This is a genomic window from Thermaerobacillus caldiproteolyticus (assembly GCF_013761245.1).
Taxonomy (GTDB): domain Bacteria; phylum Bacillota; class Bacilli; order Bacillales; family Anoxybacillaceae; genus Thermaerobacillus; species Thermaerobacillus caldiproteolyticus.
The window spans coordinates 1-115,343 of the sequence record NZ_JACDUT010000004.1 but is presented as its reverse complement, the minus strand read 5'-3'; the positions used below and the strand labels follow the sequence as shown (position 1 = coordinate 115,343).

Below are 115,343 nucleotides of genomic sequence, written 5' to 3'. Positions count from 1 at the left end.
AAACGCATTCGTTCGAATAACGAATAATCACATCACTTTCCCCAATATGGATATACAAATGACCCTAGCTTTTGAAAGCTGGGGTTATTCTTTTATAAATCGAACTTCTTCGTGGTGGCAATGCGGACAATAAAAAAGGTGTACACATTCGTGATATCCAAACGTTGTCGGATATCCGTCTGCTCGTTTCATCATATCAATATCCATATATGGACTATAATCATCAAAATAATCTGTTACCTTCCCTTGGTCCTGTAGTTTTCCTTGGCATTGAGAACAATACATAGATAGCTCCCTCAACCCATTACAAAGCGGGCAAACATTCATAAGCGCTGCCTCCTATTTCAAACATACCTTATTTTACTATTCCCTCACGATCCCAATCGTAAAACGTAAAAAATTACCATAATGTAAGAACGAATAATAATAAAAAAACGTTTCAAACTACTAGTACCATCCCCGATAAACACGTTGGGTTCAGCCAAGTTTGGCAGCGTGCTTTATTGCGCGCAGTGCTGGTGCAACTCCAGCCAACCCAGCCATAAAAATTTCAATAAGGAGATGATCAAATATGGCTCAAAATAACAGATCTAACCAATTATTAGTTTCTGGTGCACAACAAGCAATCGATCAAATGAAGTATGAAATCGCTCAAGAATTTGGTGTAAACCTTGGTGCTGACACTACTTCTCGCGCTAACGGTTCTGTTGGTGGCGAAATTACAAAACGTTTAGTTGCAATTGCTCAACAACAACTTGGTGGCCAATTCAGCAACGTTCAATAATCAGTGAAAACTGCATATATATGGCTAAAGCCCCAAGCATTTTGCTTGGGGCTTATGTTATTTACTGAATCAATTGTAAAAATTTCTTTGTTCGTTCATGTTGAGGATTCGTAAATAGTTGTTGTGGTGTGCCGCGTTCAACAATAAATCCGCCATCCATAAAGATTACTTCATCGGCTACTTCTTTGGCAAATCGCATTTCATGTGTGACAATCACCATCGTCATTCCTTCATTTGCCAAGTCTTTCATCACCTTCAATACTTCACCGACAAGTTCTGGATCTAACGCTGACGTCGGTTCATCAAATAACATAACTTCTGGTTCCATCGCCAGCGCCCTGGCAATCCCAACACGCTGCTGTTGTCCTCCTGATAGCTGAAACGGATAATGATGAGCTTTGTCCGCCAGTCCTACCTTCGTTAAAAGTGCCATTGCCTTTTGGCGCGCCTGCTCTTTTGCTTCCCGTTTCACCGTCACCGGACCTTCCATGACGTTTTCTAAGGCGGTCATATGCGGAAATAAGTTGTAATTTTGAAATACCATTCCTGTTAAGCGACGGAATTCATGAATATCTCGTTTCGTCATGTTTTGAGAAAAATCCAGCTGTCTGTCACCGATCGAGATTTTCCCTTTTGTCGGTATTTCTAGTACATTTAAGCATCGCAAAAACGTCGTTTTTCCTGATCCCGAAGGTCCAATAATGACTATGACTTTTCCTTTATCTACCGTTAAATCGATCCCTTTTAATACCTCTACATCACCAAACTGCTTATATAATCCTTGAACAGAAATCATCGTTCCTATCTCCTTGTCGTTACCGCGCAATATAGCGGTTCAAACGTTCTTCAATTCGGCCTTGAACAATCGATAATAAAAAGCAAATTACCCAATAAATCAGTCCAGCTTCTGTATACAATAACAAAAATTCATAGTTCGTTGAAGCAATCTCTTGTGCTTTTCGAAACATTTCCGCGACAAGAATCAACGAAGCAAGCGACGTATCTTTCACCAAGCTAATAAACGTATTGGATAAAGGAGGAACAGAGACGCGCGCTGCTTGCGGGAACACGACACGCCGTAACGTTTGTCCATAAGTCATGCCAAGTGAATAAGCCGCCTCCCATTGACCTTTTGGAATAGATAAAATGGCAGCGCGGATAATTTCTGACGCATACGCACCAACATTTAATGAAAAACCGATAACAGCCGCCGGAAACGGGTCAATGGTAATCCCAAGATTCGGCAAGCCATAAAAGATAATAAACAACTGTACAAGTAATGGCGTTCCACGAATCGCAGACACATATACTCTTGCGATAATCTCTAACACTTTCACGCCGGAAAGGCGGGCAAGCGCCGTCAGAATTGCTAAAATCAAACCAAGTAAAAACGTGATGATCGTGAGCGGAATCGTATAATACAAAGCTCCCTTCACTAAAGGGAGAAGGGAACTTTGAGCAATGGCGGTTAACCGTTCAGGATCGAGCATAACATTACTTAGATACATCTTGACCAAACCATTTCTCTGAAATTTTTGCGTATGTTCCGTCTTGCATCATATCGTGTAGCGCCTTGTTTACTGCAGCAACGAGCGTGTCGCTGCCTTTCCGGAACATGAATCCGCTTTGGGAAGCATCGCTATGAGTCGCAACAATTTTAATTGGCGCATTCGGTTTTTGCTTTAAGAAATCAAGAACCGACAACTTATCGTTAATCGTCGCATCTACTCGTTTAGAACCTAATAATTCAATCGCCTGATTAAAGCCTTCCACACCGACAATTTGCGCTCCATAGGATCGCGCTAAATCGGCATAATTACTTGTCATTGATTGCGCTGCTTTTAAACCTTTAATATCTTCAAATTTCGAAATTTTATTATTGTCTTTATGAACGACAAGCACAGCCGCGGATGTAATATACGGATCGGAGAAATCATACTTCTTTTGACGGTCAGGACGAATTCCTACTTCATTGGCAATCATATCAAAGCGTTTCGCATCTAGCCCTGCAAACATCGCATCCCATTGCGTTTCCATAAATACAGGCTTGACACCAAGACGCTTTGCTACTTCTGTCGCAATTTCAACATCAAACCCTGTTAACTTTCCGCTTTTATCATGGAAAGTAAACGGAGGATATGTACCCTCTGTACCAATGCGTAACTCCCCTGCTTTTTTCACTTGTGCCAATAAATCATTTTTTGGTTTATCGGCCCCTTCTTGCCCTTGCTCGTTACCGCAAGCAGCCAGCAACAAGAAAGAAACGGCTAACAAAAAGAACAAACTTAGCGAGAAACGTTTTTTCATTTATTCAAACCTCCATTATTCCGATTGGTGTTCATAACATATGTCATAATAAAAAAGTTTTACACAGATGTCAAATAGAATTCACGTAGCCAATTCATACGGCCGTTTGATGGTGGCAAATTTGTGTACAAAAATAAGGAGCTTTCTCGCTCCTTATATATTTTCTGCAATTGGCTCGCTTAAAGATACAAGCACTTTGCGAATTCTTCGATTTTCCACTTGCCGCACCGTCAAGGTAAGAGGGCCATAATGAAGCGTTTCACCTACATTTGGAATGCGTTCAAACATCTCGAATACCCATCCTCCCAGCGTATGGGAAGAGCTTTCCGGTTCGTCAATTTTCATGAGTTCACAAAACTCATCAAGCGGCAATTCCGCATTCAATTCATAACTATAATCATCGATTTGATGAATATTTTTTACCGCTTCATCATGTTCATCCCATATTTCCCCGACGATTTGTTCAATAATATCTTCCAATGTAATGAGCCCTGCTGTCCCGCCAAATTCGTCGACAACAATAGCCATATGCACTTTGCTTTTTTGCAATTCCGGCAACAAATCGGAAATTTTCATTGATTCGACAACAAACAGCGGTTTCCGTAATAACTCGCGAACGTTCACTTCTTTTTGTTGAATGAGTTGACTAAAAAAATCACTCTCTGATAAAATTCCGATGACGTGGTCTATATCCTCTTCATACACCGGGATACGCGAATATTTTTCCTCAAGGAAAATGTCGCGAATTTGTTCAATCGGCTGATTAACCTCAACTGCAATCATATCAGCACGCGGTGTAAAAATTTCACCAACTAAAATTTCATCAAAATCGAGTGAACGATGCACGAGCTCTTTCTCTTTATTATCAATAATCCCTTCTTCTTCACTTAAATCGATCATCACTTTGATTTCTTCTTCCGTAACTGCCGGGACAACAATCCCGTGAGTCAACCATTTTGTCCACTTTTCCTTGATCATCGCAAATAACGAGGTTATCGGAGAAAGCACCTTCACTAACGCATAAATAATTCCTGAATAGCGAAGTGAAAGCGATTCTGCACGCTCTTTCGCCATTGATTTTGGCAAAATTTCACCAAAAATAAGAAGTAACACCGTCATTACAATGGTACTAATGAACAAACCAACATTTTCGCCAAACGCATCAATTGCTACTTTCGCAGAAAGCGAGATCGCTGCAATATTTACGAGATAGTTCGCAACAAGAACCGTTAGCAAAACACGATCCAGATTTTCCGTGATATAGAGCGCCCGCTTACTGCCGCGCCGATTTTCTTCTGCATAATGTTTCAATCGTATTTTATTGACGTAAGAAAATGCACTTTCCGCCGAAGAAAAGAAAGCGGATAAAACAATAAAGAGAAGAAACAATCCAAACAGGCTCAGAGGCAATTCTCCCAAAGAATCTTCACACTCCTAAACCGTTACTTTGTTATTATTATCCATTTTTATTTATATGTATTATCATATCAAATTTTTCACCAAATGCATACTACCTAAACATGAACACAAAAAACCGCAGCTGTATAGCTGCAGTTTTTACGAGTCAATAATAGCGGCACCAATGATAAAGGCCAACGTCAGCAAAGAAGCAATATTCAATGTGATGGATAGCTCCTCCATTTTGTCCCCTCCCTTTATGATTATCCCCTATTATGATCGTAACAAGAAACAATTGTGCGTACGCATAATAATTCGTACAATTTTTTGACATGACAAACAAAAGAGCCCTTATAAAAGAGCTCTTCATCCTAAATAACGATAATATAGCGTTTTTGCTTCCTGAATATCTTTTGTTCCGTGAACGAGAGCACGCCCGTCTTGAAACACAACAAGCCGATGTTCGCCAAGCGAAACGGATACAAGGTAAGGATTCGTTTCGACTTGTAACCCTTGCTTGGAAAACAATTGAGCAAGCTCGCGCAAATCGTATTCCCGCTTTGCCGCAGGACGAATTTGTACAGAATTTCGTCCGCATAAGACCGCCGTTTTCGTTTGCATGTCATACGAAAGGTATGGATACGTCGGATGGGTTCCACAAGATGGACAATCGTCTTTTTTCACTTGATCCACTCGAATCGCCACATGCTGGTTTTTCCATAAATCAAACGAAACGAGCTTATTTCGAAGTGATTGCCAATCTTCCACAAGAATTTTTAATGCTTCCGCCACTTGATAAGCGACAACCATTTGTACAGCAGGGCTAATGATTCCAGCTGTATCACACGTTAAGCCACCAACAGGCACTGTCTCAAGCAAACAATGAAGACATGGTGTTTTCCCGGGGACAAAAGCATAACTAATGCCATAGCTGCCGACACAAGCACCATAAATCCACGGAATGCGATATTTATTCGACACATCGTTAATAATCATACGCGTTTCAAAGTTATCAGTCGCATCGATAAGAAGATTGGGATGCTGCTCTTTGACGATCGTTTCCAATTCTTGTGCCGTCGCATCACCGACAATCGCTGCAACCGTTACATCCGAATTGATTTGCTCAAGTCGCTGTTTGGCAGCGATCGCCTTTGGAAGGCGTTCTTTCGCATCTTCTTCACTATACAATTGTTGCCGTTGCAAATTGCTCCATTCGACATAATCGCGATCGATGATTGTGAGCTTGCCAATTCCTGCGCGCACGAGCGCTTCGGCGTTTCCAGTCCCTAACGCCCCTGCTCCAATTAGCAACACATGCTTTTTGGAAATCTTCTCTTGTCCGTCTTTTCCAATTGGTGCAAACAATTGTTGCCGCGAATACCGTTCATTCAAACAATGCTCATTCCTTCCATCGGACTGCTTGCCGTTGCGTACCGTTTTTTCGGAATTCTCCCCGCCTCATAACCGAGGCGTCCCGCTTCAATGGCAAGCTTCATCGCTTTTGCCATTTTCACCGGATCGGCCGCACCGGCTACAGCTGTATTTAATAGCACTCCATCTGCCCCTAATTCCATGGCGAGTGCCGCATCGGCCGGACTTCCGATTCCCGCATCGACAATGACAGGAACCGTTGCTTGCTCAATGATGAGACTTAAGTTTAACGGATTGATAATTCCTTGCCCGGAACCAATCGGTGAGGCTCCTGGCATAATTGCGTGGCAGCCTAGTTGCTGCAAACGTTTTGCAAGCACGACATCATCCGACGTATACGGAAGCACAATGAATCCTTCTTCTAACAACATCTCCGTTGCTTTCAATGTCTCTACAGGATCAGGAAGCAGTGTTTTGTCGCAGCCGATGACCTCCACTTTAATCATATCACATAATCCTGACGCTTTGGCGAGCCGAGCAATTCGCACCGCTTCTTCGGCTGTCTTTGCACCTGCCGTATTTGGAAGAAGTTTGTATTTCGTAATCTCCAATTTTTCAAGAAAATTCGGCTGATTCGGCTCAAAAATGTTCATACGACGAACCGCAAATGTTAAAATTTCTGCACCTGATACTTCGACTGCCTCTTTTTGAACGTCAAAGCTCGGGTATTTACCTGTCCCCAGTAAAAGCCTTGATTGAAATTGATATGGTCCAATTTGTAACATCATCAACCGCCTCCTACAAAATGAACGATTTCGACTTTATCGCCGTTACATAATGTTGTCGTTTCATACTCTTGTTTTTGAATAATATTCAAGTTCACTTCCACAATGGCAATTTTGTGGTTTAATCGAAAATGAGACAGCAAATCAGAAACCGTTTTCACACTGTCTGGAAGTTGAATTGATTCGCCATTAATAATGAGTTCCATTCCTCTCCCCCTTTATGTCATAAATGTGTTACGTGACTGTTTCTTGTGACAGAAAAAGGAGCAAGGTCGATCTCCCCACTGCCTTTTCCTTCAATCAGATCAGCTACCAAAACTCCTGTAATCGGACTTAATAAAATCCCATTTCGATAATGCCCGGTCGCGATCCAAACTCTTTCATATTCAGGGTGTACGCCTATATATGGCAAACCGTCCCCCGTCTGCGGACGAATTCCTGTCCATGCTTTTTCCCATTCGGCATGGCGAATGCTTGGAATTAGCTGCTGCGCTTGTTCAAGCAACCTTTTGATTCCTTGTACCGATACTTTTTTGTCAAAGGTGTTTGGCGTAGAAGTTGCCCCGATGAGCAGCTTATTTTCTTTTTTCGGCACGATATAGCAACCGTTTTTCGCAAAAACCGTCGCTTGAACAAGCGGCCTCTCCGTTTTGACAAAGAGGCACTCGCCTTTCACTGGGTACATCGGTATTGAGATTCCTGTTCTCTCCAGAATTTGAGCGGACCATGCTCCTGCCGCAATGACAATGGCGTCTGCCGCCATCGTTCCATGGTTGGTGTACAGGAGATATGTCTTACCTTCTTTTAGAAAGTTAACGACCTCTGTATATTCACGCCATTCGGCTCCATAGACAATCGATGCTTTTGCAAAAGCGACCGATAAATCAGAGGCGCTCACTTGCCCATCATTTGGAAGATACATCACACCTTTTAAATCACAGCTTACATTCGGTTCCATTTCCGTCGCTTCATGAATCGTTAGCCAACGGGCACTGCCATCGAATTTCTTCCAAAATTCATAATGACGCTGCAATGCTTCACGTTCTTCGTCCGTTACTGCTACTTTCAACATCCCTTTTTGCACAAGTCCGATATCAATGCCGGTCATCTCTTTTAATTCTTCGGCAATGCTCGGAAACATGGCGCGGCTTTTTAAAGCAAGCGGAAGGAGCGGGCTTTCGTTTGAAAATTCTGACTGTGCTCCGAGCATGCCTCCCGCCGCGCTCGAGGCTTGACCAGCCACGCGCTCTTTTTCCAATACAATAACGCGAAATTGGCGTTTTGCTAACTGAAACGCGATCGAAGCACCAACAACCCCACCGCCAATAATAGCGACATCATAATGGTTACCATTCATTGAAATCCTCTCCCCACTTTTTCACCATACGCGCATATTCCTTCACCCGAGCAAGTGGATCTTTGGCTAAAAATACCCCCGACATCACCGCGATGCCACTTGCTCCCGATTGTAATACTTGTTTGACATTGTCCGGCTGAATACCACCAATAGCAATAACCGGAATGTATATACTCGACGCAATCGTTTTTAATGTTTCTAATCCTCTCGGAGGAACTCCCCGTTTGCACTCGGTCGGAAAAACATGACCATACAGACAATAATCCGCCCCGCTTTTCTCTGCCTCCATCGCTTCTTCTAATGAATGAACCGAACAGCCGACAACAAGCGACGGAAAATGGGCTTTAACCGTTTTTGCAGACAAGCTGTGGTAAGCAAGTTGGACACCCTTCACTCCAAAAACAGCTGCCACATCGACGCGATCATTGACAATGATCTTTCTTGCCGGCACTCCGCGAGCAACAAGGGCAGAAATGAAATCAGCAAGTTCTCTTGCTGTTTTTGTTTTTTCCCGCACATGAATCGCATCGACATACGGATGAATGTGTGCCGCAATCGTCACGAATTGTTCAAGCGGCTGCATCCCCGTTGAAATGACATGAAATTGTGTGTTCATTTCAATCCCTAACCTTCTAACGTACATCTTCGACTGGAATATACGGAAAACTGATTCCAACGTAGTACGCTACTGCTGCCATAACGCTGATCAAAAGAAGGAACACAAAATCGTATTTACTAAACCCGATTTCGTAGTAAAAAGTTCGGGCCGCTCCGCTGGAAAATCGTTTTGCTTCCATCGCTACCGCAATGCGTTGAGCGCGGCGGATGCTTTGCGAAAGAAGCGGAATTGCATACCGCTTTATTTTTTCAAATATTCCGCTGTTGGCAGTGACTCCCCGCACTTTTAACGCGTTTTGTACCGTTTGAAACTCCTCAAGCATGATCGGAATGAGACGGACTCCTGCTAAAAAGCTATACGCGTATTTCGGCTTCAACTTCAGTTGCTGCATGAGCGAATAAAATAAATAAACCGGCCTTGTCGTTAACGAAAAAAGTAAACCAAGTAGCGCAAACGTTAATGCGCGAAACCCAAGATGCATGCCGCGTAAAAAACTTTCTTTTGTAATATGAACAAGGCCCCACTGAAACCATGTTGTTTTTCCTTGACCAAACAGCATCATCGAAGAGGCGGTTGAAATGAAAATAAGCAAAAACGGCAAAAAGAGCAACAACAAATACTTCATAGGGTATCCGGTATAGATAATGAACAAAAGGATAAGCGCAATAGAAAAATTCATTAAGATGTTCGGGTTATGCACGAACAATACACCGATAAATAAAACAAGCATCACAAGCAGCTTCAAGCTTGGATTCGTTCGATGAAGCCATGTCTCACGATAGCAAATGTCCCATCTCACCGTTCTTCCTCCTTACACGGACAATAAAGCGCCTTTTGTATGATCTGTCACAAGCTGTTCATCGGAAACAAGTTGTCCGTCTTCAATCACCCATCTTCGCGTCGCAAAATGCGTTACGATATTCTCATCGTGGGTGATCATCAGAATCGTCGCACCTTGCTCGCGATACGACTCTAACAGCTCTAGCAGCGCAAACGTATTTTTCGCATCTTGACCGAATGTCGGCTCATCTAACAAAAAGATTTGTTGCCCGCTTACAATCGAAGCAGCCACGCTAAGCCGGCGCTTTTGCCCCATCGATAGTTGGTACGGATGTTGGTCTTGCTGCTCTTTCAAATGAAACATTTGTAACAAGCTCTCGACGGTCTCAGCAATTTCTGTTTTAGAGCGCTTCTCAAGCCGGAGCGAATACGCCATCTCTTCCCACACTGAATTGGTGACAAATTGAAACTCCGGATTTTGGAATACAAATGCAATAAGGCGAGCGAGCGTTTTGAATTGTTCGCTTTGCTTTCCAAACAGCTCATACACCCCGTCGGTTGGAATAAGCTTCATGAGCGCATGCAATAGCGTGCTTTTTCCTGCTCCGTTTTTTCCAGTAATAGCAATCCATTCACCCGACTGAACAATCGCTTGATCAACACGAATTTTTACTTCTCGATTTCGATATCCTTGAAAACGTTCGAGACGAATCACTTCATCCTCTCGAACAGCAGGTTGACGACGTTTTCGTTGTTTGACATACTCGTCCCATATACCGGGATACCAAATTCCTTGATCAGCAATCACGTCTTTATAATCATGAAACACGGTTGCCGCTTCACCATCTGCAATGATTTCACCATGATCATTAAACAAAATGATACGGTCAACAAAATCCAGCACCTGTTCAATTTTGTGTTCAACAATAATGACTGTTTTATTATGGGCGATTTGCTTAACCGTCTTCCAAATTGATTCTGTTCCTTCGTCATCAATCATCGCTGTTGGTTCATCAAGAAACAACACGTCGGGCTGCAAGGCAAGAACAGAGGCAAGTGCGAGTCTCTGCTTCATCCCCCCGGATAATGTTTGAATATCCGTATGCGGCGTCAAGTGCAGCCCAACCTCTTTCAGCAATTCTTCAATCCGGCCTTTCATTTGTTCGCGCGGCACGCCAATATTTTCAAGTGCAAAAGCAATTTCCTCATCGACAAACGGCATGCAAAATTGGGAATCAGGGTCTTGAAATACGTATCCCCAGTTATCCGGAACTTGAACGTGTTTGGCTTTCATTGGGATATCCACCGAATGCGGAATCAATCCGGAAAGCACTTGCAACAGTGTTGATTTTCCGCATCCCGATGGACCAAGCAACAACACTTTTTCCCCTTTGTAAAACGACACTGATAAATCTTTAAACAATAACGTGTCTTTTCCGGGAAATTTCAAACGTAACTGTTCAACCGATGCAATCCGTTCCATCTGTTTGTTTCACCCTTTAACGATCTAACGCGTCGTAATCTTCCTTGGAAGCCGGGCGAACCATTTGTGTGACTCCTGTCACTTCTAATGCTTTTACTAATGAAGAAGCAAAGACACCGGAAATAACGATGGCGCCGACAAAGCGAGCAATGAGAAATAATGCGAGATTCCAAGGAGCCAACGCTTCAATATACCCTTTGTAAAAATCCATAATCAATGAACCGATGGTAGAACTAATCGCTGCTAATGAAACAACGAAGAGATCAAAACGCTTATAGCGAAACGTCGCAAATACTGCTTCCGCACACAATCCTTGCACAACGCCGTAAAGCAATACTTCAAGTCCCCACTCGGATCCCATAATAAACTCACCGGAAGATGCAGCAATTTCCGCAAGAAGAGCTACCCCTGGCTTACGAATAATGAGAAAAGCTACGGACGCTGCGATAAACCACATTCCATAGATGAGTTGGTCCAGATGAAAGCCAAACGGTTTGACAAAATAGTAAAACGGTCCCCATAATTTATAAACAATTCCAAATACAATTGAAATCACAATCGTTGTTAAAATATCCGCTAATTTCAATCCTTTAGTTGCTGACATGCTCTGCTGTCTCCTTTCTTGTTACTGGCCATGTTTCTAGGTGATATGCCATTTCCCAAAAAGCATATTCGTACTGGCTGCTAATGATAAAATGCTGTTCCATCCGCTTTCGATCAGCTTCCGTTACAGTTTCTGCAATCTCATCCAATCGAGCAATTTGTTCTTCCACTAAACTTCGAAACCACTCGGACCCATAAGCGGCAATCCATTGTTGATAAATCGTCTCTTCCGGCTTGCAATCTTTCAAGCGCTCGCCAATCTCATAATAAAGCCAATAACACGGCAAAATCGCCGCAATCACATCTCCTAAATGCCCTTCGTAGGCAGCGCGATACAAATGTGATGTATACGCATATGCCGTCGGCGCCGGAATAAACGAAGCTTTTTCTTCTTCCGTAATTCCAAGCTGCTTCGAAAACTTTTCATGTAACGATAATTCGGCTTGATACGTATTTTGTGCATGATGTGCCATGCGAGCGGTCGTTGATAACTCATTTGCTCTTGCCGCCCCAAGCGCCTGCACTCTTGCAAAATGACTTAAATAATATGAATCTTGTAAAACATAATAACGAAAACAAGCAATATCGAGCGTCCCTTCACCGAGTTCCTTGACAAACGGGTGCTGAAAGCTCGCTTCCCAAATTGGGTTGGCAGCCTTACGCAACAGTGTTGAAAATGCCATCAAAATCCCCTCCAAAACATAAATGTATGAAACATGTAGAGCGGGCCCATATTCTGCATGTTTCATTAAATAAAAACCCACTTTCTTTACAAGCGTAAAGAAAGTGGGTTAGAAACCGTAAACAAGCAAAAGATTCCTGCCACTTCCACTTCCCTACGCTGGTATAACCCAGATCAGGTTCTAAGGGTCTCAAAGGCACACTTTGATCTCAGCCTATCTAAAGGCCCCCCTAGTGGATCGTGCTGCTTATTTAATTTTACTGTTTGAGTTTATCATATCACGGCTAGAACGGTTGTCAAGTCATTTTACTCTTCCTCAACGACTACTGCCGTTCCGTCGTACGACAAAATTTCTGACGTGTTCGCCATAATGGCGGCTGTCGTTAGCCTCACCCCAATGATCGCATTCGCCCCTTGCTGTTTCGCCTCTTCGATCATGCGGTTAATCGCAATCTGTTTCGCTTCCTCCATCATCTCGGTATACGCTTTAATCTCTCCGCCGACAATCGTTTTAAAACTCGCCATAATATCTTTTCCGATATGTTTCGATTGAACGGTATTTCCTTGAACAAACCCTTTATACTCTTTAATTTGTTTTCCCGGTATGTAATCGGTCGTCGCAATAATCACCGTATCCCTCTTTTCTTCCATCTATGTTTATCATTATTCTACGTTTATGAAAAAAGTCCTTCCAAATTACGACAAAAGCTGACAGAATTGCTTCTTTCCCAGCAATTCTGTATCATAGAAAAAGCAAATCATTACAGGTAATGGAGTGGAGAATGTGGCAAAAGTATTTCTGAAACGAAAGCGAAAAAAACGTCTCGAACAAGGCCATCCTTGGATATTCCAAAGTGAAGTTGACTATATTGAAGGAGATTTTAAACCGGGCGACTTTGTCGAGGTTTATAACCATCAAAATTACTTCTTAGCTAAAGGCTATATTAATCCAAAATCGCAAATGATTGTGCGCGTCCTTACGCAAAATCCAGAAGACGAGTTAAACGAGCAGTTTTTTCTGAACCGCATTCGCAAGGCGTGGGCGTATCGTGAGCGAATGATTCCCGGCGTTCGTTCTTGCCGTGCTATTTACGGAGAAGCTGACTTTTTGCCTGGCTTGATCGTCGATAAATACGAAGATGTGCTTGTCGTACAAATTTTGTCGCTTGGTATGGAAAAACGGAAAGATTGGATTTTAAACGGGTTGCTGGAAGTATTTAATCCAAAAGCGATTTATTTGCGCAATGATGTGTACGTCCGCGAGCTGGAAGGGCTCCAACAAGAAAAGGGATTTTGGTACGGGCAATGTGAGACGGAAGTAATGATTGAAGAAAACGGCGTTAAATATATTGTTGATATTGAAAACGGACAAAAGACCGGATTTTTCTTTGACCAGCGTCAAAACCGCGCGGCAATTAAACCGCTCATCGACAGTAACTCCACCGTATTAGACTGCTTTACCCATACAGGATCATTTATGCTCAATGCGTGCTTGTATGGAGCAAAACATGTGACCGCTGTCGATATTTCTGAACATGCCATCGAAACAGCGAAACGCAATGCTGCATTAAACGGATTTACAAACGTTGATTTCGTCGTCGCCAATGCCTTCGATTACTTGCGAGAAGCGGTTCATGAAGGAAAAAAATGGGATGTAGTCATCATTGATCCGCCAGCATTCGCCAAATCCGCTCACGCTGTCCCAAAAGCACTAGGTGGATATAAAGACATCAATCTCAACGGCTTAAAGCTTGTGAGAGACGGCGGCTTTTTCGTGACGGCAAGCTGCTCGTATCACGTCCATGCCGATATGTTCCAAGCGATGATTGAGGAAGCGGCGTTTGATGCGAAAAAGATTTTGCGGCAAATTCATTGGAGCGGCGCCGGCTACGATCATCCGAAACTGCTTGCCGCCGATGAAGGCGACTACCTAAAATTTGCGATTTACGAAGTGCATTCACGCAGATAACGGACATCAAGACTGATGTCCGTTTTTGCTTACCATCCTTTCTGCGTTCGCAAATTTCTAATGTGTGCGACATGATGCTTGCCGTGCCAAGCAAACATCGCAACACATGTATACAATTCTAACTCTGTCTTCATCGCAGGATGATAAAGCTTGCGTTTAAAATCTTCCAGTGGTAAAGATTCAAGCAAAGCTGTCCATCTTTCATGAAGCCCTTCTAGCAATTTAAGCGAAGATTCAATTGGGAAAGCACGCGCCTCCGCTGTCTCGGCCCAATCGTTCTCTTCAAAAGGTTTTACAGTAGGAAGCTCCTCCGTTACGATAAGTTTTGTACGAATAAACGCATTCATATTCGCATCAGCAAGATGATGCACAACTTGAGCAACCGTCCATCCTCCTTCACGATATGGCGTGTTTAGCTGTTCATCATTCAATCCGCTCACCGCCTCACGCAACTGCTTTGGCAGCATTCGAATATCAGAAATCCACTGCTTTACATCTTCTTCACGGAAAGACGTTGGCTTTTCAAATTTGCCGATCGGGTAGCGAATATGTTCCATTTCTCATTCCTAGTTACTAAAATCTATAAAAAAGATCTACTAGCCGCGATGGAACCAAGAAGCACCGCATAATGCTCGGATCCTCACCCAAGCTGCCATCAAAAAGAGAATCCCTTTGCCATTCCCTCGCTGTGAAAGGCACTCCGTGGTTCATTTCAACAGTAGCTTTCGTCATGTCTCCTTCAGTTCATGGCAGGATTTTAGTAACTAGGCTACACCTCCTCTTATTCTTTTTACAACTTGCTCTTTTACGAGTTCAACGGACATATACATATTTCCTTCCTTGAATTCCTTGAAGAAAAAAGGCAAGCATCATTGCTTGCCCTTTCTATCACTATTTACTTTAACAAATACACCCGCGCCTCATATGGCTTCAACTTAAAGCGTGTTGTGTTTTTATGAGGTTTTACTTCGTAGTTTTGCAACACTAAATCATCCGAAGACAATTTGATCGCATCATAACGATAAAGAGCAGGCTTGTCGCTCAAGTTGACAATAATGACGGCTTTTTCGTTCCCGAGTGTTCGTGTGTAAGCGTAAATCGCTTTATCTTTTTCTAAAATTACATCGTACGTTCCATAAATAAGAACATCATTTTCTTTGCGAAGGCGAATCATTTTTTTATAAAAGTGAAGAACGGAATTAGGATCTTTTAACTGTGTTTCTACATTAATCTCTTTGTAATTTTCATTTACACCTATCCATGGTGTTCCGGTTGTAAAACCAGCATTTGTTTCATTCGACCATTGCATCGGTGTCCGTGAATTATCTCGTCCTTTTTTCCAAATGACTTCCATGATTTCTTCATGTGAACGCCCTTTTTCCCGTTCCAGTCGATAAAAGTTTTTCATTGCGACATCATCGTATTCATCAATAGTTTCAAAGCGGACATTCGTCATGCCAATCTCTTGCCCTTGATAAATAAACGGCGTTCCTTGCATCAAAAAATACATCGCGCCAAGCGCCTTCGCACTTTCGGTAAGGTATTCCTTATCGTTTCCCCACGTCGAAACGGAACGAGGCTGATCATGGTTCTCTAAAAATAATGCGTTCCAGCCTCGGTTTTCAAGACCTTTTTGCCATTTCGTCAGCGTGCGTTTCAACTGACGAATATCAACTCCACCGTCCGTTCCTTTTTCCCATAACCCTAAATGCTCAAACTGAAAAATCATATTAAAAATTCCGTTCTTTTCGCCGGCCCATTCTTCCGCCTGCTCGACTTTGACGCCATTTGCTTCCCCGACGGTCATAATATCGTATTGCGCAAACGTTTGCATTTTCAGCTCTTTTAAATACTCCATAATCCCTTCTTGGTTCATATGACCAGCGAAGGATGGAACATAATCAAGCCCTTTGGGATTCGGTAAATCCGGCAATCCGGGCTTTTTCTTAATATGAGAAATCGCATCGACGCGGAATCCATCAATACCTTTATCGAGCCACCAATTAATCATCTCATATAGTGCGCGTCGCACTTCTTCGTTTTCCCAGTTTAAATCCGGCTGCTTTGCATCAAATACATGTAAGTAATATTGATCGGTTTTCCGATCATATTCCCAAGCCGATCCGCCAAAAATACTTTCCCAGTTGTTCGGCTCTTTGCCATTTTTTCCATCGCGCCAGATGTACCAGTCACGTTTTGGATTATCCCTTGATGAACGCGATTCAATAAACCAAGGATGTTCATCACTTGTATGGTTAATGACAAGATCCAAAATAACTTTCATACCGCGTTGATGAATTTCCTCGAGCAACAAATCAAAATCTTCCATTGTTCCAAACTCTTCCATAATCGCATGATAATCGCTAATATCATAACCATTATCGGCGTTCGGTGATTGGTAAATCGGACAAATCCATATGATATCGATTCCAAGGTCTTTTAAATAATCAAGCTTTTGTATAATTCCACGAAGATCCCCGATTCCATCACCATTAGAATCCATAAAACTTCTTGGATAAATTTGATACGCTACTCCTTCTTTCCACCATACCTTGTTCAAGGCTGTATCCTCCTCTTTTATCTGTATGCGCTTTCAACATTACTCTACACTACATCACCACAATATACAATGCATTTTATGAAAAAAGGAATTTTTTATACCAAAAATGGTACTACTTACCGATTTAATGTTTAAAAGCGAATTGACCAATACGTAACAACATTTATCTAAGAGCACCATGGAACTAATAACCGCATAGCCATTTAAGAATATGATTTTGCAAGAATGGTAACGACAGCAGAAAAGGCTTCAAACGAATTGAAAAACAAGATAATTGTTTAGTGATATAGTTGATAATCAGCACTTTAAATGGAGCTGTCATTTTTTGCGATGGATCTTTCTTGAGCACAAGATTATCCAGACACGGCCAATGGCCCCCTTTAAAGTAAAGTGGAGAGACGTTAGCTTTTTTAGCTGATTATACGATGACAGCCCTGCTTATATCACAATCCACATCAATCCTATATTCGCTTTTATCTTTCATTCTTATGCTGAGTGTCTCAAAAAGAAAAGGGCTCTCCTTTTCAGTCGCATATAAACGCGAATGAAAAGATTGAGCCTACTTCGAATGCTGTTGGAGTGTGATTTCTATCTTATTCAAAAACGCTTGAGTATATATCTACCTCCAATAGAAAATGCGAAAATCAGTGGCACATGACTGGATATGTCACAGTTCTTGCTTTTTCACGATTTTGATAAGTTTTTCGTTCGTCATCATGGAAGCTTTTGAAATCGACCGATCACCAGTGCCTTGACTTAAAAAATTCTGGCTAGTGTGAAAGCAATTATAAATCTCGATCAAATATTTGTGGATTGACTAGATTATCATCTTCTATAAAAACAATTGCGTTTTTTAAGGACGTCATAAAACCTGCAGCAAGTTCCAAAAATTACAGCCGATTATGATCCCTTCCGCAACTCCTTCACTGATGATCTGGTCCTCTAACGCACGATTCTCTTGATCGATATCCCATTGATCATCACTCCACGTTTCCGCCAGTTCGATCGCAAAAGCCCCCTCCTCCACGGCACATCTTGAAAATAGTGAAGGGGTATCGTCAAATCCCTTTTTCATAGCAAACGCAGAAAAAGGTAAACCGCTGTAAGAACGCGTTGATTAACGCTGTTAATCTCAGAATATCTGCCTAATATTTTAGGATTTTTCTTGATTAAATCGTAATCAAATATATTTCAACAACTGATTGCAGTTAAACCAGCCGAGCGTTGTTAAAATGGCTTTCACATAGTGCCAGCAAACGCTTCATACAGGATTCACCCGGAGACGAGAAAAATTCATCAATCTCATACATATGTCTTCCAAAAGAAACCATAACCCCTAACGATTCTAATCGCTGTTTGGCAGCTGCTCCGTCAAGGCAATGCTCATGCTGCTTGATGGAGCAATAATTCTTATTTTAACTTATTCGGAATCATCGATGTGTTTCCTTTTTATGCTCGGTTCTGGTCATAAATTTTCAGATTATGGTAAACCGCTTTTAATAGTGGTGTCGGAATCTTATACTCTTTTGCTAGCTTCAATAAATACCCTTGCAAATGATCCGCTTCTACCATTTGTCCTTTTTCCATGTCGCGCTGCATGGAAGACTTCATCTCTGAAGACATTTCGTTCATTTGTTCCAATTGCTTCTCCTCAATTCCATCCGCAATTGGAGCACCGTGCGCTCTCATAACAGCGCCGATTTCTTTCGCCAACGCTAATATGATGTCCTGTCCATACTCCCCGGCACGAATCGGACCGATCGGAGCACGAAATAATGTTGTAACCCCTGACATCGTCGCAATGAATAAATATTTATGCCACATATCGGTAACAATTTGCTCGCTTAAGCGAAAGCGGGCATTGCAGTTTGAAAACAACTCTTCGAGTTCATTCACTCGCTCTGTCCGTTCCCCTGACCATTCGCCAAATCTTACATCATGAGATGGACTCGTTTGAATAATTGATCCTTTCTCATCTAGTGTCGTTTCGATAAAACAGAGACCGCCTAGTACGTTCTCTTTTCCAAACTCACTCCAAAGTATATCCATATGCGCCATTCCATTGAGTAATGGCAAAATAAGTGTATTCTTGCCGACATATGGTTTCACATCCCGGATCGCTTCACGCAAATGGTAGGCCTTATTAGAAAATATGACCACATCAAATGGCTCTATCTTCTCTCCTGTTACGAGCGTTGTCGGCTTCAGCACAGCAGTCCCATGAACGCTTTGAATGACTAACCCCCGTTCTTGTAGTTGTTTCTTTCTTCTCTCACGTACAAGAAATGTGACATCAACCCCTTTTTCTAACAATCGACCACCGAAATATCCACCAACTGCCCCGGCACCAACGACTAGTATTCGCATCACTAATTCCCCCTTATGCAATGACATAAGCTACACATACCAACAGTAATACAAATGGATGAATGCAAACTAATGACAAAGCAAAACAAAATCTCGGTTTCGCCGAAAAACTGCCCACGCCCTGTAGGCCAGCGGCGAAATACCGCCATCTTGGCCCTCACGATGTGCAAATGTTTCTTCTTTGCCCTGAGCGATTGGGCGCTGAAGATAGGAAAATTTTCACTTCTTAATCTTTAAACAAAGGCAGAATTACAAAATCCAAAAAATATCATTGGCCATGAGCTCGCTAACGAAATAGCAGCAAACATCAAAAAATCACATCCTCATTAAGGAAAAAGAAAGGGAAACAAACAGTCCCCTTTCTTTAACAACAACGCGATACTTTCCCACCTTTGCCGTTATATCTCGCCTCTTGTGCTTCGCAAAAAAACTCTTTTCGTGACTTAATCGGCTCTCCTGGATGATGTGTCTTCATATGCTCGACATATTTCTCGTAATTCGGTACACCAACAAGCAAATCAAGAAATTGTTTCCGATAGGCTAGAACCTTTTGAAAAAACTTACGCATAATGCTTAACCTCATCTCCTGCATCTCTTGGAATATAAGGTGACTCTTTTAATGATGCATGTTTGTTTCTTATTACTTTCATCCATATATTCAAAGACGAAATGAGCATCGCAATAACAACAAGCATGAAAATCGCACAAAGCGTAGCATCGATATAATCGTTCATAATAATTTGATTCATCTGTGCTTCATTCGTTGCTGGCGCCAAAATTTTCCCCTGACTTAAGGATTTTTTAAATTCGTTCGCATGGGCCAAAAATCCAATCTTTGGATCACCGTGAAATAATTTTTGGAATCCGGCCGTCATAGTAACCACTAAAATCCACGTCGTCGGGATTAATGTTACCCACACGTACGCCTTTTTGCCCATTTTAAATAAAATGGTTGTCCCTAATAAGAGGGCAATTCCCGCTAGCATTTGGTTCGCAATGCCAAAAAGCGGCCATAATGTATTGATACCCCCAAGTGGATCAATAACTCCTTGATACAAGAAATATCCCCAACCCAATACGCATAACGTAGTCGCAATAATATTTGCTAGTAAAGAATCGGTTTTCGCAAGCGGCTTATAGAAATGTCCAAGAATATCTTGAATCATAAAACGTCCTACGCGCGTCCCTGCATCGATAGTAGTTAAAATAAACAACGCTTCGAACAAAATCGCAAAATGATACCAAAACGCCATTAACGTTTTACCGCCAATGATTTTTGATAAAATTACCGCCATGCCAATGGCTAGCGTAGGTGCTCCTCCTGTACGAGACAATATCGTTTGTTCGCCGACATCCTTAGCAAGCTCTTGTAAAACGTCTGGAGTGACAGTAAATCCCCATGACGACACCGTTTGTGCTGCTTGCACAACATCTTGGCCGATCGCCGCTGCAGGGCTGTTGATTGCAAAATAGACTCCCGGCGTCAACACGCATGCAGCGATTAGTGCCATTACCGCTACAAAAGATTCCATCAACATCGCCCCATATCCAATCGGACGGGCATGGCTTTCAAGCTCGATCATTTTAGGTGTCGTTCCGGATGAAACGAGCGCATGGAATCCGGAAACCGCTCCGCATGCGATCGTAATAAATAAGAATGGGAACAAATCACCCGCGAAAACAGGTCCAGTACCATCGATGAATTTTGTAAGCGCTGGCATTTGCAAGTCCGGTGCAACAACAAGAATTCCTAACGCCAAACCGACAATCGTTCCAATTTTTAAGAATGTACTTAAATAATCACGCGGTGCAAGCAATAACCATACTGGCAACGCTGAAGCAACAAACCCATAAGCGATCATTAACAGCGCAATCGTTTCACCTTTAAAAGTAAACATATTTGCTAATGTTGGATGTTCCGCTACATGCTGACCGGCAACAAGCGACGCGATTAATAGCACAAATCCGATCAAGGAAGCTTCGGATACCCGTCCCGGACGAATATAGCGCATGTAAATGCCCATAAAAATGGCAATTGGAATCGTTGCCGCAATTGTAAACATTCCCCACGGGCTTCCTACAAGCGCTTTCACAACAACGAGCGCTAATACCGCCAATAAAATAATCATGATTCCTAAAATCCCAAGCAGTGCGATAAAGCCCGTAACCGGTCCTATCTCTTCTTTAATCATTTCGCCAAGTGATTTTCCATCACGGCGCATCGACGCAAACAAAATAATGAAATCTTGTACTGCTCCAGCTAAAACAACCCCGACAATAATCCAAAGCGTTCCCGGCAAATATCCCATTTGCGATGCTAAAATTGGACCGACAAGCGGACCAGCCCCGGCAATCGCTGCAAAGTGGTGTCCGAATAATACCCACTTATTCGTCGGCACATAATCCTTTCCATCGTTAAACACTTCCGCAGGTGTTTTCCGATTGTCATCAAGTTGAAACACTTTTTGAGCAATAAATTTGCTGTAAAAACGATATGACACTGCATACACGCATACAGCAGCTACAATCAGCCAAATGGCGTTGACCGTCTCCCCGCGTTGTAACGCTAAAACGGCAAATCCAGCTGCCCCAAGGACAGAAATCAGCCCCCAAAGTAAAATTGATTTGATTCCTCTCACGCTTGTTTCCCCCTTTGTGTCTCTTCAAACCCCATTATACTAATTATTCTGAAAAATTGGAAGAATATTTCCCAAACTTCCATATGAAAATTCGGCCAATCTGCCCGTTAACGTTGCCGTACATCGTTAAGCTAGTATTCGTTTTAGACTCTTTACTATTTAAAAAAAGCATAAAATACATCTTTTTGCAAAAAATGTAATTGAAATAACTTTTTTTATACCCAAAACGAAGGTGTCCATATAAAACCAAGGGAACGATCACCTTTTTCAGTCAAATGTCTTCTCAACCAAACAAAATTACAAGTAAAGGGTTAAAGAACGTGAAAGCGATTGAACAATTATTATGGAGCATTGCTTTACCAGGATTTGGGCAATTCCTTAACAAAAAATACTTTAAAGGCTCAGTGTTTATCCTCTTAGAATTTCTCATTAACATGCAATCTGGATTTAACGAAGCAATTCAATTAAGTTTTTTAGGGAAAAACGTCGAGGCAGCCAAAGTTATCGACTTTCAATGGCTAATGTTCTATCCTTGTTTATACTTTTTCGCTATGTGGGACGCCTATAAAGATGCAGGTGGAGGAAAATCTATGTATTCCTCTCTTCCATTTGTTTTTGCCGCTTATTTTGTCACGGTAGGACTTATGTATTCACCTCACATAACCATTTTCGGTATATTTTTCGGTCCGATTTGGCTTCCGATGTTATCGGTCATTCCCGGTGCCATTATCGGATTTTCTCTTAAATCGTTGCTCACAAAATTAGATAGGTTATCAAAATAAAAAACAAGAACATCTTTCCCTTCCTCTCGGATAACACGTATCCTATCAGAAGACCAAAAAAACATAGTTGAAATTTCCATTGATTTATTATATGATGGTACCAGCACCTACACCAACACAATATATTGTGTTGGTACCCCAACAAACAAACTACATATAGTTTTCGATCAAAAACCGCAAGCAATGGTGTCCGAATGGACTTAATAGGGAATCTGGTGCGAATCCAGAACTGTCCCCGCAACTGTATGTGTGGACGAAATGGAAATTCCACTGTATACGAAGGCTCCTGCGGCGCGTATACGGGAAGGATCCAAAGTAGGAAGAAACACGAGTCAGGAGACCTGCCTTGCTTGTTACGTTTCACATTCTTCGGGGATTGAGAAGATGAAACGATGGTTTAAGAAGGGCTTTTCGTATACCCTTTTTACGCTATCGTTTCATCCACTCAAACTTGAGTGGATTTTTTTATTGGGATGAGGAGGAGAAACAATGAGCTTACATACGAAAACAACAATAATCACGACGGAAACAGGACAAACAGAACCGTTTTCGCGCGAAAGACTGATTTCTTTTATCCATGACGTAACCAAAGATTTTCCACACTTACAGACAGACGAATATGTCAATCGAATCATTCAAGCGATTGAAAGTAGAGACCGCCTTTCGTCTGAACAAATCGCTCATTTGCTTATTCTTGAAGGGCTGTCTTATATTAACGAGGAAGAGCCGGATTGGACGTTTGCTTGTGCACGAATGTATTTGAAGCGTTTGTACAAAGAAGCAGCAAAAAACCGTGGATATGACACAAACGAGCGTTATGGTTGTCTTTATCATTTGATTACGACGCTCGTTTCGAAAGGCGTTTACAGTCCATCTCTTCTCGACAATTATTCAAAAGACGAAATCATCGAACTTTCCAAACTGATTGACCCAGAAAAAGACAAGCTATTCACGTACATTGGCATTCGCACGCTTGCGGATCGCTATCTTGCGCGTGACTTTGATCGAAACTTATATGAACTGCCACAAGAGCGATTTTTAATCATTGCGATGACATTAATGTCCCAAGAACCAAAGCAACTCCGTTTCGATTTAATCAAGGAAGCGTATTGGGCATTAAGCCATTTATACATGACCGTTGCCACGCCTACTCTTGCCAATGCCGGAAAAAGCTACGGACAATTATCGAGTTGCTTTGTAGACACAGTAGACGATAGCTTACAAGGAATTTACGACAGCAACACCGATATTGCCAATCTCTCTAAATCAGGCGGCGGAATTGGCGTCTATCTTGGTAAAATTCGTAGCCGCGGCAGCGACATCAAAGGCTTTAAAGGCGTTTCATCAGGGGTCATTCCATGGATGAAACAATTAAATAACACCGCTGTCAGCGTCGACCAATTAGGGCAGCGAAAAGGAGCCATCTCCGTTTATTTAGACGTCTGGCATAAAGATATTTTCGCCTTTTTAGACGCCAAATTAAATAACGGCGATGAGCGAATGAGAACGCATGATTTATTTACCGGCGTTTGTATTCCTGACTTGTTTATGGAACAGGTCGAGAAGCGCGGTGATTGGTATTTGTTTGATCCGCATGAAGTACGCAAAGTGATGGGATTTAGTTTGGAAGACTTTTATGACGAGGAAAAAGGCAGCGGCAGCTTCCGCGAAAAATATTGGCAATGCGTTCATGAGCCGAACTTGTCCAAAGAAAAAGTGCCGGCAATTGAAATTATGAAAGGGATTATGCGCAGCCAGCTTGAATCCGGAACGCCGTTCATGTTTTACCGCGATGAAGTCAACCGAAAAAACCCGAATGCTCATCTCGGTATGATTTATTGCAGCAACCTTTGTACAGAAATCGCGCAAAACCAAAGTCCGACTATCGTCGAGCAACAATATACAAAAGACGGAAAAATTATTATCGAAAAAACACCGGGCGATTTTGTCGTCTGCAATTTATCATCCATCAATCTTGCACGTGCGGTGACCGATAATGTATTAGAACGGCTGATTCCGATTCAAATGCGCATGCTTGACAATGTCATTGACTTAAATAACATTCCTGTTTTACAAGCACAGTTGACCAATCAAAAATACCGCGCTGTCGGACTTGGAACGTTCGGTTGGCATCATTTGCTCGCATTAAAAGGCATTCGCTGGGAATCGGAAGAAGCGGTTGACTATGCAGACAAGCTATACGAAAAAATTGCCTACTTAACGATTCAAGCAAGCATGGAACTCGCAAAAGAAAAAGGAAGTTATCCAGCTTTTGAAGGTTCCGATTGGCAAACAGGCGCTTATTTTGCCAAACGAGGATACGATCGCTCATCAAGCCTTGATTGGGACACTCTAAAAGAACAAGTGAAAATGAACGGCATTCGTAACGGATATTTAATGGCGATCGCTCCGAATGCGTCAACATCGATTATTGCCGGAAGTACTGCCAGCATCGATCCAATCTTTTTAAAAGTATATGCTGAAGAAAAGAAAGATTACAAAATTCCGGTTACGGTACCGGATCTAAACTCAGAAACGACTTGGTACTATAAATCTGCCTATCACATTGACCAACGCTGGAGCATCAAGCAAAATGCTGCCCGTCAGCGCCATATCGACCAAGCGATTTCCTTTAACATTTACGTCATGAACACCATTAAAGCAAAAGAGCTTCTTGACATTCATCTCACCGCTTGGAAACTCGGACTCAAAACAACGTATTATGTACGCTCAACTTCCAGCACGATCGATGAATGTGAGTCATGCGCAAGTTAATAATAGAGGGGGAATTTGTTGTGACACATACATTAACAAAACGAGTGATTATGGATCCGGAAGCGCCAAACCGCTCAACGCGAATTATCAACGGAAAAAGCTCGAATGTCCTGAATTGGGACGACATTGCCTATCCGTGGGCATTTGCCAAATATAAACGGATGCTAGCTAACTTTTGGACGCCGTTTGAAATTAATATGTCCCAAGACGTTAAACAATTTCCGCTCTTAACCGACGATGAAAAAGATGCATTTTTAAAAATTATCGGGCTGCTAGCGCTTCTTGACAGCATTCAAACCGATTACGCCGGCAGGGTCGCCGATTACATTACCGACTCTAGCATTAATGCGCTCATGATTATGCTTGCCCAACAAGAAGTTATTCACAATCACTCGTACTCATATGTTCTTTCGAGTCTTGTAACAAAAAGCAAGCAGGATGAAGTGTTTGAGTTTTGGAGAAACGAACCGATTTTGCGAAAGCGAAACGACTTTGTCACAAACGGATACAAAGAATTTGCCGAACATCCAAATGTGGAAACTTTATTAAAATCGATTGTCTATGACGTCATTTTGGAAGGATTGTTTTTCTATTCAGGATTTGCCTTCTTTTACAACTTAGCGCGCAACCAAAAAATGGTCGCCACAAGCACAATGATTAATTACATTAACCGCGATGAGCACATTCATGTCGACTTATTCGCAAAGATTTTCAAAGAAGTGCTCAGCGAATATCCTGAATACAACACACCCGAACTCGCTGCATTCGTTCAGCAAACCTTCATGAAAGCAGCCGAGCTAGAAATCGAATGGGCCAACTATATTATTGGCAATAAAATCGACGGCATTAACATGGAAGACTTGAGCGCCTACATTAAGTTTTATGCCAATGTCCGCTGCCATCAGCTAGGCTTTGAACGCCCGTTTGAGGGTTATCGGACAAACCCTCTTCGCTGGATTAAAGCATACGAAGAAGTCGATCTCGGAAAATCGGACTTCTTTGAACAAAAATCACGACAGTATACAAAAGTGAATATTGATAACGGATTCGATGAATTATAACACAAAAAAGCCGCCAACTTACTGTTGGCGGCTCATTTGATAAATCATCCTTGCTCTTTCAAGGCTCCTCGTTTATTTTCCCTTGCTTTTTTCATCGTACCAGCAATGATAACCCCTGCCACAACAAGTAGCTCAAATCCATACTTCACAATCGGGTTCGCAAAATATCCCTCTAAAAACGGCTCATCAACGATCATTTTCGAAGCAGTCCACGCAAGTACTCCCGCCCCGATGGTAACAATGATCGGGAATCGTTCAATCCATTTTAAGATCAATGTGCTTCCCCACACGACAATCGGAACAGAAATTAACAGTCCTAAAATCACTAATAGAGGGTTGTTGTGTGCAGCTCCTGCTACTGCTAATACATTGTCCAATCCCATTAACGCATCAGCAATAATAATCGTACGAATTGCTTCCCACATGCTGTTCCCAGCTTCCACATCATGTCCTTTTTCTTCGACAAGAAGCTTATACGCAATCCATACTAGCAACATGCCGCCAACAAGCAATAATCCCGGAATTTTCAGCAACCATACGACCGCTAATGTCGCTAAAGCCCGAATGACAATCGCTCCGACCGTTCCCCAAATAATCGCTTGCTTTTGCTGGTGCTTCGGTAAATTTCTCGCTGCCAGTCCGATAACAATCGCATTATCCCCTGCTAACACAAGGTCGATAATGACAATGGACAGAAGTGCTGACAAAAATTCCATAGAAAACAATTCCATGTATCATTCCTCCTTAAACACCGTATTTATTTTTTAAGTGAGAAGGTGCCATCTTCACAATTTGTTGGAAAATAAACATAAGTACCGTTACATCGTCTATGATTCCAAAAATACCAAGCCAATCTGGAATAAGATCAAACGGAAATACGATATATCCGACGATAAACAACATAGAGATGATCTTTTTGTAAGCAGCGACTTCCTTAGATCGAAAAAATTCTATTAAAAATGGGATAAATCGGCGAATTTTCAAAACGAACCGCAGCCTTTTAAATAATTTTCTCATCACAACCTCCTCGTGCATTAAAGAATAAAATCCACCTCCCCTATATTTTTACCTACTCGCCCCCTTTCCTTTCTTTTCTAAAACAAAAAGACCTTTACCGATTTGGTAAAGGTCTTACATAAAAACAGACCTTTACCAAGTGGTAAAGGTCTCGCTAACAACGCTAACGTTGCCAACAAAGCCGAGGGCATCTACCCTGAACTGACGACTTTGCTGTAAAAGCTACTCCCCTTTGACATGGACCAACATATACGTTTGTAATTTCATGATAATGGATCCTTTTTATGCTGTCAATAAAAATTCACTATCTTCCCTATGCTTGTTCAGTTGCGACTACGCTTTGCACGAATCGTTTTCCAAACTGTTTGCATGTTTCTCTCTCTTCATTGCTTGGCGCTAATTCAATTTTTAAACCTTCCAACACCACTTCTGCACCTATCTCTTTTAATTTGTCTATCAAAATGTCAACTGCTGCACCATATTTTTCATAGTTGGAATCGCATGAACCAAATACGGCTGCTTTTTTTTCGGATAAATCAATATCTTCCATATCATCATAAAAATCAAGGAAATCATCCGGCAACTCCCCGTCTCCCCATGTATAAGCTCCGAGAAGAATACCATCGTATGCTTCTAATTCCTCCGCATCCGCATCTAACACTTCCTTCACTTCTATGTCAAAGCCTTCTTCCTTAATCCCTTCGACAATGGCATCCGCCATTTCTTCCGTATTTCCTGTCATGCTTGTATAAACCATAATCAATTTCGCCATCGTGATTCCCCTTTCAAAAATAAAAACGATAATCATTATCAATTAAAATTTTATTTGATAAAGATTCTCATTGTCAATCAGAACTTTTCACATCAAACAAGAAATATACCTCCAAAATATGTTATAATCCAAAAAGATTAGTAGATGAAAGAAACCACTTTGCATCAGGAGAGGAAAACAATGAACGCAAAAGAGCTAACGGCTTTATTTCTCCTTGCCGCTCTATGGGGAGCATCCTTTTTATTTATGCGCATTTCTTCCCCTGTCATCGGTCCTGTTCTCACTATAGAACTAAGAGTGCTTTTGGCTGGTATTGTTCTGTTGCTGTATGCTTGGCTATTCAAAAAAGCGATGAATATAAAACAACATTGGAAAGAGTACCTCATCATCGGTGCTTTAAATGCAGCGATCCCGTTCACCTTCATCGCTACAGCAACCTTGCACTTAAACGCTTCATTAGCAGCTATTTTCAATTCAACGACTCCTTTGTTTACTGCTCTCGCATCTCTGTTTTTTCTAAAAGAGCCGCTCAATGCGAAAAAATGGATCGGAATCGTATTCGGAACATTCGGAGTTTTCGTTTTAATGGGATGGAGTCCTGTCCCCTTTTCCATTCAAACAACGCTTTCGGCATTATTATCAATTTTAGCAGCACTATCATACGGCTGCGCAGGAGTATATGCAAAAAAAGCATTGACGGGAGTTTCTTCATTATCATTGGCGATTGGTCAGCAATTAGGAGCGTCCATTTTATTGCTTCCTTTAGCCATTGTTCATATTCCAACGAAACCAGTTTCGTCTACGGTTATCTACTCTGTGCTCGGACTCGCGATCTTTTGTACAGCAATCGCGTACTTATTCTATTTCTATCTTCTTGCCAACGTAGGTCCAACGAAAACGTTAAGTGTCACATTCCTTGTTCCCGTATTTGGAGTCATCTGGGGAATGATTTTCTTGCATGAGAAAATTACCATCGGAATGATTGCCGGCTTAGCCATCATTTTAACGAGCATCTTTCTACTATCTGATATTAAAATCGCTGTAAAACGGCAGGAATCGTTAAAAGGATAATTTTTGAAAAGCGAGGGATCCAAATGGAAAAACCATACTATGCAGTCATTTTTACTTCTGAGCGAACAGAAGGGGATCACGGTTATGAGGAAATGGCGGACAAAATGGTCGAATTAGCCTCCAAGCAGCCAGGCTTTCTAGGAATGGAAAGCGTCCGCGACAAAACAGGACAAGGAATTACCGTTTCGTATTGGGACTCTTTAGAAGCAATCCAACGTTGGAAAGAACATGAGGCACACAAAACAGCGCAGCAGAAAGGAAAACAGGTATGGTACAAACATTTTTCTGTAAGAGTGTGTAAAGTAGAAAGAGAATATTTTTTTGAGATGTAAAAAACAAACTGGCTGCTGAATCCATAGCAGCCAGTTCGTTTTTCTCAATGTCCCGACGTCAATTTCAACCCGATCAGCCCCACCAAAATAAACAGCAAAAAAATAATCCGCGAAGCATTGACGGGCTCATTTAAAAATGCCATTCCGATAATCACCGTACTGAATGCTCCGATTCCGGTCCATACGGCATAAGCTGTTCCTATCGGCAATACTTTCGTCGCAAGTGATAAAAAGTAAAAACTGATGATCATGCCCGCAATCGTAATAACAGACGGAACGAATCGTGTAAACCCCATCGTATATTTTAACGCAATCGCCCATACGGCCTCAAAAATGCCGGCTATCATTAAATAAACCCACGACATATCCACACTCTCCTTTCACTAAAAACAAAAAAGCCACGACAGAAATATCATCAAGATACTCCTCCCGGGCTTTTGTCCCTCCGTGTACACAGTAACCCTGCGCGTTTTCTCTCGGTCACAGACTGGTTGCAGATAACCACGGAACCCTAGAAAACTTTCAATAGATATATAGCGATTGTTCAACAAAACTTATGTTAATCTTAGCACAAATACCTTTTTCTAATCAATTAATATCTCTCGACTGTAATGAAAAGGATTGATCATAAAGACTCACACATAAGAAGGATTAGACACTTTTATTTATATTGATTTCTGTTCTCCCTTTCATCCATCGGTCCACAGAAAGCGGCTATTGTTCACTAAACGCAAGATAAACAGAGATCGCTAATAAGGCAAGATCAAACTCCCACCCTGCCGTCTCGCCATTGCCTAAAAATCCAGCAGCAAATTTTACTTTAACAATCGCTCCAACCATCAACAAAGCAAACAACACGGCAACGAGTCTTGTTCCTATACCAATGATTAAGGCAATCCCACCAACAACTTCAAGCAAAGCTACTCCGTATCCCATAAATCCTAGTAAACCAATACTGCCGAACCATCCCGCTTTGAAACTTTATAATGCCATGGAATAACAAAATCACCGCTAACGTAACGCGTAAAATAAAAGCTCCTATTTCCTGCCGTGTTATCATAAAGATCTCCATGATTATTTTTATTTGGGAAATCGTTAAAGAGAGAATTGTTAAAAAATTATTTTTTATTCTTTTACTTTTACTTTCAACTGAATTTGATTGCCTGATGGATCTTTAACAAATATAGTTTGTTTCGCAAGTTCAAATGTCACTCCGATATTTTTCAGCTGTTCGGCGACCTTTTTCAGTTCATTTTGATTCGGCAATAAAATTGAGAATAAACGCAACCCAACTGCATTCTCTGGCGGTTTTGGTGCACCGATTCCAGCCCATGTATTAAGACCGATATGGTGATGATAGCCTCCCGCCGATACAAATAGTGCGTGATTTTCCATTCTTATCGTTGCTTCAAATCCCAGGCCATTACGGTAAAATTCATCTGCCTCTTGAATATTGGCAACATGCAAATGGACATGACCAATTCTCGTTCCACTTGGAAGACCTGACCAAGGGGTATTGCCAACTTCAACAAGCAATCCGTTCACATCAAGCGGCTTGGTAACCCCTTTATACTCGCCATTCTCTGTTCTCTCCCACTCATTTTTTGGTCTGTCGGCATAAATTTCAATTCCGTTACCGTCCGGATCAGCAAGATAAACCGCTTCACTAAATTGGTGGTCAGACGCTCCTTGTAACGGATACCCCTTCTGTAGCAGATGCAGAAGCGAGCGGGCTAAGCTAGCACGATCCGGTACTAAAATGGCAAAATGATATAACCCTGTTGTGCCGCGCGGTTTCAAAACGGCATCTGCCTGTTCCTCTAAAACTAATAAAGGAGTAATGCCATCGACGGTAAGTGTTACGATGCTTCGTTCTTGCTTTAGTATTTGAAAGCCTATCATTTCACAATAAAAACGGATGGAGCGTGAAAGGTTGGACACGATCAAATGAACGTGCCCGATTGTTGTAGCTGGATGAATCATTTTTTCCACTTTTGAACTCCTCTCTTTCCACTTTTATCTTCAATTAATATAGTTTTGTTTCAAGATATAAAACCTGCTTAATACGCAACCGTAAATCGCATACGATAAAACCGTGGATTCTCTGCTTCATCAAGGATTGCAACCGCATAATCCTCAGCTGATATACGGCTTTCTCCCTGTTCATTTACAACAAGTCGATCTGTACCTGTGCGGTATTTTCCAGTCCGCTCTCCCGGTTCAATCATAGCCGCTGGGCTTACACTCGTCCAATTCAATTCTTTTTCTTGGCGGTAGATTTCTAATGCATCACGATGTGCAAGTGCAATCGGTTTGATAAAATCAGGAAATTCAGGTGTATCGACAAGCTGTACTCCCGGCTCAACCTCCAAACTACCTGCCCCTCCGACGGATAAGAGACGGCTTACTCCAGATTTTTTCACTCCGTTGATTAATGAACGGGTAGCCTCCACTAACGCCTGCTCCTCTCCCGCTTTTGGTCCAAATGCGCTAATCACTAAATCATGGCCACGAACAACACGAGCGATACTTTCTTCATCAAAAATGTTACCAGTAACTATATTTAAACGCTCACTTTCTACCTTCACACGAGATGGATCACGAACAATCGCGGTTACTTCATGCCCTCTTGATAGAGCTTCCTTTAAAATACGTTGACCAATCATTCCTGTAGCTCCAATTAACGCAATCTTCATGACGGCCATTCATCCCTTTCTATTTTATGATTTTGAAATGAAAAATGGAGGTTTTCCTTCAGTAGTACTGTGCTGTAACCATTTTTGTTACAACGATCTTAAAAAAAAATTAAATTATTGTTTTCCTTGTTCAATCTGTTTAGCCAAATTATTTACTAATTCTTCCAAACTGATTTCTTCTAATATTTTTTCCATTGCTGCTTGCGCGCGGAGCAAAATAATTTCGAGCACAGCGTGAATATTCGCTCCTACTGGACAATTGGGATTAGGGTGCTCGTGAAATTGGAACAATTCTCCCTCTTCCACTACTTCCACGGCCCGATATATATCAAGCAACGTAATTTCCTTTGTCTCTTTCAAAAGATATGCCCCACCTGTTCCAGGCCGCACATCCACTAAACCAGCTTTTTTTAATTTCCCAATAATTCTGCGAACAACTACCGGGTTGGTGTTGACACTACCGGCAATCCATTCTGAAGTGCAATGTGCACTCTGTTCTATCGCTAACAAAGATAAAATGTGTACTGCTACTGTGAAACGGCTACTGATTTTCATATATTAACCTCCATGTAACAATTATAGTTACAACAAAAACAAAATGTCAAGTTGCAGTTATTCCTAATTTCTTATCAAAGAATAAATACTGGTCGTAGTCTTTATTGAAAATTCTAAAGCAAATCTTTTTACATTTTAATTATAATATTAAATAATAATTAATATAAATTAATAATTAATATAAATTAATAATTAATATAGAAGGAGATGAATATATGTCCATCTATCATTTTGAAGTAAAAAAACCTAACGGCCAAACAGTCTCATTATCTGATTATAAAGGAAAAGTGCTTTTGATTGTCAATACCGCCAGCAAGTGCCACTTTACCCCTCAGTTTCAAGACTTGCAGAAGCTTTATGAAAAATATCGCGACTATCATTTTGAAATTCTCGGCTTTCCGTGCAATCAGTTTGGCGAACAAGAACCAGGAAGCAATGAGGATGCCGTTGCCTTTTGTCAGCTCAATTACGGTGTAACGTTTCCGATCTTTTCAAAAATTGAAGTGAATGGCAATAATGCTCATCCATTATTTCAATATTTAAAGAAAGAAGCACCTTTTAGAGGTTTTGACGAAACAAGCGCAACTGCAAAGATTTTAAAACTAATGATTTTGGAAAAAGCACCGCAATGGCTAATGGGCGATGAAATCAAATGGAATTTTACAAAATTTCTTATTGACCAAAATGGAAAGGTAATTCGCCGATATGAGCCAAATGAAGAACCTGTAGATTTTGAAAAGGACATTGCTGAACTGCTCGTTTCACAGATGCAAAATCATTAGTCAATATCATAAAGATGACCTGCTTCATTTACTGAAGCAGGTCATTATGGTTTTGACTTAAGTGTTCCTCTTCACGTTTTTCTTGTTAATACAACATTCCTTACGAAAGTAGCGGGATTTTACAAAACTCAACACCCAAAAATATTATTAATACATCACATCTTACTTTCCTTTATGAGGCCACTAAGATTGAAAAAACAGCCTTATCGTGTGTCTAAATACAATAAGATGTCTAATTTACTTGATTCTGGCTTGACACGCCAAACGCATGTTTACATTCTGGGATTTTTCCAGCTCTCTTTTCGTTCTCCGATATAATAAATTCTGTCCCTCAAGAACTTCAACCGCACACCTCCCGCATGTTCCCTTCCTGCATTTATAATCTAAAGGTATCTCTTGCTTTAAGGCTATATCCAGCAATAACTCATTTGAAATAGGTAACAACTGAAAAGGTCGATTATTTTGTTTTATTTTAATCACACTTTGCATTGTACTAGGAAATTCTGCGATCTCCATTCTTTGTTTGTTTTTTATTAGTGACCCCACTGTTAATCTTCTCTCCATATAATATAACCCCTCCCTAAAATTACCACGTGTTTTTGAAAATGAATATCATTTATAATTTAGTTGAGAATTGTTATCATATCCAAGAATGGAGGCATCTTTGTGAGGATCCAAATTAATGGTTTACGGGATATACATGCGATTTTATCCAACCAAAGAAAACTCGGCGGAGTCATCGAAACTTCTTTTCTTCGTCTTCGTTCAGGAGAAGAATATCCATATGCCTGCATTACCCATGTAGACCTTTTAGGTTCAAATTATTATTCCATTGGCTTTGTAACAAATGAAGGAAAAAAAATGATTGTAAACGTTAACGAAGTGAGTGTCATCTCCTCTCCAGAGCATAAAAAAATATCCGAATTAAAAAATTCAGTATATAAAAATTTGGTTATTAAAGAAAAATTCAAATACTTAAAACGTCTTTTCGATATCCATCAAGGAAGTTATACCATTCACTTTCTAAAAGAAGTAAAGATGATCATCGATGATATAGGCTTTGATATTCCTGACCCAGAGTTATCTTCCATGATTTCGAAAATAAAAGATCAATTCAAATCAATTGCATAAATTTCAATATAAACAGCAAACGCTGTTTATATTGAAATTTATGGTTTTATTCTCCCTCTGGATCTTCTAACGTACAGATAGCGCTTGGACGTTTTATTCTCGGTACAACTGACTCATAAACGCGGAAAATATAATTCATATTCTCAACATCTAAAAACACTGTTTGGAAATCTACGGCAATGGTTAAGTCTATATTTTGTTTTCCTGCATCAATCACCACACCTCTTCTCCCTTTAATCACTGGTGTTTGATAAATACCTGCAGGCATTAACTCTCTAATATGTTCAATTTCCAGTACATGGGTACCCTCATGCACTCTATGAATAAGAGCATACAATTCAGGTGAAAGCACTAAAGCATATGGACCCGTATGTCCCAGTTGCAGCAGTTTGTTTCTGGCTTCTACCACATCGGAAAAAGCGTTTCCTGACTTCATCCAGTCGCTACGTATGTGAGCAATCTTTCCTTTTACGTTCATAATCCCAGGAAGATCAAATTGAACAGATCCATTAAAAATTAAATCATCCTCTAGTAATGCACACTGCTGAGCAGCATTCGCAGCAGCTGAAAAGTCAATAGGGCTACCAAGCTGTTTCGCCAGCTGAATATCACGCCAATACAAAATAAAATCTTTGTGTATAAGCGGAATCGTCAAATGCACACGGCGCGTTGGCTCTGAAAGATTCAGCTCTCCGCCATGAAAGCTGATTTCCCCGCTTTCAGGATCTTCATATAAGTCATTCGCAACGGATTGAACTCCTTCACCGAGTGGGCCATATATATCAATAAATCTCCTGCCTACTAGTTGCCTCCGAGCACTATCAATGACTGTTTGATCCAACTCTCTCCATTGCTCACTATTTAACGAAGATTCGGAATACGCTAGCGCTTTATCCATCGTTTGTTCTCCTCCTTACATATTTTTCAAACTACCGACAGTTAGATACTGCTTTCTCAAAGTAGCTTGTTGAATTATGTTTTGATTCCCTGTTGTATACTCCTGTATTTTTAAAAGCTCCGACTGGTTCTCTTTTTCATCTGTAGGTACTGAAGCCTCAAAATGAACAGATGCATCGAGCTCTTTGTTCAATGCCTCAAATGTATATTTTATTTTTTGATAATCCTCAGCCGTCATATTTCTTAAGGATTCAATAGTCTCCTGATATTCCGTATCCTTATAATGAAAAAGAGATAAATCAAGGTGCTCTAAAAAATTATGCAGACCAAACTTCTCAAGACTAATGTCTTGCAGTAAACGCAGGAAATCACCATTCCCTTTCGAAACAGCAGAACTGTTTTGGATTTGCGATTGCAGTTTCGGTAACAACGCCTCCAAACGATCAAAACGATGTTCTTCTTCCTCATAAATATGATGCCAATACAAGCGTTCATGGTCATCTTTTGCTTGTTCAATCGCCGGAACTAAAATATCCTTAAACTTATTCAGTGCATCTTTTGAGCGGACTAAAATATCTTGTATCTCCATTAGATTTTCAATCAACAAAATCCCCCCAAGCTTTGGTCTTTTAAGGTAATTTTTTAACTATCTTTTCCACATTAAAATGTATATAAACCTTAACTTTAGCAAAATATATGATGTTAACCAGCTATTTTAACGTATTATGCAGGTTGGATAATTCTCACAAAAATACAGCTGTATTGATTGGCATTAAAGAAATAATAAAACGGCAGCTAATTATCTGCCGTTCACTCCGTACTCAATATTCCATCTGCCTGCCGCCGTTCTTAGGGTTCATAGGTTTTTACTGTTTTACTCTCTGGATTAGTGCTTTTTCAATGACATCTTCCAGAAGAGATATGAAAAAGAGTGGAATCTGCTTGTTAGAATTTATATACTTTCCATTCATTAAAGAACTACCTAATTCGCTAGTTTATGATTTGCAAGGTGAATGAGCCTCCCCCCTTTCTTAGAGTAGGAAAATAAAAAGTGATATCCAATCGGATATCACTTTTTTCGATTATCCTATTTGCTTAAACTGACCAAATGATAATTAATGGGCAGGAGCTGTCGGACTTTTGCTATTTTGAATAAGGCATGTGACCCAGATGATGAGAGCCGCGCCAACAAGATAAGAAAGTAAAATGAACGTTTGTTGTTGTAATTGAGACCAATCCCCTAATAAAATGACATCTTGAAACCCTCGAACGGAGTAAGTCATCGGCAAGCATTGACCGATGCTTCTCATAATTGGCGCATTTAGCTCTATTGGGAATGTTCCTCCACATGTTGCAAGTTGAAGAATTAAGAGCGTAATAGCGGCAAATTTTCCAACCAGCCCAAATACTGTTGCTAGCATCAGAATAAAGGTCATAAATGTAAAGGAAACTAGTAAACTAAAAAGAATAAATAAAGGTATGCTCGTCACGTGTAACTTAAATACACAAAGAATGAGCGTGTCCACAATAGCTGTTTGGATCAATCCGATTGAGTAAAATAACCCCAATTTGTTGATAAAATGGGCAGTCCCAGAAATTTCTTCCCTACGAACGAGCGGAAGAATGTTAGCTCCCATGATTCCGCCAACGTAAAGACCTAAAGAAAGAAAATAAGGTGCAATTCCGCTACCGTAATTCGGAACATCGGTAAGTTTCGATTCGACAAGTTTCACTGGCTGTGAAAACATAGTCGTTACTGCATCGCCTGTATGAATCGTAGATGTTTTTTGTGCAGCCTCATTTAATTTCGTTGATAGCTCACTCGTCCCGTCAGTAAGTTGAGTAAGTCCATTTGATAGTTTTTCTGCCCCATTATAGAGTTGCTGTTCTCCGTTGGTCAGAGCGGTAATTCCTTTGCCCAAAGAGAAAAAGCCATTTTCCCATTGTGAAAAGCCGTCAGCTAGTTGCACTGCTCCAACGGACAATTGTTTCGCCCCTTCAGTTGCTTGGTTCATCTTAACTCCAAATTGTTTCATACCTTCTTCTATTTTCCCTTGTGCCGCATTTAATTTTTTTGCACCTTCAACGAGCTGAATCTGTCCATTGTGTAACGTATTGGTCGCAACAGCTATCCCTTCAGAGATTTTAATAATCTTTTGCATATCAGCATCCCGCGCGGCATCTAGATGTTTTTGAACATACTGGTCCAGTGCAGCTTTTAAGATGTTGGCCGTGTCTTCTAGTTGAGCTTGCCCTTGTTCAACCTTCGTATTTCCATCCACCCATGCTTTTGTTCCTTGAGTCAATTGATCCATACCATTTTCTAACTTTTGATGTCCGATAGCCAGTTGACTCATACCGTTTGATAAATTAGTTGTCCCTTGTTGGAGCCTCTGGAGCCCTTGATCTAACTTTTGCACTCCAAGAGAAAGACGATTGCTTCCTTGTTGGAGTTGTGTAGCCCCATTCGTTAAACGATGAATCCCATTCGTCAATTGTACCATCCCATTTTTCGCTTCTGAGGTACCCTCATTTAACTTCTTAGCACCATCTGCTGCTTTACCCAGCCCTTTTGCTAATTCAAGCATTTTATTAAATACGCCTTCCGTATAGGATTTCGTAATACTGTTCGCAAGTTTTGTTTTCATTTCTTTCACAGCAGTACTGCTAATCTGGGACGCAACGAAGTTTTTTCCTGGATTGATTTTATACACAAGTTGTGCCGGTTGTGGGTGTTTATCCATCAACGTAGTTACCTTTTTTGAAAAATCTTCAGGGATCGTAATGGTCATGTAATATCGTCCATTTTTCAGACCGTTTTCAGCCTCTTTGGAAGACACAAACCGAAAGTTCAAGTCTTTGTTTTCTTTTAATTTTTTTACAAAATCATTACCAGCATGAATCGGTTGATTGTCCATCACAGCCCCTTTATCCAAATTGACCACAGCTACAGAAAGTTGATCGAGTCGACCATATGGATCCCAATATCCAGTTAAAAAGAATCCTGCATAGATTAAAGGAACAATGAGTAGAAAGCCTAGTGCGATCCGTCCATGTTTATTACTTAGCAGTAATTTCCAATCTTTAAAAATCAATTTTATACCATTCATGTCTGTTCCCTTCCTCTTTCATTATTGCTTCAGCGTTAATCCATTCAGGAGAAGGAGATTAATGTATTGTTTGACTACTTCTTTATCCAATGATGGACGAGTTCGATTCCACTCCAAAGTAAGAGCTATGTAAAGCTGAACAATGGAATAACTTACAATTTTCGTATCACAGGGCACAATTTCTCCTTTCTGTAAGGCATCTTGCAATAAATGTTCGATAAAACGTTCCAGTGCTTCTTCATATTTTTTTTGCGCTTTCAGAACAACAGGAGTACCTGCAATACGGATTTCTTTCAATAACTTGTCAAGCAATCTGCTCTTTTTCCGAAAAGTCATTACCTCATCAAAAATCGCTAACATATTTTCTTGAAATGAACGCTCCGATGAAATGGCACTTTGAGCAACACGGACTACTTTCATGATTGCCCTATTAATCACTTCATCGAATAATTCTTCTTTACTTGAAAATATAGTATAAAGAGTTCCTTTACCAATATTAGCCATCTTCGCTACCTGATCCATCGTAGTCCCTTTATATCCAAAGAGAGCAAAGGCTTCCGCAGCGGATCTAAGGATAGCTGTTTTTTTTTCTGCTGTCACATGTACTTTTCCTTTCTTTTTTGACTATAAAACTAAAATTTAAATTTAGTCTACATTACCGTAAATTATATTTAATTACACTATAAAAAATGTGTCAATAGTTTTTTATCCCTCCATTTTTCACCAAACGTTGTAAACGGCAGAAGCAGAAGTCTTCCCAGCTGTCATGATAAAATAAAAACGCTGCCATGATGATGGCAGCATAGCGAAGAATCAATATAATTTAAGTACAAAACCGTTCCCTTATCCTTTTAAGACGAATTCGTTTCCATCAATGTCTTTAAATTGTACAAATGTCCCCCATTGCATTTTTTGCGGTTCTCCTAAAAATTCTACACCTCTTGCTTTCATCGTTTCGTATGTTCCTAAAACATCGTCGCATTCAAACACAATAGACGGCTTTCTCTCATTCCAATCTTTCATCATCGTTTTTGGATAAATGACTAGTGCTGTTTGGGCTCCTTTTGGAGCTACTTCCAACCAGAAAGCATTCGGCCCCATTGGATGCTCGGCAACAACTTCAAATCCTGCTTTTTCTGTCCAAAACTCTTTCGCTTTTTGCTGATCTTCTACATAAATAGCAACAGTCGCAATTCGTTTAATCATGAAATTTCCTCCCTTGATCTTATACAAGACATTTCCACTATAGCACATATGTTCTTGTTTTACCACACAAAAAACAGCTCCTTTCTCACTTATTTTTTCATGATTGTAAGCAAATTTGAGCCAATTTCGTATCTCAATGAACATACAATTTATTAGGGATGTTGGGTGTCATTGTCTGAGGGATAGCTGGCAGAATATTCATGGCAACAATCTGCGAAAGGACCGACGGATTCGGAGGACAGAGAACATGAAGAAAAAGAAAGATTGCGCATGACTTACCGCAGTAACCCAGCTTACAACCAATTAGAACACTTCACAGATCTTCCTTACTGTTTTATATGACTTTTGAAGAAACAGCAAAATTGCCGTCCCCATATTCATAATAAAAAAGTAGCCGGATAACGCGATAACCAAAAAAAGAGGGTGCTATATCACCATCAGCACCCTTTTTCCTTTTATATATACTTCCGATGCACCATTTTTCCATCATACGTAAACAAGACCGGCTTGTTTTCCACAACCGTTTCGATATGCACTGCTCTTCCCCATAACTGATAAATGTATGGAAGCACTTTTTCCAAATACTTAAGGTCTAATTCAATGCCTTCATACCAATGTTTTAAATACAGCTCACCATTCCGCATATAATCTCCGTCATTGACGGTAATGTACGGAAACCCACCATTTACGCGTATGCTCACTAATTGATCGCGAATGTTTTCCCAATTCTTATCGATGACTTTGTAATCTTTTCCTTGTTTTTGAAACAAGTACATATCTTCACGCATCACTAATTCTTTTGTTAAATAGTTGCGCAAGAAGGAAATGTCTGATTCAAGCTCACGTACTTCAAAAATCTTTTCGCGACCTGAACCCGGTTTGACGCCGCGTTGTTTCATTTCCTCTGTTGGATTGTTCCATCGTTCTTCAATGTCTTCAAAAATTTTCAACCCTAAATAGTACGGGTTAATGCTTGTACGTGATGGCTGAACGACGCTGGCATTTAATTTAGCGAATTCAATCGCTTCATCGCTCGTTAAATCCATCTCCCGTAAAATTCGCTGATGCCAATACGAAGCCCAGCCTTCGTTCATGATTTTTGTTTCTAGCTGCGGCCAAAAATACAACATTTCTTCGCGCATCATTGTAAGAATATCACGCTGCCAATCCTCTAATTCACGGCTATACTCTTCAATAAACAACAGCATATCTTTTTCCGGTTGTGGCGGAAATTTTCTTCGTTTCCTGCGAGGTGGTGGAGCCGGGTTATTTCGTTCATCAAGCGACCACAAATCGTCATACGGAGTCGTTCTTGCCGGTTCTTCTTCATACACTTCTGTATCTTCAAGCGTCCATGATAATTTCGAGCGAAGGAGCGATGGATCGATATGCTCTTGAATCGCCAATACCGCATCTAAAAACTTTTCCACTTCTAATTTTCCGTATTGATGTTCATACTGTTTAATACGTTCAGCAGTCGCTGCCATGCTTTCGACCATATCGCGCTTTGTATTACTGAAGCGAATGTTGTTTTTGAAAAAATCGCTATGTGCCAAGACGTGAGCGACAATTAATTTGTTTTGAATAAGTGTATTTGTATCAAGTAAAAAGGCATAACACGGATCAGAATTAATGACCAATTCATAAATTTTACTTAGCCCTAAATCATAATGAATTTTCATTTTATAAAATTGCTTCCCGAAACTCCAATGGGAAAAACGCGTCGGCATGCCGTAGGCACCAAATGTATAAATAATATCGGCAGGGCAAATTTCATAACGCATCGGATAAAAATCCAACCCAAATCCTTGCGCAATTTCCGTAATCTCGGCAATGGCACGTTCCAATGCTTTCAAGTCATCTTGGCTCATTCGCATCTCCCCCCTTTTTCCTCTTATCACAATGTATGAGGGAAAAAGAGATTTGATACTTATTCAGTTTTTGCAAATGGAAAAGCAATATGTCAGAAATCGTTTTTCTTTTATCTGCCTCATCGTTTATAATGAAAAATAGCTTACCATAAAGTGCGGTGGTTAGATGGAGTATTATTTACATCATTGGATTGAACAATTTGGATATATCGGTATTATGATAGCTCTAATGGGCGGGATTGTCGGTCTTCCGATTCCTGATGAAGTATTGTTAACATATGTTGGCTACAATGTTTTTACAGGAGCGATGTCCTTCCCGCTCACATTAGTATGTAGTTTCATTGGAGCCATCATCGGCATTTCCATCAGCTATTGTTTAGGGATTAAATTAGGACTACCTTTCTTGCATAAATTCGGACCAAAAGTACATATTACTGAGGCACGAATCGAACAAACAAAAGTTCTTTTTGCCAAAATGGGGCCATTTGTTTTAGTGATCGGCTATTTTATTCCGGGCATCAGGCACATTTCTGCCTTCCTTGCGGGAATTAATGAGTATAAATTCAAAAAATTCGCCATTTATGCTTACAGCGGTGCGTTACTTTGGGTCTTGATATTTATTACATTAGGAAAAGAATTAGGGAAAGATTGGAAAAATGTAAAACATTACATGGAACACTATAGCACCCATTTACTTCCATTATTAATTATCGCTTTACTGATTGGGGCTTGTGTGTCCTATTGGCGTCTTGGAACAAGCGCCAAAAACGATGCATGAACACAAAAACACCGGTTTTTGGCAACCGGTGTTTTTTCATGCTAACACAAACGAATTTACGCACTTGTCTCCGTTTTTTGATATGTTTCCGTTAGAAGCCCCATAAATGTTCCAAATCCGAACATAAACATGGAAGCTCCCATAATTCCTAAACTGATAATGGTGAGGAAAAAGTCTTTATTGTAAGCGCTCGCAATAAAACTTAATAAAAATAAAGCGAATCCAACAATTAATCCTACTGAAGCAATCATTTTGCACATTTGCGTAATTGCTTTCCCTTCACACCGTTCCTTCATTCTCATCATCCCCTTATCCCCTTTCTTTAAAGATAATATTTTTGTCACAAAATTGCAACATTTACATTCAAAAATACAGCCCATTTTCGTTTATAATTTATTTTTTACCTAATCACGTAACATTTACAGCGCAAAAAACACATGAACTATCACACACTAAATGTGACTCCTCAAATGAAGGAGGAATACACATTGAACACCATGGATTATGATAAAGCATTATATTATACCCATCGTTCCGAGTGGGATAACCTGCTTATTTTAATGGTACGCACAAAAGACGATTTACTTTCAAAAAAAATTGAGCATTTTCTTCACGCCTATAATTTTGAACACGATTATTCTGTTATTCAAAAACGCTTAACCGCTCTTTTGCGCTACATTGACCATGCGCTTGAAGTAAGTGAACAAAAAACGGGGATAGAGCAGTATGCTTACTTCTATTCGTAAATAAAGGAAGGGAATTTCCCTTCCTTTTATAGCGCTTTTGAGATATCCGATTGTTCTTTTTTTACTGATGTTCCGAGCCTTAACACAGCCAGTCCAGAAATGACTAGCAGCCCGCTTAATATCGCATACGGAATGAGAACGTTTTGTAAAGAAACTGCACCAGTAAACACACTCAATAAGAACGCGCGAATCATGAATCCTACCGCGCGGAACAAACTATCGACTCGCCCGATTTTATCATTAGGAATTCGGTCCATCATCAATGAACTTCGCGCGACCCTTGTTCCTGCATTTCCAAACGCTGTAAGTCCAACGAGCACATAAAAAACAAGCGTGTTTCTCACTAAAAGAAACAGCGTAATCGCACAGGCATAAATCAACACCGTCACTGTGATGCTCAATTCTGTACCGATTCTCTTCAACAAAAACGGAACAACCGCTCCTGCAAACGCCGCACCGAAACCGTATACCATACTTTGAATTCCATATACAGAACCATCTTCCTTTAATACGTCAGCGATATAAATTGGATGAAGATAATTCGTCATCATCACTCCGATAAAAGGCATAAACGAAGCAAGTAAAAACCAAAATAATGATGGATGGGCTCTCATGTAATAGCATCCTTCTGTAATCTTCTTCCAAAAAGAACTTTTTTCTGCCTTTCGCATGGAGCGATGATACGGAATGAACAACAGACAAAAGATTGCAATTCCATAGGTTAACACATCTAACGATAAAATCCAGCAAAGCGGCACTTTCGTAAGAAGCAAGCTCGCCGTTCCTCCAGAAATAACGGTAGCCAGTTGCCCTTGAATTTCCATGACTCCATTCAATGCCTTGTATTGATCGCGGTCAAATACTTCCTGATTAAAGGCAAACAGCGTTGGATAAAAAAGAAAATAATAAAGTGAACCACTTGCAAATAAGATAGCTAGATGCCATACATCATACTTCATTCCTGCTATTCCGCACAGCGCAAAAATAGCAACGATAATCAAGCCCATCGCCTCACCAATCAGTAACATTGCTTTTCGGGAAATGTGATCAATCCACATCCCTACATATGGTGTCAATAAAAACATAATGATCGTCATGGCTGTTGTAATATAGCCAAACAGTGTTTCGCCACCGCTTTTTTGAATCAACAGCCAAGGAATAGCGGTCATCGTAATTCCTGTTCCGACAGAGGAGAACAGATTGGCGACGAGCAATGGATACAAACGGCTGTCGCGATAGAGGCTATTCATTCCTGTTCCCTCAACCACTTTGCCGCGTGAATATAACGCTGTAACTCGGAAAGGACGGCATCCACTTGCACAGCCGCTGCTTCTGTTAGACGCTCATGAACAAAGCAAGGCGGATCTAAGACGATCTGCTTCGGAATGGCATTCGCGTATACTCCACGCATGACGGTGCGCATATTGTTTAATGCATTAATGCCGCCTTTTCCCCCTCCTCCTACAGCGATAAGAGCGACAGGCTTATGTTCAAATTCATCACTGCTTAAAAAGTCAAGGGAATTTTTTAACGCTCCGCTCATTGCGCTATGATACTCTGGAGAACAAAGGATAACGCCGTCTGCTTGTCGGATTTGTTGACGCAGCTGCCGAACAGCAGGCAATTCGTTTTGGCTTGCTTCGCCATTATATAATGGCAATGTACCTTCACTCAAATCAATGAGCTCTGCTCCGTACCGTGCAGCAATATACTTTGCGACAATTCGTGTTCTTCCCGATTGGCGCGGACTTCCGTTGATCACAACGATGTTCATGTTTCTCTCTCCTTGTTTATCGTTTTCCTACTTATAGTGTAACCAAGATAAACGCTTCATCCATCGCCAAATCGGGGGAGCTTTTCCTACGAAATTAGCCAAAGAAGATGCTACGACTAAAGTCTGAGATGCTTCACCGCATAAAGAGCAGCTTGCGTGCGATCAGCAAGATTTAATTTTGCGAGAATATTCGACACATGCGTCTTTACTGTTTTTTCTGTAATCATGAGTGAGGCAGCAATTTCTTTGTTGCTTTTTCCTTTAGCAATTTCCGCAAGTACTTCCTTCTCCCGCTTTGTTAGTTCCTCTAATAATCGTTCTTCGTGAGTCTCTCGCTTTGATAAGTGGGTCATGAGATGAGTCGTAGCTTTTGGGTGAAGCTGGTTTTCGCCTCGATAGACTAATTTGATGGTCTCAACAAGCTGGTCCGGTTCAATATCCTTTAACTGATATCCCGATGCACCAGCACGAATAGCTGGGATGACATAATCTTCATCGGCGAAACTCGTTAAAATAAGAATTTTTGTGTTAGGGGATATTTCCTTTATTTTTTTCGTTGCTTCAACACCATCCATGACAGGCATAACTAAGTCCATTAAAACAATATCCGGTTGAAGCTCTTTCGTTCGTTGTACCGCTTCCTCGCCATTGGCTGCTTCGCCAACGATGTCGATCTCTTTTTGTGTTTTTAAAAAAAACACTAATCCCCGGCGAACAACGTGGTGATCATCCGCAATGAGCACTTTAATTCCCATTATCCTCTCCCTCTTTTCAATGGAATCATTACTTGAATGGTCGTCCCTTCGCCAATGGTACTTTTGATGTGAATCTCACCGTTTAACGATGTTACTCTCTCTCTCATGCTGCTTAAGCCAAGAGAAAGCGTATTTTCTCCAATGTAGTGAAATCCGCATCCTTGGTCGTGAACACTCATTTTGACCTTATTGCTTTGTACACTAATGACAATATAGACCGTTGAAATACCAGCATGTTTTTTACAGTTGTTCAGCGCTTCCTGTCCAACACGCCATAAACATTCCTCCACTTCATTTGGTAAATCAATAACTCCTTGAATATCAATGTCTATCTTCAATCCAAGCATGTTTCCGTAATGCTTAAGAGCGCTTGCCAGCCCATTTTCTAACCCTTGTGGACGAAGCTGCCAAATGAGCGCCCGCATTTCATGAAGAGCCTCTTGCGCCAATTGCTGAATGTAAGTAAACGTGTCTTTCATATTTTCGTCTTCCGTCATTTCTTTTGCACCGCGCGCCGTTAAAAGCAGTGAAAACAATAATTGATTAACGGAATCGTGCAAATCACGCGCTAACCGGTTTCGTTCAGCTAATAACGCAAGTTTTTGTTCATTTTCTACAAGCTTTATGCGCTTAATAGCGGTACCGATTTGGTAAGCAACAGCTTCAAGCAATGCCAGTTCCTCGCTCGTAAAGTGGGTTTTGTGAGGGGCAGCAACATTTAATAATCCAAATTTCTCTTCACCGGCACGGAGCGGAATACTGGCATGATGTGTAATGCCATTAGTGTCTCCCCATTTCTCCTCTATGGCATCTTCTAGCCGCTTGCACTCAATGACATTGGCTGCCCGCTGCAATCGTCCATCCTTGCATCTATCCAAACACCAACAATCACCTTCACACATCGGTTTCTTATTTCCCCATGTAAGAGCAGGCGGCAATTCATAGTCAGCAACAAGTGAAAAATCTCCTTTTTCGTTAACAAAAAAAACCCATCCGCATTGTAATTTCATCACTTGCATTAATTGTTTTAATACCGCCTGTAGCATTTCTTCCAAATCATTTGCCTCATTCAATGTTTCCGCAATTAATTTTAATGTTTGCAATTCTTGAATACGCTGCTTTTCTCTTTCCATCTCCCTCTCCCCCTTTAGTAAAGTAGATAGAAAAAGACAACACCGCTATCGGCATTGTCTTTTCACATTAAGCAATAGGATACTGTTGAATGAGCGGATGAAGAACAATTTCATCAATGAGCATATGTTTCGGGGCACCGGCCATGTACACAACGGCTTTAGCAACATCTTCCGCCTTTAACCAATCTTGTTTTTCCGGTACACCTTGCACAGAGTTGGCAAAGTACGTATCAACCATTCCCGGATTAATCGTGCCGACACGAATGCCGTAGTTTCTTACTTCTTGTGCCAACGAACCAGAAAAGCCTTGCACTGCATATTTCGTTGCTGTATAAGCGGCACCGTTTGGAATCGTATAACGCCCGACATCTGACGAAATCGTAATAATCGTTCCTGATTTTCTTTCTTTCATATGCGGAAGTACCGCTTTAACTCCAATAAAGACACCTTGTACATTGACCTCAAATACTTTTTTCCATTCCTCGATGGTTGTTGATTCTATCGATTTAAAAAAGCCGATTCCTGCATTGTTGACGAGTATATCGATTTGTCCGAATCTTTCAAGTGTCTTTGCCACCATTTCGTTCATTTGTTGTTCGTTTGCCACATCGACTTGAAATGTTTCAATATAGTTAAATCCTTTTTCTCTCAATTCCTTGCCTGTTTGATAAATGTCTTCGGAACTTCCGACAAGCGCCAACTTCGCCCCTTGCTCTGCAAATTTAAGGGCGATCTCCTTTCCAATCCCTCGAGAAGCACCTGTAACAATAGCCACTTGATTTTTTAACATTAAAAACATCCTTCCACACGCAAACTATCTCTAATTTATATGCCATCTTTATATAATATAGTAATCGTTTACATGATGATAAGCAACTAAAACAACATAGGAACAATTTTTCGCATGGTTCGCAAAAACAGAAAGAAAACTGTCGAATTTTTATACGCCGACTTTAATTATTTGATTGCCTTTTAACCTTTTCGCCCGGATTAAATTCAAGTTTTGCCGCTTTCGCAATTAATTTTGATATATCGGTGTTATCTAAAACTCCCTCAAAAATTTGACTACCAACTCCCGTGGCAAATACCGGAACCATATTACCCGTATGGCCACCTGTTGAGCTTTCCGCACGAATCGCTCGGTCAACGATGCCGACTTTATAATGTTTAGCAATAACTGAACCAATTTCCCACGCTACTGCAAAAGATGTATAAACTTTTCCTTTAGTCTCCCTCACATTACGCAAAAACTCTGTTATTTCTTTATCTGTTAAGTCAATGTAGGCATATGTTTTAAATACTGTCTTTACACTTTCCCTTGTAAACATACCTGTAGTCTTGTCTGTTACTAGTTTTGCTGCCATATATTCAGGAGAAACACGAATTTTCTTAAGTCCCTTTATGTTCATCGGTTCTGTCGCAGAAATTCCCATCGTTTCATGGTCAGCCAATACAACAATTAATGTGTCATTCCGTTTTTTCGCCCAGTTGACCACATCACGCACTGTATTATCTAATTCAATCGTCTCCTTCCAAACACCAGGAATGTCTGCAGCATGTGATGCATGATCAATACGGGCTCCTTCAACCATTAAAAAGAAGCCGTTTTTTCCTTTAGAGAGTACGTCTAATGCTTTCGCTGTCATTTCATTTAGTGTTGGTTCATTGCTGTTGTACTCTTCTCTATCCTGTTTATAACTCATATAAGACGGATGAAATAAACCAAGCAATTTATTCGGTCTTCCCACCTTCATTAGCTCATTGCGGTCCGTGACTACGGCATAGCCTTTTTTACGGAATTTTTCAATTAAGTCTTCTCCATTTTGTTTTTTAGGACTGAAATATTGTGAACCTCCCCCAAGAAGAACATCGTATTCATTCTTAACCAGTTGTCTTGCTACTTCTTCTTGACCCCAGCGGTTTGCTACGCTTGCCGTGAACGCAGCAGGTGTTGCGTCTGTTACCGTATTTGTAGAGATAACCCCTACTTTTTTTCCATTTGCTTTAAATACGTCCAAAATGCTGTCAATCTCACGACCGTTTTCATCAACGCTAATCGACTCATTCTTTGTCTTTTTTCCTGTTGAAATCGCCGTTCCCCCTGCTCCAGAGTCTGTCACAATATTATTGGATGAATATGTATGCATTAAAGCGACATTCTCTAATGATTCCATAAAGAGGCGTCCATTTTTCCCATATTCAAATAACCGAGCGATTTCAAGTTGTCCAATTCCCATGCCATCTCCAATTAGCAAAATCACATTTTTTGGAACATCACGTGCAATTACTGATTCACTTGCTGCTTGAACATTAGGAAAAGAGGATTCCTTAAGCGAAAAAAAGGGGCCGATAGTTGCTAAATTGCCAAGCAAAATGGCGACAAGAACTTTAGATTTGAGTGACATGAACATCCCTCCATCATTCGGAATATTTGTCGTTAATATCCCCAAAAAACTATAAAAATTTCGTACGACATAAAAACAAAAACAGCTGATAAGGCATTACGCCTTATCAGCTGTCGCATTTAAAAACGCATGAACTTGCTTCATAACAGCGTTAGAAAGCTGCTCAAGTTGTTTTTCGCTATCTGCTAAAGAATGTCCTTTTACCCCAAAATAAACTTTCGCTTTTGGCTCTGTTCCTGAAGGGCGTAAGCAAAACCATGAGCCGTCTTCTAAGAAATATTTCAGTACGTTTGATTTTGGGAGTATAATCTCTGTTTTTTCTCCAGTGGCTGTGTCGAAGCGTTCGCTCGTTTTATAGTCCTCAATAATCGTTACTTTTTTTCCTGCAACTTCTGCTGGCGGTTCATGACGAAACGCTGTCAAAAGCGCTTGAATTTTTTCTGCTCCTTCTTTCCCTTTTAACGTTAATGACTGTAATCCTTCACGATAATATCCATATTTATCAAATAATTGCAACAATCCTTCGTATAATGACATACCTTGCTTTTTATAAAATGCACATACTTCCACCGCTAACACCGCTGCTTGAACTGCATCTTTATCACGAGCGAAATCACCAATTAAATAACCGTAGCTCTCTTCATATCCAAACTGAAAAACATATTGTCCGGTTTGTTCGTATTCTTTAATCTTTTCTCCGATAAACTTAAACCCCGTTAACGTATCAATCGTCTCTAGCCCGAAAGACTTGGCAATCGCCCGTCCAAATTCAGATGTCACAATCGTTTTTAACACAATGCCGTTTTTCGGTAATGTTCCTTTTTCTTTCTTTTGCGACAAAATGTAATGAAGCAGTAAGCCACCCGTTTGATTTCCTGTCAATACGATATATTCACCGCTGTCATTTTTGACAGCAATCCCCAAACGATCGGCATCCGGGTCTGTAGCGATTAATAAGTCAGCATCTATCTCTTTGCCGACTTTTCTCGCTAATTCAAATGCAGTATGTTCTTCTGGATTTGGTGACTTAACCGTTGAAAAGTTTGGATCTGGAAATTCTTGTTCTTTCACGACGACGACCTTCTTATATCCAAGCGCTTCAAGAGCGTGACGGACTGGCTTGTTGGCTGTACCGTGAAGCGGTGTAAATACGACATTTACGTCTACTTCTTGTGAAAGCTGTGGGTTGAGTGAAATCGTTTTTACAGCTTCGATATAAGCACGATCGACTTCTTCACCAATAATTCGAATGAGTCCTTTTTCTTTTAGCGTCGACTCTTCCTCGACTGGAATCGTAAGTTCATTTTCCACTTCATTAACATATTGAATAACACGATCAGCAATATCCGGTGGAAGTTGTCCTCCGTCTTCTCCATACACTTTATAGCCGTTATATTCAGGTGGATTATGACTCGCTGTAATGACAATTCCAGAAAACGCTTGTAAATGACGGACGGCAAACGAAAGTTCCGGCGTCGGCCGCAATTCATCAAATACATAAGTTTGAATGCCGTGTGTTGCAAGCGTTTTCGCCGCTTCCATTGCAAATTCCGGGGACTTATGACGAGAATCGTACGCAATGACGACCCCGCGCTTTTTGGCCTCCTCACCAAATGATTCTATGTATCGTGCCAATCCTTCTGATGCTTTACGTACGGTGTATATGTTCATCCGGTTCGTGCCGGGACCGATTTCGCCACGCATTCCTCCTGTACCAAATTCCAAGTTTTTATAAAAACAATCCTCTAACCATTGATGATCATCACGATGTTCTTGCAGCAGTTTTTTTAATTCTTGGTCTAAATGTTCATAAGTGCTCCATTGCTCATACTTATTTTTCCAACTCAATCCATATCCCTCCACATTTTGTTCCTTTACTCTTTTTATTCGTTATCATCATACGATATTCCTTTTATAATGAAAAGGATGCCCCATGAAAATGAGACATCCTTTTTGAGTTAAGCTTGTGGTTGGGATGGTTCAGAAATATTTGTAAGAGCTTGTTCTGCCGCTTCGTCATAAGCATGGTTCGTCGCAATGTCACCTAAGGCCACAATGCCACGAAGTTGATTGTTTTCTACGATTGGTAAGCGGCGAATTTGATGCTGCGCCATGACATTTGCTGCTTCTTCTATGCTCATATCTGTCGTTCCTGTCACGATGTTTGTCGTCATGACTTGTGATACAGGAGTGGAAGAAGCATTTTTCCCTTGTGTCGTTGTACGAAGAGTAATGTCACGGTCTGTAATTATTCCTTTTACTTGACCATTTTCCACTACTGGAAGTGCACCAACATTTTTCTGGCTCATTAATTGGGCTGCTTCTTGAACTGTTTGGTTAGGAGAAACAGTCGCTACATTTTTTGTCATAATGCTTTCGACTTTATTATTATTGTTCAATGTGATCCTCTCCTTTCACCGATTAGTCTGACCATTTTTCGTGTGTATATGGGTAGAAAATAATGCTTACATATTTACTTTTTTGTATGAAAAAATAAAAAAGGCGGCTTTTTTACTGAAACCGCCCCACATGGTGTTATCGAATTTTGTAGACACGTGCTTCCCACGACTGTAAACGAATTTCGCGGAGATCTTCTTCTTCGCTGACCTCATAATTGCTGATAAGCAGCTCTTTTGTCGTATACGTAATTTCCTCAGGAAGCAGGAAAACTGGTGTTTTGCCAGAGAAGTTGGTGATGACGACTAATTTTTCATCTCCTAATGTGCGCGTATACGCATAAATATATGGGTCATCTTCTAAAATTAAGTCGTATGTGCCATAGACGATAATATCATGCTTTTTCCGCAGCTGGATCAACTTTCTATAATAATGAAACACAGAATTCGGATCTTCCAGCGCAGCCTTCGCATTAATCTCTTTATAATTTGGGTTGACCTGAATCCACGGTGTACCTGTTGTAAAGCCGGCATGTTCACTGTCATCCCACTGCATCGGAGTTCGCGCATTGTCACGACCTTTATAATAAATTTTCTCGAGCACTTGTTGGGGATCTTCCCCATATTCTCCCACGCGTTCTTTATACATGTTTAATGTTTCGATATCCCGGTAGTCCTCGATTGATGGGAAGCGCACATTCGTCATTCCTAGTTCTTCCCCTTGATAAATGTATGGCGTGCCTTGCATCATATGCAGGAACGTGCCAAGCATTTTTGCTGATTCGACTCGATATTTTCCATCATCACCAAAACGAGAAACGGCACGAGGCTGGTCATGGTTATTTAAGTAAAGGCTGTTCCAACCTTTTCCTTCTAATTCCTTTTGCCATTTCGTCATCGTTTTTTTCAAATCCGCTAATGACCACGGTTTAATATCCCATTTTCCGCCTGAACCTGAATCTAAGCCAACATGCTCGAATTGAAACACCATATTTAGCTCATGACGATCGGGATCGGTGTATAAAATTCCTTCCGCTGGCGTTACACCAGGAGTTTCGCCAACAGTCATAATGTCATATTTTGATAACACTTCCCGATTCATTTCCTGCAAAAACTCATGCACACGCGGTCCATTCATAAAATATTTGCTGCCTGATGCATATTTTTTCCCTTCTTGAGGCTCACCATCTGGCAATCCCGGCACTTTCGAAATCATATTAATGACATCCATACGGAAACCGTCGACACCTTTATCGAGCCAAAACTTCATCATTTCGTATACTTCTTGGCGCACCTTCGGGTTTTCCCAGTTTAAGTCAGGCTGTTTTTTTGAAAAGAGATGCAAGTAATATTCACCTGTCGTTTCATCATATTCCCACGCCGAGCCACTAAAAGCAGACTCCCAATTGTTCGGCTCCTTTCCATCTTTCCCTGAACGCCAAATGTAATAATCGCGATACGGGCTATCCTTCGATTTTCTCGATTCAACAAACCACGGATGTTCATCAGATGTATGGTTAACGACTAAATCCATGACTAGTTTTATACCGTGCTTATGCATTTCCTCCAGCATTTCTTCCCAATCTTCCATCGTCCCAAATTCGTCCATAATTTCACGATAGTCGCTAATATCATAGCCATTATCATCATTTGGTGATTTATAAACAGGCGATAACCAAACAACGTCAACTCCGAGCTCTTTCAAATAATCAAGTTTGGAAATAATGCCGCGAATATCTCCGATTCCATCACCATTGGCATCTTTAAAGCTGCGCGGATAAATTTGATACACAACCGCCTCTTTCCACCACTTTCGCTCCACGTCTCTCACTCCCATCTATGTATATGAAAACGATTTCATGTTTACATTGTACTATAAAAAGATATATGTGCCTATATATTTTACATTCCTTTTTCCCTCTACTATAATAAAAATGGTAAAAATACTTAGGAATAAGGGGATTTATATGAATAAAAAAGAAAAAGCGCTCGAAAATTTACTTATTAGCGCTTGGGGGATTTCTCTGATCGCAACATTAGGCAGCCTCTATTTTTCAGAAGTTCTAAAATTTATTCCATGCGACCTCTGTTGGTTTCAACGCATTTTCATGTATCCTCAAGTGATTCTTTTAGGACTAGCAGCCATTCGAAAAGAATACGGGATTGCGCGCTATAGTTTGACACTATCAATTATCGGGGGAACGATTTCTCTTTATCATTACTTAATGCAAAAAATCCCTTTTTTTCAAGAACATTCGATTTCGTGTGGTCGTGTTCCATGCACGGGGCAATATATTAATTGGTTCGGTTTTATTACGATTCCGTTTTTAGCATTGACAGCCTTTTTCTTGATTAGTGTGCTAAGTATAATCATTATTCGTAAAGCGAAAGAAGGGAACTAAATTGAAAAAACTGATCATTTTTGGCGCGGTCATCATTGGGTTATTTGCCGCTATTGCTTTTGTCACGTCCTATCAGCAAAAAGAAGAGGTAAAAGATAATCCATATCACAAAAAAGAACTTGATCCAGCTACTGTTGAACAGCTTGACGATCCAAACTATCAAAACATTATTTTGCCAGACGAATTAGAGAAAAAACTAGCAAATCACGAAACGGTGACCGTCTACTTTTACAGCCCTACTTGTCCGCATTGTCAAAGAACAACTCCAATTGTCGTGCCGATGACAAAAGAAATGGGCATTGACTTAAAAATGTTTAACTTACGTGAATTTGAAGAAGGCTGGGACAAATACCATATTGATGGAACACCGACGATTGTTCATTATGAGCACGGCAAAGAAGTGAAACGAATCGATGGTTACCATGATGAAGCTGTCTTTCGCGAGTGGTTTCAATCATTAAGAAAGTGAGCTGGGCAAATACTCTCCCCCCGAACATGAGGCATTTAGGACTTTTAAAATTTATGCTTTCTTACCTTTTATAAAATGGAAGAGGGCTCTTATTCAAAGAGCCCCTAATCTTAACTGCATCTACATAAATCGATCGCTTTCCCGTGGTGCACACTTGCTGAAGATAAACGGTCGTTTCTTGCTAAATTGTTTAAGCGTAAATGGAAATACAATGCCGTACTGACTTAGTAAAGTAACATTACGCTCAAATAAATCTCGGTATTCATCATACCCTCCATTTTCCTCTATGCATTCAATAATGGTAATCAATGATTGTAGTGATGAAATAATGTGAAACGCTTCTCGCATTGTCCCATTATATGTAAATTCTCCTCCTTGAAAAGAAAGAATTTGTAAATGTTGAAATTCCTCTATTTGCTCGTCATCAAAGTAACGTGGAAAAATGTGACTATAAAAATAATGAGCTAAACTGCTGATATACTCCTCTTGTTCTTTTGTTGCTGCGTAGACAACTCTCAACGTTCATACCACCTTTTTCATTACTCGACTTCATCCCATCTCACTTGCATACCATAGCCATCAAGCGATACTATGAGTGTATCATAACTTATCAACTCGTGACGGTAGAAAGTGTTTCCACTGTTAGTGAAAATTTGAGGTGAGAAAATTGATTACAACTCGAAAAGGAGAATGGATCGAATTTGTTATTCCTCCTGATTGGCAGGGACACTCCATTGAAAGGTTATTAAAAGAAACATGGGGAGTCCCTAAAAGACTTATGCATCAATTCCGTATCGAAAAAGGTGTTAAATTGAATGGACAAGTCATTCCATGGCATACGTTATTACAAAAAAACGATCGCTTGCAATTATGGCTTTACAAACCAGAACATTTAGACATCGTTCCGCAATATCGCGAGCTTGAGATTTTATGGGAAGACGAGCATCTTCTCGTCATCAATAAAGAAGCTGGGATTGACGTTCATCCGACGGAACAAACCAAAACCGAAACATTAACCAATGCGGTCGCATTTTATTTGCAATCGCAAGGTATTTTTACAAAAGTCCGTCATATTCACCGTTTGGACCGTGATACATCGGGAGCCATTTTATTTGCCAAACACGCGCTGGCAGGAGCGATGTTAGATCGAATGCTTGAACAGCGAAAAATTAAGCGGACATACGTGGCTCTTGTTCATGGAATTGTGAAGAAAAAAACAGGAACAATCGCTGCACCGATTGGTCGCGACCGACACCATCCGACAAGAAGAAGGGTGTCAAAAACAGGAGCATCAGCCGTTACTCATTACCGTGTTCTTGATCCATCATTTCAACAACAAACATCGCTAGTAGAACTTTCTTTAGATACGGGGCGCACTCATCAAATTCGCGTTCATATGAGCTACATTGGACATCCGTTAGTCGGCGATACACTATATGGCAGTTCTTCAGAACAAGCACAAAGGCAAGCCCTTCATGCAGTGAAACTTTCGTTTTCTCATCCGTTCACGAATGATCCCATCACGTGCATTGCCCCTGTTCGTGATAATGTATTTCCCAAAGACATCACTCGCTTTTACTAGCAACAAAAAGGCAGACTTGATAGTAACCAAGTCTGCCTATAAGTGCAATCGTACTTCTTTATCCATTTCACTTGTCTCATCTTCTACTTGTTCAGGCTCTCGCTTTGTCACTTCTATCGTCTTGACATGATGGCCATCCATTTCCAACACTTTAAATGAATAACGATCAACTTCTACACTATCTCCTACTGCAATATCATAGTGTTCTGTTAAAATCCAACCACCGATCGTGTCCACATCCGTATCATCAATCGACAAACCAAACAAATCGTTTATTTCACTGATCAGCACTTTTCCGTCAATAATCGTATGCATCTCATCAATTTTTTGAATCATTGGTATTTCGTCGACGTCAAACTCGTCTTGAATTTCACCAACGATTTCTTCTAAAATATCTTCGACAGTGACAAGCCCGGATGTACCACCATATTCATCGACTAAAATCGCCATATGAATGCGCTCTTTTTGCATTTTCACAAGCAAGTCATGAATGGCAATCGATTCAATTACTTGAATAATCGGGCGAATATAATCTTTCATTTCTTTTTCTTGAGAAGGATTCGTTACAAGGTCTGTAAACACTTCTTTCACGTTAATTAATCCAAGAACGTGATCTTTATCTCCGTCGATAACAGGATAACGTGTATATTTTTCCTCTTTAATGATTTCTAAATTTTCTTTTACACTTCGATGAATATCGAGAGCTATAATTTCCTTTCGTGGCACCATAATTTCTTTGGCAACACGATCATCAAAACGAAAAATGTTATTCACGTATTTGTACTCCGATTGATTAATCTCCCCACTTTTGTAGCTTTCTGATAAAATAAGACGCAATTCTTCCTCAGAATGAGCAATTTCATGTTCCGCAGCAGGCTTCAAGCCAAATATTCTAGTAACAATACGGGCGGAATTATTCAGCGTCCAAATGAACGGATACATGACCTTATAAAACAAAATGAGCGGTTGAGCGGTAAGAAGCGTAATGGCTTCCGCTTTATGAATGGCAAACGTCTTTGGAGCAAGCTCCCCAACAACGACGTGGAAAAAAGTAATACTGGCAAACGCAATCGTAAATGATAGAATGTGGGAAAGCGACTCCGACAAATGAATCCGCTCGAATAACGGCATTAACAATCTCTCTACGGTCGGCTCCCCAAGCCATCCGAGTCCTAAAGACGTAATCGTAATCCCTAGCTGGTTTGCCGATAAATATCCATCGAGGTTGGAAATCACCTTTTTGGCAGCAACCGCTCGTTTGTTTCCCTCACTAATTAATTGGTCAATTCGTGAGCTACGGACTTTGACGATCGCAAATTCCGATGCGACAAAAAAGCCCGTACATGCAATAAGTAATGCCACCATCACTAAATTAAATATGTCCAATTGGTTTCCGCACACGATGTTCGCGTGCGGATTACACCTCCTACAGACAGGGTTTTATTTCTTTATTCTTCACTATTATTACTTTGCGTAAAAATAAGAATGTATTTTAGTAACTCAAGCACTGAAATGAGCGCTGCTGCCACATACGTTAATGCGGCTGCTCCTAGCACTTTGTTGACGCCGCGCTCCTCATTATGACCAATGATTCCTTCCGCAAGCATAAATTTTTTCGCTCTTGAACTTGCATTAAACTCGACAGGAAGCGTGATAAGTTGGAAAGCTACGGCAAATGAAAAGAAAATAATTCCAAGTCCAAGCAAAGAAAACTGTTTAAAAAGAAATCCAGCTAAAAGTAAAAATGGTGCGACTCCAGACGTAAAATTAACAATTGGAAACATACGGTGACGGAGCACTAGCGCACCGTATGATTGTTTATGTTGCACAGCGTGTCCGACTTCATGCGCTGCCACTGAAATCGCAGCGATCGAACGACCGTAATACACCGGTTCTGATAAGCGAACTGTACGTGAAATTGGATCATAGTGGTCAGTCAATCTTCCTGGTACTACTTCTACTGGTACATGGTAAAGACCATTGCGATCCAAAATCATGCGCGCGACTTCCGCACCTGTTAACCCAGATGATGCATGTACTGTTGACCATTTGTTGAAGTTTCCTGACACTTTAAATTGGGCCCATAGCGAAATGCCGAACGCGATAATAATTAAAAAATCCATTGGATGGAAGAACATGAATACACCCTCCGTTACTTTTCGTATAACATACTTAGAAATATGTTTATACTAATATTTATTTTACTTTAGGGATAATTCATACGTCAAACAATGCGGCTTATTTACTACTTAGTATGGAAAATGCGAATACATATACAACTTCCATTTTATCCTAGTTATTTTATTTACAAAAAAGAGGCTTCTTTTCAATCCGAAGCCTCCATATCGTTTCAAATAAAAAAACAAAATTATCTACGTACTTGTTCATAGTTAATGATCGATTTTCGTCGAAAATATCGGCGTTTTCTTTAATTCGATGATACTTTATACGGCATGCTAACAAAGAATAATTTGTACTAGTGACTTTCCACATTTACAACTTCAACAGGAAGGTTCATCCAAAAGCCTGCCTTGCATAAGCGATGACCATGCCTCTGGTTGAATGTCGTGCTGTTTACAGAATGCCCGAGGTTCTTTTGTCATAAATAGCAAATCAGATTAATCATCGGCTTAATTTCACAATCCGCTAACAAAACTTTTAAATGATAAACATGAAAATGATCTACAACATTGTGCACACTCGACCATCTTTGTATATAGCCTGTCCATCGCGTTATACGTTTTCTGTACTTTTCTTTGACAGCCCAGTGTACTATCGACATACTCAAGTCCAAGTTTTTGTAAACTTATTTCAAGCTCTTTTTATGTCGTCTCCACATCCTCGATCAAAATTCCACACTTTTGTCATAATAAACACTTCTTCTTTAGTCACGCCGGACTCTCGAATCTCCTGTCTCTTCTTCTTCGTTTTGGTATACAGCGTCTGCATCAATATGGCGTATCCTACTTCAAGCCGCTGCTTTGACGGAATTGATGATTTTCTCACCATTTTGCATGCTCTACACCCACTAAACCATGGCGTTTGTACTCCATTATGTAAAGTCATGTGGCCTCGCAAACTTTCCATTTGCTCTCTGCCTTTATATAAGAAAAAGATGAGGAAGCATCCCCATCTCCATATCAATTACAATAAAATGAAACTATATAAGATCGCAATGACAAAGCGGTAAATCGCAAACGGAGTAAGTTTCACTTTCGAAATGAGTTGAAGGAAAAATTTAATAGCCAGTAATGCAACAATAAACGCAGTAACGAATCCTATTGCAAAAACCGGCAGGTCGTGGACTGATAAATATTGATAACTTTTTAACAAGTCTAGGCCGCTTGCAGCAAGCATCATCGGTACAGCAATGATAAAGGAAAATTCCGCTGCAGTTTTATGGTCTGTTCCAACAAGTAACCCGCCGGAAATCGTTGAGCCTGAGCGAGAAAATCCAGGCCACAAGGCTAAACACTGAAAAACACCGATACCAAATGCTTGCTTGTAAGAAAGCTGGTCAAGGCTACTTGCCGTAACTGTTGTTTGTTTTTTCTCCACAAAAATCATTAATAACCCGCCAGCAACAAGACCTACTAATACGGTGTAAGGTGAAAATAGGTATGTCTTAATCGCATCATGCAGAAGAAACCCGAGGACAACAGCCGGAATCATCGCATAAATAATATGCAAAAGATTTAACCCTCTGCGTCCCCCATCTTCTTTCATTAACCCAAAAATATTCAAAAAACGTCTCCAATACACAACAACAACAGCAAGGATCGAACCTAATTGGATAAAAATTTCAAATGTCTTTGCTTGTTCACCTTTAAAATGGATAAGTTCTCCTGTCAAAATTAAATGCCCAGTCGAAGACACTGGGAGAAACTCAGTTAATCCTTCTACGATTCCCATAATGATTGCCGATAAATAATGCCACAACATCGCTACACCCCTAAAGTCTAGATGTTTTGAAATAGCTCCTACGTATACATGCAAGATATACCCCTATCCAAGGAAGCGGGGGCGAATCTCCTCTTCAAAGCAAGATACGAGCATATAGTGTCCAAATAGCTCTTTCAATGATAACAAGATCAATAAGCTGCCAAGTAATATCCTTAGCCATCGTGTGAGAATACTGCCTGAAAAGAGAAAACTTTTCACGACGTCAACAAACAAAGATGTTACCTCCAAAACTACAGCAGTTCATAAAAATTAGTTAATTTCTCTTCAGGGAAAAAGAATGGGAATAGAACGATTCTTATTGTTCCGCAGTTTCTCACACTCTTTCATACTTTTGTTACATTACAATAATGGCAGACATTGAGCCCCTGTTAGATTTAAACACAAATAAATGAGACATACATAATAAAAAAATTAAAAAATTCTCATCAAACAATAAAAAAGATGAGGAAATAGATTCCTCATCTCAGATCGTCTTACTGCTGTTGCAATCCATTTTTTACCCATTGCGCTACTTGTACAGTGCGCCGTGCTTGATGCTTGACCGCTGCTTCGGCATTTTCAGCAATGTTCCCATTTTGATCAACAGTAACACTTGTGCCGTATGGATTTCCACCCGCAGCAAAAATAGATGGATCCGTATATCCCGGAGCAGCAACAATTGCTCCCCAATGATACATGGTTGTATATAATTGTAAAATTGTTTGTTCTTGGCCGCCATGCGGATTTTGCGCCGATGCCATCGCGCTCACTACTTTATTCGCAAGCTTTCCTTGGAACCATAAACCGCCTGTCGTATCTAAAAATTGCTTCAATTGAGAAGGAACGTTTCCGAAACGAGTTGGCACACTGAAAATAATTGCATCGGCCCATTCTAAATCGTCTAATGTAACCGTTGGAACATCCTTTGTCGCTTCAACATGGGCTTTCCATGCTGGATTGGACTCGATCGCTTCTTTTGGCGCAAGCTCAGGTACTTTTAATACTTTGACTTCTGCTCCAACCTCTTGTGCGGCTTCTTCTGCCCATTTGGCTAATTTGTAGTTCGTTCCTGTAGAACTGTAGTAAATAATCGCTAAACGAACGTTTGACATTGTCACTCTCTCCTTTATTATAATGTATCATTTCTCATTGCCTCTTATGGGAGATCAATGAGCATGAAACGTGAGTTAGCATTAGCGTCGATTTTTAATTGCGGCATTTCTGTTATTCGTGCAGAATCACGCTTATATAGTATAGTCGTATCATTTAATACTAATTCCCCTTCAATGAGGAAAACAAAAATACGTCGACCTTCTTCTTGTTCAAATACAATCTCTTTGCCCTCTTCTAAATCGGAAAGATAAATGGTCAAATCCTGATGAATATGGGCAACATGAGGAGATGATGGATTTTTAGCCACAACCGGAAGCAATTGATTTTTTAATTGGCTTATATCAAAATCTGTTCGCTCATAAGATGGAGAGAGCCCTCTTCGTTCTGGTAAAAACCATAGTTGCAAAAAGTTTACTTCTTCTGTTGCCGACGGATTCACCTCTGAATGAACAATCCCAGTTCCCGCCGACATTCTTTGAATGCCACCAAATGTGGTAATCGCCTCATTTCCTAAGCTATCTTCGTGCTTCAATTGCCCGCGAAGCACAATAGAAACAATCTCCATTTCTTGATGTGGGTGTGCTCCAAACCCTCGCAATGGTTGAATGACATCATCATTTAGTACACGTAAAGGTCCAAAATTCATGTTGTTTGGGTCAAAATATTCTGCAAATGAAAAACTAAAATACGTATCTAGCCATCCATGATTAGCATGATACCGCTCATTTGCTGGGTATACTCGAATCATGCGATTCACATCCTTCCCTAATTCGGACATCTACAACGGTAATTTATTCATTTTAATCCATATCATTCATCTTGAATTCAAGATAATAAAAAATAATATTTAATTCATATATCTCGATTTCAAGATTATTATATAAAACAGCCAAACCGTTGTCAATCTATTTATTAAGAAAAGAACAAGCACTATTTAAGGACGGACAAACGCTCTTTGCCCCCGCTAGACAGCTTTCCATCTCGAGATCGAGTTCTCAAGCTTCGTATGAGCACCTATTCAAGAAGCAATTTGGTTAGGTGCTTATACTGCGTAATGTCCGTTTCACCTTTATACTTTCTTATCTAAAAAACGGATAGCTGTTAGCTATCCGTCCTCTTTATTTTGCAATCGTCATATTCGTCTCTTCTAATTTTGGCTCGACTGGAGGGTGAAACTCATTTTCCATTTTTGAAACTACTACTGTTGCAACGCCATTGCCGATTAAGTTTGTAATTGCACGCGCTTCAGACATAAAACGGTCCACACCAAGAAGCAATGCGATCCCCTCTACCGGAATCATTGGAAACGCGGACAACGTGGCTGCTAAGGTAATAAAGCCGGAACCAGTCACTCCAGCTGCCCCTTTTGATGTTAGCATTAATACTCCGAGAAGCGTAAGTTCTTGCCAAATAGTCAAATCGATTCCGTATGCCTGGGCGATAAAAATAGCCGCCATGGAAAGATAAATGGAAGTTCCATCAAGGTTGAACGAATATCCTGTCGGAATGACGAGACCGACAACCGATTTTGAACATCCGTATTTTTCTAATCTTTCTATCATTTTAGGTAATGCCGATTCAGATGAAGACGTTCCGAGTACAAGTAAAATTTCTTCTTTAATGTAAGCAATAAACTTGAAAATGCTAAACCCATAATATTTTGCAATGGCTCCCAGTACAACAACAATGAATAAAATCATCGTAATATAGACAGACACCATTAATTTTCCAAGCGATACTAAAGAGCCCAGTCCAAACGTACCGATCGTATAAGCCATGGCACCAAAGGCAGCAATCGGCGATACTTTCATAACCATATTAACGATACCGAAGAAAATATCAGCCAACCGTTCAAATAACTCAACAACGGGTTTGGCCTTTTCGCCTAATGATGCTGTCACTAATCCAAATAACACAGCAAAGAATAAAATCGGTAATAATTCTCCTTTCGCCATTGCCGCTACGACATTATCGGGAATAATGCTAAGCAAAAATTCGACAGCACCGTGATTCACCGCTTCTGCTTGTTGAGTATATTGCGAAATATCACCGCCTTTGACAGCCTCTGTGTTAAACCCAACACCTGGCTTTATAAGATTGACCACGATAATTCCGATTGCCAATGCAAATGTTGTGACAATTTCAAAGTAAATGAGCGCTTTTCCGCCAATTCGTCCTACCTTTTTTAAATCTCCCATGTTGCCGATCCCAATGACGACGGTAAAGAAAATAATCGGGGCAATAACCATCTTAATTAATTTAATAAATCCATCGGCGAGCACCTTCAGCTTAGCCCCAAACTCTGGAAATAAAAAGCCAACTACAACCCCTAAAATAATGCCAATAATAACACGTACAGTTAAGTTTTTAAAGTTAATTCTCATTTCCCCTTCTCCCCTCTATATATGGTAACGCTTTCAAAAGATTATTTCCCTTTGTTTGTTTTTATATTAACAAAATGTTCAAAAAATATAAATATTACGTTAATAATGGTCTTTTTGTTCATTTTGGTCTAAAAAATAATAGACCCCATTATCAAGAGCTAAAAAAGGTAAACACATATCAGTTGCCAGCTATATCGCCCCTATTAATAATTATAGAAGATTCATTCATTGCATCTCGTCATTCAACAATACCCACCTCATGTGGTCTTCCCACTTCCCGTTAACTTTTAGAAGTTTTTTGGCTATCCCTTCATTTTCGAATCCTAATTTTTTTACGACTCGAATAGAAGCTTCATTCCTCAGCATGATTGGAGCCTCAATTCGATGAAGTTGATATTCGTTGAATATAATCTTGATACCTTTTCGTAGTGCTTCTGTTATGTATCCCTTATTTAACTCATCTTTATCCAGCTTATACCCCAAAATACACGATTGTAAAATGCTTCTCACAATATTACTAAAGCTGATGCAACCAATTGTTCTAGCAAAATCTTTATCATCCTTATGAAATAACCATAGTTTAAGGATGTGTCCTGATTTCGTTAATTCGATATCTTTCTTTAATCTTTCAGATTGGTATTCTAATGTAAAAAAATCCTCTGGCTTTTCTGCTTCCCATTCCTTCAAGAAATCTTTATTCCTTTGATAATAATTTAATACTGTCAAAGCAAAGGTTTCATCTAATTCCCTTAATATTAAACGGTTCGTTTCATACAACCTCATCCAAAAATCTCTCCCTTTCAAAAAAGAAACGTATGTTTTTGTATGTTATAGAGGAGATATGCCCTTATGTTGAACATAGCGCTAAGATTCCCCCTCTTCTTTTTGAATTTGCCGTAATAAATGGTTGCCAAACTCTTTTTCAAATTCTTGATATAAAGGTGCAAATTGAGATTTCCACTTTTTCCGGTCTGTATTTGTCAATTCGTAAATATGAATGCGATGATTTTTCCTTAACTGAGCAAGCTGCTGTTCGTTTTGCCGTTTGGATTGCTGTAAATTCCAAATCGTCGTTTCTTTCATAGCTTCAGTAATTTTTTTCTGAATCTCTTTCGGCAAGTGATCCCAAAACTGTTTATTGACCATCACGGCATAACCTAAATACCCGTGATTACTGATCGTCAAATACGGTTGAAAGCGGTAAAATCCTTTTGAGTAAATGTTAGAAATCGTGTTTTCTTGGCCATCAAGCTCATGGTTTTCAAGGGAACTATATACATTGTCAAACGGAACAGCAATCGGTTCACTACCTAACAGTTGAAATTGCTTTTTAATAATATCACTTGGCATAATTCGAAATCTCAATTCATAAAAATCACGGGGTTCAATCAAAAGACGACGATTACTCATCATTTGTTTGAAACCGTTGCTCCATAATGCCAAACCTTTGATTCCTTTGCTCTCTAACATCGCTAATAGCTGCTTCCCTACATCCCCAGTAAATGCTTTTTCTACATCATGATAGTCTTTGAAAATAAACGGCAAATCGAGCACTTGCCATTCAGGAATGAGCTCGGTCACCTTCGAAAACGAAGGAGCGATCATTTGGACATCACCGCGCAACAGCGCATCGATTTCCTCATCATCAGAATATAAGGATCCATTCGGAAACACTTCGACTTTGACACGACCGTTTGTTTTTTTCTCGACAAGCTCCGCAAACTTTTGTGCCGCCAATCCTTTCGGCGTATTTTCGGCAACAACATGACTAAAATAAATGACGATTTGTTTATTTAATCCTTCTTGTTCGTCATCATATACAAGACTTTCTTCTGAAAAATGATAGATAATAAAAGTAAGGCTACCTATAAACAAAAAAAATCCAGCTACTATAACCGCCCAGCGTTGTTTCATGTTCCACACCACTTTTTTTAATTTAAGAAAATTCTATCATATAAAACCGAAAATGATAAAATGGGAACGTAGTAGACCATCTCGATAAAAAAAGAGGGATTTCCATTGCTGCGACGATTATCTATTCGCTGGAAAATTACAATCCTTATTTTCTTTATTGTCAGTTTTTCCGTATTGTTAAGCGGCATGTTCGTCATTGGAGATTTTTTTCATACAAAAGAGGAAGAGTTGAGACAACGAGCACTACTTACTGCTCGGACAGTCTCGGAGCTTCCTGAAATTAAACACTATATCACAGGAACACAAAATGAGAGATCCTTGATTAATGTGATTGTTGAGCGCGTCCGTATTATTCATGGCGCCAATTACATCGTTGTTCTTGACATGAACAAAGTTCGTCTTTCCCATCCCGTTCCAAAAATGATCGGCCGTATCTCCCATGGAGCGGATGAAGGCCCTGCCTTTGCAGAGCATACGTATACATCAAAAGCGCGTGGTGAAATCGGAACGGTCATTCGTGCTTTTGTTCCGGTTATGAACCGTGAACACCAGCAGATTGGAGTAGTCATCGCTGCCTATCAATTGCCGAGCTTTATCGAAGTGCTGGCCTCCTTAAAAGTAGAAATTTTCATCACCACTACGCTCTCCTTGTTATTTGGTGGAATGGGGGCATGGCTCCTTGCCTCTCATATAAAACGACAAATGTTTCATCTTGAACCGCATGAAATTGCTAAACTGCTCGTCGAACGAACGGAAACGTTTAATGCGATGCACGAAGGAGTCATTGCCATCGATACCGATGAAAAAATTACGATTTTTAACGATAAAGCTAAACAAATGCTAGGCATTCACGGAGACGTCATCGGCAAACCGATCCGTTCGGTTATTCCTGATACGCATTTGCCAGAAATTTTAACCATTAACCAACCGATTTATAACAAGGAACTACAACTCGGGAGTTTAACCATTTGGAGCAATCGAATTCCCATTAAAGTAAATGGCCAAACGGTCGGAGCGGTTGCCATCTTTCAAGATCGAACTGAAGTGAAAAAGCTTGCCGAGGAGTTAACTGGCGTAAAAGCATTTGTGAGCGCCTTGCGCGTGCAAAACCACGAATATATGAACAAACTTCACACAATTGCCGGTCTCATTCAATTGGGCTATAAAGAAAAAGTGCTTGAATATGTGTTTCACATGACAGAAGAACAAGAAGAACTAACACGATTTTTAAGCAAACAGATTCACAATGAAAGCATTTCTGGACTTCTACTCAGCAAAATTAGTCGCGGTAAAGAGCTCGGCATTCGTGTCATCATTGATCGCCATAGCCGACTGAACGCATTTCCATCTCCATTAGATCATCATGATTTCGTTATCATTCTTGGAAATCTTATTGAAAACGCCTTTGATTCCTTTCAAGGTATCATCGATCGAGAGAAAGAAATATATATCAGCATTGAACAAAACGAGGAAATCCTTTCTCTCTCCGTTGAGGATAACGGCTGCGGTATTGATGCCCAACACCTGAAACACATTTTTGACGAAGGTTTTTCAACAAAAGCAACAAGCGGCCGTGGCATCGGTTTACACCTAGTAAGACAAATTGTAGAAAAAGGGAAAGGACAGATTCACGTAGAGTCAGAAAAAGGAAAAGGAACGATTTTTACGATTACATTTGAGATGTAAGGAGCGCTGTTATATGTATAGAGTGCTGCTCATTGAAGACGACCCAATGGTGCAAGAAGTCAATCGACAATTTATTGAGCAAGTAAAAGGATTTAAAGTGATCGGTATAGCCGGAAACGGCATAAAAGGCATGCACATGATTCGCAAACTTCAACCTGACTTAGCTATCATTGACATTTATATGCCGCACCAAGATGGGCTTGAAACATTGCAAAACATTCGCACAGAAGGACATGCAGTAGATGTTATTGCCATTACAGCAGCAAGCGATATCGATACTGTACGACGCGTATTGCAAAACGGAGCCTTCGACTATATTATGAAGCCGTTTAAATTTGAACGGCTTCAGCAGTCGCTTGAAAAATACCATTCGTTCCGTCAAAAACTAAAAGAAAAAGAAACATTGACACAGCAAGATTTGGATAATCTTTTGCAAATAAATAAAGCGGAAGCGCGCAATAGACTTCCAAAAGGATTAAACGATATTACTCTTCAGAAAATTATCCACTATCTTTGTCAACAAACAGAGCCGGTTTCAGCGGAGGAAGTAGCCGAAGGAGTGGGCATCGCACGTGTGACGGCACGCCGCTATTTAGAATATTTAGAGAAGCAGCAAAAAGTTACACTCGACGTTCAATACGGAGGGATCGGTCGCCCGGTTAACCGTTACATCATGAAAAACGCATAGAGACAAGCAGAACAGTGAATATATGTGTGCCCTGTTCTGCTTTTGTTAGCTATACCGATGAGCGCTCAATGAGACGGGCATCCAATTTTTCCGATTTTTTTGCGATTTTGCCGGTTTCCAAACACTGATAAATCATGCGAAACGCTTTCGTTCCCATGAGCGAAAGCGGCAAATCCATCGTTGTAATTTCCAGGGCTTCCGCAATTGGATGATTATCAAAACTGAATACAGCAAGATCTTCCGGGATATTTATTCCTTCGCGCCTTCCCCATAATACGATGCCAGCTGCTACTTGATCGCTTGACACTAACAATGCCGTTGGTTTTTCCGGCAGCGCAAGCCACTCATTCACGACTCTTTTTCCATCCTCAATATACAAACAATGGTCGAAAATCCATTCTTTCCTTGGCGATTCATGGATGTTCCGCAAAGCATCATAATAGGCAGCCTCACGAGCTTTACTATTTGTTCCGGTTGTTCTCCCAATACAATATCCGATTTTTCGGTGACCTTTGTTCATTAAATACTTCATCGCGAACAGAAAAGCCTCGTAATGATTAATGTAAACAGATAATACGTCTCTTCCTTTTACATCTTCACATAAAACAATAGGCCCGTCATCTTTATACACGTCAATCACATCCCAACTGACTATGCGCGAACAAATGATCAGTCCGTCTACTTGTTTCATTCTCAACATTTCAAGCGCTTCCAACTCTTTCTGTACTTCGTAGTTTGTTTGGAATAAAAGAAGATGGTAACCGTACCGAAGCGCTTCTCTCGAAATCCCTTCTACAATCGCACCGAAGTACGGGTGATTTACATAGGGTAACACGACCCCAACTATCGATGTTTTCCCCTTGGCTAAATGAACAGCATTAATGTTTTTCGTGTAATTGAGCTTCTCGACTGCCTCCCAAACCGCTTTTCGTTTTTCCTCTTTCACGTAAGGGTACCCGTTCAATACCCTTGACACCGTAGCAACCGAAACACCGGCTACTTTTGCAATTTCACGAATGTTTGCCATCATCCTCACCTTTTCCAAAAAAGCTATTGCATTGAAACGCTTTTCATACATTATAGTTTCAACAAACAAATAAAGGGGGAATTTTTTCTATGGGTGGAATATTCATTTTTCTGCTTTTATGCCTCATTGAATGGTTTGGAGCACACATCGCTTTACAGGCAAACCCAAAAGCTGAACAGGAATATTACAACGAAAACGATCCATTCAAAACATTCTTTATGTAAACTTGCTTATTCTCCGGTCTAGCAAGGAGAAGCTTTTGCTTATACTGATCTATATTTCGATTTGAATTATAAATTCATACGTTTCAATCAGCAATTGTGATAACCAGATGATACTTTCTTGCGGATTGTCCGTCCATACGTTCATCATTCTCTTCTCCAAATTCACCGGGGCAATCCGCATCTTCCGAATCAATTGACAAACTCACTTAATGCCGGGTAATGCACGTATATGCTATTAAGCCGGACAGCATTCTAACATTTTTTCTCCACATCACCCATCACATCATAAATACATTTCTCTTTTTTTCTTCCGTATGCGTATCTTCTTCTCTCCATATGATTCTAATAGAGGCAACGATACATTGTTTATCATAATCGATCACAAAACACCCTGTCACCTTTGAAAAAACCTTCTCAATCGTGTTCATCAAAAAATTGCTTACTTCCTATTTGATTCCATCGGCAATACGTCGTCTTCATCCGGACAAAAATCGATGATTTGCCTATCCTTTGAATCGGAACAATCCTCTCTTCATCAGTAGATGATTCTTTCAATTAAGATATATAATTTAATAGTAGCGCAGGCGTCTTCCCATCCTTACGCAATCGGACCAGCCACCTCTTTTATCTTTGCGTTTTTTGATAAATCTCGGCTATTTCCGTCGCTTTTCTTCTTAAAACGCCTGTTTCTTCCTTCGTATTTTTTGTTCTTCATAACTATTTTAGCAGAACTTCTGCAAACGTAACCTTTCCAATGATGTTTCGACTAATATAATACAGGGTACTTGATAATCAAGGGGGAATCACTAATGAAAATGACGTGGAAAGCTTTAGCCGCATTTCTATTCAGCATAGCACTTATTTCCGGATGTGGTACAAAGGAAAGCAGCGAAAAAGCAAACAGCAGTGTCCCTGTAAAAGAGCAGAAAGAAAAAGAAAATCACCCTCTTTCTACCAATGAGCAGAACCAAGAAGAAAAACAAACCCCTTCTTCTGAAAAACAGTTATCCTATACTATTGATGGAAAAAAATATGAGGAAACAGCATTTCTGAAAACCAGCGATAATCAAGGGTTTTCCTTATACACGCTCAAAGGATGGGAACTCGAAGCAGAAGAGCCAAATTCAGATGTTTTACTAAAAGATGATATGGTCGTTAGAATTCGTCTTATTCATCCAGAAGGAAGCGAAATGGATTACGCCCAACTCGTTGAAGATCAAGCAAAAGCGATATCTTCTAGCGCTGTCCGGCAAGATACGACTCATCTTAGCGGAATGTTTCAGCAATCCGTTTGGTATAAGGTCCATACAGAAGATACAGCGGTAAACGTCATTGGAGTAAATAAACCGATTCCGATGATGTTCACAATTCAAACACCACGAAACAAAGAAGTGCTTGCGCCGATTTTGGCCATGTTAGAAACGATAACAAAAACAGAGACTTCAAAGTCAAAAGAAAAAACGACAAATCCTGATGAACCAACTAGTTCGCCTGCTAGCAGTCTTCCTTCAACACACACGATAACATATACCGTCAATGGTCAGGAAACAAAAGCAACAGGGACCCTTTATACAAGCTCGAATCAACCATTCCATCTATACGTGCTACCAAATTACAAAGCGGATGCGGTCGAACCTCATCTCGACCGCATTTACATCAAAGGTGACGAACAGTATTATATGGACATTGAATGTCTTGGAGATGATATTGATTGGAATCAAGTAGAATTCGAAACAATGGAAAAAATGAAAGCCATTGATAAACAAGTAACAACATCGATCTCCTCTGAATCTCATCCTCTTTTCGCAGGAATGACTGTCTATCATACCCATAACGAAGATCATTGGACAGAAGCATTTCTTATTAAAAACAATGCGCATTATCCAAATATGCGCATAACGATTCATCTTCCAAAAGAAGACAGTCATCTTGCTGAATTTTTAGCCATGGCAAAAACGATATCAAGTCAATATTGAGTTACTCCCGCCTACTTCCTTATTGGTTGTAGGAGGTTCCTCCGTTATTGATGATAAACTTGAATGGGGCTATCCTTCATGAAAAGCGAGCCCCATATTTTTATTGCCTCACATAACAAGTTGTTTTCGTTTGTTCACCTTTTGTTTCATCAGAAGAAAATGAATAAACATGGTCAAACCGGTCCTAGGTATTACGAGTATTCCAATCGAACTCACTAGACCAATTGAGCCCGTATGAAGTTCGCAGACGAATCTTTGTAACGAATTTCTTTCTCTTCTTCTATTGCAACATCACCATTCAATGACCCTATATTAGCTGGTTTTGCCCAAGTTCCCGCTTCGCGAACCGGTCAGGAATCCCTGTTCACTAACCGCTCTGAAATTTTCCCTTCCTCTCTCTTCTCCGTTTACATACATAATAAGAACAATTCTAAAAATGAATGGTCCGTATCATTCTCCTTTCCTTACTTATTTGAGGAATACATCCATATGTCCATCTTTCCTTAACTTTTCCTAAAAAATAAAAACACCCTGCATATGAAATGCGAGTGTTCGTTCATCTTTTTGGATACTTCGGGAAGATAATTTCAAAGCGCGTTCCTTCACCTAATTGGCTATAAACTTTTACTTTCCCCTCGTGCTTCTCAATAATCCACTTGGCAATGGAAAGCCCTAATCCGGCTCCATCTGACTTCGTACGCGCTTTATCGCTTTGATAGAAGCGGTCAAAAATTTTCGGAATCTCTTCTTTCGCAATACCAATCCCATTATCTTGTACCTCAAGCGTAATCGAAGAAGCAGTTTGATGACAAGAAAGGTGAATTCTTCCCCCTTCTTCAGTATATTTCATCGCATTATCTAGTAGAATGACAAGCAACTGATGAATTCGTTCTTTATCCGCAGTAAATAAAATTGGAGACTCTACATTTAATGTCATATCTTTTTGCTGATAAGAAGCAATTTCCGAATAATGATCAACAATTTCTCTTAACAACTCATCTAATCGAAATGCTTCCTTTTTGATTTCAATTTGATTAGAATCTGAACGTGCCAATGTAAGCAAGTTAGCGACTAATTTGGAAAGTCGTCTACATTCTTTAGAGATAATGGAAATATCAACAATTTTTTCTTCAATCGTTGCGGGAAGAGAACGGAACAATAAATCCGTTTTCGCTTGTATCACCGCTAACGGGGTTCGCAATTCATGGGAAGCGTCTGAAACAAATTGCTGTTGTTTTTGCCATGCCTGTTGAATCGGCACAAGAGCTCTTCCCGCAAGAAAATATCCGGCTGCTACTGCACAAAGTCCCCCGATTATGCATCCAGTCACAATGATCAACAAAAGCTGATCTAAAATTTCTCTTTCGGAATTAACATTTCGCAAAATTTGTACCGTTATTTTTCCGAAGTCCGTATCCATTTGGATCGCAATCGCCCGAAAATAAAAGTTTTCAATGTTCATATCGTATAGTTCATTCAATTGTTTAGGCGGAACGATATGAGCTTGTGTGAAAATCGTTGTGTCGCGATTCAGGTCCATCATTTCGCCTTTTTCATTCCAAATCACGATAAACACACGTGGATCTCGTAAAAAAGGAACGTCCCTTTCCCATGGTTTTCCATATGCTATTCGTTCCGCTACCCTCATAAGCGCTGCATCCACTTCTTGGTACAAGCGGGCATGCATATACGAATATAGTGCTGTCCCTAAGACGCTAATTAAAACGAAAAAAACTAACGAATTTAACAGCGTCAGTCGAAGATGAGTGCGTTGAAACATCGTTTTCTCCCCTGCCCTACTGGTCTGTTAACATATATCCGACGCCACGAACCGTTTTAATATCCGTATGATAGCCAAACGGTTCAAGTTTTTTACGAAGATGATGAATGAACACTTCGACAATCGCAATCGTTGTATCCGAATCAAATCCCCATACCCGATCATAGATTTGTTCTTTTGTTAAAATCATTCCCTTATTATGGATAAGGTACTCTAATAACTCATATTGTTTCGCTGTTACTTTGATAGGATGCCCATCTACAATGACATCCTTTTCTTTTCCGAATAGCTCAATCCCACGATAGCGAATGGTCTGTTTTGTTGTAAAACCGCCGCTGCGCCGTAGCAATGCCCGAATGCGTGCCTTCAGCTCAGGGGCTTGAAACGGTTTGACTAAGTAGTCGTCCCCGCCAAAATCTAACCCTTTCACCCGATCTTCGAGGGAATCTTTTGCTGTTAAAAATAAAACTGGCGTAGCAATCTCTTCTTTTCTGATTCGTTGTACAATTTCAAAACCATCCATTCCCGGCAACATCACATCCAATATAATCGCATCGTAAATGTTTTGCAGGGCTAAAAATAACCCTTCTTCGCCATCTGTGGCACTATCAACGACAAACTCATCAGATAAGATTTCAATCATCGCCTCAAGTAAATCAAGATGATCTTCAACGACTAATAGTCTCATCGATTGCTCCACCTTTCTCCTATACTAATAATAAGACAAAGCGGTCGCCAAAAGCGATCGCTTCCTATGGCCGAACTCTTCATCCATTGCGACATTCTGCGGACAAGAGAGGGGCGTCAGATTATCTAAAATAACCTTCTCTCTTGAAGTGACAAGCACCTTCTGCGATCAAAGAACCTTTGCTCCGAGAGCTATTTTGCGCCGCCTCTGCTTTTTCACTGTCTCACTCGGCTCGCAGCGCCAACTTTCCGCTATCGAAATCAAGCATTTCTCGGCGGGAGAACATTTTTTAACTCGTCCTTTCTCCTTCTATTCATATCTTAGCGCTTGAATCGGGTCAAGTTTTGCTGCTTTGTTAGCAGGAAATACGCCAAATACCACTCCGACGAAAAGAGAGAATAAAAAGGAAATAAGAGAAACGGAAGTAGAATAAGAAATCGACAGCCCCATCGCAGTTGCTAGCACTTTTCCAATGATAAATCCGAGTCCCACGCCAATGACTCCTCCTAAAGCGCTTAGCACAACTGATTCAATTAAAAATTGCAGCAAAATATCTTTCCGCTTCGCCCCGATTGCTTTTCGAATCCCGATTTCCTTCGTTCGCTCTGACACAGACACAAGCATAATATTCATAATCCCAATTCCGCCTACTAAAAGAGAAATGCCGGCGATTCCTCCAAGCATCAGCGTCATCGTGTTGGTTACCGAACTCATCGTCTCCATTAAATCTTGCTGGTTAAAGACGCTGTAGCTATCTTCGGTGTTAGGAAACATGCGTGCTAATGTTCTCTCCACTTGTGCCATAACAAAATTGACTTGTTCTGCATTTTTTCCTTGAATGTATACCGTTTGAATACTTGTGTTTTTTACCAACCTTTGTGCAGTCGAAAGCGGCATTATAATCACATCATCGCCGCTTTGTCCAAGCGAACCACCTTTTGAAGCAAGGACTCCGACTACTTTGAACGATGTCCCTTCAACTTGTACATATTTTCCGACCGGATTATCAAGACCAAATAGTGTCTGCGCTGTGTTAGCTCCTAAAACGACAATTTTTTGCCGATACGCTACATCGATATCGGACAAAAATCGACCTTGGTTGGCTTGAACATCGCGCACCGCTTGATAGGAGGAGGTTGTGCCAATTAAAGATACTTGCGCAGATGTCGTGCCATTTTTCACATTGACCCGTCCGGATACAACTGGAGCAATTTCTTTTACTCCTGGAATATCTCGAATTTTTTCAACATCGTCTGTCGTCAATTTGACACTATCGGAGTTCATAACGTTTACCGTTAATAAGTTCGTTCCTAGCTGATTAATTTGATTTGTTACTTGTTCGCTCGAACCTTGACCAATCGAGATGAGAACAATGACAGAAGAGACGCCGATAATAATTCCTAGCATCGTTAAAAATGCCCGCAATTTATTCCCTTGAATACTGCGCAGCGCCATTTTAACGGATTGAATAAGTCCCAACGAAATCACCTCTCTCTTCAAACAATTGGCCATCTTGAATACGGACAATCCGCTTTGCTTCGTTTGCCACTTCCCAATCGTGCGTAATCAAAATAATCGTATGTCCCTGCTCATTTAATTGTTTCATAATTTGAATAATCTCTTTGCTTGTCTTGCTGTCGAGTGCCCCTGTCGGCTCATCGGCAAGCAAAATCGGCGGGCTGCCGACAAGAGCTCGAGCGATGGCAACTCGTTGCTGTTGTCCTCCAGAGAGCTGGTTAGGTAAATGATGGGCGCGATCTTTTAAACCGACTTTTTCTAGGCATTCATAAGCGATTTTTTTGCGTTCCTTCACTTTCACTCCACGATATAATAAAGGTAGTTCGACATTCTCTAACGCTGTTAGTTTTGCTAATAGATGAAAGTTTTGAAAAACGAATCCGATTTTTTCATTTCGAATAGTCGCAAGCTCATTGTCTTTCATTTTTTCTATTTCTTTTCCATCAAGAATATAGCTCCCTGAGTCAGGGCGATCAAGACAGCCAATCATATTCATGAACGTGGACTTCCCTGAACCAGAAGGACCGATAATCGCAAGAAAATCTCCTTTTTCAATTTGGAGAGAGACGCCCCGCAGTGCGTGAACCACTTCTCCTCCGAGCGTATACGTCTTTGTCATATTTTCAATTTGAATAATCGGTGCAGCCATTCTCGATCATCTCCCTCCATTCATTGTTCTACGATTCATGCCGCCTGAAGAGCCCATGCCGGGTATTCCTCCCATTCCGCCCATCATTCTGCCGACGCGCATTTGTTCATTATTCGAAGACGAAGCGGATACTCTTGGCAACTGGACAACCTCTCCTTCTGTGAGACCTTCCGTAATTTCTACATAATCTTCATTGTTAATTCCTGTTTTCACTGCTTGCCGTGTTGCAGTGCCCTCTCCGTCAGATGATGGATTAGCAACAAGCACAAACTTTTCGTTATTTACTGTATGAACGGCTTCAATCGGCACATATAATACATTGTCTTTGCTTTGTACTAAAATGCTCGCTTCAGCTGTCATCCCGACTTTTACATTCGTTGGTTTGTCAATATGAACAGTCACATCAAATGTCGAAACCCCATTCGACACGGTTCCTTCATTTGCAATTGATGTCACTTTTCCCGTATATGTTGTATCCGGAAAGGCATTTATCTTTATACTTGCTGTTTGTCCCACTTTTACTTTTGGAATATCTAACTCATCGATTTGCACCGTTACTTGCAAGTCATCATAATTCGTAATATGGGCGACAACTTGCCCATTTGCTACACGATCTCCTTCCGCCACGTCAAGCGATGTTACTGTTCCATCTGCCGGTGCTGTAATTGCCTCACTTCCATCCGTAAATGTGATTAACTCTTGCCCTTCCTTCACCTTCTCTCCTTCAGAAACAAGTACTTCGTCTACTTCTTTGGTAGCAGTCGCTTTGATATCCGTACTCGTAACAGGTTGAACAGTTCCAGAACCACTCACCTTCACTTCCAGTTTTCCTCTTTGTACAGAAGCGGTCTGCACCTGCGCCATCGTTGGTTCTTCTTTTCCTTTGGCAAAAAACCACACACCGCCTCCAATGACTACAATCGCAATGACGAAAATGATCACCCATTTTTTCAACATCAATTCTCCTTTCCTTATCTATAGGTAACTTGGATAAGCCTATTATGTAGACTGTTTCTTAATTTTTTCTTAATAAAAAAACCTAACCGAATCCGGCTAGGTTCCATACAATCATTATTTGTTCGGAAAGCCCTGCTCTGCATGTAGCAACATAGACATTCCTAAATATGAGAAACATTCGTAAAATTTTCGGAGAAGAAAAATCTCTCTCTACCACTATTACTCCCCCTTAGCTAGCTTGTATATCATTTTCCGCTTCTTATCGAGATGCCAAAACAAAAATCCCCTGCTTCATGCAGAGGATTCATACGAACGCTTTATTCTCTTCTTTACGGAAGAATGTTTTCATCGCATAGAAGACATCAGATTTTTGTTTGAGGATGTAATAGCGGAATTTTTCGTCTTTAATGTTTTTATAGGCGGACATTAAAGTAGAATGACGGTTGTACTGATACAACTATACACCCTATATACTTTTTTGATTTATAATAGCCTAATAAATATTATACACTTCTGTAATACCGATTGAGCTTTAGGATCATTAAAAAAAGGCATCATATTTTTTTCTTCCTTTCTTATGCGAAATTTCATACTTGCTTGCACCATTTCTCCAGCTTCTCTTTTCTGACTGATGGGGCAATGAATACACAATAAAGACTCATATAAACCAGGATCTCCGCCCCCCTTTTTTCAACGGCTCTGGTTTTAGTTTTCCTGTTCAACTAACGGAGCAGTATAATCCAATAACAAATAATCAGCATTCGCGGAAAATGATAAGAGTCCAATCAAACTGATAAAAAGTCCCGTATTATAAACTGTAGGCTAATAAATGGAGGTGTCATTAAATGAGTGGTGGAGGATATGCAGGTGGTGGCCTTGCATTTATCGTCGTTCTGTTCATCTTATTAATCATTGTTGGTTGTGGCTGCTTTGGCGGTTTCCGGGGAGGATATGGCTTCGGCGGTGGTTATGGACCAGGATTCGGATTCTGGTAATCCCCTTTCTGAGTATTTGAGGATTGCTAAAATGCTTGCTTTCCGTTTATAAGTGCCATGGTTGGAACAACACACAAAAAGACTGATTTATTTCGATCTTTTTATGTGGTCTAAAACTCAACACCGCAATTTAACAGGCCAGCTAAAAAGGGCGGAGTCTTACTCTAAATAGTTCCGTTTTTGTGGAGAAAATCTTTAATCACAACATCAATTCCACACTCATTCGTAGCAAAAATCACATAGTAAGTTGCTCATAAAAAAGCTTGAGGAAAATCCATCCTCAAGCTTTTTTAAAGTTACTCTTACCATTTAAACTAAAGCATCCGTTAACACAATACACAAATACTATTTTCAACAATCACTATTGTTTAATTTTCTGTACCCTATTTGTTATTTTCTAATTGACTAATTCTTTGTTCTAATTCTTCAATTTTTTTCTTGGAACTTAGTGTAGTAGTAAAAGCCAAAATTCCAAAAACGAAACCTAAAATTCCGAATGTATTCAACAATATCTCTCCTTTAAATACTTTAGTTATCTGATTTTAAAAAGTTTATTTATTCTATTTTACCATAATTAACACCAACGTTCGTTCATTAGCTTCTCACAATAAATTTCCTCGTAACCTTTCAATTCCAAGAGAAAATTTCGTTTCAACATCCCTTTTAACACGCCAATTCGCAAGTTGAATCAAAGCATGCCAATGGCTGTTGTCATTGCGCGAAATAAGGTGCCAATTAATTTTGATTAATCTATACGAATTTTACACTCGATTTAACTATGTTATTTGTATTGTTTCTCCATATTATCAGAACTATACTTAGTCTTACTCCGCCTTTTTTATGCTTTCTCCTCTTTCAAAAGTCCTGCTTACACGGCACGCCATATGGAGTTAGTATAGTTTTATGGACACATCTTAGTTAAGTCCTTACAATGTAGTTCAAGGAAGGATGTGTCCGTATGGAACGTAAAAATACAGGCAAAAAATACAATAAAGATTTTAAGAAAACAGTGGTAGACTTATATCATTCCGGTACCTCTGTGAAAGAATTAAGTAACGAATATGCCGTTTCTGAGGTGACAATCTATAAATGGATCAAGAAATTTACTCCTATTGGAACGGGGGAAGAATTCCTCACTCCCAAAGAGCTGGCAGCTATTCAAAAGGAAAACCTTCGGTTAAAACAGGAGATTGAAATCCTAAAAAAGGCTATGGCCATATTCGCGAAAAAGTAAACGATACAGAGCTTATCGATTTTATTGATGAATACAAGAAACAGTACCCGGTTCAGATGATGTGTGACGTGCTGTCTGTTCCTAGAAGTACGTACTATCACTCATTACACAAAACAGAGTCAAACCATGAGCGTGAAAACCGAGAGTTAACCAAGAAAATCATTCAGATCCATCAAGAGAGTAAAGAACGATATGGAGCTCCGAAAATTCATCAAACGCTGCTTAAAGACGGATGTTCAGTGAGTTTGAAGCGTGTGCAGCGTCTAATGGCAAAAGCAGAGATTCGCTCGATTACCAGGAAAAAATACCGGCCACACTCCAGTCGGGAAAAAGTACTTGAACGTAAAAACCTGTTGGAAAGAGACTTCTCTACCACAACCATCAATGAGAAATGGGCAGCCGATATCACCTGCATCCATACGCTGAAAGATGGCTGGTGTTATTTAGCTTCCGTCATGGATTTACACTCTAAAAAAGTGGTGGGCTATTCATTTTCACGTTCGATGACAACAGACTTGGTAATAAGAGCTTTAGAAAACGCTTACTCAGTCCAGAAACCAACCAAAGGTTTACTCCTGCACACGGATTTAGGTTCACAATATACAAGCTTTGAGTTTACACAATATGTTCAATCTCACGGCATCATTCAATCGTTTAGCCAAAAAGGCTGCCCTTATGATAATGCCTGTATCGAGTCATTTCACGCCATTTGAAAGAAAGAAGAAGTAAACCATGTGCAATATCTAGACTACCACTCTGCCAAACTAGCGATGTTTCAGTTTATTGAAGGTTGGTACAACAGAAAAAGAATACATAGCAGTTCGGGGTACAAAACTCCCCAATCTGTAGAAGATCAAATCAAACAATCAGCGTAGAACTTAACTTTTTTGTGTCCAAAATATTGACTCAAATTCAAGTATTGGAGAGGACTTATAATGGGGTTAATTATGATATTTGTAATGATACTTGTTTTTATGGCTTGTACTGTTGGTATTACTTTGCACATTAAAAACAAGAATATTTTCAATAAACCAAGTTGGGGTGTACGTATCTCTCTTGTTTTTCAATTACTTTTGTTTACATTATTTTTTACAGAAGTATTAGCAAGTTTTCCGCAAGTAATCGCTGATGTTTTATGGTGGGGGGCAGTTTTAGGTGGTCTTATTTTTGGGATAAGGGATTTTAAAAATAACTCAATTACGTCTGTTTTAAGCATTCTTTTAAGTGTTTCTTTGGCTGGTCTGATGTTTCTTATGTTACTCATAACTTCTATGTAACAATAATCTTATTGAGCTAACGGGTGGTTTTGTTGAATAACAGACCTTAAATAAAAAAGAGCTTGGAACGTTTTCTTATAACATTTTCCAACTCTTTTTTTGATTTGGATTGTGAATTCATTGGTACTGAAAATAGGGTTTACTCAGGATAATGAAAGAGCATTCATTATTTCTAGGAGAGGGGGTTATCAAAAAGATACTCAACTGATCCAGCAAACAGATAGTTAAAGAAGTGCTTCATTCACTTGAATCCATACTATCCAAATTAGGATAAAAGAACAGGATTTAATACCGTAAAATTTTATTAAAGGATGGATTTGTGTTTAAGGGATTAAATGAGTATAAAACATTTAAAATCGAGCCACTTCCGAGCGAAAAATCCTTATTAAGCTAAAGGTTTAAGATGGAGACTGCTACGACAATCCCTTTAGTTTCGTGCAATAAACCATTGCAAAAAAATTAAATGTGGATTTTTTTATTTCACAGCAGATGATCTTTCTCTATAAAAAAAGGCCCGTAGGCCCATGGAAACACTGTTTACATCATTTGCTTAATTAGAATCTGCGTCTTCTTCTAAAGTCGTCTTCAAAGGGGAAAAACGGGAAAAACCGTCTTCTTCTAAAGGGGAAAAACCGTCTTCTTCTAAAGTCGTCACGAAAAAAGAAGTCTCTTCTACCAAATCCAAAAAACGGCATTTAATTCATCCTCCTTTCATTTCAGAAGTCTATATGACAAAAGGACAGATTAACTCAACCTGCCCTTTTCTTTTTCAATAAACGAAACCACCTATTCCGATTAAATGAGGAAATTAAGAGAGGTTAATGTCACCTTGTGGGGAATTAATAACCGCCTAGACCTGTACAAGAACATCCTACAATGATAAGTAAGACGAATAAGACAACAATTAAGGCAAAAGCACTCATATCTAGCACCTCCTATTTATGGTAAGCAGTCTGTTTTTTATAAGAACGTTAGGCTTATTAGTTAGCTCCAGCTCCAAATAGAAGTTCCTACAATAATTAATAAAATGAACAATACAACAATCAACGCAAAATTGAAGCCACCGTAGCCGCCGTAGCCACCATATCCATATCCTGCACCGCCATATCCTCCATATCCCCAACACATAATGTTTCCCCTCCTTATAATATTCTATTGAGTATTGGGGGGATAGCTAATTGCGATCCCTACTTTTAATGTATGTTCTTAAAAAGAGTTAGCTTGGATAAATTCATCAACTGATAAGAAAGTTCCACATTTATCTAATAGATATAGATACTATTTCATTGCATTTCTAATAGTCCCTAATTTATGTAAAGTGGTATATTACATTAAAAGAGATCAGATCTAGTTTAGATCGAGCCCAGCTTGTCAATTTTGGAGCCAAGCTAAATCCCTGCCAAACGGCAGGGGTGCTATTTTAAACGCAATTTTTGTCCGACAAGAATCAAGTCGGGATTTTTAATTTTGTTCAGCTTCACCAAATTTTGCACCGTTGTATTATACTTTTTCGCAATTGCGGTGAGTGTGTCGCCTTTTTTCACGATGTAAATTTGAGGTTCTTCTTTTTTGGACACAGCTTGCACTTTCACTGGCTTCTTATTTCCGACTTTATCGTATTTATGCAGCCCGTACTTTTCGGTGATATTAATTAGCTTTGTAGCATAATTCGGATCAGTACAATATCCACACTCCTGAATAGCAAGAACGTAGTTTGTTTCTCCAATCACTGCCTTGTATTTATTCCGATCCCAAGAGACTCCGTTTTTGTAAAGTCCAGCGAGGTCGCAGAGAGATTCATACCAGCTTGGATATTTTCTGAATGCCGCGTTCACTTTGATCGGCTTTCCATCTTTATATTCGGTCGTTGACATTTTGTTATCGATTGACCGTTATATGCACCCTTCACACCAAAGAGATTTTTCCCATTTTGAGCTAGTCCTCTTTGTCCAAAGTTCGATTCAAGGCACGCTTGTGCAATCACAAGAGAAGCAAGAATTCTGGACTTTTCTTGAATCCGTTGCGCCACGACTCCTTTCAGCGCAATGCCTTTCACGAGCCAGTTTTCTGTTTTCTTACTGTTTTCATCAAGCTCAATTTCACGATGACGAATGATACCAACCTTGTTCCTGCTTGCACCAAGCAAAATGAGGTTACCGCGTTGCAACAATTCCGTATGCCGATTGATGCGCAGTTCAAATTCTCCTACTTCGTGCCATCATCGAGTAAAAAGAAGTGATTCGTAGCTGTCGATGTCAGCAAGAAGACCAAGTGTCGGCGAATTGGTTTCATTTTTTCACCACCTAATAAAAAAACACCGTTATTAAATCGTTGATGTGTTGCATTATCGTCCAACTGCAACAAAAAAGCCAGCTGTTTACTGCTGACTTCATATGTTTTATTAAACTATAGCACTTAATCACTTAATAATTAACAAGTACACTATTATTAGGAATGTCTTACAAAACAGCCTAACAGATATATCTAATGCCTTTTTTACTTTTTCAGAACTGGAATCCAAATTTCACATTTTACAGTTGGTGAAGTTAAATCTTTGCTTCCTATCGATAAGATTTCTGGACCTTCTATTTGTTCATAGTTTGAGGTTGGAAACCATTCAGAATAAATACGTCCCCATACATCCTGCAGTGTATCAGGAAATGGTCCGATTGCTTCGAATACAGCCCATGTTGAGGCAGGAACTTCAAGGTGTGTTAGTTCATCTGGGCACTCCTTAGTAGTTGCCACGCCAATATAGTGATCAAGCTCCCCTTTTTCCTCCATTCTGCCTTCAGAAAAGTTCGTGGATGCTTGAATCAGTCCTAAAGGCTCGACATTAGAAAGTTTTTTAAGTTTATTGATCTTTTCATCATCTAAGCTTTTCCACATAGAGTCAATTTCCGGATTAACTCCTTTGAAAATGATAGGAACTCTTTTCTTAATACCAACAATGCGAAATGCCTCTTTTTCTACAATTCGATAGTTCATTTCATTTCCTCCTTTAATTGATAACTGGAAGGTCATTCGTGGATAGGCTTTAAGTGAATGGCCATTATTTCTGGCTTCTGACGGTGTTATACCATGCAAGTTTTGAAAAGCTCTTGCAAAAGAATCTGGTGAGTTGTACCCGTATTTCATCGCAATGTCAATGACCTTTATGTTGCTATCTTTAAGCTCAAATGCTGCAAGAGTAAGGCGTCTGCGGCGGATATATTCTGATAGTGTAATACCTGCAAGAAAAGAAAACATCCTTTTAAAATGATATTCGGAGCAGCAAGCGATCCTTGCCACCTCTTTAAAATCAATATCATGAGTAAGGTTTTCTTCAATATATTGTATTGCTCTGTTCATGTTCTTAAGCAAATCCATTATATGACCTCCCTTAATTAAAAGAATAACAGGAGCTGAATGTGTCCACCCGACATTTTGTGCACAATTATGTAGGGTGCGTACATGATCATGTGCATCTTTGAGTAACCTACTCGGTTAGTTTAATAAAAACTGTGTTTTATTATTGAACATTTTGTTCCTACTGTGAAATCAAAAAGTCAACATCTTTACAAATGTTGACCTTTGTCCTTCGATTAACGCCCCAGTTAGTTTTATTGATATTCAGGCTTTTCTTTCATAAACATGGAAATAGTAAATATAAGGATTTTTGTCATTGGTTATCCCTTTCTCAACAGATACTTCCTTCCATTCATCAAAATTAGCTTCTGGAAAAAAGGCATCTCCTTCGAATTCGTGATGAATTCTTGTAATATACATTTTGTTAACGTATAGAAGGAACAATTTATATATTTGTTCTCCTCCAAAAATGAAAATCTCTTTTTCATTTTTACATAACTCAAAAACATCTTCGATTGAATGAGCAATTTCACAACCTTCAAAGGTAAAATCCGTATCTCTCGTTAAAACAATATTTTTTCGTCCGGGTAGCACCCTTCCAATTGATTCAAAGTTCTTTCTACCTACTATGATCGGATGTCCCATTGTAGTTTTCTTAACATACTGCCAATCTTTTGGTAATCGCCACGGAATGTCATTGTCCTTGTCAATTACTCTATTTTTATCCATTGCAACAATTAAAGAGATATTCATATATAACACAACCCTTTTTTAACTGTATTACCATGTAAATTTCGCATTCCTAATGAAATTCCTTCTTCGACTAATCTCCCCCCCATAATTGAACAAGTATTACTTCACGATATCTTCCTACTGCGTTATTAAATTCTCTTGGTCTTTAAGAATCTATCTCTGTTTTGAGATCTGGACGCTTGGAAATGACGTATTCATACGTGTATGCACCATCTAGGGTTCGTTGAGCGAGATAAACAGCCATCTTACATACCTCCTAATAGTAAGTCGTCTAATGCTTGCTGTATGATTTCATCTCGAATTTGTATGTAGTTGTTCCAGCACATGCGACTTGTGATATGTAATGGCGCACCAAAGTTTTAAAGCTTGATAAATCAAGGAAGTTTTAAATGTCATTTACTCCTAATCGCCCCATGCACTCTTTTGTGCGTCGGACGATTCACTCCCATCCAAGTCAAGCAGTTCCCGACGTCTCAATTTCTCTTTTCGTTTTTTCTTCTGCTTTTTCACGTTCATCACTCCAGAGCAACATAAAAACGCCTGTCACATGGACAGACGTTTCTATTTAAATTTCCTCCAGCGCATCATTTTCACTATTTCGGGAGTAGTCCAATAAGGAGCTAGTATTAAAATAATTACTCAATAATATGACGATACGAAAAGAGTATGCCTTTTTATCTGAATGAATGACTCTAAAAAGGAATATATTGGTTATGTGTGCAGGAAACTCTTATAAATATTGATAAAGTTAGGAGGATGAATATGTTTCAAACCTTAGATGATTTCTTTAAATTATGGGAATTTGAAGCAGACGCCACTCAAAAAATACTTAATCAGCTTACAGATGAATCACTATCACAAGAAGTAACGCCTCAAAATTGGACATTAGGACGAATTGCTTGGCATACAGTAACAGCAATTAACATTATAGCGTCTCGAACAGGTCTGTCTTTTAACGCCCCTGCTGAAGATTATCCTGTTCCTTCTTCGTCAAAGTTCATATCTGACAGTTATCAACAAGCAAGTAATGCTTTTGTTGAGGCAGTGAAAACTCAATGGACCGACGATAGTCTTAAAGAAGAACAAGACTTTTTTGGAAGAAAATGTCAAATGGTCTTATTCTTTTATTCCTGATTCAACATCAAATTCATCATCGAGGGCAAATGACTGTTCTTATGCGCCAAGCAGGTTTAATTGTTCCTGGTCTTTATGGCCCATCCAAAGAGGAATGGGCTCAGATAGGTATGGAAGCTCCTAAAATGTAATCAATAAAAAATTAATTGAGGGTAACTAACTGGTTGCGATAGTTGATAAGACTCACAAAAAAGACCGATTCATTTCGGTCTTTGCTTTGTTCTGTGGTCTAAAAATCAACGTGAAATTTAACAGAGCAAAATACAAACGCCTGTCATTTAGACAGACGTTCCCGTGTATTTTATATGTCTTATTCAACTATCATACTCGTTAGCTCACTTAAAGATATGTGTATCAAGAGTTGATTTTTTTATCAAACCATTCATTTTCTAAAATACTCATCTCCCATAAGCTCCAATATTCATTTCCTATCCTTCTGCAATCTCTGAGTAATCCCTCTTTTTTAAAACCAACCTTTTCATAACACGCAATCGCAGATTTATTGAAGTCAAATACCCCAAGACTAACCCTATGTAATTTTAGTTCTTCAAATGCTATTCTCAGTATTTCTTTTACCATCAATTGACCTATACCCTGACCTCTTATATTTTTGTCTCCAACTAAAACCTTACCTATTCTTGCTGATTTATTTTTTCTATCAATTTTACCTAAAGAAATATGACCAATAACATTTCCTGTTTCTTTATGTATTACTTTATATATCAAAGTATCAGAGGTATCATTATTCGCATTCTCAATGTACTTTTCTAGCTGACTTTCGTTCAGCGGGTAATCAAATTGAGGCCCTCTCCATTGAAGTAAAAATTTTGGTGAATCAATCCAATTAATCAGTTGCTTAAAATCTGAACGCTCAAAATATTTTAGTTCAATCATCACACTGTTCTCTCCTTTAACTATTTGTTATTTTTAATTTACCTAGAGTTGATAATATTTGTAAATTATTTCTATTGAACTAATCTGCCAGTTGAAGAAGAAAAAAGTGATAAAATCAGTATTCACATTTAACAAAGCTTAAAATAAAAAAACGCCCCCCGATCGGAGTGACGCCCCGCTCGAATAAAATATCCACGATACTATCATAATACGCCTAAACAGAAATATTCTGTCGTCTTTCTGTCATTTTTCTTTCAGTTTTCTGTCATCTTAAAACCAAGACTCTGTTATCGCTTGTTGTTGATTTTCTTGTTCAACTCCCATGGAAGAACGAATTAACTTCGTCATCTGTGGTACTGCGGAATGCGGTATAGGTGACTAAAGGACAGGATAATGCAAATAAACTCATTTTCAATGGTTTATGGTAATATTATAAAAAATAGGTTCAAATTTCTTGATGGAGATTGGAGAGGGAGTCTTATGAATACTGCTTTAATAATCATTGATATTCAGAATGACTATTTTCCTAATGGAAAAATGGAGCTTGAAGGTTCTGTTGAGGCAAGTCAAAGGGCTAGACAATTACTTTCTTTTTTTCGTGAGAAATCTCTGCCCATATTCCATATTCAACATATATCAACAAGAAGTGATGCTACCTTCTTTCTACCTAATACTGAAGGTGTTCAAATACATAAAAATGTAGAACCATTTCCTAATGAAGTAGTCATTCAAAAGAATTACCCGAACAGTTTTAGAGATACAAAACTGTTAGAACAACTTAGGAATAAAGGAATAAATCGTCTGGTTATATGTGGAATGATGACTCATATGTGTATAGACGCAACTGTAAGAGCTGCTTTTGATTTTGGCTTTGAATGTATTGTTATACATGATGCCTGTGCAACCAAAAGTCTTCGATTTAATGAAAAGACTATTCCTGCTGAATATGTGCATAACGCAATTTTAGCTTCTTTGAATGGAATATACGCAAAAGTAATCAGTGTTGAACAATTCTTTGCCCAAAATTTCATTGACATCGAATGAAGTCTTGTTTCATCCCTATGGAAGAACAATTTCATCTTAACTTTCATCATCTGCGGTGCCATGAAATGTGGCATGGTGGCTAACGGGACAGGATCGCGATAGAGCTTATACTTGTTAATGGGAGGAGCTTTTGTTGTTAGAACTTGAAAAAAATAAAAGAGAAGATTACTCAATTAGATGAGTCGGAAGCGAAAAGTCTGTTAATGATTATTTATGCGAAGCTTGATACTGCAATAAATGGAACTGGTGGAGATGAATTTATTAAAAAACTATAATAGATTTATTTGATATTTATAAGAAACTGCCTGACAAAAAAGAACTAAAAAATTTGAACTAGCGTTTGTTGAAGTAGACATATAAAAGGACCAAAAACTGATCCTTTTTTCTTTTAATCAATACTAATATTTAACAAAAAAGACACCTACACAGGTGCCTTTTCTTCTTTATAAACTTCGATCCGCAATATGAAAGCCAGCTTATACAAAGCACTTGCTCTCAATCGATAGTCCTTGCTTTCACTCATTCCCATCTCATTGTAAACTTCGTCATCATATACATCGTCTTCCGTCATATAGCATCGGATAAGAATCGTACGTTCCCAATAACCTCAACAATTCACTGCCATCGCTACCCGCATATTCGCTGCGTTCCCGCTCATAATCGGCGTTTCTTATAGCCATTTCTTCAGTTGAGGAATGGAATTTGTTTGTATTGGAAGGAGAAACGAGCGAATACTGCTGGGTAACTCTTGGCAGCTGATCCAATCGCAACGTAAGTAAAAAAATACGATACTTTTCTAATGCCGCTTCAACTGCTTTTTTTGTAACTTCACAGTCAATTTCCGGTAAGATAAATTCTAATTGTTTTTCCATTTTCTCAACCTCCGAAATGAATCATTATCTTTGACGGAAAACGCCGCTTTGGGAGCGACGATAAATCAGCCGATTCACACCCATCAACTCTTTTAATTCGCATTCTGTAAACCGTTCTTCCGGGCGTTTTTGCTTCTGCTCTTTTTTATGCTTATCTGTCCAGTGCATTATCTTGTTTTCTTGCATCTATTTTTGAAGTTGCTGCTGGATGGTCCTCATGCACATTCCTCTATCTCGTTTTAGTAAAAACAAAAGAGGACACCAATCATACAGAGATGGCCATGCTACCTCTGTACAATCAGTGTCCTCACGCTCTTGATCTTGGATACATTCAGTTTTATTACCATATAAACTAAGAAGACCGCTGATGTAAAAATTTATCATATATGCAATAGTAAAAACTTGTTGTAGCTGATTCATAAGAATCCTCCCCTCTGTATTTACATTTTTCGACTTTCACTCACACTAATCGGCAAAATTCTTGTAAATATTTTTTGGATATTTTCCGAAAAAACTCAAATTATAAAAAATAATGTCGATACAAAATAATGTCGATATATACATAAAAATGTTTAATATATCACAAAGGAGATGTCCTCAATGAGTAATGCACTTGATTATTTTATTGAATTGAAGCCTTTTTTAACTTTTTTAATCACCTTGTTATTAGCAATTGTTCTAAGGTTTTTACAAGATTAAAGATTTTCCTAAGCCTGAAACGATTTCGGAACTAATTAAATATTGTTCGAATGATCCAAAAACCCATTCAGAAGGAATGCTCTTTTTTCTCGTTATCTCAATTATTTATGAATTTTTAGCTATTGTTATTTAGCAAAAGGTGATTTAAATTGTTTAAAACTGCATTAATTGCTGACGATTCAATGTTTATGAGAAATTTATTAAAGAATCTCCTAACCGATAATAGTTACCAAGTTGTCTCTGAGACTTCTGATGGTAGTAATGCTGTGTCTCTTTACAAAGAACATTGCTATACTTGACTTAACTATGCCTATTATGAATGGATTAGATGCTTTAAAAGATATTTTAACATTTGATCAAAAATCAAAAGGAATAATTTGTTCAGCAATGAGGCAAAAAAGCTTAATTATTGATTCTCTTCAAATAGGAGCTAAGGATTTCATAGTCAAGTCCTGTTTAAAACAATTAATTCCATATTTAAATAAATTTTATGTATTACGCACTTCTTTATAGAAGTACTTTTTTGGAACTCACCTGTCATTTTGTTTCTTTTTTCGAATTAAAATTGGCATTATCTAGAGAAAAACTTTCGAATAGAAAATGAAAAAAGCTGCGTTAAAGGCTCAATCAAAATCAACACATTGTCTATAAATAAAAACGAATCAAGGTTTTAACCTTACACCTTCCTCAACATTTCTACCTGTTCCTTCTGTGAAAGAGCAACATAATAGCAGTGTCGAGCAAGTATTTTCCCAGTTCTAATTATATACAATTAGAAAGGAGAGCCGTTCACTTCTTACTGTGACGTGCTCTCCTTTTCTTGTTTCATCTTCGACAAACTTCGAGGTGTGACAGATACGCTTTATGATTTTTGTAAACCGAAAATTACCTAATAAACAGAAATATGGTAATAACAAAGAAATCCAAGAATATATAAAGCAAAAACATGGTTATACCCTTAAAACTTGTTGAATTGCACATATGAAAGAAATTTGTAGACTTAATCCTAAGATTTTACCTAATCGATTTTCTCCAAATTCAAGAACAAATCCATGTCCTCCGGATAAACAAGATGATCTCAAAGAGGCTTTCAAGCACTTTAAAATGATTTGACTTATTTCGCTCCCTTCTCAGAAATCTAAAAATAATATTTAAGGAAGCAAAATTGCTAAAACTGTTTAATAACTATGTGGTATAATTATCCAAAAACACATTGGAGGTCGAACATGAATTCTTCTGTAAGCTTGTTTCCGTTACTTACTTTTATTCCGATTATTATTTATCTTGGTCTGATGATATTTGGTGTGTGGTTCGCGGTAAGTTTAATAAAAACATTAAAAGAGAAAAATCAAATTCTAAAAGAGATTGCTAGAAATTTGGAGAATAGGAGTAAGGAAGAAATATAAAATTTCTTCCTTTTTCATTAACTAAATTACTCTTTTATTTCCTTATAAACTAAAATCATCAACAGCATTATCAATGATGTCTTGGTTAATACCGATGTAACGTAGCGTAATCGAGGGAGATGAATGATTCAAAATCTCCTGCAGCAACGCCACATCCTTCGTGCGTTGATAAAAATGGTACCCAAACGTTTTTCGAAGAGTGTGGGTACCGATCTCTGAGATGCCAATTTTATTTGCTGCTCTGTGTTGCTGCAGCTCCCGATTTATTTTGAATTGCTTATATTTCCCTGTTTTTTGTTCGTAAATCATGAGGCGGCTTTTTCCTTTGACATCTTTGACTTTGAGCTTTAGGATATCGCTGATTCTCAATCCCGTGTTAATTCCCAAGACGAACAAAAACCAATTGCGGCGACCTGTTTTCAGCAATTGTGCTTTCATCGCAGCAATTTTCTCTACGTCCCTAATGGGCTGGACGGTGCGCATCCTAAAACAACTCGCTTTCCTCATATTTGATGCATGCTGTTTTCCCTTTTGCTGTTTCAACGATCGTAAAACCATGCTCCACAGCTTCCGCTACTTTTGCCTTCCCTTGTACACCATCAATGACAAGAACGAGCGCTTTACCGGAAACTGATGTACTAGTGCACATCGGCATGACCAGGAATGATTTGATAGGCTAAGGGGGAAGAGTCAAATTCATTCCCGATCATGACGACAGGCACTAGGCCTGTGTGCTTGCCCAATAGCAGTAAAAGATGGTACAATCGGCTTGGGATATAGTTCTTTCTTAAGGGGCAGTGAGCGTTTAGCTTGCTGCTTTTTCTTTTTGACCAAATCGCTTGTAAAGTTCTTCTTTTGCTGCTAATTCTAACGTCATTAACAAAGTAAGCTGGTTTCGCATTTTTTCACAAATTTGACGAACCTCTGATGCTTTCATTAATCGACTTGCAGAAAAACACATGTTCATTGTTTTCCTCCTCGCAATTATTTAAAAACTCACTAATTCTTTAACAGGCGGACATTTATATCGGGCAACGCATTCAAAGTGATAGTACGCTTTCACAAGAGTGTTGATCGCATCCACATACGCTTTACATGTTTTGTATGACGGGCAATCCGAAAGCTTTTTATATGCGCCTTTTCCATCTTTCCATTCATCACGCAGTTCATCTAATTCTGCATACAAAAAACCTTTTAAAGCTTCGATTGCATGATCCACTTAAATTCCTCCTTTTTATATCAACGTTTAATAAATCCTTTGGCTTTGAGCTTCGTACGGTGCTGTTGTCACATTTTAAACCACGAAAATCAGTAATCGATGCAAATGCCTGCTACGTATTGAGTAAGGGCAACAAGCACATCAATCGCCTGCAAAATCGCTTCTTCAAGCCATTTTCTGTCAAACACTTTGATGGACCGCGGGTGATTCGCGATACACACGTTTTCAATCGTTTCAGTGAGTTCTTCTTTCATTTTCATCGCAAAAACACTTATCCGGTGGAGATCGCCGACTTCTCCATCTAACTTCACAGGTCCTCATCCGGTATATTCGGCTGCTGCCTCGAGTGCACCCCACGGATTATTATGTTTTTCTGCAAAGTATTTTGAGATATCCAGTTGCACTCGATATCGTTCACTTTCTTGGTGTGAGATGGATTTACGGGATTCAAATATTTCAAAAGATAGTTGCTGTTGGGTCATATTTGCCTCTTTTCTTGCTTCCTTTACTTTATCTGCGGCTCTACCACACCTCACTTTTTTATCTCTCCCTTCTACCAAAAAAATAAATGCTATGTTATTATTAAAGGAATTTATTCTGAGTCTTTGGGGCGACAACAATCAAGAACTGCTTTGGCGATCTGCTTTAAGACAGGGTTCCCCTTCTCCCATTCTTTTTCGAACCATTCTTTCCGCTCCTCAGCACTCATCAGTACCAACGGGGAGTGAATAATAACAATAGTGTTGCCGTATTTGAATTCCTTCATGCCCGCATTCCCCCTTTGTTCATGTTTATGCGGAGCATGGGAATCAATTGCTGACATTCTGATTTCATCTCACGTGCCGATCATTGTGTTTTGTTACGTTCCTTAAAGGAACATTTATCTTTAAAAAAATTTGTCCAGCTAAGGCCATGAACTGAGGCAATTTTCTTAGCAACCTTAATATCCGTTTTCAATGTAAGTGTAGTAACTGCTTGAAATTTTATAACTTTCAACGACTTGACTTTAGGTCATCTCTTTTCTTTCACGTAATTCCTTAAGCCTTGTTCTCAGCTAAGATCATCACCTTTAGTGCCTTTTAGCTGCATTGTATGTCCCTTAAAGTAACAAGAGGACATGTTTTGTATCCTTTTAGGAACATTTTTATTTCTTCTTTAAAAGTTTCTGACAGCAACTTTATAATAATTAAAATATAATTAGGTAAATTGCGGTGATAGTATGCAAATCTTCGGGGAAAGATTAAAACATTTACGAGAAAAGAAAATTCAAAGTGGACTCAAGAATATGTGACCGACCTTGTTGGAGTGGCGAGATCAACATATACAGCGTATAAACGTGTCACTAAACAACGACAACTAGATACAGTAAGTAAGTTGGCTGATTTATTCGAGGTTAGCGCAGACTATCTTCTCGGTCGCACCGACTCTCCACATGGATACGCAACAGAAACCAAAACCGCAGAAGAAGACGCACTAGCAAAAATCAATCAGCTTATCAAGGAATACAGCATCGAACAAATGGGCTTTTTTGATATTGAGAAATAGAAAAGCCTATCGGAAGGAAGAAATTGAGGAGATAATTAAACACTTTGAGTGGGTTGTTCATAAGGCAAAAGAAAAGAATAAATCACCATATGAGAAGACACCGAAGACTAATATTTAGTTTTAGGTGTCTTTATTTTCCGTTAAGGAGTAATAATAACAAAGAAATCGAACAGATAGCTAATATGTTGAAAGTAACGCCGGAGTTGTGCGAAGAACGCTTAACACAGATTAGAAACCGCCTATTAGTCAAGCCATAGCCTATATTGGGCTATGGCTTTTTGTTATATATGGATATAGTGAGTTATATACTTGTGTAGAGGTGATTTTTATGTACAGGCCGACTAATTTAGATGTTTTCATATATCTTCGAAAAAGCCGCAAAGACATCGAGGAAGAGAAAAAGGCTGCTGAAATCGGTGCATCGTATGATACTCTTCAACGTCATCGCGATACGTTGCTAGCTGTTGTAAGAAAAGAAAATCACAACATCATCGACATCTTCGAGGAAGTGGTTTCTGGAGAATCAATTGCCGAGCGCCCCGAGATTCAAAAGTTGCTTCGTGAAGTGGAGACAGGAATTGCTGATGCTGTTCTTGTGATGGATATTGATCGTCTTGGACGCGGGGATATGTTAGACCAAGGTATCCTAGACAGGGCTTTTCGTTACTCCGGCACAAAAATCATCACCCCTACAGAAGTTTATGATCCAGAAAGCGAAACATGGGAGCTTGTCTTTGGAATCAAATCTCTGGTTGCTCGTGAAGAGTTGAAAACCATCACCAAACGCTTGCAGCGCGGTCGTCGTGCTTCCGCTGCTGAGGGAAAATCCATTTCAAAGAAGCCACCATACGGATATCTTCGCGATGAAAACCTCAAGCTGTATCCTGACCCAGAAACCGCATGGGTAGTGGTGAAAATCTTTGAGATGATGCGCGATGGATATGGCCGTCAGGCGATTGCTGCGGAATTGGACAGACTTGGTGTGAAACCGCCGAACAAAAAACGTGATCATTGGTCTCCTTCAAGCATTACGGCCATTATAAAAAATGAGGTCTACATGGGGCATATCATTTGGGGCAAAGTAAAATATGTAAAACAAAATGGAAAATATAAACGCAAAAAAATGCCTCCAGAGCGCTGGCACGTAAAAGAAAATGCTCATGAACCTCTCGTATCAAAAGAGCTATGGAAAGCCGCAAATAAAGCTCATACAGGTCGTTGGCGACCTTCTACAGTCAATAACAAATCACTTTCAAATCCGCTTGCTGGCTTGTTAAAATGTGCAGTTTGTGGCTATACAATGTGGTATCAACCTCGTCCGGACAGGCCTAACGATCTCATTCGTTGCGCTAACCCACGATGCAAGGGTGTTCAGAAAGGATCTCTACTTCCGCTAGTTGAAGAAAGGATACTGCAGTCACTGGCTGAATTTATCGATCAGTTTGAAATACAAGAACAAATGATAGATAAAAGAGAAAACCAATCTGTCATTCCTCTTAAACAAAAAGCACTTGAGAAAAAAGAAAAAGAATTGAAAGAACTGAATATTCAAAAAAGTAATCTCCATGACTTTTTAGAACGAGGAATTTACACAATCGAAGTGTTCCTAGAACGGCAGCAAAACATTGTGGAGCGTATCAAACAGACACAAGAAGAGATCGAACAGCTCAAACAAGAGATAGAAAAAGAACAGCTCAAAGAAAAGAACATCAACGAGTATGTTCCAACCGTCAAAAAAGTGTTAGAAGCATATCATAGTACGGATGATGTTGAAAAGAAAAACCGCCTCCTCAAATCAGCGCTTGAGAAAGCGACTTACTTGCGTAAACCGGAATGGACTAAGAAAGACCAATTTGTTATTCAACTTTACCCTAGGATATAAATGAAACCGTTGAGAGTTCAAGTTTCTCAACGGTTCTTTTTTCTTATCGAAGTTTATCAAGAAGGTTATAGTAGTAATATGTTTTAGAACGAACTCTTCCGTCTGAGAAAATAATTCTTTGATCTTCCAATTTGCTTAGATATCTCCTAATAGTTACCTCTGATAAACCAGTTAGATTAGACAAAGTTTTTGACGTAAATATTGGTCTTTGGAACATTACATCGATTACAGTACGAATATTACTGCTATTAATAATGGAGCTTGCCCTTGCCAAATCTTCCTCGTATAGTTTATTCACCTCTTCAATTAAGCGAACATTTTTCTTAGCCTGAATACTAATGCATTCTAAGAAGAATTTAATCCATTGTGTCCAATCGCCTTTATAGCGAGTGTCATTTAAATACCGATAGTATTTATGCTTATCTCTTTCTAAAACATCACTAATAAAGAAATTTGGATAGTCAATTACACCTTTATTGTATAAATAAAGAGGTATTAAGATCCTACCTATTCTGCCGTTTCCATCGAGAAATGGGTGAATAGTTTCAAATTGCGCATGAATAATCGCAACCCTTATCAATTCATCGTAATCATCTTGAGGATCGTTTATATACTTTTCTAAATTAGACATATAATCATTAACAAGTTGCGGTTCTGGAGGAATATAGGTAGCTGTCTCGATAGTGCATCCTTCAGGCCCAAGAAAGTTTTGGATTCTTCTAAACTCCCCTGGCGAACGATTGGAGCCCCTTACATTGTTCGATAACAATATTTTATGCATTAATTTAAAAAGACGCGTAGAAATAGGAATACTTTTTAAAGCATCCATGCCATCAATTAATGCTTTATAGTAATTCAGTGCCTCTTGAGTATCCTTATTTGCTTTCTTGGTTTGAGCCTCTACCTCCATTACTTCGTCTAACGTAACTTGCGTACCTTCAATTTTTGTAGATTGAACTGCTTCCTTAAGCATTACTGGTCTTAGCAAGAACTGTGGATGTAGTTTAGAGTTTTTTAACATTGTTTGGTATTCCACGATGCTCTTATTTGCTTCCACTAACTCACGAATAAATTGAATCTGATTTACAATTTCTACCTTTAATGGTAACATTAAAGGAACAAAAGGTTTTAATCTCATGCTTCATTACCCCTTACGTTCATTTTTATTATATATTGTTTGTTAATAATATAATATATACTATTTACAATCATTTATTTCATTTTTTGAATTCAATTATACACTTTCATCACTTATTTGTTAAGAAAAAAGGCTTCTGCTTTCAGCAGAAGCCTCTCTAATTAGTGTATAGGATATATAGTTGTACTGATTAACTTCACCATAACCAAACATGTTCGATACTTTCATGAGCTCGTTGACGAGTTTGACGCAGCGGGCATTGTCGGATGTTAAGTTATCGCCGTCAGAAAAATGGAACGGATAGATATTGTAGCGAGATGGAGAATATTGCGTTTCAATTAACTCAAGTGCTTTTCGATAAGCGGAAGAACAGATTGTACCACCGCTTTCTCCTTTTGTGAAAAATTCCTCTTCGGTGACTACTTTCGCTTCCGTATGGTGAGCGATAAACGCAATTTCGACCGTCTCGTATTTTGTGCGTAAAAAGCGAGTCATCCAAAAGAAAAAGCTTCTTGCCATATATTTTTCCCATAATCCCATCGAGCCACTCGTATCCATCATTGCAAGCACAACCGCTTTCGATTCCGGTTTCACGACCTCGTTCCACGTTTTGAATTTTAAATCTTCCGGATAAATTGGATAAAAGCTTGGATTGCCGCTCATCGCATTCCGTTTAAACGCAGCCATCATTGTTCGCTTTTTATCAATATTCCCCATTAATCCTGTACGGCGAATATCGTTAAATTCAATATGCTGAACAACGTTTTGATCGGCTTCTTTTCTCTTTAAGTTCGGCAATGCTAACTGGCTAAACAATGCTTCTTCCAGTTCCATTAGCGATACTTCCGCTTCGTAATAATCGTGTCCCGCTTGGTCACCAGCTCCCTGCCCTTTTCCTTGGCCTTGTTGCCCCTCTCCGGAACCATCCTGTGCAACGATATCGCCAACTTGACTATCTCCGTTTCCTTGACCGATATGTTTATTTTTATCATAGTTATAACGAATTTTATATTCATCCAAAGAGCGAATCGGAATTTTGATGACATCACGACCGTTTGACATAATGATGCTTTCTTCTGTAATTAAATCCGCTAAGTTATTTTTGATCGCTTCTTTTACTTTTTCTTGATGCCGTTGTTGGTCATCATGTCCTTTCCGGTGGAGGGACCAATCTTCTTTTGATACAACAAAATTTCCACTCATCGTCGTTTCCCCCTCCTAAAAATTTTTCACATTTTTTCATATTGAGGCATATACTTATCTTGGCGTCTGAAAAAATCCAATCAATACATAACGGTTGTTTACTTTATATCCTATGCATGGAAGCGAAATAATTGACAAATTATTACGAAAATTACATCCTAACTTTTGGTCGGACAAGCCAAAAATCATTTCATGTGAGTAAAAAAGCATGCCCGATATTGAGGCATGCTAGCGGTTTAATAGGCTTCCTACATAGCGAAGCAATTCGTTGGCCGACGTAGAATTATAGCCGTATTCATCAATCAGCCGCGCTACCACTTCGTTAATTTTCTTTAATTGTTGCTCATCTGGTGTTTTGCTGGACGTTGTAATTTTGACGATGTCTTTTAAATCAGCGAACAATTTCTTTTGAATCGCTTCCCGCAATCGTTCATGAGAATTATAATCGAATCGTTGTCCTTTTCGCGCATAGGCGGAGATACGAATTAAAATCTCTTCGCGGAACGCTTTTTTCGCGTTTTCGGAAATGCCGATTTGCTCTTCGATTGAACGCATTAGCTTTTCATCTGGATTCATTTCTTCGCCTGTAAGCGGATCGCGCAATTTTGTTTTATTGCAATACGCTTCAACATTGTCTAAGTAATTGTCCATAAGCGTTTTCGCCGATTCTTCATATGAATAGACAAACGCTTTTTGTACTTCTTTTTTCGCAATTTCATCATATTCTTTCCGCGCAAGGGAAATGAAGTTTAAATACCGTTCACGGTCTTCCTTCGAAATGGACGGGTGCTGATCAAGTCCTTCTTTCAACGAACGCAGTACATCTAACGCATTAATAGACGGAATGCCTTTCCGAATAATGCACGAAGAAATACGGTTAATGACGTAGCGAGGATCAATCCCGCTCATCCCTTCATCAGTATGTTCTTTTTTCAATTCCTCTACATCTACTTCGTTAAATCCTTCGACGGCTTCCCCGTCATACAAGCGCATTTTCTTAATTAAATCAATATCCGGACGTTTCGATTCTTTCAGCCGAGTTAAAATCGTAAACATCGCTGCGACCCGGAGCGTATGTGGGGCAATATGCACATCGGCGACATCGCTTTCCCTAATCATTTTTTCATAAATTCTCTCTTCTTCGGAAACTTTTAAGTTATATGGAATCGGCATGACGATAATTCTGGAATGGAGCGCTTCGTTCTTTTTATTAGAAATGAATGAACGGTACTCCGTTTCGTTCGTATGAGCGACAATTAATTCATCAGCGCTAATCAAAGCGAATCGGCCTGCTTTGAAATTCCCTTCTTGTGTTAATGAAAGCAAGTGCCATAAAAATTTCTCATCGCATTTTAACATTTCCTGAAATTCCATAATCCCTCGATTTGCTTTGTTGAGTTCACCATCGAAGCGATATGCCCGTGGATCCGACTCAGAGCCATATTGAGCAATCGTCGCAAAATCAATGCTTCCCGTCAAATCAGCAATATCTTGTGATTTCGGGTCTGACGGGCTAAACGTACCAATTCCGACCCGCTTATTTTCGGAAAAGAAAATTCGTTCGACCATCACATTTTCAATGCGTCCACCGTACTCTTTTTCAAGTCGCATCATATTGAGCGGTGAAAGATCTCCTTCAATACGAATGCCATATTCTTTATAAAAATCATCGCGCAAATGGTGCGGAATCAAGTGGAGCGGATCTTCGTGCATCGGGCAGCCTTTAATTGCATAAACTGCGCCGCGATCGGTTAACGAATAGGCCTCTAATCCCCTCTTTAACATCGTTACAAGCGTCGATTTTCCGCCACCAACTGGTCCCATCAATAACAAAATGCGCTTGCGGACATCAAGTCGTTTCGCAGCCGGGTGAAAATATTCCTCCACTAATCTTTCCAACGCTTCTTCTAATCCAAATAATTGCCCGCTAAAAAACGTATATCGTTTTCTTCCGTCCACTTCCTCGACACCGGCATCTTTAATCATATTATAAACACGTGAATGTGACGATTGGGCAACCCACGGCTTTTCCTTCAAAATCTCTAAATACTCCGCGAAGGTTCCTTCCCATTTCAATCGTTCTTCTTCTTCTCGATATTTCGCGATCTTCTTTAAAATATCCATAAAGGACCTCCTTATCCTTGATGTCTAACAGCAGGATTATTACAATGTATGCGAGGATGTCCGTTATGATTCGTCTCGAAATAAAAATTTGCCCCATCACCTTCGCTTTAGACTCGTCATTCACATTGCTTGTCACATAGGCTATAATAAAAAGACGAGATGACTATTTGATGAAGGAGGAACCGCCGTGAGAACGTTGCTGGTATTAGGTGTAATCGTTGCCTTTTTAACCGCCATTTTTACAGCTGGCTACAATGACAAACCTGGTGTGAAAAATTAATCAATAAAAAACGACCTCCGTATAGAAGGTCGTTTTTTATTAAAATAACCCATTGAATCGTTGTTGTCGTAACGCTTCATACACTAAAATCGCCGCTGTGTTCGATAAATTAAGGGAACGCACTTTATCGTTCATCGGAATGCGCAAGCAGCGCTCCATATTTGTTTCAATTAACTCTTTTGGAAGTCCGCTCGTTTCGCGACCGAACACAAAGAAGTAATCTTTTTGTGTATCGCTAAAATCAAAGGCATCATAATACTTTTTCCCAAACTTCGTAATAAAATAAAATTCCCCTTCTTTATATTGATCAAATAGCTCCTGCAATGAATCATAATAAAAGATATTGACATATTGCCAATAATCGAGTCCAGCGCGCTTTAGCATTTTATCATCGGTAGAAAAGCCAAGCGGTCGGATTAAATGTAACACCGTGTCAGTCGCTGCGCACGTGCGTGCAATATTTCCTGTATTCGCTGGAATTTCTGGTTGATATAATACTACGTGTAACGCCACAGTGATTCACCTCAAATTGATGTTCTTCGTCTTATTATACTATACTATTACTTGTCAATAATATGAAAAAACTTATACTGAATATTGGGTGTATAAGCGGTCGAATCTTCATATGACCAGTAGCGCATTCGGCTGTTTGTCGTATGCGCGTTTACTAAAGGCATTCCTTGTTGGTCTTTGGCGACCACGATCGTCGTATGATTGAAGCGCCCGTCTCCTTCAAAATCATAACAAATTACGTCTCCCCGTATTAATTGCTCCGGCGATGATACCTCTACCGCCTGCAATCCAACTCGCGCACTGCTTAAATACCAACGAAATGAATGGGCAACGGCCCAACTATAACTCCAATTATGATTTTTCATCCACCAACCTTTTGCCCGATTCGGGTATCCCGTCATCGGTATGCCGCCAGCGTATAAACATTGCGAAACAAAGTTCGTACAATCAACTTTAAATGTTTTAAATGCCGGATTATAGCTATTCCACCATGTTTCTGCATAGCGTACCGCTTTGATTCGATCATATTCGTAAGAAATTTTCTCTCTAACGGATCGTTCCAACTCAATTTGCTGTTTTGGCTCCATCGTTTCAAAAGCCGTTACCCTTTCATCCTTAACAAGCTCCCCAGATTGAAACCGAGCTCGTCTTTCTTCCACTTGTTCCTCTATATACATCCATCTATTTTGTTTAATTAAAAACTGATAATGGACAAGATATTCAATATCCGCATGCTCCTCGAGTTCGTATTTGCGAACGACTTGCCCTTTTATCGCACATCGAACGATTTCTGCCTCCCGCTTTTCCATTAGGCGATGTTTTCTCTCCATCGCCGGATCATACAGATGAAGCATATCTTCGTTTTTGCTTCCTGACACAAAACATTGCGCACGCTTCGCTAGTAAATCCTGTAATCGCTGTTTCACGTCGCCCACCACTTTCTTTTTGTTACTACGTTATGTGAGCGACAAGCAATTTTTTCCTTATTATTTCAACATCTGCAATGCTTTCTCAATTTCATTGCGAACGTCTTCGTCTTCCTCCGTTTCTTTTGCTTTTTCCAAAGCAGGGAGCGCACGTAGATCTCCGATTTTCCCTAACGCCCACGCAGCCGTTCCTCTAATCACTGGCCGGCTATCCTCTTTTAGCAGCTGTAATAAATCAGGAATCGCCGTTTTATCCTTATAATGTGCTAACGCTAAAATCGCATTGCGCTGAATCGGCTTTTTCCCGCGCCAGGCCCCAGCAATGGAACCGAATTTTTCTTTAAATTCGCGATTGCTAATGTGAAGAAGCGGGATTAATTTCGGTTTTGAAATTTCTGGATCGGGTTCCATTTCCGGATGAAGATGAAAATCTTTTCCTTTATTTTCAGGACAGACCACTTGACAAGTATCGCAACCGTAAAGGCGATTACCGATTTTATCGCGAAACTCATCCGCTAAAAATCCTTTCGTCTGCGTAAGGAACGCAATGCATCGTTGCGCATTGAGTTGGCCTCCTTGTACGAGTGCTCCTGTTGGACAGGCATCAATACATTTCGTACATGTCCCGCAACGGTTTTCAATCGGTTCATCCGGCGGAAAGGGAATGTTCGTAATCATTTCACCTAAATACACATATGAGCCAAATTCAGGCGTAATAATCGAGCAATTTTTTCCGCTCCAACCGATGCCAGCCCTCTCTGCAACAGCACGGTCAGCAAGCTCTCCTGTATCAACCATCGATTTGACTTTTGCATCTGGAGCTTTCTTTAAAATAAATTCCTCTAATTTTGTTAACCGTTCGCGCAAAACATGATGATAATCTCGTCCCCACGAAGCTCTGCAGAAAATTCCTCGCCTTTCCGTTCTTGTACTCCGTGGCGCGTTTTTCATTTTTGACGGATACGCTAAGGCAATCGCGATAATCGACTTCGCCTCAGGTAAAAGTAATGACGGATTCGTGCGCTTTTCAATATCCGGCTCTTCAAACCCAGATTGATATCCTAATTGCTGTTGCTGACGAAGACGCTCTTTTAACTCCACAAATGGATCGGCACTGGCAAATCCAATTTTATCAATGCCGATCGTTTTACTGTATTCAATAATTTCTTCTTTTAATTTTGCCACATCCATCACTATCCCTCCTTTCGCCCAAATTCGGAATATATGTTATACTAAAGAAAAAAGAGGTGAGAAAATGGAAATCGTTGTCTCAGCAGCGGTTAAACAAGCACTGCCCCCGTTTAAAGCGGGAGTCATTATTTACAACAATATCGTTGTTGATCACTCTCCGCAAATGTTAAAAGGAAGATTGCAGCTTTTCCAGGAATCCATTTATTTTGACTTACAAGACACTCCTATTGCTGACATTCCTGAATTAGCAGAATGGCGCGCAGCTTTTAAAGCCATTGGCACCGATCCAAGCCGATACCGTCCATCTTCGGAAAGTTTATATCGGCGCATTCAAAAGCAAAACTTTATCCCGTCGATTCATTCAGCGGCCGATGTGAACAATTTCTTCTCTCTTTATTATAAAATCCCGATCGGCATTTATGACTTAGACAAATTGCAAGGAAATATTTCCATCGACATTGGTACTGATCGCGACGAGTATATCGCTATCAATGGTCGTACGGTCAATTTTGCCCGCAAACTCGTGACAAAAGACGAACTTGGACCGTTCGGAAGCCCTATTGTCGATTCAGAGAGAACCTCCGTCACTCAAGAGACAAAAAACGCAATACAATTTGTCTATTTATTGCCATCTATGAAACAAGAACAATGCGAAAAACTCGTTAATTCTATTCAAAGCATGTTTATACAAATTCACGGAGGAGAAGCTTTTCATCAAATCATTTTGTAATAAAATAAAAAACGCAATGCCCCGTTCTCCCTTAGAAACGAAACACTGCGTTGCCCCCTATGTATTTTATGCATCATGGAGCGGGTGATGGGAATCGAACCCACGACATCAGCTTGGAAGGCTGAGGTTTTACCACTAAACTACACCCGCAAAAAAGCTCGAAATATGTCGACGGAAAATGAAAATAAAAAACAGGTCTCCCCTGTCAAAATGGTACTGTTGATAGTACCCCAAATTCCCCGATGGAACCCGGTTTTGTGCCGCTATGAAACCGTGTATCCCTTCACTTACCAAAAACCTTTTATACCAAAGGTTCTTTTCCTTCTTCTCACCTTTAGATCAATGATTACCGAAAACGATTCGAACTTTCGTGCTGACGATAGATATTATATAATTTATCTCATTTTCGGTCAAGACTTTTTTCTCTATTGAAATAATTAACTAGAAATAAGATTCTGTTTTAGAGTACAAACTCTTAAATAACACTATAAAAAATATATCATTTCATTGACCATTTAACATAGGTAAGGACCTTGGGTAATTTCCAAAAATCAAGCGTTTTCTATTTCTCTTCGATCGCTTCCATTAACCCCCCATGCTACATTTCATGGCCCCAAAGATGATACAAGAAATTCTGTTCCTACATAGAAGTGAAATAGGGAGAGTACATTTTAGAAATCGTTTATTCCAAATTTCTTATCCGTTTTCTAATTTCTGAGGCAATACTTATAGGATCTTTAATCTGAAATATGACATAATTATATTTTTCGTGCCCTTCCAACTCAATAATTACAAGAGGCTCTCTGAGTTCATAAGAAAGAAAGTACCATTCATTAGCATATTTAAAGCTCCCCTCATAGATCTTTAGAGGAGATATGGAAGTCCCAGGCATCCTAAGCATCCACCGAGGAGCATCAAAATAGTCTACATATACACTTTTAATTGTACAATAAGGTATTTTTACTTTTCGCTTTAAGGCAAAAAAACTCAAAATTCCTGTTAGCCTTAATGTAAGTTCTGCTTTGTCAAAATGTACTTCCCTGCCCATAATAAGGAGAAACCTCCTCTTCACAAAAAATAACAGCAATACATGCGATTTTTTTCTATATGCTTATACATCCTCCTCCCTGTTCTCCGCATCCGCTTTTTATGCTAACATCAAAAGAACCTGCTTTTCTTATTTGACTAACGGACAGTTTACTTTAGTCGTTAGGCTCTTTTTTATTGAAAACTATACATTTTTGTCAACCTTAAAGGCAATTTTATATTCTTTTTGTTGTGTGTCTTTACCTAAGTCTTTTAAGTCTAACTCCTTGTTTATGAATAAATAATAATTGCTTCCCGTTTTATACCCCTCTTTAGGAGGAAGAATTTTTATCGTTACATTATTCTCGCGTTGGATTTTTACAGGAATATAGTTATTTCTTTCGTCTAAAACGTAGGTGTTATCACTATTTAGCAACGATTCATTGATTCCTTCGTCAAAAACAATAACCCATTCTTTATTACGTTCAACAGTTTGATATAAATCAGTATCTGCTTTTTTAATAGTCTGATGAACATTCGGAGAATTAAAATATAGATAAGTTGATATACACACTGTAAAGATAGAGGAAAATAACAATATTTTCTTTTTCACTAATCATACCCCCAGTTTTTTACCATTTTATAATAAATCGAAAATTTTTTCAATTCTTAAACTAATACATGCATTAGATTAAGAAAATTTATAGATAGAACGATAAATAAATATTTATTAACAAAATACATTCAAACATCATTTCAATATAATATGAAGAAATAGCAATGTCTATTCTGACTGTTACAATTGGTTTTTAAACATTCAGGATATTAAAGAACCAGTGTCAATATGACAACCCCCCCGTATCCGATATGACGCGGGGGTATTGCTTTAAATTAGGTTTTTTGTACGCAATAAGAAAACTCCTCAGATCACGGGCATTACGCTACACATCACCTGCTGCGATCCTCCTTCTGCTGTCAGTCGTGGCACTTTAATCATCCTTTGGATCCTTCACCTTCTCGATGCAAACCGCACAGCGCGGCTGATCAAGGCCGGCAATACCGATACGTGGCCCTCACCCTCAAATTCCTTGAACTCCACGTACACTCCTCGGTCGGCGAAGGCGGACAAGCGTTCTGCAAGCTCCTTCGCGTTGTCATTTATGCGGCTTTTATGACTCTTCTCCAACTCTCCCACTGCCAGTAAGATTTCAACGTTTAGCGTTTCCCGTTCCAAGCGTGACACGAATTGTTGCTCCGCTTCGAGAAGAAGTCGTTTGTTCCAATGAATGGATGGGCTTCCTGCGATATACGTCCGGAAGGCAGTCGGCTTCGTGAAAAGAACATGCAGCGCAAAAAGTCCCCCAAGAGAATGACCAAAGAGCGTTTGCCTCTCGCTGTCAATTTTGAACTCGCATTCTATCTCCGGCTTCAATTCCTCTTCAATAAATTTTAAAAAAACTTCTGCTCCTCCTAGTTCCGGCCATGCGGTTCCGTCGGGTCTGGAAGGCAGTTCAGCAGCGGATACCGGCAACGTAAAATCATAGAAGCGTGCAGGAGCAAACGGCATTTCCGTCGGATAACCGATACCGACGATCACAGCTGGAAAGACCCCCGTCTTTTCGGGACGACATGCTTGCACGCGCATCGCCTCCACCATCGTTCCGAATACAGCATTGGCATCCAGCAAATAGATGACCGGAAATCCCGAGGGAGGCGGCTCTCCATCAGGTTTGGCCACAAAGATTCGATATTCGCGGTTCCCAGCGTGCGAATGTATCACGCGCTGTTCTGTCCGCGGTATTGTAACCTCACGGCCAGCGGTATCCTTGACCATCATTGCAGCCTGTTCAATTTTTTTGCGAGCCACCGCTAATTCCTCCTCTAAATCTTATTTATTTGTACGCGATGATTGTTGGCGGACAGACAACATCGCAGGCAGAATATTTAACTCACTGTTTCGTTCGAATATAACCATTTCACCGCTCGAGGGAATCGTCTTGAAAAAAATATGCGGGCATGCGGTGTTCCTTCTTCAAGCACAAACTGCAATCTTTCTCTGGTCAATCCGTTATTCATCAATATGGTATAGGCTTCTTTCGTTCTTGAAACCATTTCTTTCTGGATGTTCTGCTTCTCAATTCCCTCTATACTTCCCACATCCATATAAATTTTCAGTCTGGAATCGATAGTTTTCGATTGCATAAAATCGATGAAACCTTCGTACCAAAACGATCCTGATATTGAACCGATTTTACCAAACACATTGGGGTACAAATAAGCGGCATAAATGGAAATCAGTCCTCCGAGTGACGCCCCGATCATTCCCGTTTGCTGCCGGCGACTGTCCGTCTTGTATTCTCTATCAATATAAGGTTTTAATTTCTCCACAAGAAACGACAGATAGTTGAAGCCCTGTCCGCCAAAATCGGCATATTTATCGGATAAAGCTTTCGCATACCACGGCGTATATTCATCCAATCGATTTTTCGGCTCAATGCCAACCAGTAAAAGCTCTCCAAGTTCGCCGCGAGCGAACATGCGCTCCAATCGCACCAAGGAATTGTTCTGGTGAGGATCGAATAAGTCTCCGCCGTCCTGAACATAAACAACCGGGAATTTCGCTCGACTTGTTTCATAAGAGGGAGGGAGATAGATGAAGAGTTCCCTTCCTTCAAAGAACTCCTTAACCAATGTGCCGTTCATATCGTTCTCCTTATAGTAATCATGACGGATCCAATCATCAAGCTTGATCGAAGACAGTGATCAAATGAGCCGCAGGAATCCTTGGCTGTGCAGGCGGAATCTTGGCAGGATAGCCGATATGAAGATTGCCCACCACTTTTTCACCGGGCTGGATACCCATTGTTTCACGGAATATGGATTCATGCAACCACCCATACGTCTCCCACACCAATCCGATTCCCTTTTCCCAAGCCAACAAACTGAAGTTGTGGATCACGCAACTGGTCGACGCATAATCTTCTTCCCTGACAATCAGACTGGGATCTTCCTTCATCAGAACAGTCAAAATCATCGGAATGGACATGATTTTGTCATAAAACTTCTGTCCAACTTCTTTCTTTTTGCTCGGGTCGGGTTCCTTGCTCTCTTTGATTTTCCGTACAGCCTCGGCAATCTTCCTGCGTCCTTCGCCATAGGTGAGAATGAAACGCCACGGTTGCGTCATACGATGATTGGGCACCCAAATGGCGGTTTCAAGTAGTTCCATCACAAGTTCGGGAGATACGGGACGATCTTCGAAGGTATGAACCGAACGACGTTCTCTCAACAATTGGCTAAGTTCCATAACAATCCTCCATTTCACCTTATGAACAAGGCCTTTTTCTTCCTACACTTTGGTTTTAAACAACAAGTACACGAAATAAGGGATACCAATGATAGAAATGACAATCCCAACAGGCAGCTCGATCGGGGAAAAGACGGTTTTGGCAATAAAATCGGAAACGATGACTAAAAGCATACCGATGGTTCCGCATACAGGAATAACCCGATGATGATGGATGCCGACCAAACGCTTGGCAATGTGGGGAGCTATCAGGCCGACAAATCCGATGTTTCCAGACACGGACACACACGCGCTCACGATGCCAATGCTGCTTAAAAGCAATACATTTTTTTCTTTTTCCGTGGAGACTCCTAAGCTTTTCGCACTGTCTTCCCCCAATTGGAGCAGGTCCAAAATATACGATTTTCTGATGATAATAGGAACTAAAATGGCAAGCCATGGCAACATTGAAGCGATATATTGCCAATTGGCGTTCCAAATGCTTCCTGTGAGCCATACCGTCGCCATCTCGAAGTCCTGCGGATTCATTTTTAGGGATAAGTATAAAGATAAAGCCCCTAGTCCGGAACCTGCTGCGATCCCGACTAAGATCAGACGCTGGGGATCCAATCTCCCGTTCCGCCAGGCAAAAAAGTAAATCAGAACGGCGGCTCCCAATCCGCCAATCCATCCGAACAACGGCATTGCCAAGATAGACAGCCATCCACTTCCCGCTATTCGCCCCTCAAAGAAAAACATAAAAATGACAATCGCGGCTCCCGCTCCCGCGTTAATACCCAAAATCCCGGGATCAGCTAGCCCGTTTCTGCTTATCCCTTGTATTGCAGCTCCCGCGACACCGAGACCGAACCCGACGAGCGCGGCAACCACAATGCGAGGCAGCCGAAAGTCGAAAATGACCAAATCGTGATCCGGAACTGGATCGATTCGCAACAGGGTCTTCAGCACGTCTATGACCGTCATGTCAAATACGCCATTCGTCAGACTGACACAAATCGCAACTAGCACAATTCCGAAACTTATAAGCAGCACTGTCCAATAGCGTCCCGCCGAGTTTTTAGGCATGTTTCCCTCCTCCTCTCTTGTAAATTAAATAGAGGAAGAAAGGCACACCAATCAAGGAAGTGACGACCCCGATCGGTGTCTCAAACGGATAGTTCAAGAACCTGCTGAGGATATCAGACAGAGCCAGAAAGATGGCTCCGAGAACGCCGGTGCAAGGAATAATCCACCGATAATCAACACCAACCAAAAACCGGGTGATATGGGGAATGATCAGGCCCACGAATCCGATATTACCAGCCAGTGCGACGGAAATGCCGGTCAAAATGACGACGCTGGAGACAGCCATCGCCTTGACCAGCATCGTTCTCTGTCCCAAGCTCACGGACACGTCCTCGCCCAATGAGAGAATCGTGATCGATTTGGAAATAAAGAGCGCGATCGCGATACCGACCAGTGCAAAAGGCACCGCGAGTTTGATCAGACCGGGATCCATCTGGTGCAGCCGGGCATTGTACCAAAAACTGATGTTTTGTGAAACTTGAAAATAGGAGGCCATGGCGGCTGAAACACTGCTCAGAAACGTTCCGATGATGGTGCCGATGATCGCCATTCGAACTGGAGACATTCCATCCGGCAAGAGTGACGCTAACCCGAAGACGATGCCCACGGCAAACATCGAGCCGCCAAATGAATACATGATCATATCCAAAGAAGAGGCTCCCGGCGCCAAAATCATACAAAGTGTAATGGCAAAAACCGATCCGTCAGAAACTCCCATAATAGAAGGTGACGCAAGATAGTTTCTTGTCATTCCTTGCATGATGGCCCCAGATATGGCTAGGAACGCTCCGATTAGAAGCGCTCCGATCACCCTTGGCAGCCGGGAATGCATCACGATTTGATGGTTCACATTGTCCGGATCAAAGTGGAAAAACGCATCCCAAACCGTCGTCCAGTCTATATTTTTCGCTCCATATAGAATAGATGCAATGATGATGAACACCATCACAATCGGGGAGAGCCATAGTATGAAAGCCGGCAAAAAAATCTTTGATCGCATATTTATGCTACCGCCTTGTTTTATTCATTGCCCAGCTTCTCCACAGCCGCTTTCAAGAAATTGATTTTACTCCATGCCGTACCGCCTTGCGCGAGCGGATCAACAACGTTCACAAACACTTTGTTATTTTTGACTGCATTGATGCTTTGCCAAATCGGATTGTTTTGCAAGTTTTTGAGTGCATTAGGCTGATCCTTGTTCTCGTCCTCAGAGAACTGCACAAAGATATAATCTGGATTCATTTCACTAAATTTTTCTAGAGAGATCATTTCCTGCGCTTTGGCGTTTTTGATCTCTTGTGGTGCCGTCAGGCCCAAATCCATGTACAGCGAAGGATTGAAAAATACATCTTCTGGATAAATCATGATATTGCCGCCTCTGATGCGAACTATGACGACTTTTTTATCTTTTAGTCGATCACCTAACTGCGCTTTCGCCGCTGCGACATCATCCTTATACTTCTGCAATGCTTTCTCAGCGATGTCTTGCTTACCTGTCAATTCCGCAAGAAGATGCAGATTCGCTTCCCAATTTGTCGATATATGAGAAACCGGAATGGTCGGAGCGATTTTCTCCAATTTTCCGATGACATCCGGCGGGAATTTCGTAGTAGCAAAGATGACATCTGGTTTCAGTTTCAGTATAGTTTCTATATTAGGCTGTGCTTTTTCTCCAATGGATACGGTGGAACCTGTAATTTCCCTGAACATGTCCGGAAACTTGCCGCCGACCGTGATGCCGCCAAGCGGTTTAACTCCCAGAACAAGCGCGTCTTCCATCGTTTCCATACTGCCGGCGATCACAATTCTTTCCGCTTTTGCGGGAACCGTATAATCTTTTCCAAGGTAATGGATGGTTCTTGTTTCATTTGCATCAGCTTTCTTTTCTTGCTCTGTCGTGCTGCTTGTCGAGTTCCCTTCCGCAGCTTTGTCTGGTGCAGATGATTGTTTCGCACCGCAAGCTGTCAATATTAGAATGAGTAAAGCAATAAGACTAAAATAAAGACATTTCCTTTTCATAATAGGTCTAAAGTCCCCCTCTCAACTTCTTCTATTGATAATGATTATCATTAATGATTATAAACTAGGCTCTTTTTTCTGACCATGGACGGTATCCGGAATTCATTTTGGACAATCTCCAGAAAAAAGCTTCAATGACTCGTCGATGATCCTGTCATGTGCACATGCAGAATACTCCACCCATGGATCCGAAGGAATCAAATAAACTCGGTTGCTCCGAACCGCCTTCAATTCCTGCCATGGTATGGAATATTGCAATGTTTTCCAATAGACCAATGTTTCATCTTCTTGCCGAACCAACAAGAGAAGTCGATCGGGATCAATTTCAACCAACTGTTCGATCGGGATCTGCTGATCGTAGACGGAACGATCACAACAATACGCGGGAGCCAACTGCAAATCATGATAAAATACTTCAGACATGCTGCGATTACAGTGAACATATAAATTTTGTTTTGAGATCCGTACAATGAGGAAAGTGTCGTCCCTCACCTCGCGTTTTAACCGAGCTCTTGCAAGGTTCACCTTCCGGTCATAGGTTTTAAGCCAATGCTCCGCTTCTCCTGTTTCACCTAAAAATTCAGCTGTCAGCAGCAGTTGCTCCCGCCAATTCTTCTCCATCCACGGCACATAAAAGATGGGGGCAATCTGTTCAAGCCGCTCTTTCTCTCTGGCATCCAACTCATCCGTGCTGATCACAACATCTGGACGGGCATGGAAAAGCGTTTCGATGTTGGACTCCCAATGTTGATTTTGGCGGTAAGCGCTGAGATGTACGGAAATATCCGTGCGATACATCTTATAGTAATAGGCGGTCCATTTCGGATGAAGCGGCGCAGCATAGGGAATAATCTTGAGAGCAAGCAATTGGCCGGTAATAGGAGATCTATAGGCTGCGATTTTACGACGGCGGCTTTTCATATAAACCGTAGGCGCGACTCCCACTTTCTTCTTGAATTTGCGACTGAAATAAAATTCATCGTGGTAACCGACCTGATGGGCAATGTCCCGCAGCTTAGCATCAGATTGCGCCATGAGTTGCTTAGCCTTGTTGATCCGCAGCTCGGTCAAATAATCGATGGCGCTGATCCCGTACGTTTTTTTAAACAAATCCACAAAATACTTAGGGCTGATTTTAGCTATGCGTGCCAACTGCTCAATCGTCAAATTCTCGTTAAAATAACGTTCCATATAGTCCTTCGCTGACTCCAGCGCCGTTCGCGACTCCCCTGACAGAAGGCGGCGGTTTTTCATAATGTAATAGAGCAATTCCTGAAAAGTGAGTTGACTGCGAAAGCGTTCCAGCCCGTCTTCGCTATGCCAATGACGGTAAATCTCATCGCACAAGGAAGCAAGCTGTCCAGCAGGAGAAACCTGGATTTCTCCCTTCAACGGGAATAAATGCTCTTCTTTCATACCTTGCACGCGCTCATATCTTTGTTCCGTTACCCGAAACACGTCGAACTTAAAAAGAAACATCTTCAGCCCATCCGGATTTTCTGCTTCGGCTCCGTAAGTTTCTCCAGGAGCACACACATAAACAGTGTCCTGCCGCAACCGGCATTCACTACTGTCCAGCATCAATCGTCCTCGTCCGTTTGTCACGACGAAAAGGACATGAGAACCAGTGAGATGCTGCTCGATCTGCCAATTGCCGTCCCCTTTAACAAATTCCATATCCCGAAGTCGAAAAAACAAGCCATCCAACGAAAAATCAATGACTTCCTGCTTAACTGTTTCTTGGTGAATCATATGCTCTCACCGTCCTTATCTGTTTCTGCATCATCTCAATGCAAATAAGCCCTTCGACTTCCGTTGAAAAGCTTTTCGAGAACGTTGTGTATCCTGTCCATGGCATACAGCTATTTTTTTAACAAGATTTTCGTAGAAAAACCTTATAATTGATAATGATTATCATTACTATATAGAGTATATCAGATTGCAAAGCAATTTAAAAGTTTAGTGAAAAAGTCCAGCTAATTGATATCCCCCTCTAAAAAGACAGTGTAAAAATCCCACTTTTAATCGTTGGATGTTCCACTATACTTGCAGAGGAGTTTTTATGGCACGAAAAAGGACAAAAATTTCATAGTTATACTGAGAAATTCAAGCAAAGAGCTCATGGATGGGAATGAGGAATTAGGAATCCCAAGTTGTCCTCAAAAGAAGATATAGTTCAAAAAATATCATAAGTGCAGAGAGGAAGAAAAAACACAACAACAAAGAGATCATATACTTAAAGGAGTAACATGTTAGCTTTTCACCGTTCTCGTTCTTTTTAATTGTTATCCAAGAATGCAATTCGCTTTGAAATTCATCACAAGCGAGTCTAAGACTTATGAAAGAAATGAAGACGCAATCCTTGATTAAAAAAACAGCGCTATTTCGGAAAGCAGCTGTCTGTTATTTCCCTAGTCGGCTGAGCCGAGAATTTAGAGCAGATGGTATGTATGTAGCAGAATATGACCTACATCGCATTGGGCACCTGCTTCTTTTGTCTTTCTGCTATTCAAGATCTGTATAACAATAAGATCATACTTGTGATAGACACTGTAGAGGAATTAGCTAAAAAAAGACGTGCATGGAACCATCCTTCATTCTGATCAAGGGTCCCAACACACGCCAAAGCAGTACAACAAACGAATAGAAAAACTTGACCTGATGGGTAGCCACTCTTACAAAGAAAACTGCTTGATAACACTTGCATCGAGTCCTTCTTTTTGCCTCTCAAAACAAAAATGTTGCACTTTCTCAGAATAAAACAGAGCAAGAACTCTATCAAGCCATTGACAACTACATATGGTTTTACAATCATGAACGATTTCAACCACTGTACTCCAATTGAATACCGAAATACACTACACTGGTCGCTTAGGCCTTTTTATTATCTACTTGCCAAAGGGTAAGACCCTCGTCCCCTTTAGCTGAATAGTTTATTTAAACGCGATTTAAATGCGTGTCTTTAAAATGTGTTGGATATTTTAATCCATAGCCAATCATCCTATCCATTCCAATATGGGCCGACCATATTAAACCTATCGCTAAAACAACTTCGTTTGATAACAATACCCCTAAGATAACAGCTCCAATTGGTAAACTATATGTATGAAATAAGTTATAAAGCACTGCACCAACCTTATTATTGAGTAAGTACCCTAGCATTGATATATCTGGAGCTAATAACAAAACGAAAAACAAAAGCCAACTAAATTGATTATAAGAGTAAAAATAAAGACTTAACGATAAGATAGCTGCCCCTTCTAGGTGTAAAAGAATTTTATTCATACCGTCAACTCCTCAATAATAATTACTATTATTCTAATTGAAAAAAAGATTACATGATTACGTTATTGAACTAACCTGCCTATTAGTGAAATAAGTTTTTTCCAAGAAGCAATGATAAATATGTTTCTGGGTCCTTTTTTCTTTATTAGGAACAGCCTAAAATAATTTACTCATGTTTTTCTTGTTCAGCTATCGCTTCCCGTTAGCCTCCCATGCTGCATTTCGCAGCACCACAGTTACAAAAAAATTTGGTTCTTCTATGGGAGTGAAACAAGAAACCTTACTAACTAAATATGAACTTCAATCTCTTTTACAAAAACAGCTTTACCTGTAATTTCTACTTCATATGAATCCTTATTTTTCATCACACTTACTTTTACTCTTCCATCTCTTCCAATTTCCTGACCTTGTTCAATTAAAAGGTTTAATATGTTATTATCTGCGATATATTTTGCATAATATGCGCCCATTACCCCAGAAGCAGTTCCTGTTACTGGGTCTTCAATCGTGCCAGAGAAAGGCGAAGAAAAATGTCGAGCATGCATATGTGCATTTGAATCATAAGTTTCTAAACAGAAAGGGTGGACAGAAGCCCTTGGCATTTCTTTCAATATACTTGGGAAGAGCTTATTATTTGGTTTCATTCTTTTGAAAGCAATTAGGGTTTTTATTGGAATTAGTAGAGTCCAAGCACCTGTACTTCCGTATAAAATCGGTAAGTTCGGTTCGATATCGTCTTTTTTCAGCCCTATTGAAAAGGCTAATTCTTCAATGGATCCATGAAATTCTTTAAATTGTGGAGATGCTTGTTTCATCGTTATCTCTATTTCGTTTTGCGAATTTCGATTTATTCTTATTGGCAGGATTCCTGCTTTCGTTTCTATGGTTAACTCGCTTTTTTCTTTTAGTAATTCTTTTGTTTTTAATGCATAAATCGTAGCCATTGTTGCATGACCGCATAGATTCATTTCGTGTCTAGGTGTAAAATAACGAATTCTAACGTCGGCTTTATCCGATTTAAGAGGAAAGGCTGTTTCATTAAAGCCTACTTTTAACGCGATTTCTTGCATTTCCTTTTCGGTAAGTTGGTCTCCATCTAAGACTACACCTGCTGGATTTCCCATATTCGGTTCATTGCTGAATGCATCGTAATGATAAACTTTGACTTTACCCATTTTCATCATCTCCAGAATAAGATTAATCAGTAGTTATTAATTTAATTTTTTCAAGATTTTCTGTGTGATAGTTGCTGTCCTATTAACACATATGCAGTTATGCATTCTCATGCGTAATTTTGAGTTTTTACTCTAGTTTTGCAGCACCATGAATTTATTTAATAGAACGTGTTGCAAAACGCATAGTGAATGCATAAATGTACACAAAAAATCCATCCGTCTTGGAAATCATATACAGTGACCTAAAAAACACATTTCCAAGGGGTGGACACTATCATGATTTCCAATTTTGTTATCGAACATGCAATGAA

123 protein-coding genes, 1 tRNA gene, 5 pseudogenes and 3 riboswitches (1 of these 132 running past the window's edge) are annotated in these 115,343 nt (G+C 39.9%); of the genes and pseudogenes, 30 read left to right on the top strand and 99 right to left on the bottom strand.

The features are described 5' to 3' along the window. A protein-coding gene (locus HNR31_RS07560; protein WP_181555648.1) for an ABC transporter ATP-binding protein crosses the window boundary here: on the top strand, positions 1–27 show its 3' end. It extends 1,083 nt beyond the left edge of the window; 27 of the gene's 1,110 nt are visible here — the last part of the coding sequence; the start codon falls outside the window, past its left edge; its stop codon occupies positions 25–27. A gap of 57 nt (positions 28–84) precedes the next feature. Here HNR31_RS07560 and HNR31_RS07555 read toward each other — a convergent pair whose 3' ends face one another. After that, complete coding sequence (locus tag HNR31_RS07555) at positions 85–327, bottom strand: hypothetical protein (RefSeq protein ID WP_181555647.1); 243 nt, start codon at positions 325–327, stop codon at positions 85–87. A gap of 244 nt (positions 328–571) precedes the next feature. Here HNR31_RS07555 and HNR31_RS07550 point away from each other — a divergent pair, with 244 nt between their 5' ends. After that, the gene (locus tag HNR31_RS07550) at positions 572–784 is read left to right on the top strand and encodes an alpha/beta-type small acid-soluble spore protein (RefSeq protein ID WP_181555646.1); all 213 of its coding nucleotides are present in this window, start codon (positions 572–574) and stop codon (positions 782–784) included. Between the two features lie 61 nt (positions 785–845). On the opposite strand, the gene HNR31_RS07545 is transcribed toward HNR31_RS07550, so the two are convergent. The 14 genes from HNR31_RS07545 to HNR31_RS07480 all read right to left on the bottom strand — a co-directional run bounded on the left by HNR31_RS07545 (position 846) and on the right by HNR31_RS07480 (position 12,799). After that, the gene (locus HNR31_RS07545) at positions 846–1,580 is read right to left on the bottom strand and encodes an amino acid ABC transporter ATP-binding protein (RefSeq protein WP_181555645.1); all 735 of its coding nucleotides are present in this window, start codon (positions 1,578–1,580) and stop codon (positions 846–848) included. Positions 1,581–1,599: 19 nt separating this feature from the next. Continuing rightward, positions 1,600–2,292, bottom strand: a complete 693-nt coding sequence (locus HNR31_RS07540; RefSeq protein ID WP_181555644.1) for an amino acid ABC transporter permease — start codon at positions 2,290–2,292, stop codon at positions 1,600–1,602. Continuing rightward, positions 2,279–3,091, bottom strand: coding sequence for an amino acid ABC transporter substrate-binding protein (locus HNR31_RS07535; RefSeq protein ID WP_181555643.1), 813 nt, complete (start codon positions 3,089–3,091; stop codon positions 2,279–2,281). Before HNR31_RS07535 ends, HNR31_RS07540 begins: the two co-directional genes overlap by 14 nt. Positions 3,092–3,244: 153 nt before the next feature. Further along, positions 3,245–4,510 (bottom strand): hemolysin family protein, encoded by a 1,266-nt coding sequence (locus tag HNR31_RS07530; RefSeq protein ID WP_181555642.1) that lies wholly within the window; start codon positions 4,508–4,510, stop codon positions 3,245–3,247. 345 nt (positions 4,511–4,855) lie between these two features. Beyond that, on the bottom strand, positions 4,856–5,881 hold the full coding sequence (locus HNR31_RS07525) for a thiazole biosynthesis adenylyltransferase ThiF (RefSeq protein WP_181555641.1): 1,026 nt from the start codon (positions 5,879–5,881) through the stop codon (positions 4,856–4,858). Beyond that, the gene (locus HNR31_RS07520) at positions 5,878–6,645 is read right to left on the bottom strand and encodes a thiazole synthase (RefSeq protein WP_181555849.1); all 768 of its coding nucleotides are present in this window, start codon (positions 6,643–6,645) and stop codon (positions 5,878–5,880) included. Before HNR31_RS07520 ends, HNR31_RS07525 begins: the two co-directional genes overlap by 4 nt. 2 nt (positions 6,646–6,647) lie before the next feature. Beyond that, a complete protein-coding gene (thiS, locus tag HNR31_RS07515; RefSeq protein ID WP_181555640.1) occupies positions 6,648–6,851 on the bottom strand; it encodes a sulfur carrier protein ThiS in 204 nt (67 codons plus the stop codon). A gap of 17 nt (positions 6,852–6,868) precedes the next feature. Next, on the bottom strand, positions 6,869–8,002 hold the full coding sequence (gene thiO, locus HNR31_RS07510) for a glycine oxidase ThiO (RefSeq protein WP_181555639.1): 1,134 nt from the start codon (positions 8,000–8,002) through the stop codon (positions 6,869–6,871). Beyond that, positions 7,992–8,618: a thiazole tautomerase TenI gene (tenI, locus tag HNR31_RS07505; RefSeq protein WP_181555638.1), complete on the bottom strand. Its 627-nt coding sequence runs from the start codon at positions 8,616–8,618 to the stop codon at positions 7,992–7,994. Before tenI ends, thiO begins: the two co-directional genes overlap by 11 nt. A 16-nt stretch (positions 8,619–8,634) precedes the next feature. Continuing rightward, positions 8,635–9,420: an energy-coupling factor transporter transmembrane component T family protein gene (locus HNR31_RS07500; protein ID WP_181555637.1), complete on the bottom strand. Its 786-nt coding sequence runs from the start codon at positions 9,418–9,420 to the stop codon at positions 8,635–8,637. Positions 9,421–9,432: 12 nt separating this feature from the next. Further along, entirely contained in the window at positions 9,433–10,884 is a 1,452-nt protein-coding gene (locus tag HNR31_RS07495; protein WP_181555636.1) for an ABC transporter ATP-binding protein, read from the bottom strand. A 16-nt stretch (positions 10,885–10,900) separates the two neighbouring features. Next, on the bottom strand, positions 10,901–11,488 hold the full coding sequence (locus HNR31_RS07490) for an ECF transporter S component (RefSeq protein ID WP_181555635.1): 588 nt from the start codon (positions 11,486–11,488) through the stop codon (positions 10,901–10,903). Continuing rightward, positions 11,475–12,170, bottom strand: coding sequence for a thiaminase II (gene tenA, locus HNR31_RS07485; protein ID WP_181555634.1), 696 nt, complete (start codon positions 12,168–12,170; stop codon positions 11,475–11,477). Before tenA ends, HNR31_RS07490 begins: the two co-directional genes overlap by 14 nt. A gap of 133 nt (positions 12,171–12,303) precedes the next feature. Beyond that, a riboswitch (TPP riboswitch) is annotated at positions 12,304–12,411 on the bottom strand. Between the two features lie 64 nt (positions 12,412–12,475). Next, the gene (locus HNR31_RS07480) at positions 12,476–12,799 is read right to left on the bottom strand and encodes a YbjQ family protein (RefSeq protein ID WP_181555633.1); all 324 of its coding nucleotides are present in this window, start codon (positions 12,797–12,799) and stop codon (positions 12,476–12,478) included. A gap of 154 nt (positions 12,800–12,953) precedes the next feature. Here HNR31_RS07480 and HNR31_RS07475 point away from each other — a divergent pair, with 154 nt between their 5' ends. Then, a complete protein-coding gene (locus HNR31_RS07475) occupies positions 12,954–14,138 on the top strand; it encodes a class I SAM-dependent rRNA methyltransferase (RefSeq protein ID WP_181555632.1) in 1,185 nt (394 codons plus the stop codon). A gap of 29 nt (positions 14,139–14,167) precedes the next feature. Here HNR31_RS07475 and HNR31_RS07470 read toward each other — a convergent pair whose 3' ends face one another. The 6 genes from HNR31_RS07470 to HNR31_RS07445 form a co-directional block, all read right to left on the bottom strand. Beyond that, complete coding sequence (locus tag HNR31_RS07470) at positions 14,168–14,695, bottom strand: YfiT family bacillithiol transferase (RefSeq protein ID WP_181555631.1); 528 nt, start codon at positions 14,693–14,695, stop codon at positions 14,168–14,170. Positions 14,696–15,033: 338 nt separating this feature from the next. Then, a complete protein-coding gene (locus tag HNR31_RS07465; protein ID WP_181555630.1) occupies positions 15,034–16,698 on the bottom strand; it encodes a glycoside hydrolase family 13 protein in 1,665 nt (554 codons plus the stop codon). A gap of 862 nt (positions 16,699–17,560) precedes the next feature. Then, entirely contained in the window at positions 17,561–17,725 is a 165-nt protein-coding gene (locus tag HNR31_RS07460) for a hypothetical protein (RefSeq protein ID WP_181555629.1), read from the bottom strand. A 422-nt stretch (positions 17,726–18,147) separates the two neighbouring features. After that, on the bottom strand, positions 18,148–19,065 hold the full coding sequence (gene panE, locus HNR31_RS07455; RefSeq protein ID WP_181555628.1) for a 2-dehydropantoate 2-reductase: 918 nt from the start codon (positions 19,063–19,065) through the stop codon (positions 18,148–18,150). A gap of 364 nt (positions 19,066–19,429) precedes the next feature. Beyond that, complete coding sequence (locus tag HNR31_RS07450; RefSeq protein WP_181555627.1) at positions 19,430–19,633, bottom strand: YbdD/YjiX family protein; 204 nt, start codon at positions 19,631–19,633, stop codon at positions 19,430–19,432. After that, the gene (locus HNR31_RS07445; protein WP_181555626.1) at positions 19,626–21,704 is read right to left on the bottom strand and encodes a carbon starvation CstA family protein; all 2,079 of its coding nucleotides are present in this window, start codon (positions 21,702–21,704) and stop codon (positions 19,626–19,628) included. The genes HNR31_RS07450 and HNR31_RS07445 overlap by 8 nt, the downstream gene beginning before the upstream one ends. Positions 21,705–22,024: 320 nt before the next feature. Between HNR31_RS07445 and HNR31_RS07440 the strand changes: the two genes are divergently transcribed. The 3 genes from HNR31_RS07440 (at position 22,025) to HNR31_RS07430 (ending at position 26,322) form a co-directional block, all read left to right on the top strand. Further along, positions 22,025–22,486, top strand: coding sequence for a hypothetical protein (locus HNR31_RS07440; protein ID WP_181555625.1), 462 nt, complete (start codon positions 22,025–22,027; stop codon positions 22,484–22,486). Positions 22,487–22,652: 166 nt separating this feature from the next. Further along, a riboswitch (cobalamin riboswitch) is annotated at positions 22,653–22,849 on the top strand. A gap of 126 nt (positions 22,850–22,975) precedes the next feature. After that, the gene (locus HNR31_RS07435) at positions 22,976–25,261 is read left to right on the top strand and encodes a ribonucleoside-diphosphate reductase subunit alpha (RefSeq protein WP_181555624.1); all 2,286 of its coding nucleotides are present in this window, start codon (positions 22,976–22,978) and stop codon (positions 25,259–25,261) included. A 20-nt stretch (positions 25,262–25,281) separates the two neighbouring features. Further along, positions 25,282–26,322, top strand: a complete 1,041-nt coding sequence (locus tag HNR31_RS07430) for a ribonucleotide-diphosphate reductase subunit beta (RefSeq protein WP_181555623.1) — start codon at positions 25,282–25,284, stop codon at positions 26,320–26,322. A 44-nt stretch (positions 26,323–26,366) separates the two neighbouring features. Here HNR31_RS07430 and HNR31_RS07425 read toward each other — a convergent pair whose 3' ends face one another. The 3 genes from HNR31_RS07425 to HNR31_RS07415 form a co-directional block, all read right to left on the bottom strand. Beyond that, entirely contained in the window at positions 26,367–27,053 is a 687-nt protein-coding gene (locus HNR31_RS07425; protein ID WP_181555622.1) for a TerC family protein, read from the bottom strand. Between the two features lie 13 nt (positions 27,054–27,066). Beyond that, positions 27,067–27,339 (bottom strand): YkvA family protein, encoded by a 273-nt coding sequence (locus HNR31_RS07420; protein ID WP_181555621.1) that lies wholly within the window; start codon positions 27,337–27,339, stop codon positions 27,067–27,069. A gap of 313 nt (positions 27,340–27,652) precedes the next feature. Beyond that, complete coding sequence (locus HNR31_RS07415; protein ID WP_181555620.1) at positions 27,653–28,111, bottom strand: flavodoxin; 459 nt, start codon at positions 28,109–28,111, stop codon at positions 27,653–27,655. A gap of 180 nt (positions 28,112–28,291) precedes the next feature. Here HNR31_RS07415 and HNR31_RS07410 point away from each other — a divergent pair, with 180 nt between their 5' ends. Together HNR31_RS07410 and HNR31_RS07405 are read left to right on the top strand one after the other, a co-directional pair. Then, positions 28,292–29,182, top strand: a complete 891-nt coding sequence (locus HNR31_RS07410) for a DMT family transporter (RefSeq protein WP_181555619.1) — start codon at positions 28,292–28,294, stop codon at positions 29,180–29,182. Between the two features lie 23 nt (positions 29,183–29,205). Continuing rightward, the gene (locus HNR31_RS07405) at positions 29,206–29,514 is read left to right on the top strand and encodes an antibiotic biosynthesis monooxygenase family protein (RefSeq protein WP_181555618.1); all 309 of its coding nucleotides are present in this window, start codon (positions 29,206–29,208) and stop codon (positions 29,512–29,514) included. Between the two features lie 44 nt (positions 29,515–29,558). On the opposite strand, the gene HNR31_RS07400 is transcribed toward HNR31_RS07405, so the two are convergent. The 5 genes from HNR31_RS07400 to HNR31_RS07380 form a co-directional block, all read right to left on the bottom strand. Then, the gene (locus HNR31_RS07400) at positions 29,559–29,879 is read right to left on the bottom strand and encodes a DMT family transporter (protein ID WP_181555617.1); all 321 of its coding nucleotides are present in this window, start codon (positions 29,877–29,879) and stop codon (positions 29,559–29,561) included. A 59-nt stretch (positions 29,880–29,938) separates the two neighbouring features. Beyond that, a riboswitch (guanidine-I (ykkC/yxkD leader) is annotated at positions 29,939–30,040 on the bottom strand. Positions 30,041–30,228: 188 nt separating this feature from the next. Further along, positions 30,229–30,450, bottom strand: coding sequence for a DoxX family membrane protein (locus HNR31_RS19260; protein WP_373367381.1), 222 nt, complete (start codon positions 30,448–30,450; stop codon positions 30,229–30,231). A gap of 189 nt (positions 30,451–30,639) precedes the next feature. Beyond that, complete coding sequence (locus tag HNR31_RS07390) at positions 30,640–31,506, bottom strand: VOC family protein (protein ID WP_309505641.1); 867 nt, start codon at positions 31,504–31,506, stop codon at positions 30,640–30,642. Between the two features lie 68 nt (positions 31,507–31,574). Beyond that, the gene (locus tag HNR31_RS07385; RefSeq protein ID WP_181555616.1) at positions 31,575–32,210 is read right to left on the bottom strand and encodes an NAD(P)-dependent oxidoreductase; all 636 of its coding nucleotides are present in this window, start codon (positions 32,208–32,210) and stop codon (positions 31,575–31,577) included. 114 nt (positions 32,211–32,324) lie between these two features. Then, entirely contained in the window at positions 32,325–32,765 is a 441-nt protein-coding gene (locus HNR31_RS07380) for an Rrf2 family transcriptional regulator (RefSeq protein WP_181555615.1), read from the bottom strand. A gap of 215 nt (positions 32,766–32,980) precedes the next feature. On the opposite strand from HNR31_RS07380, the gene HNR31_RS07375 reads away from it, so the two are divergent. Beyond that, entirely contained in the window at positions 32,981–33,547 is a 567-nt protein-coding gene (locus HNR31_RS07375; RefSeq protein WP_181555614.1) for a glutathione peroxidase, read from the top strand. Between the two features lie 237 nt (positions 33,548–33,784). On the opposite strand, the gene HNR31_RS07370 is transcribed toward HNR31_RS07375, so the two are convergent. Beyond that, positions 33,785–34,111, bottom strand: coding sequence for a 2Fe-2S iron-sulfur cluster-binding protein (locus tag HNR31_RS07370; protein ID WP_181555613.1), 327 nt, complete (start codon positions 34,109–34,111; stop codon positions 33,785–33,787). A 102-nt stretch (positions 34,112–34,213) separates the two neighbouring features. Here HNR31_RS07370 and HNR31_RS07365 point away from each other — a divergent pair, with 102 nt between their 5' ends. Next, on the top strand, positions 34,214–34,678 hold the full coding sequence (locus HNR31_RS07365; RefSeq protein ID WP_181555612.1) for a hypothetical protein: 465 nt from the start codon (positions 34,214–34,216) through the stop codon (positions 34,676–34,678). 46 nt (positions 34,679–34,724) lie between these two features. Here HNR31_RS07365 and HNR31_RS07360 read toward each other — a convergent pair whose 3' ends face one another. The 6 genes from HNR31_RS07360 to HNR31_RS07335 form a co-directional block, all read right to left on the bottom strand. Further along, complete coding sequence (locus HNR31_RS07360; RefSeq protein ID WP_181555611.1) at positions 34,725–35,576, bottom strand: family 1 encapsulin nanocompartment shell protein; 852 nt, start codon at positions 35,574–35,576, stop codon at positions 34,725–34,727. 15 nt (positions 35,577–35,591) lie between these two features. Then, entirely contained in the window at positions 35,592–36,179 is a 588-nt protein-coding gene (locus HNR31_RS07355) for an IMEF encapsulin system ferritin-like cargo protein (protein ID WP_181555610.1), read from the bottom strand. A 511-nt stretch (positions 36,180–36,690) separates the two neighbouring features. After that, the gene (locus HNR31_RS07350) at positions 36,691–38,685 is read right to left on the bottom strand and encodes a YhgE/Pip domain-containing protein (protein ID WP_181555609.1); all 1,995 of its coding nucleotides are present in this window, start codon (positions 38,683–38,685) and stop codon (positions 36,691–36,693) included. Between the two features lie 21 nt (positions 38,686–38,706). After that, entirely contained in the window at positions 38,707–39,285 is a 579-nt protein-coding gene (locus HNR31_RS07345) for a TetR/AcrR family transcriptional regulator (RefSeq protein WP_181555608.1), read from the bottom strand. A gap of 243 nt (positions 39,286–39,528) precedes the next feature. Continuing rightward, positions 39,529–39,891, bottom strand: a complete 363-nt coding sequence (locus HNR31_RS07340) for a VOC family protein (RefSeq protein ID WP_181555607.1) — start codon at positions 39,889–39,891, stop codon at positions 39,529–39,531. A 455-nt stretch (positions 39,892–40,346) separates the two neighbouring features. Next, positions 40,347–41,762, bottom strand: a complete 1,416-nt coding sequence (locus HNR31_RS07335) for a SpoVR family protein (RefSeq protein WP_181555606.1) — start codon at positions 41,760–41,762, stop codon at positions 40,347–40,349. 166 nt (positions 41,763–41,928) lie between these two features. Between HNR31_RS07335 and HNR31_RS07330 the strand changes: the two genes are divergently transcribed. Beyond that, positions 41,929–42,540: a DedA family protein gene (locus tag HNR31_RS07330; RefSeq protein WP_181555605.1), complete on the top strand. Its 612-nt coding sequence runs from the start codon at positions 41,929–41,931 to the stop codon at positions 42,538–42,540. Positions 42,541–42,596: 56 nt separating this feature from the next. Here HNR31_RS07330 and HNR31_RS07325 read toward each other — a convergent pair whose 3' ends face one another. Further along, positions 42,597–42,842, bottom strand: coding sequence for an MFS transporter (locus tag HNR31_RS07325; protein ID WP_181555847.1), 246 nt, complete (start codon positions 42,840–42,842; stop codon positions 42,597–42,599). A gap of 186 nt (positions 42,843–43,028) precedes the next feature. Between HNR31_RS07325 and HNR31_RS07320 the strand changes: the two genes are divergently transcribed. Then, positions 43,029–43,286 carry a YhdB family protein gene (locus HNR31_RS07320; protein WP_181555604.1) on the top strand — a complete coding sequence of 86 codons (258 nt, stop codon included), beginning with the start codon at positions 43,029–43,031 and terminating at the stop codon, positions 43,284–43,286. Between the two features lie 26 nt (positions 43,287–43,312). On the opposite strand, the gene HNR31_RS07315 is transcribed toward HNR31_RS07320, so the two are convergent. The 9 genes from HNR31_RS07315 to HNR31_RS07275 all read right to left on the bottom strand — a co-directional run bounded on the left by HNR31_RS07315 (position 43,313) and on the right by HNR31_RS07275 (position 53,571). After that, entirely contained in the window at positions 43,313–44,536 is a 1,224-nt protein-coding gene (locus HNR31_RS07315) for an MFS transporter (protein ID WP_181555603.1), read from the bottom strand. After that, entirely contained in the window at positions 44,533–45,060 is a 528-nt protein-coding gene (locus HNR31_RS07310; RefSeq protein WP_181555602.1) for an NADPH-dependent FMN reductase, read from the bottom strand. The genes HNR31_RS07315 and HNR31_RS07310 overlap by 4 nt, the downstream gene beginning before the upstream one ends. 116 nt (positions 45,061–45,176) lie before the next feature. Next, a complete protein-coding gene (locus HNR31_RS07305; protein WP_181555601.1) occupies positions 45,177–45,815 on the bottom strand; it encodes a response regulator in 639 nt (212 codons plus the stop codon). After that, a complete protein-coding gene (locus HNR31_RS07300) occupies positions 45,815–46,948 on the bottom strand; it encodes a GAF domain-containing sensor histidine kinase (RefSeq protein ID WP_181555600.1) in 1,134 nt (377 codons plus the stop codon). Before HNR31_RS07300 ends, HNR31_RS07305 begins: the two co-directional genes overlap by 1 nt. Positions 46,949–47,015: 67 nt before the next feature. Beyond that, positions 47,016–47,738, bottom strand: coding sequence for an SDR family oxidoreductase (locus HNR31_RS07295; RefSeq protein ID WP_181555599.1), 723 nt, complete (start codon positions 47,736–47,738; stop codon positions 47,016–47,018). Positions 47,739–47,901: 163 nt separating this feature from the next. Then, positions 47,902–49,353, bottom strand: a complete 1,452-nt coding sequence (locus tag HNR31_RS07290) for an alkaline phosphatase (protein WP_181555598.1) — start codon at positions 49,351–49,353, stop codon at positions 47,902–47,904. 96 nt (positions 49,354–49,449) lie between these two features. Beyond that, positions 49,450–51,201 (bottom strand): phospho-sugar mutase, encoded by a 1,752-nt coding sequence (locus HNR31_RS07285; protein ID WP_181555597.1) that lies wholly within the window; start codon positions 51,199–51,201, stop codon positions 49,450–49,452. 110 nt (positions 51,202–51,311) lie between these two features. Continuing rightward, the gene (locus tag HNR31_RS07280) at positions 51,312–51,758 is read right to left on the bottom strand and encodes a CBS domain-containing protein (protein ID WP_181555846.1); all 447 of its coding nucleotides are present in this window, start codon (positions 51,756–51,758) and stop codon (positions 51,312–51,314) included. 130 nt (positions 51,759–51,888) lie between these two features. Further along, the gene (locus tag HNR31_RS07275) at positions 51,889–53,571 is read right to left on the bottom strand and encodes a glycoside hydrolase family 13 protein (protein ID WP_181555596.1); all 1,683 of its coding nucleotides are present in this window, start codon (positions 53,569–53,571) and stop codon (positions 51,889–51,891) included. Positions 53,572–53,716: 145 nt separating this feature from the next. Here HNR31_RS07275 and HNR31_RS07270 point away from each other — a divergent pair, with 145 nt between their 5' ends. Together HNR31_RS07270 and HNR31_RS07265 are read left to right on the top strand one after the other, a co-directional pair. Beyond that, positions 53,717–54,151 carry a disulfide formation protein C gene (locus HNR31_RS07270; RefSeq protein ID WP_181555595.1) on the top strand — a complete coding sequence of 145 codons (435 nt, stop codon included), beginning with the start codon at positions 53,717–53,719 and terminating at the stop codon, positions 54,149–54,151. Position 54,152: 1 nt separating this feature from the next. Further along, on the top strand, positions 54,153–54,620 hold the full coding sequence (locus HNR31_RS07265) for a thioredoxin family protein (protein ID WP_181555594.1): 468 nt from the start codon (positions 54,153–54,155) through the stop codon (positions 54,618–54,620). Positions 54,621–54,740: 120 nt separating this feature from the next. On the opposite strand, the gene HNR31_RS07260 is transcribed toward HNR31_RS07265, so the two are convergent. After that, complete coding sequence (locus tag HNR31_RS07260; protein ID WP_181555593.1) at positions 54,741–55,139, bottom strand: YhcU family protein; 399 nt, start codon at positions 55,137–55,139, stop codon at positions 54,741–54,743. Positions 55,140–55,290: 151 nt separating this feature from the next. On the opposite strand from HNR31_RS07260, the gene HNR31_RS07255 reads away from it, so the two are divergent. Continuing rightward, on the top strand, positions 55,291–56,202 hold the full coding sequence (locus HNR31_RS07255; protein WP_181555845.1) for an RluA family pseudouridine synthase: 912 nt from the start codon (positions 55,291–55,293) through the stop codon (positions 56,200–56,202). 36 nt (positions 56,203–56,238) lie between these two features. Here HNR31_RS07255 and HNR31_RS07250 read toward each other — a convergent pair whose 3' ends face one another. The 9 genes from HNR31_RS07250 to HNR31_RS07210 all read right to left on the bottom strand — a co-directional run bounded on the left by HNR31_RS07250 (position 56,239) and on the right by HNR31_RS07210 (position 65,555). Further along, entirely contained in the window at positions 56,239–57,588 is a 1,350-nt protein-coding gene (locus tag HNR31_RS07250) for a hemolysin family protein (protein WP_181555592.1), read from the bottom strand. Positions 57,589–57,650: 62 nt separating this feature from the next. Next, on the bottom strand, positions 57,651–58,340 hold the full coding sequence (locus HNR31_RS07245; RefSeq protein WP_181555591.1) for a zinc metallopeptidase: 690 nt from the start codon (positions 58,338–58,340) through the stop codon (positions 57,651–57,653). A 673-nt stretch (positions 58,341–59,013) separates the two neighbouring features. Continuing rightward, on the bottom strand, positions 59,014–59,208 hold the full coding sequence (locus HNR31_RS07240; RefSeq protein ID WP_220129444.1) for a hypothetical protein: 195 nt from the start codon (positions 59,206–59,208) through the stop codon (positions 59,014–59,016). 138 nt (positions 59,209–59,346) lie between these two features. Beyond that, a complete protein-coding gene (gene bacA, locus HNR31_RS07235) occupies positions 59,347–60,141 on the bottom strand; it encodes an undecaprenyl-diphosphate phosphatase (RefSeq protein ID WP_181555844.1) in 795 nt (264 codons plus the stop codon). Between the two features lie 497 nt (positions 60,142–60,638). Then, complete coding sequence (wrbA, locus tag HNR31_RS07230; protein WP_181555589.1) at positions 60,639–61,256, bottom strand: NAD(P)H:quinone oxidoreductase; 618 nt, start codon at positions 61,254–61,256, stop codon at positions 60,639–60,641. Positions 61,257–61,300: 44 nt separating this feature from the next. Further along, positions 61,301–62,005: a pirin family protein gene (locus tag HNR31_RS07225; RefSeq protein WP_181555588.1), complete on the bottom strand. Its 705-nt coding sequence runs from the start codon at positions 62,003–62,005 to the stop codon at positions 61,301–61,303. Between the two features lie 370 nt (positions 62,006–62,375). Then, positions 62,376–63,641, bottom strand: a complete 1,266-nt coding sequence (locus HNR31_RS07220) for a dicarboxylate/amino acid:cation symporter (RefSeq protein WP_181555587.1) — start codon at positions 63,639–63,641, stop codon at positions 62,376–62,378. 225 nt (positions 63,642–63,866) lie between these two features. Then, positions 63,867–64,424, bottom strand: a complete 558-nt coding sequence (locus HNR31_RS07215; protein ID WP_181555586.1) for a GNAT family N-acetyltransferase — start codon at positions 64,422–64,424, stop codon at positions 63,867–63,869. An 81-nt stretch (positions 64,425–64,505) separates the two neighbouring features. After that, complete coding sequence (locus HNR31_RS07210) at positions 64,506–65,555, bottom strand: TRAP transporter substrate-binding protein (RefSeq protein ID WP_181555585.1); 1,050 nt, start codon at positions 65,553–65,555, stop codon at positions 64,506–64,508. Positions 65,556–65,663: 108 nt separating this feature from the next. Here HNR31_RS07210 and HNR31_RS07205 point away from each other — a divergent pair, with 108 nt between their 5' ends. Beyond that, positions 65,664–67,241: an ATP-binding protein gene (locus tag HNR31_RS07205; RefSeq protein WP_181555843.1), complete on the top strand. Its 1,578-nt coding sequence runs from the start codon at positions 65,664–65,666 to the stop codon at positions 67,239–67,241. A gap of 13 nt (positions 67,242–67,254) precedes the next feature. Continuing rightward, a complete protein-coding gene (locus tag HNR31_RS07200) occupies positions 67,255–67,929 on the top strand; it encodes a response regulator (RefSeq protein WP_181555584.1) in 675 nt (224 codons plus the stop codon). 49 nt (positions 67,930–67,978) lie between these two features. Here HNR31_RS07200 and HNR31_RS07195 read toward each other — a convergent pair whose 3' ends face one another. Further along, positions 67,979–68,956: a LacI family DNA-binding transcriptional regulator gene (locus HNR31_RS07195; RefSeq protein WP_181555583.1), complete on the bottom strand. Its 978-nt coding sequence runs from the start codon at positions 68,954–68,956 to the stop codon at positions 67,979–67,981. Between the two features lie 89 nt (positions 68,957–69,045). Here HNR31_RS07195 and HNR31_RS18650 point away from each other — a divergent pair, with 89 nt between their 5' ends. Together HNR31_RS18650 and HNR31_RS18645 are read left to right on the top strand one after the other, a co-directional pair. Further along, positions 69,046–69,180 carry a hypothetical protein gene (locus HNR31_RS18650; protein ID WP_258561030.1) on the top strand — a complete coding sequence of 45 codons (135 nt, stop codon included), beginning with the start codon at positions 69,046–69,048 and terminating at the stop codon, positions 69,178–69,180. 809 nt (positions 69,181–69,989) lie between these two features. After that, positions 69,990–71,156, top strand: coding sequence for a hypothetical protein (locus HNR31_RS18645; protein WP_258561029.1), 1,167 nt, complete (start codon positions 69,990–69,992; stop codon positions 71,154–71,156). A gap of 556 nt (positions 71,157–71,712) precedes the next feature. Here HNR31_RS18645 and HNR31_RS07185 read toward each other — a convergent pair. The 6 genes and pseudogenes from HNR31_RS07185 to HNR31_RS18640 all read right to left on the bottom strand — a co-directional run. Then, positions 71,713–72,936: a sensor histidine kinase gene (locus HNR31_RS07185; protein WP_181555582.1), complete on the bottom strand. Its 1,224-nt coding sequence runs from the start codon at positions 72,934–72,936 to the stop codon at positions 71,713–71,715. Positions 72,937–72,952: 16 nt separating this feature from the next. Beyond that, positions 72,953–73,624, bottom strand: coding sequence for a response regulator transcription factor (locus HNR31_RS07180; protein WP_181555581.1), 672 nt, complete (start codon positions 73,622–73,624; stop codon positions 72,953–72,955). Between the two features lie 309 nt (positions 73,625–73,933). Next, complete coding sequence (locus tag HNR31_RS07175; RefSeq protein WP_228485596.1) at positions 73,934–75,103, bottom strand: ABC transporter permease; 1,170 nt, start codon at positions 75,101–75,103, stop codon at positions 73,934–73,936. Continuing rightward, positions 75,081–75,791, bottom strand: a complete 711-nt coding sequence (locus tag HNR31_RS07170) for an ABC transporter ATP-binding protein (protein ID WP_220129443.1) — start codon at positions 75,789–75,791, stop codon at positions 75,081–75,083. The genes HNR31_RS07175 and HNR31_RS07170 overlap by 23 nt, the downstream gene beginning before the upstream one ends. A 6-nt stretch (positions 75,792–75,797) precedes the next feature. Then, the gene (locus HNR31_RS07165; RefSeq protein WP_181555580.1) at positions 75,798–76,748 is read right to left on the bottom strand and encodes an efflux RND transporter periplasmic adaptor subunit; all 951 of its coding nucleotides are present in this window, start codon (positions 76,746–76,748) and stop codon (positions 75,798–75,800) included. 304 nt (positions 76,749–77,052) lie between these two features. Then, positions 77,053–77,199 (bottom strand): annotated as a pseudogene (locus HNR31_RS18640) (sporulation protein YhbH); the annotation flags it as partial. Positions 77,200–77,593: 394 nt separating this feature from the next. On the opposite strand from HNR31_RS18640, the gene HNR31_RS07160 reads away from it, so the two are divergent. Continuing rightward, positions 77,594–77,743 carry a YjcZ family sporulation protein gene (locus HNR31_RS07160; RefSeq protein WP_181555579.1) on the top strand — a complete coding sequence of 50 codons (150 nt, stop codon included), beginning with the start codon at positions 77,594–77,596 and terminating at the stop codon, positions 77,741–77,743. Positions 77,744–78,126: 383 nt separating this feature from the next. On the opposite strand, the gene HNR31_RS18635 is transcribed toward HNR31_RS07160, so the two are convergent. After that, entirely contained in the window at positions 78,127–78,249 is a 123-nt protein-coding gene (locus HNR31_RS18635) for a hypothetical protein (protein WP_258561028.1), read from the bottom strand. Between the two features lie 452 nt (positions 78,250–78,701). On the opposite strand from HNR31_RS18635, the pseudogene HNR31_RS07155 reads away from it, so the two are divergent. Both HNR31_RS07155 and HNR31_RS07150 read left to right on the top strand, forming a co-directional pair. Then, positions 78,702–79,852, top strand: a pseudogene (locus HNR31_RS07155) (IS3 family transposase). A 60-nt stretch (positions 79,853–79,912) separates the two neighbouring features. After that, positions 79,913–80,254 (top strand): hypothetical protein, encoded by a 342-nt coding sequence (locus HNR31_RS07150; protein ID WP_181555578.1) that lies wholly within the window; start codon positions 79,913–79,915, stop codon positions 80,252–80,254. A gap of 839 nt (positions 80,255–81,093) precedes the next feature. Here HNR31_RS07150 and HNR31_RS07145 read toward each other — a convergent pair. The 6 genes from HNR31_RS07145 to dfr all read right to left on the bottom strand — a co-directional run bounded on the left by HNR31_RS07145 (position 81,094) and on the right by dfr (position 84,355). Further along, entirely contained in the window at positions 81,094–81,177 is an 84-nt protein-coding gene (locus tag HNR31_RS07145) for a YjcZ family sporulation protein (RefSeq protein WP_081260451.1), read from the bottom strand. Positions 81,178–81,238: 61 nt separating this feature from the next. Continuing rightward, positions 81,239–81,382, bottom strand: a complete 144-nt coding sequence (yjcZ, locus tag HNR31_RS07140; RefSeq protein ID WP_181555577.1) for a sporulation protein YjcZ — start codon at positions 81,380–81,382, stop codon at positions 81,239–81,241. 287 nt (positions 81,383–81,669) lie between these two features. After that, positions 81,670–82,128, bottom strand: a complete 459-nt coding sequence (locus HNR31_RS19255) for a LysM peptidoglycan-binding domain-containing protein (RefSeq protein WP_374058295.1) — start codon at positions 82,126–82,128, stop codon at positions 81,670–81,672. Further along, a complete protein-coding gene (locus tag HNR31_RS19250) occupies positions 82,086–82,421 on the bottom strand; it encodes a glucosaminidase domain-containing protein (protein WP_374058294.1) in 336 nt (111 codons plus the stop codon). The genes HNR31_RS19255 and HNR31_RS19250 overlap by 43 nt, the downstream gene beginning before the upstream one ends. 329 nt (positions 82,422–82,750) lie before the next feature. Continuing rightward, positions 82,751–83,623 carry an AraC family transcriptional regulator gene (locus HNR31_RS07125; RefSeq protein WP_181555576.1) on the bottom strand — a complete coding sequence of 291 codons (873 nt, stop codon included), beginning with the start codon at positions 83,621–83,623 and terminating at the stop codon, positions 82,751–82,753. A gap of 243 nt (positions 83,624–83,866) precedes the next feature. Continuing rightward, positions 83,867–84,355 (bottom strand): DfrD/DfrG/DfrK family trimethoprim-resistant dihydrofolate reductase, encoded by a 489-nt coding sequence (dfr, locus tag HNR31_RS07120; protein WP_181555575.1) that lies wholly within the window; start codon positions 84,353–84,355, stop codon positions 83,867–83,869. Positions 84,356–85,117: 762 nt separating this feature from the next. Here dfr and HNR31_RS07115 point away from each other — a divergent pair. Further along, positions 85,118–85,620 (top strand): annotated as a pseudogene (locus HNR31_RS07115) (DinB family protein). A gap of 223 nt (positions 85,621–85,843) precedes the next feature. On the opposite strand, the gene HNR31_RS07110 reads toward HNR31_RS07115, so the two are convergent. Continuing rightward, positions 85,844–86,383, bottom strand: a complete 540-nt coding sequence (locus HNR31_RS07110; RefSeq protein WP_181555839.1) for a GNAT family N-acetyltransferase — start codon at positions 86,381–86,383, stop codon at positions 85,844–85,846. Positions 86,384–86,863: 480 nt separating this feature from the next. On the opposite strand from HNR31_RS07110, the gene HNR31_RS07105 reads away from it, so the two are divergent. Continuing rightward, on the top strand, positions 86,864–87,427 hold the full coding sequence (locus tag HNR31_RS07105) for a cysteine hydrolase family protein (protein WP_181555574.1): 564 nt from the start codon (positions 86,864–86,866) through the stop codon (positions 87,425–87,427). Positions 87,428–87,848: 421 nt separating this feature from the next. Here HNR31_RS07105 and HNR31_RS07100 read toward each other — a convergent pair. The 3 genes and pseudogenes from HNR31_RS07100 to HNR31_RS18625 form a co-directional block, all read right to left on the bottom strand. Continuing rightward, positions 87,849–88,299: pseudogene (locus HNR31_RS07100) on the bottom strand (ArpU family phage packaging/lysis transcriptional regulator). 24 nt (positions 88,300–88,323) lie between these two features. Further along, entirely contained in the window at positions 88,324–88,467 is a 144-nt protein-coding gene (locus HNR31_RS07095; protein WP_228485594.1) for a hypothetical protein, read from the bottom strand. An 18-nt stretch (positions 88,468–88,485) separates the two neighbouring features. Next, positions 88,486–88,719, bottom strand: coding sequence for a hypothetical protein (locus HNR31_RS18625; protein WP_228485593.1), 234 nt, complete (start codon positions 88,717–88,719; stop codon positions 88,486–88,488). 531 nt (positions 88,720–89,250) lie between these two features. Between HNR31_RS18625 and HNR31_RS07090 the strand changes: the two genes are divergently transcribed. Next, the gene (locus HNR31_RS07090; protein WP_309505636.1) at positions 89,251–89,511 is read left to right on the top strand and encodes a response regulator; all 261 of its coding nucleotides are present in this window, start codon (positions 89,251–89,253) and stop codon (positions 89,509–89,511) included. Between the two features lie 713 nt (positions 89,512–90,224). After that, on the top strand, positions 90,225–90,404 hold the full coding sequence (locus tag HNR31_RS07085) for a hypothetical protein (RefSeq protein ID WP_181555573.1): 180 nt from the start codon (positions 90,225–90,227) through the stop codon (positions 90,402–90,404). A gap of 42 nt (positions 90,405–90,446) precedes the next feature. On the opposite strand, the gene HNR31_RS07080 is transcribed toward HNR31_RS07085, so the two are convergent. The 7 genes from HNR31_RS07080 to HNR31_RS07055 form a co-directional block, all read right to left on the bottom strand. Next, a complete protein-coding gene (locus HNR31_RS07080) occupies positions 90,447–90,887 on the bottom strand; it encodes a tyrosine-type recombinase/integrase (protein ID WP_181555572.1) in 441 nt (146 codons plus the stop codon). Position 90,888: 1 nt separating this feature from the next. Then, complete coding sequence (locus HNR31_RS07075) at positions 90,889–91,053, bottom strand: XtrA/YqaO family protein (RefSeq protein WP_228485592.1); 165 nt, start codon at positions 91,051–91,053, stop codon at positions 90,889–90,891. A 156-nt stretch (positions 91,054–91,209) separates the two neighbouring features. Next, positions 91,210–91,371, bottom strand: a complete 162-nt coding sequence (locus HNR31_RS07070; RefSeq protein WP_181555570.1) for a hypothetical protein — start codon at positions 91,369–91,371, stop codon at positions 91,210–91,212. A 21-nt stretch (positions 91,372–91,392) separates the two neighbouring features. Next, complete coding sequence (locus HNR31_RS07065) at positions 91,393–91,623, bottom strand: hypothetical protein (protein ID WP_181555569.1); 231 nt, start codon at positions 91,621–91,623, stop codon at positions 91,393–91,395. Between the two features lie 89 nt (positions 91,624–91,712). Then, entirely contained in the window at positions 91,713–91,934 is a 222-nt protein-coding gene (locus tag HNR31_RS18620; protein WP_228485591.1) for a hypothetical protein, read from the bottom strand. A gap of 6 nt (positions 91,935–91,940) precedes the next feature. Then, positions 91,941–92,159, bottom strand: coding sequence for a helix-turn-helix domain-containing protein (locus tag HNR31_RS18615; protein ID WP_228485590.1), 219 nt, complete (start codon positions 92,157–92,159; stop codon positions 91,941–91,943). A 56-nt stretch (positions 92,160–92,215) separates the two neighbouring features. Next, positions 92,216–92,389: a hypothetical protein gene (locus HNR31_RS07055; RefSeq protein WP_220129442.1), complete on the bottom strand. Its 174-nt coding sequence runs from the start codon at positions 92,387–92,389 to the stop codon at positions 92,216–92,218. Between the two features lie 521 nt (positions 92,390–92,910). Between HNR31_RS07055 and HNR31_RS18610 the strand changes: the two genes are divergently transcribed. Together HNR31_RS18610 and HNR31_RS07045 are read left to right on the top strand one after the other, a co-directional pair. After that, a complete protein-coding gene (locus tag HNR31_RS18610; RefSeq protein WP_267240189.1) occupies positions 92,911–93,168 on the top strand; it encodes a helix-turn-helix domain-containing protein in 258 nt (85 codons plus the stop codon). A 328-nt stretch (positions 93,169–93,496) separates the two neighbouring features. Beyond that, positions 93,497–95,050, top strand: a complete 1,554-nt coding sequence (locus HNR31_RS07045) for a recombinase family protein (protein ID WP_181555568.1) — start codon at positions 93,497–93,499, stop codon at positions 95,048–95,050. A gap of 43 nt (positions 95,051–95,093) precedes the next feature. Here HNR31_RS07045 and HNR31_RS07040 read toward each other — a convergent pair whose 3' ends face one another. The 6 genes and pseudogenes from HNR31_RS07040 to queG all read right to left on the bottom strand — a co-directional run bounded on the left by HNR31_RS07040 (position 95,094) and on the right by queG (position 102,425). Continuing rightward, on the bottom strand, positions 95,094–96,188 hold the full coding sequence (locus HNR31_RS07040; protein WP_181555567.1) for a Fic family protein: 1,095 nt from the start codon (positions 96,186–96,188) through the stop codon (positions 95,094–95,096). Between the two features lie 156 nt (positions 96,189–96,344). After that, positions 96,345–97,391: pseudogene (yhbH, locus tag HNR31_RS07035) on the bottom strand (sporulation protein YhbH); the annotation flags it as partial. Positions 97,392–97,619: 228 nt separating this feature from the next. Next, positions 97,620–99,515 carry a PrkA family serine protein kinase gene (locus tag HNR31_RS07030; protein WP_181555565.1) on the bottom strand — a complete coding sequence of 632 codons (1,896 nt, stop codon included), beginning with the start codon at positions 99,513–99,515 and terminating at the stop codon, positions 97,620–97,622. 319 nt (positions 99,516–99,834) lie between these two features. After that, a complete protein-coding gene (gene trmL, locus HNR31_RS07025; RefSeq protein ID WP_181555564.1) occupies positions 99,835–100,308 on the bottom strand; it encodes a tRNA (uridine(34)/cytosine(34)/5-carboxymethylaminomethyluridine(34)-2'-O)-methyltransferase TrmL in 474 nt (157 codons plus the stop codon). Between the two features lie 47 nt (positions 100,309–100,355). After that, complete coding sequence (locus tag HNR31_RS07020; RefSeq protein WP_181555563.1) at positions 100,356–101,234, bottom strand: amidase domain-containing protein; 879 nt, start codon at positions 101,232–101,234, stop codon at positions 100,356–100,358. A gap of 60 nt (positions 101,235–101,294) precedes the next feature. Then, positions 101,295–102,425: a tRNA epoxyqueuosine(34) reductase QueG gene (gene queG, locus HNR31_RS07015; protein ID WP_181555562.1), complete on the bottom strand. Its 1,131-nt coding sequence runs from the start codon at positions 102,423–102,425 to the stop codon at positions 101,295–101,297. Between the two features lie 64 nt (positions 102,426–102,489). On the opposite strand from queG, the gene HNR31_RS07010 reads away from it, so the two are divergent. Continuing rightward, the gene (locus HNR31_RS07010; protein ID WP_181555561.1) at positions 102,490–103,155 is read left to right on the top strand and encodes a B3/B4 domain-containing protein; all 666 of its coding nucleotides are present in this window, start codon (positions 102,490–102,492) and stop codon (positions 103,153–103,155) included. 76 nt (positions 103,156–103,231) lie between these two features. On the opposite strand, the gene HNR31_RS07005 is transcribed toward HNR31_RS07010, so the two are convergent. From HNR31_RS07005 to HNR31_RS06960, 10 genes are all read right to left on the bottom strand, one after another. Further along, positions 103,232–103,305: transfer RNA gene (locus tag HNR31_RS07005), tRNA-Gly, on the bottom strand. 532 nt (positions 103,306–103,837) lie between these two features. Continuing rightward, entirely contained in the window at positions 103,838–104,203 is a 366-nt protein-coding gene (locus HNR31_RS07000; RefSeq protein ID WP_181555560.1) for a hypothetical protein, read from the bottom strand. 183 nt (positions 104,204–104,386) lie between these two features. Next, positions 104,387–104,794: a hypothetical protein gene (locus tag HNR31_RS06995; protein WP_181555559.1), complete on the bottom strand. Its 408-nt coding sequence runs from the start codon at positions 104,792–104,794 to the stop codon at positions 104,387–104,389. A gap of 396 nt (positions 104,795–105,190) precedes the next feature. Beyond that, positions 105,191–106,048, bottom strand: a complete 858-nt coding sequence (locus HNR31_RS06990) for an alpha/beta hydrolase (protein ID WP_308807059.1) — start codon at positions 106,046–106,048, stop codon at positions 105,191–105,193. A 77-nt stretch (positions 106,049–106,125) separates the two neighbouring features. Beyond that, positions 106,126–106,884 (bottom strand): alpha/beta hydrolase, encoded by a 759-nt coding sequence (locus HNR31_RS06985; protein ID WP_181555558.1) that lies wholly within the window; start codon positions 106,882–106,884, stop codon positions 106,126–106,128. A 37-nt stretch (positions 106,885–106,921) separates the two neighbouring features. Continuing rightward, on the bottom strand, positions 106,922–107,488 hold the full coding sequence (locus tag HNR31_RS06980) for a nitroreductase family protein (protein ID WP_181555557.1): 567 nt from the start codon (positions 107,486–107,488) through the stop codon (positions 106,922–106,924). Positions 107,489–107,530: 42 nt separating this feature from the next. Then, complete coding sequence (locus tag HNR31_RS06975; RefSeq protein ID WP_181555556.1) at positions 107,531–108,553, bottom strand: FecCD family ABC transporter permease; 1,023 nt, start codon at positions 108,551–108,553, stop codon at positions 107,531–107,533. Then, entirely contained in the window at positions 108,546–109,553 is a 1,008-nt protein-coding gene (locus HNR31_RS06970; RefSeq protein WP_181555555.1) for a FecCD family ABC transporter permease, read from the bottom strand. Before HNR31_RS06970 ends, HNR31_RS06975 begins: the two co-directional genes overlap by 8 nt. Before the next feature lie 20 nt (positions 109,554–109,573). Then, complete coding sequence (locus HNR31_RS06965) at positions 109,574–110,575, bottom strand: iron-hydroxamate ABC transporter substrate-binding protein (protein WP_374058297.1); 1,002 nt, start codon at positions 110,573–110,575, stop codon at positions 109,574–109,576. Between the two features lie 99 nt (positions 110,576–110,674). Continuing rightward, positions 110,675–112,324: an AraC family transcriptional regulator gene (locus HNR31_RS06960; RefSeq protein ID WP_181555553.1), complete on the bottom strand. Its 1,650-nt coding sequence runs from the start codon at positions 112,322–112,324 to the stop codon at positions 110,675–110,677. 949 nt (positions 112,325–113,273) lie between these two features. On the opposite strand from HNR31_RS06960, the gene HNR31_RS19245 reads away from it, so the two are divergent. Next, positions 113,274–113,417: an IS3 family transposase gene (locus HNR31_RS19245; RefSeq protein WP_374058293.1), complete on the top strand. Its 144-nt coding sequence runs from the start codon at positions 113,274–113,276 to the stop codon at positions 113,415–113,417. 92 nt (positions 113,418–113,509) lie between these two features. Here HNR31_RS19245 and HNR31_RS06955 read toward each other — a convergent pair whose 3' ends face one another. Both HNR31_RS06955 and HNR31_RS06950 read right to left on the bottom strand, forming a co-directional pair. Then, positions 113,510–113,857, bottom strand: coding sequence for a DUF4260 domain-containing protein (locus HNR31_RS06955; protein WP_181555552.1), 348 nt, complete (start codon positions 113,855–113,857; stop codon positions 113,510–113,512). Positions 113,858–114,144: 287 nt separating this feature from the next. Further along, positions 114,145–115,032 carry a PhzF family phenazine biosynthesis isomerase gene (locus HNR31_RS06950; protein ID WP_181555551.1) on the bottom strand — a complete coding sequence of 296 codons (888 nt, stop codon included), beginning with the start codon at positions 115,030–115,032 and terminating at the stop codon, positions 114,145–114,147. Positions 115,033–115,343: the final 311 nt, after the last annotated feature.

Coding starts and splice junctions, on each gene's coding strand:
- HNR31_RS07535 (WP_181555643.1), bottom strand. CDS start 3,091: ATGAAAAAACGTTTCTCGCTAAGTTTGTTCTTTTTGTTAGCCGTTTCT.
- HNR31_RS07315 (WP_181555603.1), bottom strand. CDS start 44,536: ATGAATAGCCTCTATCGCGACAGCCGTTTGTATCCATTGCTCGTCGCC.
- HNR31_RS07095 (WP_228485594.1), bottom strand. CDS start 88,467: ATGCACTGGACAGATAAGCATAAAAAAGAGCAGAAGCAAAAACGCCCG.
- HNR31_RS07300 (WP_181555600.1), bottom strand. CDS start 46,948: ATGGAAAGAGAAAAGCAGCGTATTCAAGAATTGCAAACATTAAAATTA.
- HNR31_RS07125 (WP_181555576.1), bottom strand. CDS start 83,623: ATGGATTTGCTTAAGAACATGAACAGAGCAATACAATATATTGAAGAA.
- HNR31_RS18650 (WP_258561030.1), top strand. CDS start 69,046: ATGGGTGGAATATTCATTTTTCTGCTTTTATGCCTCATTGAATGGTTT.
- HNR31_RS06980 (WP_181555557.1), bottom strand. CDS start 107,488: ATGGAACTTAGCCAATTGTTGAGAGAACGTCGTTCGGTTCATACCTTC.
- HNR31_RS07225 (WP_181555588.1), bottom strand. CDS start 62,005: ATGATTCGAGTATACCCAGCAAATGAGCGGTATCATGCTAATCATGGA.
- HNR31_RS07110 (WP_181555839.1), bottom strand. CDS start 86,383: ATGATTGAACTAAAATATTTTGAGCGTTCAGATTTTAAGCAACTGATT.
- HNR31_RS07310 (WP_181555602.1), bottom strand. CDS start 45,060: ATGAACATCGTTGTGATCAACGGAAGTCCGCGCCAATCGGGAAGAACA.
- thiO (WP_181555639.1), bottom strand. CDS start 8,002: ATGAATGGTAACCATTATGATGTCGCTATTATTGGCGGTGGGGTTGTT.
- HNR31_RS07405 (WP_181555618.1), top strand. CDS start 29,206: ATGGAAAAACCATACTATGCAGTCATTTTTACTTCTGAGCGAACAGAA.
- HNR31_RS07045 (WP_181555568.1), top strand. CDS start 93,497: ATGTACAGGCCGACTAATTTAGATGTTTTCATATATCTTCGAAAAAGC.
- HNR31_RS07075 (WP_228485592.1), bottom strand. CDS start 91,053: ATGTGCACTAGTACATCAGTTTCCGGTAAAGCGCTCGTTCTTGTCATT.
- HNR31_RS07085 (WP_181555573.1), top strand. CDS start 90,225: ATGAATTCTTCTGTAAGCTTGTTTCCGTTACTTACTTTTATTCCGATT.
- HNR31_RS07270 (WP_181555595.1), top strand. CDS start 53,717: ATGAATAAAAAAGAAAAAGCGCTCGAAAATTTACTTATTAGCGCTTGG.
- HNR31_RS06950 (WP_181555551.1), bottom strand. CDS start 115,032: ATGGGTAAAGTCAAAGTTTATCATTACGATGCATTCAGCAATGAACCG.
- HNR31_RS07520 (WP_181555849.1), bottom strand. CDS start 6,645: ATGTTACAAATTGGACCATATCAATTTCAATCAAGGCTTTTACTGGGG.
- HNR31_RS07055 (WP_220129442.1), bottom strand. CDS start 92,389: ATGAAGGAATTCAAATACGGCAACACTATTGTTATTATTCACTCCCCG.
- HNR31_RS07450 (WP_181555627.1), bottom strand. CDS start 19,633: ATGCGTAAGTTTTTTCAAAAGGTTCTAGCCTATCGGAAACAATTTCTT.
- HNR31_RS07030 (WP_181555565.1), bottom strand. CDS start 99,515: ATGGATATTTTAAAGAAGATCGCGAAATATCGAGAAGAAGAAGAACGA.
- HNR31_RS06955 (WP_181555552.1), bottom strand. CDS start 113,857: ATGAATAAAATTCTTTTACACCTAGAAGGGGCAGCTATCTTATCGTTA.
- HNR31_RS07305 (WP_181555601.1), bottom strand. CDS start 45,815: ATGGGAATTAAAGTGCTCATTGCGGATGATCACCACGTTGTTCGCCGG.
- HNR31_RS06970 (WP_181555555.1), bottom strand. CDS start 109,553: ATGCGATCAAAGATTTTTTTGCCGGCTTTCATACTATGGCTCTCCCCG.
- HNR31_RS07290 (WP_181555598.1), bottom strand. CDS start 49,353: ATGTCACTCAAATCTAAAGTTCTTGTCGCCATTTTGCTTGGCAATTTA.
- HNR31_RS07245 (WP_181555591.1), bottom strand. CDS start 58,340: ATGTTCTTCCATCCAATGGATTTTTTAATTATTATCGCGTTCGGCATT.
- HNR31_RS07545 (WP_181555645.1), bottom strand. CDS start 1,580: ATGATTTCTGTTCAAGGATTATATAAGCAGTTTGGTGATGTAGAGGTA.
- yjcZ (WP_181555577.1), bottom strand. CDS start 81,382: ATGTGTTGGGGATATGGAGGATATGGCGGTGCAGGATATGGATATGGT.
- HNR31_RS07375 (WP_181555614.1), top strand. CDS start 32,981: ATGTCCATCTATCATTTTGAAGTAAAAAAACCTAACGGCCAAACAGTC.
- thiS (WP_181555640.1), bottom strand. CDS start 6,851: ATGGAACTCATTATTAATGGCGAATCAATTCAACTTCCAGACAGTGTG.
- HNR31_RS07335 (WP_181555606.1), bottom strand. CDS start 41,762: ATGAGCCAAGATGACTTGAAAGCATTGGAACGTGCCATTGCCGAGATT.
- HNR31_RS07420 (WP_181555621.1), bottom strand. CDS start 27,339: ATGAGAAAATTATTTAAAAGGCTGCGGTTCGTTTTGAAAATTCGCCGA.
- HNR31_RS06985 (WP_181555558.1), bottom strand. CDS start 106,884: ATGAACGGCACATTGGTTAAGGAGTTCTTTGAAGGAAGGGAACTCTTC.
- HNR31_RS07080 (WP_181555572.1), bottom strand. CDS start 90,887: ATGCGCACCGTCCAGCCCATTAGGGACGTAGAGAAAATTGCTGCGATG.
- HNR31_RS06975 (WP_181555556.1), bottom strand. CDS start 108,553: ATGCCTAAAAACTCGGCGGGACGCTATTGGACAGTGCTGCTTATAAGT.
- panE (WP_181555628.1), bottom strand. CDS start 19,065: ATGCGAATACTAGTCGTTGGTGCCGGGGCAGTTGGTGGATATTTCGGT.
- HNR31_RS07470 (WP_181555631.1), bottom strand. CDS start 14,695: ATGGAACATATTCGCTACCCGATCGGCAAATTTGAAAAGCCAACGTCT.
- HNR31_RS07415 (WP_181555620.1), bottom strand. CDS start 28,111: ATGGCGAAATTGATTATGGTTTATACAAGCATGACAGGAAATACGGAA.
- HNR31_RS07090 (WP_309505636.1), top strand. CDS start 89,251: ATGGTAGTAATGCTGTGTCTCTTTACAAAGAACATTGCTATACTTGAC.
- HNR31_RS07010 (WP_181555561.1), top strand. CDS start 102,490: ATGGAAATCGTTGTCTCAGCAGCGGTTAAACAAGCACTGCCCCCGTTT.
- HNR31_RS07145 (WP_081260451.1), bottom strand. CDS start 81,177: ATGAGTGCTTTTGCCTTAATTGTTGTCTTATTCGTCTTACTTATCATT.
- HNR31_RS07350 (WP_181555609.1), bottom strand. CDS start 38,685: ATGAATGGTATAAAATTGATTTTTAAAGATTGGAAATTACTGCTAAGT.
- HNR31_RS07105 (WP_181555574.1), top strand. CDS start 86,864: ATGAATACTGCTTTAATAATCATTGATATTCAGAATGACTATTTTCCT.
- HNR31_RS07040 (WP_181555567.1), bottom strand. CDS start 96,188: ATGAGATTAAAACCTTTTGTTCCTTTAATGTTACCATTAAAGGTAGAA.
- HNR31_RS07330 (WP_181555605.1), top strand. CDS start 41,929: ATGGAGTATTATTTACATCATTGGATTGAACAATTTGGATATATCGGT.
- HNR31_RS07295 (WP_181555599.1), bottom strand. CDS start 47,738: ATGTTAAAAAATCAAGTGGCTATTGTTACAGGTGCTTCTCGAGGGATT.
- HNR31_RS07195 (WP_181555583.1), bottom strand. CDS start 68,956: ATGGCAAACATTCGTGAAATTGCAAAAGTAGCCGGTGTTTCGGTTGCT.
- HNR31_RS07185 (WP_181555582.1), bottom strand. CDS start 72,936: ATGTTTCAACGCACTCATCTTCGACTGACGCTGTTAAATTCGTTAGTT.
- HNR31_RS07400 (WP_181555617.1), bottom strand. CDS start 29,879: ATGTCGTGGGTTTATTTAATGATAGCCGGCATTTTTGAGGCCGTATGG.
- HNR31_RS07555 (WP_181555647.1), bottom strand. CDS start 327: ATGAATGTTTGCCCGCTTTGTAATGGGTTGAGGGAGCTATCTATGTAT.
- HNR31_RS07550 (WP_181555646.1), top strand. CDS start 572: ATGGCTCAAAATAACAGATCTAACCAATTATTAGTTTCTGGTGCACAA.
- HNR31_RS07325 (WP_181555847.1), bottom strand. CDS start 42,842: ATGAGAATGAAGGAACGGTGTGAAGGGAAAGCAATTACGCAAATGTGC.
- queG (WP_181555562.1), bottom strand. CDS start 102,425: ATGGATGTGGCAAAATTAAAAGAAGAAATTATTGAATACAGTAAAACG.
- HNR31_RS07540 (WP_181555644.1), bottom strand. CDS start 2,292: ATGTATCTAAGTAATGTTATGCTCGATCCTGAACGGTTAACCGCCATT.
- HNR31_RS07490 (WP_181555635.1), bottom strand. CDS start 11,488: ATGTCAGCAACTAAAGGATTGAAATTAGCGGATATTTTAACAACGATT.
- HNR31_RS06960 (WP_181555553.1), bottom strand. CDS start 112,324: ATGATTCACCAAGAAACAGTTAAGCAGGAAGTCATTGATTTTTCGTTG.
- HNR31_RS07385 (WP_181555616.1), bottom strand. CDS start 32,210: ATGAAGATTGCGTTAATTGGAGCTACAGGAATGATTGGTCAACGTATT.
- HNR31_RS18625 (WP_228485593.1), bottom strand. CDS start 88,719: ATGAATCAGCTACAACAAGTTTTTACTATTGCATATATGATAAATTTT.
- tenI (WP_181555638.1), bottom strand. CDS start 8,618: ATGAACACACAATTTCATGTCATTTCAACGGGGATGCAGCCGCTTGAA.
- HNR31_RS19260 (WP_373367381.1), bottom strand. CDS start 30,450: ATGGGATACGGAGTAGCTTTGCTTGAAGTTGTTGGTGGGATTGCCTTA.
- HNR31_RS07360 (WP_181555611.1), bottom strand. CDS start 35,576: ATGGATAAAGCGCTAGCGTATTCCGAATCTTCGTTAAATAGTGAGCAA.
- HNR31_RS07070 (WP_181555570.1), bottom strand. CDS start 91,371: ATGAACATGTGTTTTTCTGCAAGTCGATTAATGAAAGCATCAGAGGTT.
- HNR31_RS07180 (WP_181555581.1), bottom strand. CDS start 73,624: ATGAGACTATTAGTCGTTGAAGATCATCTTGATTTACTTGAGGCGATG.
- HNR31_RS07425 (WP_181555622.1), bottom strand. CDS start 27,053: ATGGAATTGTTTTCTATGGAATTTTTGTCAGCACTTCTGTCCATTGTC.
- HNR31_RS19255 (WP_374058295.1), bottom strand. CDS start 82,128: ATGTCAACGACCGAATATAAAGATGGAAAGCCGATCAAAGTGAACGCG.
- wrbA (WP_181555589.1), bottom strand. CDS start 61,256: ATGTCAAACGTTCGTTTAGCGATTATTTACTACAGTTCTACAGGAACG.
- HNR31_RS07210 (WP_181555585.1), bottom strand. CDS start 65,555: ATGAAACAACGCTGGGCGGTTATAGTAGCTGGATTTTTTTTGTTTATA.
- HNR31_RS07215 (WP_181555586.1), bottom strand. CDS start 64,424: ATGAGGTTGTATGAAACGAACCGTTTAATATTAAGGGAATTAGATGAA.
- HNR31_RS07435 (WP_181555624.1), top strand. CDS start 22,976: ATGAGCTTACATACGAAAACAACAATAATCACGACGGAAACAGGACAA.
- HNR31_RS07410 (WP_181555619.1), top strand. CDS start 28,292: ATGAACGCAAAAGAGCTAACGGCTTTATTTCTCCTTGCCGCTCTATGG.
- HNR31_RS07165 (WP_181555580.1), bottom strand. CDS start 76,748: ATGTTGAAAAAATGGGTGATCATTTTCGTCATTGCGATTGTAGTCATT.
- dfr (WP_181555575.1), bottom strand. CDS start 84,355: ATGAATATCTCTTTAATTGTTGCAATGGATAAAAATAGAGTAATTGAC.
- HNR31_RS07000 (WP_181555560.1), bottom strand. CDS start 104,203: ATGGGCAGGGAAGTACATTTTGACAAAGCAGAACTTACATTAAGGCTA.
- HNR31_RS18645 (WP_258561029.1), top strand. CDS start 69,990: ATGAAAATGACGTGGAAAGCTTTAGCCGCATTTCTATTCAGCATAGCA.
- HNR31_RS07340 (WP_181555607.1), bottom strand. CDS start 39,891: ATGATTAAACGAATTGCGACTGTTGCTATTTATGTAGAAGATCAGCAA.
- HNR31_RS07495 (WP_181555636.1), bottom strand. CDS start 10,884: ATGGAACGGATTGCATCGGTTGAACAGTTACGTTTGAAATTTCCCGGA.
- tenA (WP_181555634.1), bottom strand. CDS start 12,170: ATGGCATTTTCAACACTGTTGCGTAAGGCTGCCAACCCAATTTGGGAA.
- HNR31_RS07220 (WP_181555587.1), bottom strand. CDS start 63,641: ATGAGAATTAACTTTAAAAACTTAACTGTACGTGTTATTATTGGCATT.
- HNR31_RS07160 (WP_181555579.1), top strand. CDS start 77,594: ATGAGTGGTGGAGGATATGCAGGTGGTGGCCTTGCATTTATCGTCGTT.
- HNR31_RS07380 (WP_181555615.1), bottom strand. CDS start 32,765: ATGAAAATCAGTAGCCGTTTCACAGTAGCAGTACACATTTTATCTTTG.
- HNR31_RS07370 (WP_181555613.1), bottom strand. CDS start 34,111: ATGGAGAGAAGATTAACAGTGGGGTCACTAATAAAAAACAAACAAAGA.
- HNR31_RS07150 (WP_181555578.1), top strand. CDS start 79,913: ATGGGGTTAATTATGATATTTGTAATGATACTTGTTTTTATGGCTTGT.
- HNR31_RS07170 (WP_220129443.1), bottom strand. CDS start 75,791: ATGGCTGCACCGATTATTCAAATTGAAAATATGACAAAGACGTATACG.
- HNR31_RS07200 (WP_181555584.1), top strand. CDS start 67,255: ATGTATAGAGTGCTGCTCATTGAAGACGACCCAATGGTGCAAGAAGTC.